This is a genomic window from Secundilactobacillus folii, assembly GCF_009720675.1.
Taxonomy (GTDB): Bacteria; Bacillota; Bacilli; order Lactobacillales; family Lactobacillaceae; genus Secundilactobacillus; species Secundilactobacillus folii.
On the sequence record NZ_WNJO01000003.1, the window covers coordinates 115,343 to 210,872 of the forward strand.

Annotated in this window: 78 protein-coding genes, 1 pseudogene, 2 riboswitches and 2 other annotated features; of the genes and pseudogenes, 27 read left to right on the forward strand and 52 right to left on the reverse strand. The window is 44.6% G+C overall.

All coding sequences use genetic code 11. The features are described 5' to 3' along the window. Positions 1-166: 166 nt before the first annotated feature. Positions 167-1,033 (reverse strand): methylenetetrahydrofolate reductase [NAD(P)H], encoded by an 867-nt coding sequence (metF, locus tag GM612_RS03600; protein WP_155431022.1) that lies wholly within the window; start codon positions 1,031-1,033, stop codon positions 167-169. Next, positions 1,020-3,290 carry a 5-methyltetrahydropteroyltriglutamate--homocysteine S-methyltransferase gene (metE, locus tag GM612_RS03605; RefSeq protein ID WP_155431023.1) on the reverse strand — a complete coding sequence of 757 codons (2,271 nt, stop codon included), beginning with the start codon at positions 3,288-3,290 and terminating at the stop codon, positions 1,020-1,022. The genes metF and metE overlap by 14 nt, the downstream gene beginning before the upstream one ends. Positions 3,291-4,036: 746 nt before the next feature. Here metE and GM612_RS03610 point away from each other — a divergent pair. Next, positions 4,037-4,525, forward strand: coding sequence for a pyridoxamine 5'-phosphate oxidase family protein (locus GM612_RS03610; RefSeq protein WP_155431024.1), 489 nt, complete (start codon positions 4,037-4,039; stop codon positions 4,523-4,525). 44 nt (positions 4,526-4,569) lie between these two features. Here GM612_RS03610 and GM612_RS03615 read toward each other — a convergent pair whose 3' ends face one another. Continuing rightward, complete coding sequence (locus GM612_RS03615; RefSeq protein WP_173021211.1) at positions 4,570-5,763, reverse strand: helix-turn-helix domain-containing protein; 1,194 nt, start codon at positions 5,761-5,763, stop codon at positions 4,570-4,572. A gap of 102 nt (positions 5,764-5,865) precedes the next feature. Here GM612_RS03615 and GM612_RS03620 point away from each other — a divergent pair, with 102 nt between their 5' ends. Beyond that, the gene (locus tag GM612_RS03620; RefSeq protein WP_155431026.1) at positions 5,866-6,600 is read left to right on the forward strand and encodes a glucose 1-dehydrogenase; all 735 of its coding nucleotides are present in this window, start codon (positions 5,866-5,868) and stop codon (positions 6,598-6,600) included. A 283-nt stretch (positions 6,601-6,883) separates the two neighbouring features. On the opposite strand, the gene GM612_RS03625 is transcribed toward GM612_RS03620, so the two are convergent. The 4 genes from GM612_RS03625 to GM612_RS03640 all read right to left on the reverse strand — a co-directional run bounded on the left by GM612_RS03625 (position 6,884) and on the right by GM612_RS03640 (position 12,221). After that, positions 6,884-7,570, reverse strand: coding sequence for a matrixin family metalloprotease (locus GM612_RS03625; protein WP_155431027.1), 687 nt, complete (start codon positions 7,568-7,570; stop codon positions 6,884-6,886). Between the two features lie 153 nt (positions 7,571-7,723). Beyond that, complete coding sequence (locus GM612_RS03630) at positions 7,724-9,067, reverse strand: NCS1 family transporter (protein ID WP_155431028.1); 1,344 nt, start codon at positions 9,065-9,067, stop codon at positions 7,724-7,726. Beyond that, a complete protein-coding gene (gene allB / locus GM612_RS03635) occupies positions 9,064-10,455 on the reverse strand; it encodes an allantoinase AllB (protein ID WP_155431029.1) in 1,392 nt (463 codons plus the stop codon). The genes GM612_RS03630 and allB overlap by 4 nt, the downstream gene beginning before the upstream one ends. A gap of 79 nt (positions 10,456-10,534) precedes the next feature. Further along, positions 10,535-10,626: riboswitch (TPP riboswitch) on the reverse strand. A gap of 116 nt (positions 10,627-10,742) precedes the next feature. Then, a complete protein-coding gene (locus GM612_RS03640; RefSeq protein WP_155431030.1) occupies positions 10,743-12,221 on the reverse strand; it encodes a hypothetical protein in 1,479 nt (492 codons plus the stop codon). 279 nt (positions 12,222-12,500) lie between these two features. Between GM612_RS03640 and GM612_RS03645 the strand changes: the two genes are divergently transcribed. Then, positions 12,501-13,088 carry a TetR/AcrR family transcriptional regulator gene (locus GM612_RS03645; protein WP_155431031.1) on the forward strand — a complete coding sequence of 196 codons (588 nt, stop codon included), beginning with the start codon at positions 12,501-12,503 and terminating at the stop codon, positions 13,086-13,088. Between the two features lie 578 nt (positions 13,089-13,666). Here the strand turns inward: GM612_RS03645 and GM612_RS03650 are convergent. The 3 genes from GM612_RS03650 to GM612_RS03660 form a co-directional block, all read right to left on the reverse strand. Beyond that, positions 13,667-21,211 carry a KxYKxGKxW signal peptide domain-containing protein gene (locus tag GM612_RS03650; protein ID WP_173021212.1) on the reverse strand — a complete coding sequence of 2,515 codons (7,545 nt, stop codon included), beginning with the start codon at positions 21,209-21,211 and terminating at the stop codon, positions 13,667-13,669. A 312-nt stretch (positions 21,212-21,523) separates the two neighbouring features. Further along, on the reverse strand, positions 21,524-22,246 hold the full coding sequence (locus tag GM612_RS03655) for a DUF4811 domain-containing protein (protein WP_155431033.1): 723 nt from the start codon (positions 22,244-22,246) through the stop codon (positions 21,524-21,526). Then, complete coding sequence (locus GM612_RS03660; protein ID WP_155431103.1) at positions 22,243-23,703, reverse strand: MDR family MFS transporter; 1,461 nt, start codon at positions 23,701-23,703, stop codon at positions 22,243-22,245. The genes GM612_RS03655 and GM612_RS03660 overlap by 4 nt, the downstream gene beginning before the upstream one ends. Before the next feature lie 240 nt (positions 23,704-23,943). On the opposite strand from GM612_RS03660, the gene GM612_RS03665 reads away from it, so the two are divergent. Then, positions 23,944-24,384 carry a MerR family transcriptional regulator gene (locus GM612_RS03665; protein ID WP_155431034.1) on the forward strand — a complete coding sequence of 147 codons (441 nt, stop codon included), beginning with the start codon at positions 23,944-23,946 and terminating at the stop codon, positions 24,382-24,384. A 59-nt stretch (positions 24,385-24,443) separates the two neighbouring features. Here the strand turns inward: GM612_RS03665 and GM612_RS03670 are convergent, their stop codons facing one another. From GM612_RS03670 to GM612_RS03680, 3 genes are read right to left on the reverse strand one after another with little or no spacing between them, the layout of a single operon-like run. Then, positions 24,444-25,382 (reverse strand): DUF4097 family beta strand repeat-containing protein, encoded by a 939-nt coding sequence (locus GM612_RS03670; RefSeq protein WP_155431035.1) that lies wholly within the window; start codon positions 25,380-25,382, stop codon positions 24,444-24,446. Further along, on the reverse strand, positions 25,379-26,005 hold the full coding sequence (locus tag GM612_RS03675) for a DUF1700 domain-containing protein (protein ID WP_173021213.1): 627 nt from the start codon (positions 26,003-26,005) through the stop codon (positions 25,379-25,381). Before GM612_RS03675 ends, GM612_RS03670 begins: the two co-directional genes overlap by 4 nt. Next, positions 25,998-26,318, reverse strand: a complete 321-nt coding sequence (locus GM612_RS03680; protein ID WP_343031785.1) for a PadR family transcriptional regulator — start codon at positions 26,316-26,318, stop codon at positions 25,998-26,000. Before GM612_RS03680 ends, GM612_RS03675 begins: the two co-directional genes overlap by 8 nt. A gap of 496 nt (positions 26,319-26,814) precedes the next feature. Here GM612_RS03680 and GM612_RS03685 point away from each other — a divergent pair, with 496 nt between their 5' ends. Both GM612_RS03685 and GM612_RS03690 read left to right on the forward strand, forming a co-directional pair. Continuing rightward, a complete protein-coding gene (locus tag GM612_RS03685) occupies positions 26,815-27,822 on the forward strand; it encodes a hypothetical protein (RefSeq protein ID WP_155431037.1) in 1,008 nt (335 codons plus the stop codon). Positions 27,823-28,041: 219 nt separating this feature from the next. Continuing rightward, positions 28,042-29,577 (forward strand): hypothetical protein, encoded by a 1,536-nt coding sequence (locus tag GM612_RS03690; RefSeq protein WP_155431038.1) that lies wholly within the window; start codon positions 28,042-28,044, stop codon positions 29,575-29,577. A 152-nt stretch (positions 29,578-29,729) separates the two neighbouring features. On the opposite strand, the gene GM612_RS03695 is transcribed toward GM612_RS03690, so the two are convergent. Continuing rightward, positions 29,730-30,116, reverse strand: coding sequence for a rolling circle replication-associated protein (locus GM612_RS03695; RefSeq protein ID WP_155431039.1), 387 nt, complete (start codon positions 30,114-30,116; stop codon positions 29,730-29,732). A 125-nt stretch (positions 30,117-30,241) separates the two neighbouring features. Here GM612_RS03695 and GM612_RS03700 point away from each other — a divergent pair, with 125 nt between their 5' ends. Then, positions 30,242-30,664: a pyridoxamine 5'-phosphate oxidase family protein gene (locus tag GM612_RS03700; protein WP_155431040.1), complete on the forward strand. Its 423-nt coding sequence runs from the start codon at positions 30,242-30,244 to the stop codon at positions 30,662-30,664. A 280-nt stretch (positions 30,665-30,944) separates the two neighbouring features. Here the strand turns inward: GM612_RS03700 and GM612_RS03705 are convergent, their stop codons facing one another. Then, positions 30,945-33,353, reverse strand: coding sequence for a KxYKxGKxW signal peptide domain-containing protein (locus GM612_RS03705; protein ID WP_155431041.1), 2,409 nt, complete (start codon positions 33,351-33,353; stop codon positions 30,945-30,947). Between the two features lie 283 nt (positions 33,354-33,636). Here GM612_RS03705 and GM612_RS03710 point away from each other — a divergent pair. Next, positions 33,637-34,065 (forward strand): annotated as a pseudogene (locus tag GM612_RS03710) (pyridoxamine 5'-phosphate oxidase family protein); the annotation flags it as partial. A 52-nt stretch (positions 34,066-34,117) separates the two neighbouring features. Here GM612_RS03710 and argD read toward each other — a convergent pair. From argD to GM612_RS03740, 6 genes are all read right to left on the reverse strand, one after another. Then, a complete protein-coding gene (argD, locus tag GM612_RS03715) occupies positions 34,118-35,260 on the reverse strand; it encodes an acetylornithine transaminase (RefSeq protein WP_155431043.1) in 1,143 nt (380 codons plus the stop codon). Between the two features lies 1 nt (position 35,261). Then, complete coding sequence (gene argB / locus GM612_RS03720; RefSeq protein WP_343031791.1) at positions 35,262-36,008, reverse strand: acetylglutamate kinase; 747 nt, start codon at positions 36,006-36,008, stop codon at positions 35,262-35,264. A gap of 18 nt (positions 36,009-36,026) precedes the next feature. Then, positions 36,027-37,232: a bifunctional glutamate N-acetyltransferase/amino-acid acetyltransferase ArgJ gene (gene argJ, locus GM612_RS03725; RefSeq protein ID WP_155431045.1), complete on the reverse strand. Its 1,206-nt coding sequence runs from the start codon at positions 37,230-37,232 to the stop codon at positions 36,027-36,029. Between the two features lie 16 nt (positions 37,233-37,248). Then, on the reverse strand, positions 37,249-38,286 hold the full coding sequence (gene argC / locus GM612_RS03730; RefSeq protein WP_155431046.1) for an N-acetyl-gamma-glutamyl-phosphate reductase: 1,038 nt from the start codon (positions 38,284-38,286) through the stop codon (positions 37,249-37,251). 314 nt (positions 38,287-38,600) lie between these two features. Next, positions 38,601-39,272 (reverse strand): ABC transporter ATP-binding protein, encoded by a 672-nt coding sequence (locus GM612_RS03735; RefSeq protein WP_155431047.1) that lies wholly within the window; start codon positions 39,270-39,272, stop codon positions 38,601-38,603. 3 nt (positions 39,273-39,275) lie between these two features. Next, a complete protein-coding gene (locus tag GM612_RS03740; RefSeq protein WP_155431048.1) occupies positions 39,276-40,334 on the reverse strand; it encodes an ABC transporter permease in 1,059 nt (352 codons plus the stop codon). Positions 40,335-40,526: 192 nt separating this feature from the next. On the opposite strand from GM612_RS03740, the gene GM612_RS03745 reads away from it, so the two are divergent. Together GM612_RS03745 and GM612_RS03750 are read left to right on the forward strand one after the other, a co-directional pair. Next, the gene (locus GM612_RS03745) at positions 40,527-41,090 is read left to right on the forward strand and encodes a sugar O-acetyltransferase (protein ID WP_155431049.1); all 564 of its coding nucleotides are present in this window, start codon (positions 40,527-40,529) and stop codon (positions 41,088-41,090) included. 87 nt (positions 41,091-41,177) lie between these two features. Continuing rightward, complete coding sequence (locus tag GM612_RS03750) at positions 41,178-42,026, forward strand: helix-turn-helix domain-containing protein (RefSeq protein ID WP_173021214.1); 849 nt, start codon at positions 41,178-41,180, stop codon at positions 42,024-42,026. Positions 42,027-42,789: 763 nt separating this feature from the next. Here GM612_RS03750 and GM612_RS03755 read toward each other — a convergent pair. The 7 genes from GM612_RS03755 to arcD all read right to left on the reverse strand — a co-directional run bounded on the left by GM612_RS03755 (position 42,790) and on the right by arcD (position 51,209). Continuing rightward, entirely contained in the window at positions 42,790-43,251 is a 462-nt protein-coding gene (locus tag GM612_RS03755; protein ID WP_155431050.1) for a universal stress protein, read from the reverse strand. A gap of 125 nt (positions 43,252-43,376) precedes the next feature. After that, positions 43,377-44,027: a hypothetical protein gene (locus GM612_RS03760; RefSeq protein ID WP_155431051.1), complete on the reverse strand. Its 651-nt coding sequence runs from the start codon at positions 44,025-44,027 to the stop codon at positions 43,377-43,379. Between the two features lie 13 nt (positions 44,028-44,040). Next, positions 44,041-45,156 carry a GH25 family lysozyme gene (locus GM612_RS03765; RefSeq protein WP_155431052.1) on the reverse strand — a complete coding sequence of 372 codons (1,116 nt, stop codon included), beginning with the start codon at positions 45,154-45,156 and terminating at the stop codon, positions 44,041-44,043. Positions 45,157-45,171: 15 nt separating this feature from the next. Then, positions 45,172-45,906, reverse strand: a complete 735-nt coding sequence (locus GM612_RS03770) for a C40 family peptidase (protein ID WP_246147536.1) — start codon at positions 45,904-45,906, stop codon at positions 45,172-45,174. Between the two features lie 450 nt (positions 45,907-46,356). Beyond that, complete coding sequence (locus GM612_RS03775; RefSeq protein WP_155431053.1) at positions 46,357-47,547, reverse strand: metal-dependent hydrolase family protein; 1,191 nt, start codon at positions 47,545-47,547, stop codon at positions 46,357-46,359. A gap of 93 nt (positions 47,548-47,640) precedes the next feature. Further along, on the reverse strand, positions 47,641-49,245 hold the full coding sequence (locus GM612_RS03780; RefSeq protein WP_155431054.1) for a peptide ABC transporter substrate-binding protein: 1,605 nt from the start codon (positions 49,243-49,245) through the stop codon (positions 47,641-47,643). 62 nt (positions 49,246-49,307) lie between these two features. Continuing rightward, positions 49,308-49,587: a binding site (T-box leader), on the reverse strand. A 203-nt stretch (positions 49,588-49,790) separates the two neighbouring features. After that, a complete protein-coding gene (arcD, locus tag GM612_RS03785; RefSeq protein ID WP_155431055.1) occupies positions 49,791-51,209 on the reverse strand; it encodes an arginine-ornithine antiporter in 1,419 nt (472 codons plus the stop codon). 424 nt (positions 51,210-51,633) lie between these two features. Here arcD and GM612_RS03790 point away from each other — a divergent pair, with 424 nt between their 5' ends. Together GM612_RS03790 and GM612_RS03795 are read left to right on the forward strand one after the other, a co-directional pair. Next, positions 51,634-52,083, forward strand: coding sequence for an SH3 domain-containing protein (locus GM612_RS03790; protein ID WP_155431056.1), 450 nt, complete (start codon positions 51,634-51,636; stop codon positions 52,081-52,083). Positions 52,084-52,401: 318 nt separating this feature from the next. Then, the gene (locus GM612_RS03795) at positions 52,402-53,037 is read left to right on the forward strand and encodes a hypothetical protein (RefSeq protein WP_155431057.1); all 636 of its coding nucleotides are present in this window, start codon (positions 52,402-52,404) and stop codon (positions 53,035-53,037) included. A gap of 123 nt (positions 53,038-53,160) precedes the next feature. On the opposite strand, the gene GM612_RS03800 is transcribed toward GM612_RS03795, so the two are convergent. The 3 genes from GM612_RS03800 to GM612_RS12615 form a co-directional block, all read right to left on the reverse strand. Next, positions 53,161-53,766: a hypothetical protein gene (locus GM612_RS03800; RefSeq protein WP_155431058.1), complete on the reverse strand. Its 606-nt coding sequence runs from the start codon at positions 53,764-53,766 to the stop codon at positions 53,161-53,163. A 121-nt stretch (positions 53,767-53,887) separates the two neighbouring features. After that, positions 53,888-54,862 (reverse strand): N-acetylmuramoyl-L-alanine amidase, encoded by a 975-nt coding sequence (locus tag GM612_RS03805; protein WP_155431059.1) that lies wholly within the window; start codon positions 54,860-54,862, stop codon positions 53,888-53,890. Continuing rightward, positions 54,859-56,361, reverse strand: coding sequence for a C39 family peptidase (locus GM612_RS12615; RefSeq protein ID WP_216644506.1), 1,503 nt, complete (start codon positions 56,359-56,361; stop codon positions 54,859-54,861). The genes GM612_RS03805 and GM612_RS12615 overlap by 4 nt, the downstream gene beginning before the upstream one ends. Before the next feature lie 636 nt (positions 56,362-56,997). On the opposite strand from GM612_RS12615, the gene GM612_RS03815 reads away from it, so the two are divergent. The 3 genes from GM612_RS03815 (at position 56,998) to GM612_RS03825 (ending at position 58,583) form a co-directional block, all read left to right on the forward strand. Beyond that, a complete protein-coding gene (locus GM612_RS03815) occupies positions 56,998-57,459 on the forward strand; it encodes a hypothetical protein (RefSeq protein ID WP_155431060.1) in 462 nt (153 codons plus the stop codon). 157 nt (positions 57,460-57,616) lie between these two features. Further along, positions 57,617-58,057: a hypothetical protein gene (locus GM612_RS03820; RefSeq protein ID WP_155431061.1), complete on the forward strand. Its 441-nt coding sequence runs from the start codon at positions 57,617-57,619 to the stop codon at positions 58,055-58,057. A gap of 118 nt (positions 58,058-58,175) precedes the next feature. Further along, positions 58,176-58,583: a hypothetical protein gene (locus GM612_RS03825; RefSeq protein WP_155431062.1), complete on the forward strand. Its 408-nt coding sequence runs from the start codon at positions 58,176-58,178 to the stop codon at positions 58,581-58,583. A gap of 683 nt (positions 58,584-59,266) precedes the next feature. Here GM612_RS03825 and GM612_RS03830 read toward each other — a convergent pair. Then, entirely contained in the window at positions 59,267-59,821 is a 555-nt protein-coding gene (locus GM612_RS03830; RefSeq protein ID WP_173021215.1) for a TetR/AcrR family transcriptional regulator, read from the reverse strand. Between the two features lie 310 nt (positions 59,822-60,131). Here GM612_RS03830 and GM612_RS03835 point away from each other — a divergent pair, with 310 nt between their 5' ends. The 3 genes from GM612_RS03835 (at position 60,132) to GM612_RS03845 (ending at position 63,272) form a co-directional block, all read left to right on the forward strand. Then, positions 60,132-61,256 carry a lipocalin-like domain-containing protein gene (locus GM612_RS03835; protein ID WP_155431064.1) on the forward strand — a complete coding sequence of 375 codons (1,125 nt, stop codon included), beginning with the start codon at positions 60,132-60,134 and terminating at the stop codon, positions 61,254-61,256. A 28-nt stretch (positions 61,257-61,284) separates the two neighbouring features. Continuing rightward, positions 61,285-61,716, forward strand: coding sequence for a hypothetical protein (locus GM612_RS03840; protein WP_155431065.1), 432 nt, complete (start codon positions 61,285-61,287; stop codon positions 61,714-61,716). Between the two features lie 132 nt (positions 61,717-61,848). After that, positions 61,849-62,093: a binding site (T-box leader), on the forward strand. 363 nt (positions 62,094-62,456) lie between these two features. After that, complete coding sequence (locus tag GM612_RS03845) at positions 62,457-63,272, forward strand: 2-keto-4-pentenoate hydratase (protein WP_155431066.1); 816 nt, start codon at positions 62,457-62,459, stop codon at positions 63,270-63,272. Between the two features lie 141 nt (positions 63,273-63,413). Here GM612_RS03845 and GM612_RS03850 read toward each other — a convergent pair whose 3' ends face one another. Both GM612_RS03850 and GM612_RS03855 read right to left on the reverse strand, forming a co-directional pair. Then, a complete protein-coding gene (locus GM612_RS03850; protein WP_246147548.1) occupies positions 63,414-64,112 on the reverse strand; it encodes a CPBP family intramembrane glutamic endopeptidase in 699 nt (232 codons plus the stop codon). Positions 64,113-64,355: 243 nt separating this feature from the next. Beyond that, positions 64,356-65,525 carry a pyridoxal phosphate-dependent aminotransferase gene (locus GM612_RS03855; RefSeq protein ID WP_155431068.1) on the reverse strand — a complete coding sequence of 390 codons (1,170 nt, stop codon included), beginning with the start codon at positions 65,523-65,525 and terminating at the stop codon, positions 64,356-64,358. 406 nt (positions 65,526-65,931) lie between these two features. Here GM612_RS03855 and GM612_RS03860 point away from each other — a divergent pair, with 406 nt between their 5' ends. The 3 genes from GM612_RS03860 to GM612_RS03870 all read left to right on the forward strand — a co-directional run bounded on the left by GM612_RS03860 (position 65,932) and on the right by GM612_RS03870 (position 69,693). After that, positions 65,932-67,371 carry an amino acid ABC transporter substrate-binding protein/permease gene (locus GM612_RS03860; RefSeq protein WP_155431069.1) on the forward strand — a complete coding sequence of 480 codons (1,440 nt, stop codon included), beginning with the start codon at positions 65,932-65,934 and terminating at the stop codon, positions 67,369-67,371. Next, a complete protein-coding gene (locus GM612_RS03865) occupies positions 67,368-68,105 on the forward strand; it encodes an amino acid ABC transporter ATP-binding protein (RefSeq protein ID WP_343031786.1) in 738 nt (245 codons plus the stop codon). Before GM612_RS03860 ends, GM612_RS03865 begins: the two co-directional genes overlap by 4 nt. A 310-nt stretch (positions 68,106-68,415) precedes the next feature. Further along, entirely contained in the window at positions 68,416-69,693 is a 1,278-nt protein-coding gene (locus GM612_RS03870) for a M20/M25/M40 family metallo-hydrolase (protein WP_155431071.1), read from the forward strand. 72 nt (positions 69,694-69,765) lie between these two features. Here the strand turns inward: GM612_RS03870 and GM612_RS03875 are convergent, their stop codons facing one another. Further along, complete coding sequence (locus GM612_RS03875) at positions 69,766-70,143, reverse strand: iron-sulfur cluster biosynthesis family protein (RefSeq protein WP_173021216.1); 378 nt, start codon at positions 70,141-70,143, stop codon at positions 69,766-69,768. A gap of 141 nt (positions 70,144-70,284) precedes the next feature. Here GM612_RS03875 and GM612_RS03880 point away from each other — a divergent pair, with 141 nt between their 5' ends. Further along, positions 70,285-71,127 carry a prephenate dehydratase domain-containing protein gene (locus GM612_RS03880; RefSeq protein WP_155431073.1) on the forward strand — a complete coding sequence of 281 codons (843 nt, stop codon included), beginning with the start codon at positions 70,285-70,287 and terminating at the stop codon, positions 71,125-71,127. On the opposite strand, the gene GM612_RS03885 is transcribed toward GM612_RS03880, so the two are convergent. After that, complete coding sequence (locus GM612_RS03885) at positions 71,115-72,146, reverse strand: ketopantoate reductase family protein (protein WP_155431074.1); 1,032 nt, start codon at positions 72,144-72,146, stop codon at positions 71,115-71,117. The genes GM612_RS03880 and GM612_RS03885 overlap by 13 nt on opposite strands. Before the next feature lie 454 nt (positions 72,147-72,600). Beyond that, positions 72,601-73,545: a magnesium transporter CorA family protein gene (locus GM612_RS03890; RefSeq protein ID WP_155431075.1), complete on the reverse strand. Its 945-nt coding sequence runs from the start codon at positions 73,543-73,545 to the stop codon at positions 72,601-72,603. A 367-nt stretch (positions 73,546-73,912) separates the two neighbouring features. Here GM612_RS03890 and GM612_RS03895 point away from each other — a divergent pair, with 367 nt between their 5' ends. Continuing rightward, positions 73,913-75,271 carry an amino acid permease gene (locus GM612_RS03895; RefSeq protein WP_155431076.1) on the forward strand — a complete coding sequence of 453 codons (1,359 nt, stop codon included), beginning with the start codon at positions 73,913-73,915 and terminating at the stop codon, positions 75,269-75,271. A gap of 176 nt (positions 75,272-75,447) precedes the next feature. Here GM612_RS03895 and GM612_RS03900 read toward each other — a convergent pair whose 3' ends face one another. Then, complete coding sequence (locus tag GM612_RS03900) at positions 75,448-76,113, reverse strand: EAL domain-containing protein (RefSeq protein WP_343031787.1); 666 nt, start codon at positions 76,111-76,113, stop codon at positions 75,448-75,450. Between the two features lie 138 nt (positions 76,114-76,251). Between GM612_RS03900 and GM612_RS03905 the strand changes: the two genes are divergently transcribed. Then, complete coding sequence (locus GM612_RS03905) at positions 76,252-77,652, forward strand: FAD-dependent oxidoreductase (protein ID WP_155431077.1); 1,401 nt, start codon at positions 76,252-76,254, stop codon at positions 77,650-77,652. 88 nt (positions 77,653-77,740) lie between these two features. Here the strand turns inward: GM612_RS03905 and GM612_RS03910 are convergent, their stop codons facing one another. The 7 genes from GM612_RS03910 to GM612_RS03940 all read right to left on the reverse strand — a co-directional run bounded on the left by GM612_RS03910 (position 77,741) and on the right by GM612_RS03940 (position 86,628). Further along, positions 77,741-78,598, reverse strand: coding sequence for a diguanylate cyclase domain-containing protein (locus GM612_RS03910; protein WP_155431078.1), 858 nt, complete (start codon positions 78,596-78,598; stop codon positions 77,741-77,743). Beyond that, positions 78,588-80,690: a cellulose biosynthesis cyclic di-GMP-binding regulatory protein BcsB gene (locus GM612_RS03915; protein WP_343031788.1), complete on the reverse strand. Its 2,103-nt coding sequence runs from the start codon at positions 80,688-80,690 to the stop codon at positions 78,588-78,590. The genes GM612_RS03910 and GM612_RS03915 overlap by 11 nt, the downstream gene beginning before the upstream one ends. Beyond that, positions 80,635-81,888 (reverse strand): glycosyltransferase family 2 protein, encoded by a 1,254-nt coding sequence (locus tag GM612_RS03920; RefSeq protein WP_155431079.1) that lies wholly within the window; start codon positions 81,886-81,888, stop codon positions 80,635-80,637. The genes GM612_RS03915 and GM612_RS03920 overlap by 56 nt, the downstream gene beginning before the upstream one ends. Then, positions 81,888-83,501 carry a hypothetical protein gene (locus tag GM612_RS03925; protein ID WP_155431080.1) on the reverse strand — a complete coding sequence of 538 codons (1,614 nt, stop codon included), beginning with the start codon at positions 83,499-83,501 and terminating at the stop codon, positions 81,888-81,890. Before GM612_RS03925 ends, GM612_RS03920 begins: the two co-directional genes overlap by 1 nt. Continuing rightward, positions 83,485-84,927 carry a glycan biosynthesis hexose transferase WsfD gene (gene wsfD / locus GM612_RS03930; RefSeq protein WP_155431081.1) on the reverse strand — a complete coding sequence of 481 codons (1,443 nt, stop codon included), beginning with the start codon at positions 84,925-84,927 and terminating at the stop codon, positions 83,485-83,487. The genes GM612_RS03925 and wsfD overlap by 17 nt, the downstream gene beginning before the upstream one ends. A 300-nt stretch (positions 84,928-85,227) precedes the next feature. Continuing rightward, on the reverse strand, positions 85,228-85,929 hold the full coding sequence (locus tag GM612_RS03935) for a VIT1/CCC1 transporter family protein (RefSeq protein WP_155431082.1): 702 nt from the start codon (positions 85,927-85,929) through the stop codon (positions 85,228-85,230). Positions 85,930-85,944: 15 nt separating this feature from the next. Then, a complete protein-coding gene (locus GM612_RS03940; RefSeq protein WP_155431083.1) occupies positions 85,945-86,628 on the reverse strand; it encodes a VIT1/CCC1 transporter family protein in 684 nt (227 codons plus the stop codon). A 129-nt stretch (positions 86,629-86,757) separates the two neighbouring features. Here GM612_RS03940 and GM612_RS03945 point away from each other — a divergent pair, with 129 nt between their 5' ends. The 3 genes from GM612_RS03945 to GM612_RS03955 all read left to right on the forward strand — a co-directional run bounded on the left by GM612_RS03945 (position 86,758) and on the right by GM612_RS03955 (position 88,700). Then, a complete protein-coding gene (locus tag GM612_RS03945) occupies positions 86,758-87,141 on the forward strand; it encodes a hypothetical protein (RefSeq protein WP_155431084.1) in 384 nt (127 codons plus the stop codon). Positions 87,142-87,534: 393 nt separating this feature from the next. Continuing rightward, a complete protein-coding gene (locus GM612_RS03950) occupies positions 87,535-88,182 on the forward strand; it encodes a LysM peptidoglycan-binding domain-containing protein (RefSeq protein WP_173021217.1) in 648 nt (215 codons plus the stop codon). Positions 88,183-88,283: 101 nt separating this feature from the next. After that, positions 88,284-88,700 (forward strand): OsmC family protein, encoded by a 417-nt coding sequence (locus GM612_RS03955; protein WP_155431086.1) that lies wholly within the window; start codon positions 88,284-88,286, stop codon positions 88,698-88,700. Between the two features lie 231 nt (positions 88,701-88,931). Here the strand turns inward: GM612_RS03955 and GM612_RS03960 are convergent, their stop codons facing one another. From GM612_RS03960 to GM612_RS03990, 7 genes are all read right to left on the reverse strand, one after another. Further along, positions 88,932-89,768 (reverse strand): aldo/keto reductase, encoded by an 837-nt coding sequence (locus GM612_RS03960; protein WP_155431087.1) that lies wholly within the window; start codon positions 89,766-89,768, stop codon positions 88,932-88,934. A gap of 74 nt (positions 89,769-89,842) precedes the next feature. Then, the gene (locus GM612_RS03965; protein ID WP_155431088.1) at positions 89,843-90,445 is read right to left on the reverse strand and encodes a sugar O-acetyltransferase; all 603 of its coding nucleotides are present in this window, start codon (positions 90,443-90,445) and stop codon (positions 89,843-89,845) included. Positions 90,446-90,795: 350 nt separating this feature from the next. Continuing rightward, positions 90,796-91,617, reverse strand: coding sequence for an HAD-IIB family hydrolase (locus GM612_RS03970; protein ID WP_155431089.1), 822 nt, complete (start codon positions 91,615-91,617; stop codon positions 90,796-90,798). Positions 91,618-91,689: 72 nt separating this feature from the next. After that, complete coding sequence (locus GM612_RS03975; RefSeq protein ID WP_155431090.1) at positions 91,690-92,820, reverse strand: vitamin B12 independent methionine synthase; 1,131 nt, start codon at positions 92,818-92,820, stop codon at positions 91,690-91,692. A gap of 505 nt (positions 92,821-93,325) precedes the next feature. Beyond that, positions 93,326-93,799: a GNAT family N-acetyltransferase gene (locus tag GM612_RS03980; RefSeq protein ID WP_155431091.1), complete on the reverse strand. Its 474-nt coding sequence runs from the start codon at positions 93,797-93,799 to the stop codon at positions 93,326-93,328. A gap of 65 nt (positions 93,800-93,864) precedes the next feature. Next, positions 93,865-94,536, reverse strand: coding sequence for a thiaminase II (gene tenA / locus GM612_RS03985; protein ID WP_155431092.1), 672 nt, complete (start codon positions 94,534-94,536; stop codon positions 93,865-93,867). A 127-nt stretch (positions 94,537-94,663) separates the two neighbouring features. Further along, positions 94,664-94,760, reverse strand: a riboswitch (TPP riboswitch). A gap of 65 nt (positions 94,761-94,825) precedes the next feature. Next, a partial coding sequence (locus GM612_RS03990; protein ID WP_155431093.1) for a gamma-glutamyl-gamma-aminobutyrate hydrolase family protein occupies positions 94,826-95,530 on the reverse strand: 705 nt, incomplete at its 5' end.

The window sequence follows — 95,530 nt, forward strand, 5'->3', positions numbered from 1 at the left end:
CGCCGGTCGCTAACCGCGTTGCTCCGCACCTTAGCTGAATCGGGCTCCCCAACGCAGCGACCTATGTGTAAAGGCACTTCAGCACAATTCACGGCCAAGTGCGCCGCAAATTCTGCTGAAGTGCCCTTACACGCCGGTCGCTAACCGCGTTGCTCCGCACCTTGACTTAAATCAACGTCTCAATCGCACTACAAATTCTCTGCGTCACTACCGGATTATCCATCGTATACAGATGCACCCCATCAACACCCTCCGACAGCAGATCCACAATCTGATCCACCGCGTACGCTGTGCCTGCATCCCTCATCGCTACCGGATTATCCTGATAATGCGCCATCATCTTTAAGAACTTCTGCGGTAAACCGACCCCATTCATCGTGGCCATCCGCTTGATCTGCCGTTCATTAATCACCGGCATAATACCCGCTTGAATAGGAATCTTAATATTTGCCAGATCACAACGGTCTAAGAACTGATAAAAATGTTCATTTTCGAAGAATAACTGCGTAATAAGTTGCGAAACGCCTGCATCCACCTTAATCTTCAAATTTTGAATATCCGTTAGACTATCTTTGGCCTCCGGATGTACATCTGGATAACACGCCCCGATAATATTGAAGTCGCCCAACTGCTTGATCTCGGTCACCAGATCACTCGCGTACTTAAAATCACCCTTAATTACGCCATCTTTTGGTAAGTCCCCTCTTAACGCCAAGATGTTATCGACATGAGCCGCTTGAAGTTGATCCAAGTACTGCTTAACTGATTCATGGGTGAAATTAATACCCGGAATGTGTGCAACTGCTTCAATATCGTATTTTTCCTTAATATATCTGCACAAGTCAAGCGTGCCAGACTTGTTGTCACCACCACCAGCGCCATAGGTGACACTGATATAGGCCGGCTGCAATTTTGCCAGCGTTTCTAGACAGTTGTAAAACCGATCCAAAGCCTTTTCCGAGGCATTCGCCCTTGGTGGAAAGATTTCGAACGAGAGCACGGGTCGTTCTTCGAAACAATCAACGACTTTCATGAGCTAATTCCTTACGTACCTGTTTAGTTGCTGCGACAACGTTTTCCAGACTAGCTGTGGTTTCCTTCGTGCCCCGTGTCTTCAAACCACAATCTGGGTTGATCCAAACATTGTTCAACGGCACTTTCTTCAAAATCTTATGGATCGTGCCGGCAACTTCGCTTTCACTTGGGATCCGTGGAGAGTGAATATCGTATACCCCAGGTCCAACGTGGGTCTTAAAATGATCCTCTTGTAAGGTATCAAGTAAAGTCAGATCGGCCCGTGAAGCTTCAAACGAAATAACGTCCGCATCCATATCATCAATCGCATCAATAATATCGCCAAATTCACTGTAGCACATATGCGTATGAATCTGCGTCGTTGGCTTAACCTTACTGCCGACTAACCGGAAAGCTGGAATCGCCCAGTCAAGATAACGGCTGTACCAGTCCGACTTGCGTAATGGCAGTTTTTCCCGTAAGGCTGCTTCGTCGATTTGAATGATCTTGATACCGTGCTTTTCAAGATCCAGAGCTTCAGCCTGAATGGCTAAAGCAATCTGGAGTGTGGTTTCTTTTTTGGAGATATCTTCACGCGGAAACGACCAGTTTAGAATGGTCACTGGGCCGGTCAGCATCCCCTTCATCGGCTTATCAGTCAGGCTTTGAGCGTAAACTGATTCAGCCACGGTGATCGGCTGGTTTCGGCTGACGTCACCCCAGATAATTGGTGGTTTCACGCAACGGGTACCATATGATTGAACCCAAGCATTGCTGGTAAACAGAAACCCATCCAGTTTCTCGCCAAAGTATTCCACCATGTCATTACGTTCGTATTCACCGTGAACGAGGACATCAAGGCCAATTTTCTCTTGAAATTCAACGCATTGTTTGATCATATCACGATTAAATTGATCGTACTGTTTCTTGGTGATCTCACCACGCTTGTATTTAGCACGGTTGCGCCTTACCTCACGAGTTTGCGGGAACGAGCCAATCGTCGTAGTTGGCAATTCTGGTAAATCGAACTCCTTTTTTTGAATCTCAGCCCGTTCCTTGAAGGATGGTTCGCGGTGAAAGTCACTTTCCTTTAACGAAGCCACTTTATCAATGATGGCTTGATTTTCCTGGTAACGTGGCTTAGCAAATAGGGCTTCGTTAGCCTTTAAAGCATCCTCGCCGCTACCTCCCAAGATGTGATCCAAATCAGTCAGTTCAGTCAATTTTTCCTTCGCAAATGCCAGGTACTTCTTGTATTTTTCATCTAGCTGCGGCTCATTTTCCAGCGTATACGGTACGTGTAATAGTGAACAGGATGTTGACAGTACAATATTGGTCTTAGGCAACTTGTGAATCAAATTAAGTTTCTCGTCATAGTTTGCCTTCCAGACGTTTTTACCATTGATAACGCCGGCATACAGCACCTCATCATCGGGGAAGCCCTGCTTTTGAATCAGGTCAAGGCTTTCATCGCCTTCATGGAAATCCAGTCCAAGACCGTCAAAATCTAATGAGGTCAACAGGTCATAGCTGTCGCGAACATCGCCAAAGTAGGTCTGTGCCAGGACTTTCAACCCGTGCTTATTACTAAGCAGTGGTTTATAGAGGTCGGTAAACAATTCCAAATCAGCTTCGGATTGATCCTTCACTAATGACGGTTCGTCAAGCTGGATCCATTCAGCACCTAAACCAGCCAGTTTTGAAAAGACTTCCTCATAGGCACTGACAACGGCCTGCGTAAAGTCTGGCGCTTTTTTATTGTCCTCATACGCGCCTAGTTGCAGCAGTGTGTAGGGTCCAAGCAAAACCGGACGGGTCTGGTAACCTTGATCCTTTGCTTCTTGATACTCGTCAAAAATTTTGGTTCCAACCAGCTTAACATCCGTATCGTCCTCAAATTCTGGGACTAAGTAGTGATAATTAGTGTTGAACCACTTCTTCATACTGAGCGCAGTGGTATCGCCCTTTTCACCTTGATAACCACGTGCTTGAGCAAAGTATTCGTCAAGCGGTGATAAGTGAAGCGCTTTATAACGTTTAGGAACGATATTGAAAAGCGTTGCGGCGTCTAGAGTCGTGTCATAATACGAAAAGTCATTTGAAACCAACTGGTCAATACCAGCATCACTAATCGTTTGCCAATTTTGATGGCGGAGCTCCGCTGCAGTTTGTCCTAATTCGTCAGCAGTAATCTCATGCTTAAAGTATTTTTGCACGGCGAATTTTAATTCCCGATGTGTTCCAATCCGTGGATAACCAATGATAGTAGTTGTCATAATCTGTGTCCCCTTTATCTGATTCATGATTGTGTTCAACAATTAAACGTACTGATCGACAGTCACATGACTTGACCATCAATGCCGTCACCAAGTAGGAAACTGGCAGTTGCGATCTTATTACGATGTAAATAACTAATTTTGGTCACTGTAGTTTCTCCCTTCGTTCTTCATTGATGTTTGAGACGATTGTGGTTTAAAGGTGGCAAAAATGATTAGTGGTTTGAACCCATCAAATCTCATCCGCTTAGACCTCTTAATAAAAAAACGTCCTCACCCTCGCACTGCTGCGAAAGTAAGGACGATTACTCGCGTTACCACCTTAGTTCAAAGCCAGTTCACACTGACTTCCTCGATGGGTACCTGATGATACCCTTGTGCGATAATGGGCACTCCCATGGTATTCTAACTCACGCTCGAATACCCCACTTAGTTGAAGACCATCTTCACACTCGCCCTTTACCGCTTCCCATCGATCACGGCTCTCTAACAAAAGTTAAAAGTGCTACTCATCTTCTAATCTCTTTTTCATATCGTGGTTCTGATGATAAACTGATTAGAGAAAAATGTCAACCTTCGACTTTAATTCGGTTTAAATTCCTTCTCCACTTAAATATTAAGCTGCGTTTCGGTTCTTGCTGGATTATCAATGAAGAGACAATGATTAAAAAATACAGTCTAAATTGAACTTTCTGAGTAAAGTGTCTTATAATCAACATTAACTGATTTGAAATGAGGTCTAATCAATGAGAAGAACTGATCGAGAAATTACCGACGAGGCGACTAAACAAGCCATTTTGGCAAACGCTAAAGTCATCAACTTAGGTATACTAGATTTTCCAGCACCCTACGTTGTCCCTACCAATTACGGCTACGAAATGGTGGCTGGCAAACTGCGGCTTTACATTCATGGGGCATCCGAGGGCCGTAAACGGGGGCTGATTGCTGCCAACCCCAACGTTTCATTCAGCATTATTGACCAGACTGGGCTGTATACGCCAGCTGACGGTGAACCCGTCAGCCACTACAGTTATTTTTATCGCAGTCTGCTGGGATCTGGTGTGGCGACGCTGGTGGACGATTTAACAGAAAAGGAGCATGCTTTGCGCTTAGTGCTTAAACATGAAGTCGGCCATGAAGTGCCTGGTGAAATTAGCCAGCATGACTTGGAGCACGTGGGCGTGATTCGAGTAGACGTGGAACAGTATACAGGCAAACAGCATTTGGCCAACTGAGGATGCAACTAATAATCCAGGCGTGATTTACTGAGCAACAGTAATCACGCCCTTTTTGTGTATTTTTGTCTATCAGCGGTTGGCGTGAGCAGCCAAACCTTTTGATAGTTTCGAACGAAGCTAGCAGCATCATGATAACCAGCCTTCACGGCGATTTGCTCAATCGTTAATGAGGAGGCTAAAACCAACGGCCGGGCTAACTTGCAACGAAATAGATTAAGCAACGGGTTAAAGGTCAGACCAAATTGTTTTTGTAGACGATCACTAACGGTATCAATGGAGAAGTTAAAATGCTCAGCAATTTGAGCTACGGTCAGTGGCTCAGAACAATGTTCCAGTAGATACACGCCAATCACCCAGCCATCACTAACACCAATCAACTGATGATTGACCTTTAACTGAGCTCGGTACGCACCTGGCAGCAACCGATGAGTTCGCTGAAACTGATAGTAAAAAGTACCAATGCTATGAAAACCACAAACGTTGGCAATTTGTCGAACTGTTAATTCAGAGAATTGCAATAACGCTGTGGCGTTACGGATTCGAACTTGATTAAGTAATTGGTCAAAAGTGAAGCCGCTAATTGCTTTAAGCCCTCGTTGAATTTGTTCCTCACTGGCACCAAAAAGTGCTGCCAGTTTACTCAAAGAGATATTCGATTGGTGATGAAAAGTGAGATACTTGAGCCACTGCCATGCTGGGTCAACGTCTTCGTGAGGTGAAGGGAGTTTGACCCCTGTTTGGAATAGATGCAACAGATAAGAAGCTACTGCCAGATTCAAGCTTGGCGTTCCATTATTAGATAATTGCTTCTGCCGAATAACTTCCTGGCAGAACTGCGCGAGAAAGTTCAGTTCACTTGCGGTAACTCTGATGATTGGATAGTATTGCTCTGTCCTTTTTAAAGCTTCCGCATAGTTATTTTCGTCTGTTGATGATAACAATGGCAGCCCCATGCCCATTCGAACGCGAAATAAGTCAACCGTTTGATTGGTTTGCAATGTTAGCTGCTGCATCTGGTAAGGCATTAGTTCAATAATTTCACCCGCGACTAATGAAATTGACTGACGATTAATTTCAAGTCTCGCACTCCCAGCAGTAATGATGAGAAATTCCGCTTCATCCGAGAAATAAGCTGGTTGAGAAGAGCTAATTTTTTGACTCACAATAGTCAGTGCCTGTGGTTGATACTCCCCGGACAAATAATTGGCACTAACGTAGGGCATCGTATCACTCATTGTCATTCTCCTTTTGAACAATTAACCGATTTTTATTAATTAAGCGTTTTCATATTCTATTATACTAATAATGGCAAATAACCAGTAAAGGAAGTTTTAAAAATGGCTAGATTAACGGGTAAAGTAGCAATTATAACTGGTGGTTCACAAGGAATGGGCGCGTCACACGTAAAACTGTTTGTTGCTGAAGGTGCTAAAGTGGTTTTCACCGATATTAACGCGGAGGCTGGTGAGAAATTAGCTGACTCACTGGGTGATAACGCTTTATTCGTGAAACAGGATGTTAGCAATGAAGAGGATTGGCAACACGTGATTGAAACGACGATCGCTCACTTTGGTCAATTGGATATTCTTGTTAATAACGCTGGAATCACCTATGCAAAGTCGCTATTTGACGTTTCAACTGACGATTACTTAAAGATTGTCAAAATTAATCAATTAAGTGTCTTTTTAGGTATGAAATACGCGGCAGCCGAAATGAAAAAGACCGGTCACGGTAGCATCGTCAATATTTCATCAATGAATGGTCTGGTGGGTGGTGCAATCGGGTACACTGATACTAAGTTTGCTGTGCGCGGAATGACTAAGGCCGCCTCCTTAGAGCTGTCTCACTATGGAATCCGGGTCAACTCCGTTCATCCAGGCGTCATTTCAACGCCAATGATTCACCAAGGAGATACAGATGACGCCGTGAAACAGTTTGCTAAGGCGATTCCATTACAACGCATCGCAGAGCCTGAAGAGGTATCCAAGATGGTGCTGTTTCTAGCTTCAGATGACGCCAGTTATTCCACTGGTTCAGAATTCGTGGTTGATGGCGGGTTAACGGCTCAGTAAAACGTTAGTACATTGTTTGAAAGCTGATTCAGAACCGCTGAATTTTTGGTGGGAAGGTCCACCTAAGTTCAACTGAATTTAACATCCCGAAACGACTGTGGCAAAGATTCGATAACACGGTCACTAAAAAACGACTTATCGCTAAAGTCCAAAAATCAGATTTTGCGATAAGCCGTTTTTCTCTGTGGAATTAAAGCAGGAATAATCGTTATTTACACCACAAATGTACTGCCAATAAAAGAGCCGTTTCCCCGAATAACAGCTCTCTTTTGAAGCCCTTTGATCAATTTTTTCGCCAACTGATGGCTGTAGTTTCCCGATCTCGTTTAACTAACTTATTCAACTGGTTAAACAGCGGTCGTTGCTGCACGCCGTCCTGAGCGTACGTCTCGGCACTTTTAGTGTCAGTCACCGAGCGAGGAAATTGAGCCCGATAATCCAGGTTGACCGCCTCTTCATCTACCTTTTGAATCGAATAGTACCGGTTAGCAAAGTACATGACACTTTTCATCTGCGGATTGTGTGCCAGACCCATGGTATGACCTAGCTCGTGTTCTGCCACATCGATCCGTTGCTGATGGGTGTACTTGTAAGTCTTCAGTGTTGTACTGTTAAGATAAGTGTCGACTTTGGTGATCAAGTCGTCATTGTTGTAGGTGACATACGTCAAACCCGCGATACTGGCCTTTCTTTCGTTTAGTGGCATCGGAGCAATCGTGATCTGCGCTTGGGCAGCCGTGGTCAATCTGAACTGAAAGACGTGTTCGTGATTCCAGTTAGTCAGCGCTTGACGCCAGATCTGCTGATAATAGGGACTCGTGACAGTCATGCGAACGGTGGCTTCATCAGTGGCAAAACGGTAAGGCTTAACCGGCGTGATCTCGGCCTGCGCAGTGATCGCGGCGCCACAGGCTAAACCAACCAACCCAACAAACAGACATAATAATAGCTTACCTGCACTAATGAACATAGTACTGCCTCCTTTATCATTGGTTAAAACTGTCAAATAAATCAACGGATAAAGTTGGATGTACCCCAATGAGATAATATCATAGAATGTCTTAAAACCAGTTTATGATGCTTGTGAAATTGAATCGTTTAACAACCTTGCAGATAGCAGCTTTCAAAGGCTTTTTTCGTGATTTTTCGGTGACCCCAATAACCAATAAACTAACCCACCCACGAAAAAACCAACGAACCATGACACATTCACGGTGAAGGCTGCTGCAACTGCTCCCAATATTAGTGCCAAGGGTGCCCGCCAAGTATAGAGTGGCACTTGCGGTGCATAGAGATCGGCCATGGAAACTTTTTGACGTCGATGCACGTAATACTCAATCAAAATAATTGCCGTCATTGGACCCAAAAAGATGGCGTAAATATGAATAAACAGGGCTAAACCAGTAGCTGAACTATTTTGCACGAGCAACCACGGACACGTTAGTACTGCCAAGACGCCAATAATTGCGGTGGCGCCTTTTTGCGGCATCTTCAAGATCCCCGTTAGCATGTAAGTCGGCGGCATGATGTTGGCAACGGTATTGGTCGTGATCGTTCCCAGCACAATGAAAACTGAAACGATAACAGTCACGGCTTGATTGTGAAAGAGTACGGCCATGGCATTGACCGGGCTGGCGATCCCCGTAACTACCGCAATCATGGCGCCAGTTAGGATCGTTAACCCATACGCTATGCCAATGGGTAATAAATACAATAGTGCTCGTCGTCCGCTGCTAACGCCCGTTTTCAGCTCCCGTGAATAATCGGCGGCCGACTCAAAGATGGCGGTGTAATTACCAAGAAAGGCTACGATTAAACTCCAAAATGGCAGTCCCCACGTGCCTTTAGCGTGCACAAATCGTTGTTGAATCGCCAACTGGTGCTGAGTAATCAAAAGAATGAAAACACCCACCATGGCAAGCATCACCAGCGTTGCAATGAGACTATTCACAACCTTGATGGATTTAAATCCACCTAGCGCAAGTAGCACTTGCATCAGTTGAAAAATCAAAAAGGCCTGAAAAGTGTAATCCTGTCGATAACCAAAAAGAATCCGTCTAATCTGATTCAGTGCCAGCGCACCCGTCCAGCTTTGAAAACCAAACCAAACGATGGCTGGCACCCCGCGCAGAAGACTGGCAAGCTTGGCACCTTGCTGCCCGAACGATAATCTCAGTTGAATCACGTACGGTGCTCCCGTTTGATAACCGAAACGATCATTGAAGGTAAAAATCAACGAAATCAACGAAATGGCAATTATTGCAGCAGTCATCGTCTGCATCAGGTTCAACGTTGCAGCACCAGCCACGACAATCGAAGAGCCTAAGGTAATGTTGCCAATGTTGAAGCCATCACCCAGCCACATCGCCGCGTAAGCAAGCGTACCAACATGCCGTGTGTCAGTGGTCAACGGCCGTAAATCAGCGGCAACGTTATCCCACCTATCATTGCTGATGGATGGTGTCATAACGTTGCCTCCGTTCGCAGGTCGTTCGTTAAGAATTTACCAGTTGGCTCTTTACTGAACGGTCGTCCCAGTTCAAAAATCGTTTGGCCACGTAAGAGGGTTCGCGTTACTCGACTGTGAATCGTCCGGCCAACGTAAGCAGACAGTTTATTTTTATAGAATAGATCCTCATTACGTAACGTATAACTAGCGTTAGGGTCCAGCAAAACAAAGTCCGCATCTTTACCAACCGTGAGTTGCCCCTTCTGTGTCAGGCCGAATAGTTCCGCAGGACGTTGGGCTGTCAAATGCACAAACTGGGTGACGGATAACTTGCCGGATTTTACCCCCACATCGTAAAACAAGTCCACGTTATTCTGTGCCCCACTGATACCACCCCAGACTTCGAAAATATTATTGTGAGGGTCAGCCTTCATTGCTGCTGGTGCAGGTGAGTGGTCAGAGGTCACAATATCCACGTGACCAGCTTGGACTTCGTGCCAGAGGTCGGCCTGGATCTCAGGTGACCTCAGTACAGGCGCACACTTAGCTAGCGGCCCAATGCGCTTAAAATCAGCTGTCGTCAGGGTCAAATAGTGGACACAGGTTTCACAGGTCACGTCCTGTCCTGCCTGGCGCGCTCTTTGAACCTCTCGGACTGCTGCCCCAGTTGATAGGTGAACAAAGTGCAGTTTGCAGCCGGTCTGTTTAGCAATATACAGAGCTCTTCTTACTGCTTCGACCTCCACCATTGGCGGTCGAGAATCAATGTAGGCTTGAATGTCAGTATGACCCTGTGCAATTTCTGCTTCGGCTAGTCGATCCGTTAACACCGCATTCTCTGCATGCAAGGATAGTCGCAGCCCAGTCTTAGCAGTGGCTTGCATCCCCCAGTAGAGATCATAATCGTCCACGTTATGAAAATCACCAGGCGTGTCCGTCCCAGCCGTTGCCATAAAAGCTTTAAATCCCGCTGCCCCAGTAGCTGCCATCGCTTCTATTTCAGCCTGATTCCCCGGTACCAAGCCACCATACAGTGCGAAATCAACATACGATTTACCCGAGGCAATTTGGCGATGACGGTTGAATTCAGCAGCTGTCGTGCGCGCTGGCAGGGCATTTAACGGCATCACCACCATACTTGTGGTGCCACCGGCCGCCAGTGCTTGGCTGCCAGTTTGGTAATCTTCCCAGTCGCTGCGCCCCGGCTCGTTGATGTGGACGTGGGCATCCACCATACCAGGCAGTACCAGTTGCCCCTTGGCATCAATCGTTGTTACCGCAGTTAAGCCGTGATTTAACAGGTTCCCGATGGCAGCAATTCTGCCATTCTCAATTGCCAGCTCACCTTTAACGACGCTTGTCGGGGTGACAATTGCAGCATTTTTAATAACGGTCGCTACTTGCATTTGATTTCCTCCAGACACATTGGGGGCTGGAAATTGCGCAAATAAAAAGTCCATCTGAATAACTCAAATGGACTGGTAGTCTCTCGACTAATGGCGCTCCCTACGGCAGTACGAACTGCATCAGGTTATTTGGGTATCTCTCAGCTATCGCTAGCACCCCAGACCACAATGTTTTATTGTCTATTATTAAATACAATTTGGTAGATGATGTCAAGCACCACTCATGAATCCGTGGCGAATCGAGAGCTCATTCACTGAAAAAATCAGTTTACCGATCATTAACAGCATTAACTAACTGCCACAACCTTAGCGACCTTTTCCAACTTCACCTGAACAATTTTCTTTCTTAAATTATCCCAGTTTGACATTTGTAGTGGATCCGACCAGGTCACTTGCGGAATATCTCGAATACCAGCCACGAAGATATCCGACAGATAAATATCAACGTTACTGCTCAGATGATCAGCAAAAACGATGCCACCACCAAGGTTAACGCGAATCATCTGTGAAAAATAGTCCTTTGGAATTTCATTTTGAACAAAGTCCACACAGATCGTCACTTTATCTTGCATTAAACGGCTAGGAATACTGTCGATCAGCACCCGCAGATAAAAATTGGTTAAGTCAGTTTGACAACCATTTGCCAAATTGAGTTTAAAAATCGCCGTTGCTGTTCGGACTAGGTCTTTAGCCAGTAGTGTCAGTCCCGGAAAGTTGCGGGTCAGATGCTGACCATCTCTGCTTTTGACTTTATACATCTGATTAAAGTCAAAAACTAGAAATGAGTTGCTCATCTTTGCCAAATGCAAGGCAATTTGATGCCGCAATTGCTCTGAAAATTGATCCTGACTTAAGACTGGTGTGTTCGCCAGTACGCGTTCAAATTGCTGCGTAGCGTTAACAAACTGTTTTTCAAAAGTGTTGGCGACTTTCACCGGCGCGTGCTGGACGATCTCTTCACTGGCCATGAATAAAAGTAGAAAACCAACTTCAGAATCAATATCGGCTGATTCCGCATGTGGTACATTTTTAAGGTAGTAGTTCTTTAAGAATGGTAGTCTGCTATCAGGCTGTAATTTGGCTAAATGACGAATATTAACAAAATGGCGGCCTTGTAATCGTTTGTACTGAATCTGAAAGAACATCCGCAACTTTAACTGTTGACCCGGTGTGAGTGAAAGTTTAAAAGTCATGGTGATAAAATTACAGAATTTAGCAGTTTCAGTATTAATATCTGGAAATGGATTCTCAATGCCATTAAAGAAATGAGCGTAAATATTGGTCAGCTGAACTCGCTTACGCAGTTCAGGATGAACATTTAGAACTGGTGACTTAGTAGGCTGTTGATTGTCATTCAAAATTGGATCCATTTCAGCTCGAATTGCATAGTATCTTGACTGACTCAAGTAGTGTTCTTTAAGAAACTGCTGACGGGTCTCACCCTGTCGATCGACGTATTCATATTGAAAAATCTGGAATCGAAGCGAGCGTTTCAGGTATTTCAGCTGAATGGCTTGCAACAGACTAAAACTAAGGTTGTCACCGACTAACTCATTGTCTTCAAAAACCAGTCGACAACTGGTTTCTTTAAATTGATTTAGGTCTTCAATTAAACTATTTAGCAACTTATTCAAGCGATATCGCGTTAACCCCAAGTCATCTAATAGCCGTTTTATACTAACTCTCCTAGCTCGACTATGATCTAACTTCAGCAATATCTGCATTTTCACCCGATCGTCCTTCTCCAAAAACGTAAAATATTCCATTGTGGCTCCCCCTATTTCACTGTAAAACAAAACGCCGGAATCCCAACATTCGGCATTTATATTTTTCTCTGCGTAGCTTCTCCCAAAAAGCTAGTAAAAATAACTCCAACAACGATATTCTTGTTGTTTTTAATCCCAAATACAATATAATGGAACTATGGAAACTCCACAATGTGCAATTGAAGTAAACCTATTCATTAATCAACAGATAAACCAACATTGTCCAGTTTTTAAGGGAGAGTAAATGGGCGATAACTCCACTACCCAGGGGGGTTAAGTATGGGAGCTAAAAAGAGTAATCGACCAGACCGAAGAACTATTAGAACCCAGCACCAATTAAAGGAAACCTTTATTAAGATTTTAGGAGAAAAATCAATTGATAAAGTGACCGTCGCGGAACTCACTAGAGCTTGCGATATTGGGCGAGGAACTTTTTACATCCACTATAAGGATGTCTACGATCTGTATGATTCAATTGTGAGTGATAACATTGAGAATCTCACGGCAATTTTTAATCAGTATTATCCTCACGATCAAGATAATAACTTTGCACCACTTGCAGAGCATTTTGTGCATTACATCGTTGAAAACAAGCCGGTCTTTGAAGTTATGACCAATCATGGAAGCGATATCAAAGTCTTAAATCAGATTTGTGACTTGTTAATTCGTCACATTATTAATATTGAACACGATGATCCAGCTAATATGAAACAGATGGCAATCATCCAGTTTGCGGCCTATGGCATGATCGGTGTAATCGTTGATTGGCTAGTCAACAAGCCTAATGCTAGGATGGAAGATTTGATTCAAGTAATCACGACCAGTGTTGGTACGTTGAGAAGCATGTGTTTATCAGCTAAAGATTAGGCTGTGTTGATAGGATCAAGATACTGTAATATGAGTTTCCAGAAAGCTGGCTGACAGAAATCTTTTGATTTTCTGTCAGCCAGCTTTTTGAAACACCAATTAATCAATATTCACCTTGAAAAAAAGCGTAATATTCTTCACTGCATTGTTCATCTGGAACTCAGAATCGTAATAATCAAAGTGATTGCATTTGCCCAAACCAATTCTTTAGGTCCTTGAACTGCCTCGTAAAGTACCTTGACATTTTCTGGAAATGCATCACCGTCAGAATGAACTACGATTGACCGTAATGCGAATAATCAAACGCCAAACTAACAAATTCTAAGCCGTTCATTTATTTTTGATCACTAAAAACAAGATCAAAGTTCCTTCTATGAGTAATCAAGAAAGTTTCTCCTCCAAAAATCACCAAAAAAATGACCTCATAGTGAAGGCCAGTTTAAGTTAGACGTCAAGTCGGTCATCTCTAGATAATAAAAAAGCCCCCCACCACCCAGACAGAATCTGAGTAGTGGGGAGCCTCTTTCGTTTAAACACTGAGGGAGAGTTTTTAAACGGGAGATAACTGTAACTAAATTTTACAGTTGCTTACGACGCTTTTCTGCACCAGCTAAGCCAAGCAGTCCTAGAACACCGCCTAACAAGCCAAGTGTTGCGACGCCATCAGCAGATTGTTCGTTCGTTTGTGGCAAATCAGCTTTCTTGGCTGCTTCACTCTTCGACGAAGTCATAACCTTGGTACCATTTGCGGCACTCTTGTCACTAGCAGTGTTGCCACCGTTTGACGTAGCTTGTGCTGCTACTTCACCTCCTTTACCACTATTAGCAGTCGCACCAGTGGTCGTGGAGCCAGTCGTAGTACCAGTGGTACTAGTTGAGGTATCGTTGCCGCCGCCACCATTAGTATTGGTGTTGGTGTTCGTGTTCGTATTGGTCGTGGAGATGCCGCCACCAGGATTGGTAGTGGTGTTGTTAGTAGTGCTGCCACCTGGGTTGGTGTTACCACCAGGATTGGTATTGCCGCCTGGGTTAGTGTTACCACCTGGGTTGGTGTTACCACCAGGATTGGTATTGCCGCCTGGGTTAGTGTTACCACCTGGGTTAGTGTTACCACCTGGGTTGGTGTTGCCACCTGGGTTGGTGTTGCCACCTGGGTTAGTGTTACCACCTGGGTTGGTATTGCCGCCTGGGTTAGTGTTACCACCATTGGTCTTATCGCTGTAATTTACAGTGACACTGCCACCACCAGGAAGTGTGAAGGTAACCGTGTTGCCATCAGCATTAACGGTGTACTTAGTGCCATCAGAAGCGGTTCCTGTAGCACCCGGCTTCAAGTTCTTCACTTGTGTGCCATCTGGCAAGGTTAAGGTAACTGTACCGTCACCGTTTTGAGTAACCGTGTAGTTCCCAGTTGGTGTTTGAGTCGTGGTGCTTGTACCACCCTTGTCACCGTTGACGTTAACATTCACGTTAACAGTCACACTGTTACTGTTGGTTGAACCCTTCGATGGATCCATTGTGAAGGTCGTGCCATCTGGCGTAGTAAAGGTAACTGTGCCATCTGGGTTGATCACGTACTTCGTACCATCTGGCAAAGTACCCTTGTCACCTGGCTTACCTGTTTGGGTACCACCTGGCGTAGTAAAGGTAATCGTACCATCTGGGTTCTTAACAACCGTGACAGTGGTGTTCTTACCATCTTTACCAGGGATAACAACAACTGTGCTTTGTCCACCATTACCTTCTTGACTGCCATTACCATAGTAGTTGTTAGTAATGTAAACATTGTTGCCAGTAGTTGAACCCTTGGAAGGATCAATCGTGGTGGTTGAGCCATCAGGATTAGTGATGGTCAAAGTGCCATCAGGGTTAACCGTGTATTTACCGCCATTCGGCAAGGTTCCCGTATCACCCGGCTTGACAGTCTTTGCGCCATCAGGGAGGACAAGTGTGTAAGTGCCGTCAGGATTCTGGGTGTAGGTAATCGTTGCGCTCTTACCATCGCTGCCAGCAGGCAATACAATCGTGGTCGTCTTCGAACCATCAGTCCCATAGTAGTTGTTGATGGTCGTGTTACCACTGTTCGTATTGTTATTATTGCCGCCACCATTGTTCGTTGTGCTTGAAGCACCCTTGCTTGGGTCAATGGTGAAGTGTGCACCGGTTGGCGTGGTGATCGTGATCGTGCCATCTGGGTTAACAACGTAGGTTGCACCATTTGGTAACGAACCAGTATCACCTGGTTTAACGGTTTGAGTTGAGCCATCTGGCATGGTCAAAGTAATCGTGCCATCTGGGTTCTTCGTAACCTTGACTAGGATACCACCGTTACCGTCCTTGTTAGTAACAAAGACAACGGTTGTTTCACCAGTTGCAGGGTTCGTGTTGCCTGAACCGCCATTGTTGTTGATGTTGATCTCGTGGTTAGTCCCATCCTTTGGATCAACAGTGAAGGTTGAACCATCAGGATTGGTGAAGGTGATCGTGCCATCTGGGTTAACAACGTAAGTGGTGCCATTTGGCAAGGTACCCTTGTCACCTGGTTTAACTTCCTTAGTTGTGCCATCTGGCATGTGGAGGATGACGCTGCCGTCACCAGTCTTTTCAACGGTGATAATTGACGTAGCACCGTCCTTGCCATCAGCACCCTTTTGACCAGGGAGAACAATCACTGTGGTCTTGCTGTCACTAGCAGTTGGTTGACCAGAATCCTTGTTAGGGTCAACGGTGTAACTGTTGCCCTTAGCATCGGTAAAGGTGATCGTACCATCTGGGTTAACAACGAAGCTACCACCAGCTGGGTTCGTGTGACTTGAAGTGTCGCCTGGTTTAACGGTTTCAGTCGTGCCATCTGGGAAGTGGAAGGTTAATGAACCATCGTTGTTCTTAGTGACCGTGATGCCACCGTTTTGACCAGGGATGTTAATGATAATTGGTTGAACAGTCGTGGTCGTTGAACCGCCATTATTGGTAGTCCCCTTGCCGCCATTTTCCAATGACTTCAAGTTTGAGTTAGGGTCCCGAGGGTTAGTACCATTCAATAATTCTTGGAGGTCTGAATCGCCATCACCATCGGTATCTTTGCTATCTGGGTTAGTACCAAGGATTTCTTCTAGATAATCAGGAATGCCATCACCATCAGTATCCTTGGCGCTGTTACCAGTACTCGTGCTGCCGTTGCCGTTGTTGTTGATCGTAATTTCGTGGGTTGTCCCAGCATCTGGATCAATCGTGTAAGTCTTACCATTTGGATCCGTAAAGGTAATCGTACCATCAGGGTTGACGACGTATGATCCGCCACCATTTGGTAAGGTTCCTTTATCACCAGGCTTAACCGTCTTGGTTGTGCCGTCTGGCATGTGGATAATGATGCTACCATCAGGAGTCTTTTCAACCGTGATGATTTGATCAGGTGCATCCTTGCCATCAGTACCATTTTGCCCAGGAATTACAAGTACAGTTGTCTTGCTCTCTGGGTTAGTGGCTTGACCGGTTTCCTTTGATGGATCAACGGTGTAAGTCTTACCGTTCTTGTCAATAAAGGTGATCGTGCCATCTGGGTTAATGACGAATGAACCGCCATCAGAGGTAGGATGACTCGAGTTATCACCAGGTTTAACAGTTTCAGAAGTGCCATCTGGGAAATGCAGGATGAATGATCCGTCATCACCCTTGGTAATGGTGACACCGTCTTGGTCTGAACCTGGCAAGTTAACGATGATCGGTTGACTCTCGGTACCAGTTGTCCCGTTCGTACCAGTAGTTGCACCATTGCCATCGACATTAATGATAATTGTGTTGCCCTTGCCATCAGAACCGTTATTCATCGTCTTGTGATTTGAATTAGGATCCCGAGGGTTAGTACCGTTCAGAATTTCTTGCAGGTCAGTGTCACCGTCACCATCCGTATCAACGGAGTCAGGGTTCGTACCGATCTTAATTTCAAAGCTATCTGGAATCCCATCACCATCAGTATCAACTGGTGTTGCTGTGGTACCAGTGGTGCCGCCATTGTTAACTGTAATCGTGGTTGAAGCACCCTTGCTTGGATCAGTAGTAAAGGTCTTGCCATCTGGTGTGGTGAAGGTAATGGTCCCATCTGGGTTAACCACGTACTTCGTCCCATCAGGTAAGCTGCCAGTATCACCTGGTTTAACCGTCTTGGTTGTGCCGTCTGGCATGTGCAAGATGATATCGCCACTTGGTGTCTTTTCAATCAATAAGGTCTGATCAGCACCGTTAGTCCCGTTAGCACCATCTTTACCAGGAATCGTGATGTAGGTAACCAAACTGTTTGGTTGCGTTGTACCAGTCGACTTGTTGTTCGGGTCGATGGTGTAACTGTTACCATCACTGTCAGTAAAGGTGATCGTGCCATCTGGGTTGACCTTGAAGTGGGTGCCATCTGAGGTTGTGTGGTCGGTGTTGTCACCTGGCTTGATCGTTTGAGTTGAGCCATCTGGGAAGTGGAAGGTCAAGCTGCCATCAGCACCACGGTCAACCGTAATCCCTGAATCCTTGCCACTCTGACCTGGTAAGACGATAGTGATCGGTTTGTTGCTATCACTAGTGCCACCCTTGTCAGTCGAGGTTGAACCACCAGGATTAGTGTTACCATTGGTGTTCGTGTTAGTGTTCGTCACGTTAATGGTGATTGGTTGACCAGCATTCTTACCAATCTCTTTAGGATCAATGGTCTGTGTGTGACCATCTTTATCAGTAAAGGTGATCGTGCCATCTGGATTGATCACAAATGAACCGTTTGAATTAGTTGACGGATTACCCTTAGTCAACGTCTCAGTGTGCCCATCTGGATAGGTAATGGTGTATGTCCCATCGCCGTTGTCTACCAGTGTGACTTGAACAGCTGGGTTCTTAGTCTGTGACTGCGTATAGTACATTACGTCAATGTTACCGCCACCAGAAGGAATGTTGTAGCTCTTCAGTTGGTTGGCATTCGGCTTGTACCAAGTGTTGCCGGCCGCATCCTTATAAGTTGCTGCTAAACCACTTGCGTCAACATCGTCACCTGGCTTACCAGTTAAGTTAGAACTTGTTGAACCAGCCAGTACATTACCGCTGTCGTCTACGGCATCGATGGTGTAAGTGACGTTGTTAGCACTTGTTGAAGGGTTGGTTGTCTGACTGCCACCGTTAGCATAAACAACCTTAACAATACCACCCAATGCATCCAAAGTCTTTTGATTTGGAACCTTCCTAGTCGAAACATCAGGTTTGTTCCAGGTAGTGGTCGTTACAGTCCCATCAGGATTGTTAACAGTGGTAGTGTATTGGTCGTTTAAACCAGTTGTATCCAAAGCGGATCCTGGATTACCAGTCTTCCCACTAACAGTTCCCAAAACGTTTCCAGCTGAATCAACAGCTTCTACAGAATAAGTAATACCAGTAGGAGTCGTTTGACCAGCAAGCGTAATTTTGGCTGCTTTTGGTGCAACAACATTATAGGTAGCATTAGCTTTCGCTGCAGCATCTTTAACAGCGTTTGCTAGCAGAGTTTCACCAGTAGAACTCAAGGCATACGTATTATCTGCGTTGACCGTAAAGTCATCGGAAGTAAATGTCGGCATAGCAATACCAGAAACACCGGTCTTATCAGCATCAGAATCAGTTGAACTAGGAGTAATAGTTAAAAGACCTGAACCGCCAGGATTGGCTGTAAGATAATCATTAAGAACGTCTTGGGCAGTTTTTTCAGTGGCTGTCCCCGTCAAATCTTTCAGCGTGGCAGTACCAATCACGGTATTTGTGGTAGTGGTTGTACCTGGAGTATTAGTAATCGCTCCACCTAGCTGGATAATTGATTGATCAACATCATACTGTGATGCATTAGGATTAGCCAGCAGGTTCTTAGCACGGGTTACTTGGTCAGCGGTACCTTTATTAGTACCATTCACAAGGTCTTGTAATTGCGATTTATCAACATTTTGATAAGCAATCGTTGTTGATGAGTCCATGCTTTGCTTGAAAAGAACCGTGTTAGTTGCAATGTTTTCACCAACAAATTGACCTGCAGCGGCACCATCCGCCTTCAAGTCTGGGTCAGTCCAAGTAATTGGGAAGGCCGCATTAATTGTCGAACCACCAAGAGTACCTGAAATAGCTTCACCAATTGCACTGCCACCGACGTTAGTAACGCCAGAAACGGCATCAGTCAGAGCCTTCACGATTGGATCAGCAACGCCTTTAGCTGCAACATTTAAAGCAGTTTTAAGTGCTCCTGTAGTTAAACTACCAAGTCCACTTGAGTTCTCAGCAGTTAAGACATCAATCGGTGCCTTACCATCATATTGTTGCGTATCTGGAGAATCTACACCTTGAATATAATGGAACGTGTTGGTCCCGGCAAATACACCTTCGATACCATCTTGAATACCAGTGATCCAACCGTTAATGTAATCCTTAAGCATGTTACCAATAGTTGTGGCGACATTCGCATTAGTAACGGCTTGATAAACGGTTTGTGTAACAGTCTTAGTAGCAGTTGGGTTATCAGATGTTGGTGCTGGAATAGTGGTTTGTTGTGAGGTGCTTGTAACCGGAACAAGTACTGTCGCTGCAACACCACCAGCCATCAAAGTTTTACCGAAATTATTTAATTCAGTAATTTCATCCTGAACGTTTTGCAGAGATGCTTTATAGACATTATCAAAGTTGTCATGATGCATGCCTACTAAACCAGCAGCGCTTGTTACAGCTGATATAACTGAACCTGCATCGCCAACCAAGGAATTACCAGCACCACCGGCCCAGGTGCTCAATTGATTAATAGCATCGGTAACCGTTTTAACAACGCCACCAACGGTTGCATTAGCATTCAACGAAACCGTTTCAACGGCCATGTTATTAAGCTGTGTACCAACCGTGTATTTATCTTTATCACTGCCAATGGTACCGTAATCAGAATCCACAATTCGGAATTGTTCATGGGTCCCTTTGTCGCCATTGTCAGTATCAACGTCTTCAATCGTAATACCAACCGGCGTCTGTTCAATGACGCGCCACGTACCCACTTTAAGTGAGGAAGCTAAATCAGATGGCACAGAGAATGAAGCACCGTTTGTACTGTTCCCAACAAGTGAAGCTTGAACAACTGCAGGAGCTGAACCATTGGCGTAAATAACTGCATAACGTGTAGTCGCTTTAGTTGGGTCAGTCTTAGCAGCGACGACGTCCAATTGATCTGAACTGATGGCATCCTGGTCATTAAGTTGATCAGCGGTCCCAGCCTTCGCCTTAGTGTTTGGATAAACACTATCAAAGTTCATGTCCATGTTGTCGTTCTTCGCATCATTACCATTTGTATTTGGTGATGAGAAGTTTGTACTATCGGTACCATCGGTCTTAGGCGCATTATTCGTATCTGGCGCTGTCTTTGCACCATCGTAAACAGTAGCATAACTTGTGTCAGGGTTGGCGGCATCCCCACGCTTCTGCGAAGCATTAGCGGTGTTGATTAAACCGTCAGCACTCTTAGAGTCACCTAATTGTGCAGTGGCACTATTGTTAGCTTGAGCTTTATTTCCACCACCAAATAACTGACCATTCACAAGAGCATTCGAAGTATCTGTCGATGCATTAGCTCCATCTGGTGTGTTGATTGGTTGAGTAGTCGTCGTATCACTAATAGTCGGTACGCTGGTCTGAGTAGTTGTCGTAGTGGCCTTGGTGATATCACCTGGCTGAGCCTTTGCCTGATCATTAGTGCTACCAGAATTAGGTGTACCTGAATTACCATCAGTAGGCGCAGCAGTCGGTGCAGCTTGAGCTGGCGTAGCAGCCTTAGCTGATGTGTCAGTAGTTGCAGCTGGCGTAGCAGCCTTAGTTGTCGAAGCAGTAGTTGGCGTCGTAGCAACTGGCGCAGCGGTTGTTTGTGACTTGGCTGCTGCTCCCTGCACAGCAGTCGTTGTCGGTTCGTTGTTAGTTTCCTTAGCTGATGCAGAAGCTGGTGTACTAATCAGCGCAGCACCAATTGAGAAAGTCGCGATCCCGGCAAAGAGCCAAAAACGTCCTGCCTTATACATCCGGTAGTGTAGCTTAGATGATTCATTCTCTAAAGCTAACTTCCGGTTCTGTTTGGAAAGATTTTTAGAACCTCGTCCCATAAAAATATGCCTCCCTAAATTTGAAAATCCATAAAAAAATACAAGCATCAATGTACCTGTGCTATGCACACCCTTACAGTATCAAAATTGCCCTCAAAAATAGCCCCATTTTCCGCGAAATATTACAGAATATTGAAAGCGCTTTTTAAAAATTCAGGAATTATTCTGGTCGGTTCCTGATTTTTCAGAAAGTTTGGGGTAATTCCACCAAAATAGCAATTTCTTCCAAATTTAGATACAAAAATAACCCAGAAACGGCCTTAATGGTCATTTCTGGGTTATTTAATCTTCACGTGTATTTTAAAACAAAACTTACTTTTGAACCGAACTGATCAATTTCTTGACTGCCTGAGTCTGGAACTGTGCTTGCAGCTGCTTTTGCAACTTCGCTTGGTCGGCTTTCGACATCGTCGGATCCTTAGTCATTGCAGCAGTCATACCCTTAGTGATAAAGGCCTTAGCCTGTTGCTTTAACTGAGCCTGGTAAGTCTTACTCTTCATTTGCTTCTGGAGGGCTTTCGACTGAGCCACACTCAATACCAGCCAGTTTTTATTGACGTACAGCTTATTAGTCCGCTTGACGTACTTGTGGTTCTCACCAGTGAAGCCAAACCAAATCTTAGCCGCATTACTCTTATACCGCCAACGAGTGACCGTGGTTGTCATCCGCGTCGTGCCACTAGTTTTGACCACTTTGTTATGCGTGGTGCTACTAGTTTGCGTATGCGTGGTCTTCTTAGCATTAGCTGAATTTTTATAGACGTAAACTTGGTGCTTGTTTTGAGTCCCAATTGGTTGATAAATCAGCATCGACATCGACTTATTTGGGCTAACTGAATAGATATTCTTTGTAGTTGTTGTCGTGTATTGTTCCAAACCAAAATGGTTCTTCCAGTTGTCGACTGCGTAGTAGCTGGAAACGATCAGACCAATAACCGATAAAGCGGTCAACGCGAGCGACCAGCCATTATTGCTGATATAGATGAAGCAAGCAAACGATAGTACTGTGAAAACTCCGATGGCAATTAAAATCATTTCTCTTCACCTCCATCAGCAACTGGGTAGTCACTAGCACTTCCTCGATTCTTCATGAAGAAGGCGGTGATCAATGCCAGAACACAGAAGATGGTAGCAATAATGAAGGCAGCATGATAACCACTCAACGTTGCATTGATTGCTTGATCCTTATATGACAGTGGATTGGTCTTCAACAGACTCTTGCCTGGCATATTGTTGTTTGTGACGTTGGTCAAGATACTGATCAAAACGGCGGTCCCAACGGAACTGGCAATTTGCCGCTGCGTGTTATTGACGGCGGTCCCATGACCAATCAGGTTAACTGGCAAGGCGTTCATACCAACAGTGGTTGAAGGCATCATAGCCATCGCGATCCCAAACATCCGTACGGCATACAGCACAACGATATAAGCAGTTGGCGTATCCTTAGTAATGAAGATAAATGGAATTGAACCAAGGGTCAGTAATAACATCCCCATGATGGACAGCCGTTTAGCACCGAAGCGGTCGACAGCACGACCGGTGATCGGGCTCATAACCCCCATCATTAACGCCCCGAACAGTAACGTAAGTCCGGAATCGAAGGCCGACATCCCCTTAACGATTTGCAGGTAGAGTGGAATAACCATTTCAACACCAACCATGGCCATCATTGACACGGAACTCAAAATAGCTGAGATCGTGAACGGAATTGAACGGTAAACGCGCATTTCCAAGAATGGGTGTTTCATCTTTAATTGACGCCATACGAATAGCGCAACAAAAATGACACCAACGATTAGGAAGCCGATAACTGTGGCACTGCCCCAGCCGTCGTTACCCACACTGGAGAAGCCATAAAGAACACTACCAAAGCCAATCGTAGAAAGGATGACGGAGAGAACATCGATACCCTTCTTATTAGTAGGAAGAACTGGATGCATCCAGATAAAGCTGGCAACCAAAACGAGTGCCATGATAGGAATGATCATCCCGAACAAATCACGCCAACTAAAGTTATCAATGACCCACCCAGAAAGTGTTGGGCCAATGGCAGGTGCCAGACCAATAACGATTCCGGCAACCCCCATGGCAGTCCCACGACGTTCCGGCGGGAAAATTGAAAGCATGATCGTTTGCAGCAGTGGCTGGGTAATCCCAACACCAACACCTTGAATCAAACGACCAGTAAGTAAGACACTAAAATTCGGTGCAATATAGGCAACGACAGTCCCGATGAAGAAAATCGCCATTGCTGAAATGTATAACCACTTCGTATTAAAACGAGTACTCAACCATGCACTAACAGGGATCATGATCCCATTAACCAGCATGAAGCCGGTAGTTAACCATTGAACGGTCGCCGTTGATATGTTGAACGCGTTCATGATGGTTGGAAATGCAGTGGCAAGAATCGTTTGATTAAGCACTGTACAGAAAGTCCCAACAAGCAAGATGATGATCATCATCGTCCTGCTGTAGTGCTTTCCGTTCATATCAACCGCTTTGTTCACGAATTAAAACCCTCTTTTTTTAGATTTCTTTTTTAAACGACTGAAGACAACTATAATAACGTTTAAGTTATTTGTCAACTATCTTGACAAATTTATTTCATAATATATACTGGTCCTTATGAAATCGGCTAAGGCTGTAATTAAATATAACAACTCGAAACCTATTAGATAGGCAAAAGAAAACCGTTACAATTAATTTTTAATGAGAGAAGAGGCAACGTTTTGAACACTGAAGAACATGAACAGCTCTCTGAGTTCACACAGGGTATGGAATGGCACTTAGGGATCGGGGACGTTTCTGCGGCGACTGGCGTCTCACAGAGCCAACTGAGGTACTGGGAACAAAAGGGTTACATTAGTAGTGAGAAAGAACACGGCCAAAACCGCAAATACACGTATGCTATGCTGGTTCGAGTCTTTATGATTCGAAACGCTATGCAGGAGGGTTTTACACTCGCTGCTGCTGCTAAACGGGCGAACCAACATAAAGAAACCATGAACTTGTTGAAGAAAGCCATGATCGACCGTTTCCAAGGGATCGACGAAATCGATGGTTGCAAGGCAATCGACATGGGTTATGTGAATCAACACCAGACTGAACGACTATACCTGGTTCTCAAAGAAGACGGCACCGATATTAAACTGGTACCAACTTCAAAGTAACGTGAGTCTTAAAAAAGCCCAACCACTAGTCCAGAACGCTGGTGGTTGGGCTTTTTTGATTATCTTGTGACGGTAATGTCACCATCGGAACTTGTTAATTGATACCTAGCTGGTGCTTGCCGACCATAGTGGTAGCGAGAAATACCATAAACGTTGACGTCCCCATCTGAAGAATAAGTTGAAATGGTATTCGACTGTTTCTTCGGAATTTTAGCATCAATATCGCCCTCATCAGTTTTGACTTTGAAAAATCGGCGAACTAATTGATCTTTGAAGGAAACATCACCTTCCGAGTTGGTAATTTTAACGTCCCGCCAACGATTATGATCAAGGATCACGTCACCGCTGCCTGATTGAATGTGGCTGTTTGCCCGGTTGATTTGACTATTTCGAACCGTCAAATTACCTTCCGTATCTACGTTGAGACCTTGCCCCAAATTGGCGTGTTCCAAAGTCAGGTCACCGTATGAATGTGCAGCCACGACTAGCTTTTTAGCAATGGAGGCGTCCACCAACCGCAGATTACCATCACCACTATTAGTCACCCGTTGGAACTTTAAATGGTCGGCAACAACATTAGCGGCACCAGAAAGATTCAGACGTTTGATTTGCGTCGACTTAGGTACGGTAATAACGACTGCATCAGAGTGGTGAGCCGTGCTGAACTGACCAAGAAAATCATGATCGTAGGGGTGATTTGTCACCGTTAGCTGGTGACCCGAGACCTGAGTATGGATCCCAGCACTTTGACTAGCGTGGACGACCACCCTAGCAGTTGAACCCCGGCGAATCGTAACGGCGCCAAAGTCTCGGAATGCTTGTCCCTTGATATTCACAGTATCCACTTTGCTGATTGATTGGCTCTGACTGACCGGGTCATCAATTTTCAAACCATCGTGCCAATAAATTGGCCTTAAACCTCCCTTACCCAAGCCAATTGCCAGCATGACACCGCCAATGACAAAGATAATGAGGCCCGCAAAAAAGGTCTTTTTCATTTTCGATCCCGCCTTTCTTCTGCTCGGTTTCGCCGCGATAATTTACCGTATAACCAACGGCTGAAGCTTAGAACAACGTGGACTAGGCCTCGAATGAGCCAGTTAAAGAAGGGAATCATAGCAATAAAGATACCCACAACTGCTAAGCCGCCGCCGAAATAAACTAATCCGGTACTCAAAGATTGACCGATCACACCAATGCCCGCAAATAAAGCCACGAGGCCGCCAATCAATACACCAATAACGGTTGCTACAATGGCCAAAATGAGACTAAACACCCCGATTAACACACCAAAAAGTAAGGCCACTGCACCAATTGCTAGTGGGATCGTGACTGGTGTCGAAAGGATACCCAGAATGATCAGCCAAATTGTTCTAACCGAGCCTGGTTTGTGATGGGATGAACTGCTATTTCTGATTGGTGAATCTAATAAACGAATCGAATAATCTGCGAGTACTTTACGAGCCAAGTGCTTTGGCGAACCCAACTCATTGACTGCAGAATCATAGGTTTCAAACCCACCATCCTGCAAATATTCACTGTAAAAGTTCACGACTTCCTCGCGCTCTTCAGCACTTAGTTGCCCCAGATAAGCCTTGAACTCTGAGATATATTTATCCATTTTGCTTGCCATCCCCTAACATTGAATCGATCCCCTGCCTGAAAGTTTGCCATTCTTCTTGAATCGTTTTTAATCGCGTTCGACCATCCGGTGTAATTTGATAGTAACGGCGGTTCCGGCCTTGATATGGCTCATCGTAAGTCGTTAACCAACCGTTTTTCTTTAAGCGTCGCAGCACCGGATACATCGTCGACTCGGAAACTGAAATCACTTGCTGAACACGCTGGGTCAGTGCATAACCGTAATAATCCTGCTGTGATAAGATTGCGAGCACACTGCCATCCAGTAATTCAGAACTGACTTGAATCGCCACCTAGCTTACCTCCCTATAATATTATATATCGTATAATATGATTACAGATGTAGTGTATTCGATTTGTGATTAATTGTCAAATAGAAGTTCAAAAATCGATATAATAAAAAGCTGTTCGTTCGCTTGAAAAGGAACGAACAGCTCTCGATTTGTTCAAAATATCACCTATTGATAAAGCTTTAACAAACATATCTGTAATCAATTTGACCTTTAAATTAAGTAGAGATTGATTTTTTAAAATGTCATCGGTTCCTGTCACGCATTTAGGACTTTATTCACACTTTGAATCCGTTCCACGGTTGATGGTGACGTTGGCTGTATCGTGTTAGGCCCGTGCGTCTTTTAAGTTCCCATTCAAATATGTGATTTCGCTTGTAACGGCTCAATTTTGACGCTTGTTTACCCATTGTAATCCTTATTTAATGGTTATATAATATTGGTATATTTAAGGGTTTAAAAGGGTCAAAAGGAAGATTTATTTAGGGGGAATATCGAAATGCTCAAACAGACGATTAAAAAACTGGCTTTAATTACCCTTAGCACTGGTTTATTTGGTGCTAGTGGTCTCGTAGCTAATCCCAATTATTCGGTTACGGCTGCTGCCAAAACTAAAGCCGCGAAAGTCTTAAACTATCAGAGTATTAAGCACGTTCACGTTCACGTTAGCAAAGGCGCGATCTATTCTAGTGCCAAGCTGACCCGGGTTGCTCATTATGCCAAAAACTACTCGCATACTACGTTTACTACCACTAATCAAGCCAAAGTAAAGAATGCCAATGGCAAAGTCGCGGTCTATCAGTACATCAAGGCGGGGTCCGTTCACGGCTGGATTTGGCACAGCTACGTTAAAAACGGAAATGCTCCAGCTAAGACAGCTACTCCGGCTGTTCAAAAGACCAGCAGCAAAGCTAAGCTGGCCAACCCCAAGACCTTCAATCAGCTTTGGGAAAAGAAGTACATTGTGGACAACAAGTATAACTTAGCTGAATATTCAGTTCATTCTAAGATTTCAGCTGGTATGACTGCTGCTTTAAGAAAGATTGGGGTCAAGGTAACGTCTTACTGGCACATTGACCGTCATGGTAATACTTGGAATTATATGACTAACGGCCATCGGATTTATACAGGCGGTACTGCTAAAGGCAGTGTTGAAGTTATTCCAGGTATCCGGTCCTTAAATGATAACTTTACGAATAATACTAAGCATTGGAAGCTCTACTTTGTTTCGGGTAATGGTTACTTCCCTAAGGAGAATTCTTCCTTGTACTATGAAGATGACAAAGGGAATCCAATTCCAGTTGCTAACGCTAAGAAGGGTTATACACATTTGGACAGTTTAGGGGCTGACCCTGCAATGTATTCGGTTACTCATATTAAGGGTGTATCCGGTTCATCTAGTGACGCTACCTTAGTTAGTAAGAAGCATAAGATTATGATTAATTTCCCAGCTATTTCAGTACAAAATGAACCAAATTGGAACCTTAATTTTCGGGACCAAAAGTAAATTATCTAGTTTTAAGAACACCTTTCAAGGTGTTCTTTTTTTATCGGCTTAACCAACTTGAAGCCGTTTCGCCGTTCTTCTATACTATAACCAGTAATTAGTCGCGCCCGCAAATGACTAATTCACCTACCTTAACCATTTTTGGAGGTGCTAAAAAGTGTTGTTTATGGATAATATTTTGATATTATCGTCAACTAAACAAAAAGTGAGGTGTGATACTTGAAAAAAGAAACTATAAGTCGCCGGCTCTTTGCCAGTGCTTTATTAGCCTTTGGTGGTTTAATCGGTGGCGGTACGGCCTTAGTGGACAGTAGTAAAGTTGTCCACGCGGATACCTCTAAGTTGACTAGTGTCTCGACTGCCGCTGGTAAGAAATACGTTAAACCTGGAACGGTGGCTGGGACTTCAACGGTCAATCCGAATTCAATCTGGGATTTTTCCTATAGTGGTAAGAGTGCCTCAGCTATTTTTAAATATGGTAGTAAAGCTGGCTTAGACTTTAAAGTTACTACCCACCAGCCAGGGCATCATCTTCAAAACCTATCGATGAGTACTGGAAATGACGCAGGAATTGTGGCTATGACTTGGTCTGGTAACCCTTCAAAGCTAAAAGGTAAAAAACCTTACGCGGTTTATCAAACAAAAACCTTAATGCCTAACGGTAAAAAAATGGCTATCAAACTAGAAGTTGATGCTTCTGGCTCGCACTATAAGCCATATACAACTAAATCGGTTGCCATTTCATTCCGGTATGATAAAATTGGCTTCCTAGAATCTGGGTTTACCCAAGTACCAGTCCGCTATATTGTCGGCTATATTAATAGTGGCAAGTTCAAGGCGTTAAGCGCGTCGTCCGCCAAACCAATGTCTGGGTTTTACTTTACCATTCAAGATTTGGATGAATTACAATCAGCTTATTTACCATCATCGGAATATGGTAAAATTGCTAACATTTCAACTTGGTCTAATTCCAATTTACGGGCCGACCGTGAAGATGGTGGCTTTAAGGTCATGGACCCTGACGATGTCCAAGCTTCGGATTCGTTTCCTAATAAGACTCGTAACTGGGTAACCTTTGTGACTAACAGCAGTGCCCTAAGTAGTAATGGGATCGAAGTGGTCTTTGGTCGTAATTATGCCCAAGTTTGGAGCGAAGCAGGAAAGAATACGCCTAATGCCGGGGTTGGCACGACCTGGCCGAGTAATTTAAACGGTAATGAATTATTCGACTTTGCGCATTACCTACCGTTTACCGTTGAGCAAAATGCCCCTGCCAAGTGGGTTGCTAATGGTTCCAAAGCCGGCATTGAAGCCCAGAATAAAAATGACAACTATGATAAGAAGAAACTCGACTCGAAACAACCTAATATCAAAACGTCTACGGGGAAAACTGGCTATCAAAACACCTTAACGAAATTAAGCCAAGCTTACCATTACGATATTTTATTCTCGGTACCACCGCAGACCGTTGCTGGCGGCAAGCAACCGACTGATATTAGTTCATTTACCTTTAATGATACGTTGCCAAAGGGTTTAAAAGCCACCACCGTAACCATTTATGATCAAACTACGGGTAAATCAATTGCTACTAGTAGTATAGCCTCTAGTTCTTCGGCGCGTTTCAAACGGCCCAAGATCAGTGACCAAAAGATTTCGGTCGAAGCCAATGTCAAAGCTTCATCGTTGTATGACCATCAATACATAGCAAAAATTTCGACGCTAAGCTATCAGCAGAGAAATATCATTTACAACTGACTTGAAAAAAGGTAGAACCCAATGGAGTCCTACCTTTTTTATTTATTTAGTTCTATTAAACCTATCACGATAAATATAATAATGAACCTGGTCGGAATACCACTCCTGTTTACTCCGGTCATATCTTTTTTGAGTTTATTGACTTTCAAAGACTAAACCAGCGGCGCTATTTTTTCAAAGGCTTCTCGATTAATTAAATAGTATTTTTCATTAATTCCTTTTAAGTTCTGAGACTTAAAAAAACGCTTAATTTTATGTAGTTGAACAGCATACTTTTCAATATCTTTCGTTAAATATTTAGCAATATAGCTACCCCGACGCCCCACATCAACTTTATCAATTTTTTCAATAAAAAGATAACCGTTTTGCCAGAGCTTAGTTAACTTTGCCACTGGTATATAGGGAAAATCAAATAAAATTAAATGGTAATGAATTCGCTTCGAAACTGGTTGGATTTCCCAACTAGCTAAATATTTTAATTTCCCTTGAAAATCATAACTAAGATACCTACGAAGTCGATTAATAAACAACCAAAACAAGTGATTGGCTTTTTTTATTTTCCTCATGCGTTAAAATTAAAGTTTCCCATATTCGTTCCCAGTGCCATTTCATTTTAAAATGAAAGCGCTATAATTGAGGTACTAAATAATTGGAGGCTATCGCTATGTCAACAAAAGATACTTACAACAATGTTCTTGAAAAGGCAGCAAACTTGGAAGTTGCTACCGAAACTGTTTCTGGTCACGTGCCGAACGTTCGGACAGTGAACTACGTTTATTTCCCAAATGAATCTGCTAACACCATTTACTTTATCACGTCAAAAGATGCTAATAAGGTCAAAGAAATTACCGCTAACAACCAAGTTTCCTTTACCACTTCACCATCGGAAGCCGGCACTGTTCGCGTTACCGGCGCAACAGCTACGGATGCCAATGACAAGAAAGATGAGATCTTCACCGAAATGACGAAGCGCTACTCTGATTTCCAAATGGACGATCAAAAAGCTCGCGACGGCATGCAGGCATATGGACTGACCTTCACAGAAGCTGAAGTTATCGGCGCTGATGGTGGCAAAGTAGAGTTTTAATTTGAATCACACAAACTGAGTATGATCACTTCAGTTTAATCATGGCACCGAATGATCAATTTCGCTGCTATGTAGTTAGAGTTGATGGGCAATTGCCTGTCAGCTCTTTTTTAATTCTAGAATAGGCACACAATCTGGGCATCAGACTGTCGCATATTTTGCCCTTCCATTCCAGAAGTCAAAGGCGGGATGGTGTGTAAATTAAAAGAAGCAACCAGCTTCCCACCAAATGGGAAACCGATTGCTTCTTCAAATTAGAACTAAATTCAATTACAGTCTGTTAGTCTTCTTTACGAGATTTGCGCGCAAGTCCAAAGACGCTCAAAGCACTTAGAAGTGCCAATCCGATCACTGAAGAAGTTGCAGTTTGAGTATCACTAGTTTGCGGTAACTTAGTCGCCTGGGAGGTACTCTTTTGTCCGTTGACAGCAGTGCCATTGTTGCTGGCCTCACTAACGGCTTTGACATTTGCCGTGGCATTGCTGGTCGAAGTCGTCACACCGTTTTGACCATTTGTCACATTAATCGCTGAACCGCCATTAGTAGTCGTTGTTGTCCCGCCACCATTATTGGCGTTCGTCGACCCAGTGCTTTGACCACCATTCGTAGTCGTCGCATCACCACTGTTATCAGTAGTCGTACCGCCGCTCGTGTTGGTGTTAGTATTCGTACTGCCGCCATTGTTAGTAGTCCCGCCGGTAGTTGTATTATTATCGGTCGAACTGCCAGTTGAACCACCGTTATTTGGCGTTGCGTTCTTTGTGTAAAGAACCGTGTAGGTCAAATTCTGGCCGGTCAGTGAAGCACTCGCAGCTGGAACCTGTGTGATTTCAGCAGTATAGCCAGCTTCAGCGGGAACTGCCACGGCATCGTAACCGTTCAACGGTACGTAAACACTGGCACCAGTTAAACCATCTGTAACAATATCATAACTGACCGTTTGAACGATTGGAGCATTGCTGTTGATCGTCCCATCCGTATTAACAAAGCTGATCGTTCGGGTCGCATGAACGGTGTTCTTAGTAAATGATGAGTGAAGGTGGAAGGTAACCGTCTTCGCAATTGTACTGCCATCATATGGAATCGAGTAAGTAACTGAGAAGTCACCGGCTTTTTTGAATACATAGGTGCCATTTTGCAATTGGTTCAGCACACCGTTCGGGTCGTTAACCGTTGCAGTGGCATCAGAAGGTGCAAAGTCCAGGGCAGCTAATGGATCAAACTGTTCGTCCACCGAACCGGTAATGTTTTGATCCTCAGTTCGAATTGCTGACGCAACCGTCACTTGACCAGGAACATCATTGATTAAGAAGATGTACATGCCAGCTGACTGACCATCAACCGTACCCAATTGATCGTCAAGCGCTGCGTATCCGCTATTAACTAAAGCGGCTTGGACTGCTTTAACCGGAACCGCTATGAGGGCATTTGTGTATATCTTAGTATTGCTTGCATTCTCATTTGAATTAAAGTCGAAATTACTGTAGTTTGAATCAACGGTATTCTTAACTAATATCTGGGAAGGATCAATACTGTGAACCAACGTCTGAATCGCTTCCGGTGCCAAAGAACCGTCACTCATTACGGCCTTGACATCATTAGTCAGATCAAACGAGATCGGCGTCGCAATATAAAGTGATGGAATGTTAACGGCAGTACCTAAATCGCCACCAGCTTGAGTGTAAGCAAAGATTCCAACGTTCAATGCGTTAAGTGCTTGAGGATCAGAATTGAGCGGATAGTCAGCATTCAATTTGAATGGCAGACTAACTGTAAACGTTGTCCCAGCAGCTAAATTGCCCGTGAATTGGAGTCCTTTAACCTGCTCCAAAGTGACTGAACTATTGCTATCATATGGCAGGTATTGGCCATCAACAGTTGCGAAGCCCACCGAGATACCGCTTGGTAGCGCATTAATAATATCTTGGAAACTCGTTTTGCTTGAGTCCAGAACAATGTACCGCTGATCAGTCGTGACGTCATAAGGTAAGACAAAAGCAGTATTTTCCCAAGCCGAATTCTTCTGGTCATTATTTGAAACCGTGAGCGTATAGTTGAGGCCGTTAAATTCAGTAGTGTCAAGAATCTGTCTAGTCCCGGTTACTTGACCGTTATTATCTGCTGTCGCAATCGTGACTGAATCCGTTGAACCCTTTGGAACCGTTGAAACCGTGGCTGTGGTTGTCGGATTAACAACCGATTCTGGATCGACTTGAGTCTTAGTCTGAACCGCTGTTTTATTCGTGGTTGCCGCATTGGCTGCATTGACCGAATTCTGAGCAGTAGTTGCCGTAGTGTTAGAGTCAGTCTGATCTGTCGCCTCTGCAGTCGCTGCATTAGCTGGCGTTGCCGTTGTAGTATCGGTTGCGGCGCTGGTCGCTTCCTGTGGTGCTTGACTAGCAGTTGAACTATTCGCAGTCGTATCATTAGTAGCAGCATCGCTCGTCTGGGTCGTAGTCGACGTCGTGTTGACGTTGGTTGCTGCCGCTGACGTTGCTTGTGGCGCCCCGCTTTGCGTGTTGGCGGCTGGTGCCAGCTGCTGTGTAGTTTCCGTGGTTGTCGACGTATCCGCTTTTGCTTCAGTCCCCAATTGACCAATACCGATTCCTAAAGTGACCACCGTAATGACAGCAAACATCCACTTACTACCTGCCTTATACATCTTATAGTGAAGCTTCTCCTCGTCCATAACTATTCCTCCAATATGGTCTTCATCCCAAGATAATGAACAACTCCTGAATCTCTGTGTATCCACTTTTATAATATCATAGTTTATATATTGTTGAACAAATAATTTCGTTATGTATCTATGATTATTTGCTTAGATTTCCTAAGCTGTGCTGCATTTGCACAAAAACAGAAAAGGGTCCATGGGCAACTCAAAGTGAAGATACTATCGCAAATCTGTGAAAAACGACCCTGCCATTCTAAAATGAAAGCGCTATAATTGAGTTGTCAACAATTGGAGGCGCCTAATAATGACCACTAAAGAAACCTATGAATATGTCCTTGAACATGCTGCTGGACTGGAACTTGCGACCGAAACACTTGCTGGTCACACGCCCAACGTGCGAACCGTGTTCTTTGTTTACTTTCCTGAAGAATCGGAAAACACCATTTACTTCACGACAGCTCGCGAAACTAACAAAGTTAAGGAAATCACCGCAAACGCTAACGTATCCTTTACGACCGCACCGATTGAAGCCGGTACCGTCCGCGTGACCGGTGCCAAAGCTAAACGTGTGAACGACAAAAAGCCGGAAATCTTTGCCGCACTGGATAAAAAATGTGATAGTTTTAAACATTTAGATCAAGTTGCTCGTGACGATATGAACGCTTATGCCCTGACCTATTCTGAAGCTGAAGTGTTCTCGGATGGGACGGAACATCTGCATTTCTAAATCAATTACTGAACCTAAAAATAGGTATCTGCAAACCGCAGATACCTATTTTTTACTTCTCACTTAACGTTTCGTAAATCGTCTGTAAACCGCTACTTAGGTCATCTTCACTCATCACTAACGGTGGCAGCAACCGCAACGTGTTACCCACTGCAGATAGTGTCAGTAAGCCCTTTTTTTGTAGCTCCTGGATCACACTGTTCACTGGTACGGCTTCTGCTAGATGGATACCCACCATGAAGCCCTTGCCACTGACAGATTTGACGGCATCCAGGCTGTCGAATTTATTCAAAGTATCCCAAATTACTGCTGACTTTGTCTGAACCTGCTCTAGGAAGGACGGCGTCAGCTGGGTTAAAACGGCCTCCGCAGCCGCCATCGTCAGCGGATTCCCAGCAAAAGTCGAGCCGTGGGAACCGGGACCGAATGCGGCACCCAATTTGGACTTACCAATCATCGCACCCACCGGTAAGCCGTTTGCAAGCGCCTTTGCAGAGGTCACAATGTCTGGATCAAGCCCAAAACCTTGGTAGGCAAACTTATAACCGGTTCGGCCAATGCCCGTTTGCACCTCATCAATAATTAGCAGCGTGTGCGTGGCCTGACACTTATCTTGGACTTTATGCAGCCAATCTTGGTCACCAACAATCACGCCACCTTCACCTTGGATCACTTCCAAAATGACGGCTGCCAAGTCATCGGTAATGGCAGCTAACGACGCGTCATCGTTATAATCGGCAAAACTAATATCCGGTACTAACGGTGCGTACCCCGCTTGCACGCCTGGATTGCCGGTCATGGACATCGAGCCGTAAGTCCGGCCGTGAAAGGAATGGTGAAACGAAAGGACTTGCGTCTTGCCAGTCGCTTTACGCGCCAGCTTCAACGCGGCCTCGTTGGCTTCAGTCCCTGAATTAGCAAAAAAGACCATCTTGTCTTCATCCCCCACTAACAGTGAGGCGACTGATTCTTGTAAATGGTTCTCATACAGGTTAGAAATGTGCCACAGCTTGGTAAGCTGCACCTGAACGGCATTTTGAACCTTCGTATTCTGATAACCCAGGCTGCAAACGCCGATACCAGACGTAAAATCAAGGTAATCCTGCCCGTTATTGTCAGTAATCACGACCCCGTTGCCCGAAATTGGCTCGAAAGGAAAGCGTTCGTAGGTTGGAAATACATGCGTCATGCTCATATTAGTCATTGACCCCCATTTTTAAAATTGTTCCTGGATGCGTCAGCTGATCGGTGATGCGCACCGCTTGAACGCCGGCGTGCACCGCTTTTACGGCGGCTGACAACTTGGGCTGCATCCCCGCTGAAATAACGTTGTCAGCAATCAACTGCGAAACGTCTTGCGGAATCAGGGCAGAAATGACTTCGCCACCCTTTAAAACGCCGGGAACGTCGGTGAGTAAGTACAGTTGGCTAGCTTTCAGCAACCGAGCCACATCAGCGGCAGCCGTATCAGCGTTCACGTTCAGCCACTCGCCGGCTTTGGTCAGCGCTAACGGTGATAGTACACCGATCTGATCAGCCAGGATCTTCGACAGAATCAGTTCGTTGACCCCGATGATATTGCCGACATAGCCGTATTTTTCTTGGTCAATATAATTACCGGTCAGCAACTGCTGGTCAGCGGCATTCAGTCCAATGGCTGGTAATCCTGCATCCGCCAGCCGCTTCAATAACGCCGGCTGGGCGTCTCCCAGCAGGACCATTTTCGTCAGTGCCAGTGTAGCAGCGTCCGTAACTCGAATCCCGTGCTGCTTATTAGTCGGAATTCCCAGTTGCGTAGCGAGCTTAGAAATTTGCGGGCCGCCACCATGGATCAGCAGCACCTTTTTGCCGGCCTGACGCCATTGTCGTAGTTGCTCAAAGAATTCGTGATTCAGTTGTGAAATGGCGTTGCCGCCAATTTTGACGATGATGAGATTCATGATGACCGCTCCCTTCATATTTTATGTGTGATAACTCGCGTTAATCTTGACGTAGTTATAGGTGAGATCGCAACCCCAGGCTTGGCCGGTGGCATCACCAGCGTGGAGGTCAACGTCAATGACGACTTTATCGGCACCCATCTTTTGCGATGCCGCCTGTTCATCAAATGGCACTGCTACGCTATCGGCAACCATCGGCACATCGTTGACCATGATTGCCACGTGTTCAGTATCAACGTGAGCAGTCGTGTTGCCAACGGTGGCAATGATTCGACCCCAGTTAGGGTCTTGGCCAAAGACTGCGGCTTTGACGAGGTTCGACCCCACGATTGCCTTGGCAACCTCTTGGCCTTCCATTTCATTAAGCGCACCACTAACGTTGCACTCGACCAGCTTTGTAGCCCCTTCACCGTCAGCTGCAATCTGCTTAGCAAGCTCACCTAAAACGGTATGTAATCCGGTGTTAAAGGCCTCGTAATCAGCATCGTCAACGCTGGTTAGTTCCGGCGTATCCGCTTTACCATTTGCCATCACAACGACCATGTCATTGGTAGAGGTATCCCCATCCACCGTAATTTGGTTGAACGTGGTGTCAACGTTTTGACTCAGCATCTGCTGCAGAAAATCACCATCCACGGCTGCATCGGTGGTCACAAAGCCCAGCATGGTCGCCATCTTGGGATGAATCATACCAGAACCCTTTGCGAACCCCGTAATGGTTACCTTTTTACCAGCCATTTCTAATTGGACGCAGGCGTGTTTCGGTTGCTTATCAGTCGTCATTACCGCCCGGGTCACGTTATCGCCGTGGTGGGGGCTGAGCTGTGCAATGCCCTGTTTGATCTTATCCATTGGCAGAAAAGCGCCAATTAAGCCCGTTGATGCAACCCCGACTAGTGATGGGTCAAGCTGCAGCTTATCAGTAACCAATTGCTGTTCCTCGTGGGCATCCGCTTCACCTTGTGCGCCAGTGCAGGAGTTAGCAATCGCACTGTTCATGACGACCGCTTGCAGTTGATGGTCCTGATTGATCATCGTTTTAGTCAGCTTAGTTGGTGCAGCTTGAAACTGATTCGTCGTGTACGTCCCAGCTGCATTTGCCGGCACCTCAGAGACTAGGTAACCAAAGTCTAATTTATCGCTGACGCCGATTCCTAGTTTAATACCATCATTGTAATATCCATTGGGCCACGTAAAGGCCACTTTTTTAATTTGATTTTTGATCATAAGCATTGTCCTTCCTCTATACAAATGCAGGTAGTGTGGGCAGACCCACTTTTTCGTCGATGTTAAATAAATGATTGAAGTTTTGAACCGCCTGTCCGGCAGCCCCCTTCATCAGGTTGTCGATCACGCTGATTACCATGACGGTTTGCGTAACCGGGTTAAACACCACGCCAATGTCGCAATTGTTGGTGCCGACGACTTCTTTTAGATCTGGGGTTTGACCATCCAACACGTTAACAAACGGCGCATCCGCGTAATCATCATTGAACGCCTTCATTAATTTAGTCTGGGTGACTCCAGGCTTGACCTTCGCGTAAATACTAGCCATGAGCCCGGTGGTCAACGGTAAAAGCGTGGTGCTAAACTGAATCGCCTGTACCTCGTCATTCCATTTTTGCAGCTGCGCCACGATCTCTGGAATATGTTTGTGAGTGTTAATGCCGTACAACTGTAAGTTATCGCTGGCTTCCGTAAAGTGGGTGATCTCAGTGAGCTTTTTGCCAGCTCCTGAAGTCCCAGACTTGGCATCGACCACGATGGAATCGGGATCGATCAGGTCGGCTTGAACCATCGGCGCTAATCCCAATAAAGTGGCCGTAGCGTAACAACCAGGGTTAGCAATGTAGTTACTGGTCTCTTGCGGAAAGTCCGCCAAACTGTAGCTGGCCTTTTGTAAATGCTCAGCTGGTGCTGACGGCTTGTGGTACCACTTTTCGTACTCGGCCGGATCGGTTAGCCGATAATCGCCGGATAAGTCGATCACCGGAAAGTCGGCATCGATGAAATCGCCAGCCAGCTGACTGCTGACCCCAGCCGATGTCGCAAAAAACACCGCCGCGTTATCCATCATGATCTGTGCCGAATCGAATTTTTGAATTGGCACGTGCTGACCGTGAAACCCAGGAACTAGTTCGTCGAGATAGCGGACTGTACCGTCTTCCCCTTCATTTACATGTCCATACAAGTTGATTTGATCAATTTCCGGGTGGTTGGCAAGCAGTGTATAGAGCACTGTGCCGCTATATCCGGTCACACCTACAATCGCAACGTCCATTGGTTTCACCTCACAAAATAAATTAGTTATCTTTTTCGTATGCGTCTTACTATAATCTCATATTCAATAAAATGCAATATTTTTTAGTGAATTTATCAAATTAGCTTGTTTTTATGTATAATAAATCCATTTATACGCCATATATACATTTATTTTTGAATAATATTAACACAGGGTATTAAAAAATGAGGAGAACTAATAGCAGACTGAATGAGGGCGGGTGCTGGGCTTTCCGCTGTGGAATCAAAAAAGCTGACTAGCAGAAAATTAATTTCTACTAGCCAGCTATGCAGCAGCCACGCCAAACCACTAAATTAGACCGGTCGCATCCGTCCGTCCAAGATCTCATATTGGTGATCGGCAAACTCCGACAACCGTTGATCATGGGTCACGATCACAATCGCTTTCCCCTTTTCATGGGCGAAGTTGGCCATAATTTTGCCGACTTCTTTCACCCGAGCCGTATCCAGTGCGGCCGTGGGTTCATCCGCTAAGATAATCTCTGGATCAGGATAGATAGCACGCGCAATTGCGACCCGTTGATTTTGGCCGCCCGAGAGCTGACTGGGGTATTTGGTCATCAAATTATCAATTTGCAGATCCTTCAAGATTTGATTGAAGCGTTCTTTTTCAATGTGATTTTTCTTGACGAAAATATCAACTAACTTAAACTGATCCTGCACGGTCAGGTAGGGTACCAAACTGTAGGTTTGCAGCACAAAGCCAATCTTGGACAGCCGAATCGCCTCCTGCTGTCGTCTAGTTTCAGAGGTGAAAGGACTGCCATTGATCAGAACTTCGCCAGAACTTGGTGATTGCAAGCCCCCCGCAATGGTCAAAAAGGTACTTTTCCCGGATCCCGAGGGTCCAATGACCAGGTCGACCTCGCCAGTTTGCGCTTTAAAATTAATGTCGTGAAGCACTTTGACATAGCTTGTACCACTACCGAAATCCTTGCTGACGCCATTTAACGTAATTGCTTCCATAGTCTACCCTCCTATCACCGTCACCGGATCAATTGTAATAATTCTGCGAACCGGAATTAGTGCCGCCAAGACGGAGATGATAATTAACCCCGCGCTGACTGCCAGTAAGACCGGTATATCAAAGTAAATTGGTACGCCAAGCGGTAATAATTTACCAGTGCCCCAAGTGATCACGCCACTAATGACTAAGCCAATGACCACGATCAGTAACGATTGATAGACGGTGGCCTTCACCAGCATTGACGATGGGATACCCTGAGCTCGCAGTACCGCGTAGTTCGGCAATTTCTGCATCGTCAGAATATATAGGAAGACTGCGATCACAACTAACGAAATCGCCATCAGAAAACCGATCATAAACCCAAAAGTCATGTTTTGCGCCGAGTAGCCCGGTAGTTTGTTGACGAGCTGGCTCTTAGTGTATTTTTTAACCGCCTTATGCTTATAGGTTGGCGAACCAGCCTTATTCATGACAGCACTGCCGATAATTTGATTTCCTCGGTAGCCCTTCAAAGCCTTCCAGGTCGATAAACTCCCATAGATCACCGGTGCCACGTTTAACCGCTGATCATGCAGAAAACCAACAATTTGAAACTTGGTATTGTCCGAGTTAAGGACGACCCGATCCTTGAGCCGATACCCGTCATCCTTAAATTTATCATCCACTACAATCTGGTTGGTCTTGGTTGGCAAATGCCCACTGGTCGTTTTCAATTCCTGGTAAATAAACTGCGATTTAGATAGCCCAATGAACCGCGCTGACTCGTTTTGACGGTTTGACTCCTTAGCAATCACCGCCATCTGACCAATCAAAGCCTGACTTTTATTTAAATGACCAACATCATCCTTTTGCAGGATGGACTGATCCAAGCTGATATTGGCATCCCGGTTCATTAACACCGTTTTTGGCTCCCACGAATCAATCGCCAAGGTATTTTGGCGGGCCAACCCAATGGCCAAACTGGTTAAAACGTAGATCAAGTAGCCGATCAGAACGATCATCGCAATAATCAGTCCGTAACGGAACTTTTCGTGTTGCATCTCTTTCACTGCTAAAAACATCGTGCCGCCCTCTTTCTCACTTTGTTACTGAATGTGATTATAGTATCATTATTTGAAGGGAAAAGCATGTTTAATTTATCATGTGATAAATGAATTTAACACTGTCACCTTTTTGCAATATTCATTTTTTAGACACGAGCTTGACTTAAACCCTAGTTAAAGTTCTAAACTGAACCTGAAGGAGTGAATAACATGGCAACAGAACTAGAAAAACTAAAGGCCGGTGACTGGTACTGCTTCACCAACGAAGAAGTCGCCGCACGGAAAGCTAGAGCAGCCAAATTATGTCAGGAATTTAACGCCATTTCAGCAACGGAACCCGAAAAACAAACTGCTAAAATGGAAGAAATCCTGGGCTCATATGGCGACAACCTCTCCGTTCAAGCCAACTTTAACTGTGATTACGGCAAGAACATTCATGTGGGACACGACTTCTTAAGTAATTATAACCTGATTATTTTAGATATTGCTCCAGTTAACATTGGTAATCATGTCATGATCGGTCCAAATGTGGGCATCTATACGGTCAACCACCCCATGACAGCAGCTGGTAGACGACAGTACCTCGCAAAGGCAAGTCCCGTCAATATTGGCAACGACGTATGGATCGGCGGCAGTGTCACTATTTTGCCCGGCGTGACGATCGGTAACAACGTGGTCATTGGAGCTGGTGCGGTAGTCACCAAGGATATAGCGGATAATACCGTGGTCGCAGGTGTCCCTGCAAAGCCCATCAAATCGTTAAAAGCGGAATAAAAGCCGTGCGACAACTGGTGAAGAATGACACATGATATAGAAATTCTGTTATACTGTATTTAAATACTAAATACGGGATGATTGGATATGAATATTGAACGTTTTATCAAGGCGCGCAAGGCCATGGGACTGTCTCAGGCTGAACTCTGCGACGGCATCTGTACCCAGGCGACCTTGAGTAAATTTGAAAATTCCGGTAAGGCACCTGCGATTCGCATTCTGACACAGCTTTGTGCCCGTTTAAACTTGACGCTAGATGACGTCTTCCCAGTCAATCCTCCCGCACAATCACAGGCCAATCAACTGTTAGATCAGGCGGAATTCAAACTGATTACCAGCGAATATGAAAGTGCTTCGAATGATCTGGACCAAGTCAATTTCGATGACTTGTCTAACACTGGGCAGATGCAGTACTACTTTGTTAAGGGTTATTTATCAGCTTTGCTGGAAAAGCCAATTGCTGATTCACTGTACTACTTCAACTTGATCTTAAACGATTTAGATGATACGCACAGTACCATTTTTACTCAATTGGCCTACACTGGCAGTGGTATTGCTTACAGCCATAACCATGAAAACCAGAAGAGTGAATTCTTCTTCCAAAAGGTATTTGACGGCCTGCATACCTTGCCATTAACCGATAATAAAGCGATTTGGCGCGCTTTGAACATGGTGTTTTATACCGCCGAGTATTTCGCTCACGTGGAGGACTATAAGACTAGCGATTCATTGCTACAGTACGGCTACGAGATTTGCGCCAATAATCACGTCACGTTTTATTCTGCCAGGATCTGCTTCCGTATGGCACAAAACGCCATTGCAGAGAGCAAGACTCACGACGAGGTGACGGAATTACTGGACGATGCCAAGGCCTTTGCCCGCATCAATAATAACCAGATACTATTGAAGCGAATTGAACAAACTACGCTCCAATAGTAAAAATACACAAAGGGCAACCACTTCTCTTTCATTGAAGTGGTTGCCCTTTTGGTTCGAAATATACTGTTTCATACGTGCTAATTTGATTGGAAATCATTCTGGATCTGGATTGCATTTGAGTTTTAGGGTGATTTAACTTGTTGTGCTGGGCAAAGACTGGCTTGTAAAGAGGAGTCTAGATTGCCGTAACGTGCTGCGCAAGGCAAAGACCTATCTATAAGGGGGCTTCGATATCATTCACGGTAAAGCCCACCGTAAATAATATCAGAGGTCCGTGGTCTTTACTTTTATATTGCCGTAACGTGCTGCGAAAAACAGGGACTTGCACCTAAGCCCACTCTGACATAATTCACGGCAAAGCCCGCCGTAAATTCTGTCAGAGGTTCGTGGTCTTGACTTTTATATTGCCGTAACGTGCTGCGCAAGGCAAAGACCTATGTATAAGGGGGCTTCGATATCATTCACGGTAAAGCCCACCGTAAATAATATCAGAGGTCCGTGGTCTTGACTTTTATATTGCCGTAACGTGCTGCGAAAAACAGGGACTTGCACCTAAGCCCACTCTGACATAATTCACGGCAAAGCCCGCCGCAAATTCTGTCAGAGGTTCGTGGTCTTGACTTTTATATTGCCGTAACGTGCTGCGCAAGGCAAAGACCTATGTGTAAGGGGGCTTCGATATCATTCACGGTAAAGCCCACCGTAAATAATATCGAAGCCCCCTTACACGCCGGTCTTTAAACGCCTTGCTCCGCACTCATTACTTTACTATAATCGCCGACACCTTTGCTTCTCTCATAATCGTGCCTGCAACGTGCCCGATTCTCAAATTTCCAAATCGTCTATGCGACCCCAACAGAATGAGATCCGGTTGGAAATCCGGAATTATTTCTTCCAAAATCACTCGCTCCGGTTTTCCTTCACCAATCAGCGGCTGCACATCCTTAACCCCGAACGCCCTTGCCTTGCTGACATACGTGTTCAAATCATGATAAATGTCATCTCGCCGCTGCTTCACAACATCCGGTGACAACGACTGGAAGATATTCATATCACCCGTCTCCAGTACCGACACAATGCCCAACGGTAAATTGAACGTTCTTGCCAACGTACATGCATAGTTAAACGCCTTTCGCGATGACTCATCATCGTCATCATCCACCGCCAACAACAGTTTCTTATAACTCATTTCTTCAACTTCAAAATCATCTTCGGTTAACATCCTTTGCCTCCTAGTCTATCACTCAAATTTTCTTTCCCACAGACAACTATACCATGGAAGTAGTAGAACAGGAAGATATTTTAGGTTAACCAAATAATTTATTTTTAAAATTCCAACTATTTTGTTTAGTTCAATACCGACTTGGCAATCGCGTACGCTGTATTGGCCTGCTGCGTCTTCACACTTGAGACCTGCTTATTATTCTGCCACGTGATTTGGTTTGCTGGTACTTCTTGGGCAGTCGAATACACGGTTACCGCACCCTTATCAACCTTTTGATTAGTAATCTGTTGCTGTTTCAACTGATTATCAACCTGGGAAGCCAGCGTTGTTGGCGCCGTTCTCAACGTTTGCGTGGTATCCGTCACCGTCGTCACTGACCAGTTACCCTTTTTCCAGGTCACATAGATGTGCCCCATGACACCCTGTTCCTTTGCCTGAGTGCCATCTTTTAGTTTAACCGTTTCACCACTGTGATCCTGTGCGCCAATTTTAGCCGCTGCTTTTGCGTCTGTACTGCTGGTCGTCTTATTAAACGTTGCCGTGTTGCCAGTTTGTCCTGCTTGACGATACGTTACTTTGGCGTTTTTGACCGTTCCACTGAGCTTGTCAACCGTGGCCGTTTGAGCTGACGTTTTTACCTTGGTCGGGACTGAAAGTGCTGATGCAGTGGGCGTTGAATCACCATGAACACTGACCAGCCTGCCACCTGCCAAGGTCACTAGTAATAGTCCAGCAATGGCACCACTCGTGAGCCATAATCTTTTCTTCTTCATGTGTTGCTCTCCTTTACTTCGTCGCATTCGCGTTCACGTAACCGATCCAGGTATTACCATCATATAATGAGTAATAAACGGTGCCGTTACCAGCGGTATAGTAGTACTTTGCAGTATAGGATCTGCCCTTCAAAGCAGTGGTGGTGCGATTGGCTTTGGTAAACATCAAGCTGTTCCAAATGTTATAACCACCCTTTTTCAGGGTGACTGTTGCGCCATCCGCCTTAGCCGTCATCGTCTTCATGGCATTTTTATTGACGTAACCGACCCACTTGCCAGACTTGTTATAAAGTGAGTAATAAGTCCGGCCGTTATAGTGGTCATAGTAGTATTTAGCCGTATAATCCGTTCCCTTTTTGGTGGTGCCCTTTTGATTTGAAAATCCTAAGCTGCCCCAGATGGTATAGCCAGCTTTTGAAGCTGTGACCGTTTTATTATACGAAATTGCCCGTGAGGATAAGAACCAACTGGTATCCTTACTGTGCTTCTTACTTGCGTCCACATTTTCAGCAATCGCTGATGCGTACCAGTCATCCGTGTACTGCCAGAGAACGTGGCTCATACTAGGTTCAGTCGACTGATAAGCAGCCAGCCAGTAACCGTCATATTTCTTCATTGCAGTCGCTGCGTATTCATTAGCAAAACTCTGATACGAGTAGAACAGAATGCGACGGTGCGGTGCTTTTGCACGTAGCTCACTGTACCAAGCAGCGGTGGCGCTGTTAGTGGTGCCACTAGTTACAGTTTGGTCCTCATAATCGTTAACGTAAAAGCTGGCTGAAGGCGCTCTAGTGTACAGATCATTAGCTTCAGTCTTAGCATCCGAGGTACTACTGTACTGACTAAAGGAATAAACCCCGTATTTTAACCCATACTCCTTGCACAGTGCCACGTTATGGGCGAAGTCCTTATCCTTATAGTCACTGCCGTACTGAACCCGTAGAATAACAAACGGCACCGTTTTCTTTAAGTTCTTAACCTGGGTCGCTGTAAATGCACCTTGCCACTCCGATAAGTCAGGAATTGATGTTCCGACCGCGGCGTGTGCCACTGTGTGGGTGACGCCGACAAGACCGAAACAGGCGAACGCAGCCACCAGGCATTTCACACCCATTTTTTTCAAATTCATTTTAGCTGCTCCTTCCTACGACAACGTCATTGGACGCGCGTAGCCTTCCAAGTGCCACCACGGTGCCGAAATTGCTTCCGTGATCACGCCGTAATTCTGCGCATCGATCATTTTGCCATTGCTCACCACGATGCCGACGTGCGACACGTTAGACTTGCTGGAACCAAAGAACGCCAGATCGCCATCCTTGATCTTACTGCTGCTGACGTGCGCATACTGGTTATACTGAGCTTGCGCCGTTCGCGGCAGCGTCTTATCGGCCGCATTCTTATAAACGTACGTTGTGAGTCCTGAACAGTCAAATGAACTCGGACCGTTACCACCCCATGAATAGGGCTTCCCAAGTTCTTTCTTAGCCGTGCCGATCACCGTTGCAGCAGTCGCACCGGCTTTCAGGTACCCATGCCAGATCCAGCCATGCGCCGTGTTGCCCTTGTTAGTAACATAGTAGTAAAGATATGTAACGCCAGACCGCTTAAGAGACATCTTCTTAGTGGCTTCCCACGTGGTATTCGGGTAGTTCGTCAACGAATGCGTCTTCTTGCTGAAGACTACTGAGCTGCCACTCACGCTGAGATTATATGTCGCCCCTTTTGTTGACTTCCGAACGTAGGTCTTCGCTGTCATATTGCTTTGACTGACCAAGGTTGAATCCGCCGCTTGTGCCTGAATACTAGTAGTAAATAATAGGCAAATTGCAAACCCCAATGTCATCAATAACCATTTACTGATCCTTCCTCGATGAACCATATCAACACTTCCTTATCTGATTTCACTATCCAGTTTATGGTGACAATATAACGTAACGGTTACATTCGACTATCATAATAGTTAACAAAAGTTTTCACGAAACATTTGTGCAACATTCCTGTTATTTAAATACCGTATAAATCCCGTTAAATCAGTGATTTAACGGGATTTAATTTAACAATTAACTATTTCTGTTGTGCTGATTGTGAAGAAGTGATTGAATTAATTCTGCAATGACACGATGTGCTCAGGTATTTTAAAGCTAATGGATTCGGTTCATTAAACAACAAAATGTGCCTATTCGACTAACGGAAAAAACTGACCGTTAGTTGAATAGGCACTGGGCGTTTTTCATTTGAAATTAGAATGCTTGTATTTAACTTCCCTATTCACAATCCAAAAAGTCTAGACTCTTGATTCACTCCCGAAACGACTATATTGCGCCGTTCTTTAGAATTCTCGTTCACCTCCAAGGTAAACTTGTTTGTCTTCTTGCTGAACATTTTTAACATCGGCAAGCGGATCCTTGCTTAAGACCTGAAAGTCAGCTTGTTTACCAACCTCCAAGGTCCCATATTTGTCCGCAACATTACACAAGGCAGCAGAGTTAAGACTTGAACATTGATAAGCCTGTGCTGGTGTCATGCCTACCTTAGTCGTCAGAAGCTCGAATTCGCGTGGCGTCATATCAAAACCGTTGAATGGCGTACCAGCGTCGGTGCCACACGTGAATTTAACTCCCATCTTAAAGGCCCGCTTAAAGTTTCGATAGGTATCTTCGAGTGCATCCTCACATTTTTTGACTTCCCAATCAGGTAGCACACCCTTCCCATAAGCCGGAATCGTCCACTCAGCAATCAGGGTTGGCGTTAGATAAGTACCCTGATCAAGCATCTGCCGCGCTTCTTGTTCCGTGACATAAAAGCCGTGCTCAATAGAATCCACACCAGCATCCAAAGCATTTTGGATTCCTGGATTGCCTTCCGCATGAGAAGCCACTTTCAATCCCTTATGATGCGCTTCGACGACACCGGTATGCATCTCTTCAACAGATAGCTGTGGATCGGCCATGAAGTCGCCGGGCGTCATGACGCCACCAGTTGCCATCATCTTAACAACATCAACGCCATTTTTTAGTGCTGTCCGAACACCTTTACGCATTTCATCCGGTGAATCCACAGCCCAGCCGCCATGAGGGGAATCCCCGTGACCCCCAGTCATTGAAAATGCCCGACCAGATGCTTGGAAGTGCGGTGTCCGTGGCAGTAAACCCTTCTTTTGCATCCGCTTTAGCTTCACGTCAACATCGTAATCAGTTCCCAACTGACGGGCGAATGTGACGCCAGATTTCAATAATTTTTGCAAATTTTGGTATGCCCAGACTGCTGATTCTGCCTCTGAATCACCAAAACTACCATCAAACGAATCAGGATCGATTGTCACGTGAGTGTGGACGTTGAGAAACCCTGGCATCACGTACTGTCCGTTTAAATCAACAGTCTCCTTGCTATCTGGATGTTTGCCAGTTCCTCTGGCCGTTAGCGCACCAGTCTCAGTATCAACCGTGAACCATGCGTTGGCGTCGTTAGTATCTCCCGTACCATCAAAAAGTGAAAAATTGTAGAATGTTTTTTCAGTCATGTTTCAAATGCCTCCATTATTTTGTGTATGATTGCTATTTTTCGCGCGCAGTCAGTGCGCGATCCAAAGCTAAGCAAGATTGCCGTTTAGCTCCTATTTCCAGTATGCGTACTGATACTGAGCTTCATTTAAGAGTGAGTAGCTAAGTCCGCCGACTTTATCACTGACCAATTTAGCTTCAGACGGCTGATACAATGGTACTAAGCCCTTAACAGCCATTAGTCGCTTATTGGCTGCCACTAGTCCGTCATAACGAGCCTGACCAGATTTAGCATTAGCATCGTTCAGCAATTTGTTGAATTGATTATCGTTCCAACCGGTAAAGTTAACGGTGTTGCCCTTAGCGGCTAAGCTTAAGAAATCCGAAGCGTCGGGCCAGTTTGTGCTCCACCCGGTTAAGTTGATTTCAAAGTTACCAGCAAAATCACGTGCAACGTGTTGTGCATGTGGGATGGATGTCACGGTGACCTTCGCACCCTTAAAGTACTTTTGCATATTGGACTGGATATAGGTGCCCACGTGCTTGTCTTCATCCGTATCATCCGTCAGTAAATTCAAGGTTGCACTCGACTTACCCGTTTCCTTCAAATACTTGTTCCAGTAGTCCTTGGCCTTTGCTAAATCGTATGGCAAGAGGTTGCCAGTTTCGGTTGCCATATCTTTGCCGTTGCTTGGATCTTTTTGATCCCCTTTTGGCACCATGCTCATGGCAGGTTTAGAGCCATCCTGTAACACTTGCTTCGTTAATGTACCACGGTCTACCACGTACGAAACTGCTTGACGTAGATTTTCCGAGTTAGTAGCTGACTTTTTATTATTAAAATACAGGTACTGTAGACGACCAGTTAAGTGGGTCTGCAAATCCTTGTTATTAGCATTTGCACGAACATATTGTCCGGTAATCGTGGTTTCTTGAACCTTATTGCTCTTAAAGAGGTCAGCAGCCGTATTTTGATCCTTCGTCACGGTGACATCGACCTTATTAATTTTGACGGCTTTTGCATTCCAGTAATGCGGATTCTTGTCGTACGACCAGGTAGAATTGCTACCGGTCCACCCAACCAGTTTGTAGGGACCATTAGTCATGGTCTTCTCAGCACTAGTCCCATATTGCTGTCCGTACTTTTCAACAAATTTTTGATCCAGCGGCATGTATTTATCAGCTAACAGACTATTAAAATACGGGACTGTTTTGCTCAAATTCACTTGTAATTTATACTTGCCAAGTGCCTTAACGCCTAACTTATCGGGTGACATTTTACCGGCTTGAATCTTGTCGTAGTTGACCAGTGAATCAAAAATATTAGCATATTGTGCTTTCGTCTTCGGGTCAACCTGTCTCTGGAAAGAATAAACAAAGTCCTGGGCAGTGACAGGATCACCATTGGCCCACTTGGCATTGTGCCGTAAATTAAACGTATATGTTTTGCCGTTATTGGTAGGCGCAACAACTTTTGTAGCTACGCCTGGTACAACTTTGTTATCCTTGCTATATGTATATAAACCCTGCATGGTTTGATAAATCAAACTTCCACTGTTTGTGTCAGTAGCCTTATTAGGATCAGCCGTTGCCGGCTCACTTGGTAACGTCACATTCAGCGTTTTATCAGTTGAAGAAGCTTTTGAGCTTGAACAACCTGCCAATGCTAATCCTGCTAAAACGACACCTAAACTTGTTACTAATAATCGTCTCCTCATGAACAATATCCTCCTAGTCATCAGTTAATTAGAAATTAAAAAGCGCCCCTTAGAGAAATTCTCTAAAGGGCGCTTTATCTGCACGGTACCACCTTTATTTTGCTGCAATTGCAGCCTTATATGAACGGTGATCCTCCTAGAAAACGTTGTTCTCAGGCTAGGATCCTGGGTAAGCGTTCGAATCACGATTCATTGCAATGCTAACGGATGCCACCGGTGAGACTTACTATTTTCAGCCCACTGCTCAGAAGGGATCTTCCCGCATGTCTCTCCGATCCGCTCTCACTAATCCGGACTCGCTGACGGTTCCACAAACGGTACTAACTTCCTCAACGCATTTTCTAATTTTCTAATCAACTGTTAATGTTTATTAGTGTAGACATTGTTTTTTGTATTGTCAACAGCAAATTTGGGGATGATGAAAAATTCTGAGTGGATTTTGAGACCTTGAAGCAACTGTATTTTACGACAATTGACTGCAAAATCCGGGATAAAACGCGCCAGACACAAGCCTCAGGAACCCACATCAATAACGGCCATTCACCTTAAATGGTGATTTGACACAGCACCATTAAAACAACCGTAATGGCGGCACCACTAAATATTAAGGCGGTGGCGGACCACTCCAACCGGTTCAGGTAACGGCCAGTGTCACGCTTGAGCGTCACTGCGTAGAGAATAATACCCGGTACGTAAACCACTAGGCAAATGAACAGGTACTGCAAGCCAGCTAAGGAGATGGCAAAAACTTGGAACAGCAAGGCGCCGATCCCGATCCAAAGCTGCAGCCGGTTACCCTTAACATCACGGTGTTGCCAGGAGTATTTGACCTGATAAGCAGCCACAATGATATAACACACCACAATCGAAGCGGTACAGAGGCTGTAGGCGAATTCATAAGCTTTCTGCGCGAAAATTAAAATCACCATGAACGCCTGAACCATGCAGGCAGTCGTCATCAGCGCCAGCGTTGGTACCCCATGCTTATTCTTTTTAGCAAACTGTTTGGGCAGCAACCCCTGCTCAGCCATTAAGCCCATGGTTTCCGCCGGCAGCATCGTCCACGACAGCCAGGCACCCAGAATTGAAATAAATAGGCCAATACTAATAAAGGCTCCGCCCCAACTACCCACCATCTGCTCAAAGATGTAGACCATTGCTGGGTGAGGCATCTCGGCTAGCTGGACACGCGTCAAATAGCCGTATGGCAAGATCGATGCTAGGACGTAAACCAGCAGTAAACAAGCCACCCCAATCAGTGTCGCGCGCCCAGCAGTTTTACGCGTCTTCGCCCGGGCTGAGAGCACCGTTGCGCCTTCAATACCAACGAAGACCCACATCATGATCATCAAACTGTTTCGCACCTGCGGCCAAACCCCACCGACAGTGACTGAATGGCGCATGTTGCCCCAAAATTGAGCGGTAAATACATTGCCCTTGAATAAAACGATCCCAATCACAATGAAGGTAAAAATCGGAATCAACTTACAGATTGTAATAACCGTATTCATCAACGCCGCGGATTCCATGCCGTGATTAACTAACATCGTTAATGACCAGGCAATCATGCTGGCCACCAAAATTGAAACCGGACTATTCCCGCGCTTAAAAATGGGGAAGAAGTAGCCAAGTGTACTCATGCAAACCGTAGCAAACGCCACGTTACCCAACCAAGCCGACATCCAGTACCCCCAGCCGCTGATAAAGCCCACAAATGAACCAAATCCGGCCTTTCCATAGGCAAAAATACCCTCGAGGTCAGATCGTTTGGTCAGTAAATTATTGAAGCAGGCGGCAAGCATTAAAATGCCAATGCCAACAATGAGCCAGGAGATGATGGCAGCTCCAGGTGAAGCAGCAATCGCCAAATCACTGCTCATAGCGAAGATTCCTGAGCCAATAGCGGTGGTGACAACGAGTGCAACCAATGAAAAACCGTTGATTTTACGCGATTGAGTTGTCATCGAATTTCCCTCATTTCATGGACGGAAAGCACATGCATACCTATACAACCGCCCTTTTTCTTTTCTTTCAGTGTAACTAATAAAGGTTAACAAACTTCGAGGGAAATGTGAAAACTTTTCTATTATTTTTAAGTTAATATTTATAACTGTGTGACCGTGTATTATTCATTATGTATACAGTCATTATGACCAAAAGGGACAATGCCGATAAAGTGAGCAACGGTTTGGCGAACTTTAAAAAACAGCCAGCTGCGCAATGCAAATTTTACTGACTCTAATTGTGCTCGCGCTTGTGCCAGCTCTGACTGTTCTTTGACTTCACACAAGTTGCAACAAAGTTGAAACGCACTGCGATTTTTCCCGTGTAGGCTTTGCCTTGTAATCGCGATTACCTAAAATAAAAAATTAAAGTGAGGTTTTAAACATGCAAATTGATGTATCAAACACACCAAGTATGTACACCATTACAGTATCAGGTAGTTTTACCTTTGACCGTACCTGCGGTGTTCGTAACGATCCAAATATGGCTACTGCAACCGTAGCCGACTATACTGCTGGTCAAATCGTCAACTATAATTCAAAAGTTTATAATGATGGCCATTTTTGGGCTCCTTATATTTCAGCTTCTGACGTTCGTCGCTATGTTGACTACGCCAACACCACTACCGGGGAATTTTTCGGTACAGATACTAACAGCACCGAGCCTGTTGTACCTGTTGATGATACCGGTAAACATTTACCTATTCATGAACTGTCACCATATAACTACGATTGCGTTGACGACGCTCGAACCGATGTTAAGGATTGGGAAAAGCTTTCACCATCGAGGACGTTGATCCGCAAGTTTTGCCAAGTCCGACTACTGATGAAATAACCCAAATGAAAAATCTTGCGGAACAAATAGAAGCAACCACAGATCCAGATAGTGTTCCCATTGCAAACTTTGCAGATACTCATTTTGATAGTTGGAAAACGCTATCAACTGTTCTAGTTTTGCGAAGTTTACAGCTAATGAGCTATTATTCCACCAACTATGGTGTTGATTTAATGGTTCACGGAGGTGATTTAAACGACGGCACACGCAAGTGCGTATGTTCGTTCGTACCAAAACATTAAAAATGCCAATGCAACTGTGACTAACACTAATGCGCCCGTATGGACTACGGCTTCATTAAAGCATCGTGCGGGAACCATGAGAAATTATGGCACGCAAGTCGAGCAGTATTATGCAGCGCATATTCGTAAGAGTAATGGCAAAGCATACGTTTACTACAAGTTCCGTATTGGTAAAAAAACGGGTTGGGTATGGCATGGCTATTTGAAGCCTTTTACCTCGGGTACAACAGCTCCAACTACTGGAACGACTGGTACCAGCACAAATAGCGGGACAGATTTGGTACCTGTAGCCAATGCCAACTGGAATAAGATCGGGGCTACCGGAGTTTTTGCCGCCGATTCTACTTTAATGCAAATGTTCCCTAACACAACATTTAGTAAGTATCTTTACTCTGCTGTACAAGGATATAACAACATGGACGATGGTGTGGATCGTCCTAATTACTTCGATACGAGTTGGAGTAATACAATGAAGAGTAAACTAGGCGTTCAAAGCACGGCCAAGCCGGTTTACATTTATGCATCTGTTAGTGAACCAGAACCCTTCACGAAAGCTAATATTGAAGCGGCTTTAACAAAAGCTGGATATGACGCGAATGCTCGAGCCAAGTTTAGTGGTTGGTACATCGGTGGTAGTATTGAACCCGATAGTTGGGCCGATGAGGGTGCTTATGGTGGAATGACGACAATCGTTTTGGTTCCACAGAGTTAAATATTCAATAATTAATATGACTGTACACTTTTGAGTGTTGATAGACAAAATCTATCAACACTCAAAAGTGTACAGCCCCAAAAAAGAGCTCTGACACAAATGGTCAGAGCTCTTTTTAAGTTTTTACTTTAAGTTTAATTTTAAATTCTTATAATGGCCCACCATAAAGAGCGTGATAGTTGTTTGACCAAGCCGATTCGTGGCGGTCTTAGAGTGCGCAAGCAATTGGAACCCTTCGTCCTCGCCAGGTGCTAAGCCTGCTTTGCTAAATAATATTGGACTCTTACTCGTACTCTCTGAGAATGTATAACCAGCTGAAGTTGAATCCTGGATTCGCAGGACATACTTTTTAGTAATCACATTCATGTTAGTTGCGCCCCAAACGTTGTTAGTCGGAGCATTATCGTAGTTGTAGACATGTCCAGTTATTTTAATCCATGTTTGATAGCGTGAAACTTTTGGAGATACATGGAAAACATATAAGTGATACAGCTGAATTTTCCCATTTTTTACTCCGCCAGTAGAAGTGTCTCCTACGTCAAGATTACTGTTATAGAAGGTTTTATTTAATGTATATTTCTGATAGCTAATCACTTTATGACGATAGGTTTTTGTCCCATTACTTCCAAAGTAGCTAAATGAACTAGCATGAGCATTAACAGTTGAAATTGTTGTAGAGCCCAACATCAATGCAAATACTGCAAGACAAATTTTTAACCATTTTTTCATAGTGGTTCTTCCTTAAAGTTTAAAATTCACTTGAATTATAACCTAGAACCCGTTTTTCAAAGTTGTCTGGTAGCGCTCATTGAAGACTATTTAAGGAGTCTCCCACTTTCCAAAACTACAATTAATTCACTTTAATATACCCAATTCGATGATTATACCAAATTTGATTGAAATGCTGATTCGTCTGTTGAACCTGCAACTGGTCATTTACTTCATCAGTCTCAATCCCTGTCAGCTGGTCAATGATGACGTACTGCTCGCCTTGATGCAACGTGGCAATCGGTTCTGCATGTGGTTGCGTGGATCCCAGCAGCGTAGTGTCCTGTTTGACAGTATAAATCTCAGCGAGCACCCCGATTGCAGCTTTCTGTTGGAGATTATTTAACCACGCCAACTGCCCATTAAAATCAATGCCAACCCAGTCACCACGCACCTGCACACACACAAATTGCTGACCAAAGCTGACCCGGTGGTAAAGACTCGGCAACGCAACCGCAGAATCACTGTCAATCAAGTGACTAGTGACCTCAGGTTGAGTATGCAAATCGGCATAGCCCGCCGTAATTTGAACGGCACGCCCGACTTCAATGGGTTCTTCAGCAGGTGGCAAGACCCCTAACCGACTAAATAAATCCGCCCAGTCAAAATACCAGCCGGGATCTTGGTGCATTTGTAAGGACGCCGCTCGAGTTGGCGCCGGCACGTTATCATGGCCAAGAATGTGAGCCCGGTCTAGCGGAATGTGATAGCACGTGGCCCATGCTTGAATTTGAGCCACCAAAGCACTCATCATTGCTGGTGTGAAACTCTCAGGTTGCGCGACAAAGGCTTCCTGTTCAATGCCTAAGGAGCGACAATTCAAATCCCAATTACCGGCGTGCCAAGCAACATCGTGTGGCGCCACCATCTGCGTTCGTAAACCATCCGACTGGCGCAGGACTACGTGAGCACTCACCTGATGAGGTTCTTGAAAGCGAGCGATGGTCTCGCCGTAACTGAGTTCAGTCGCGTGGATAACGATGTAATGTATGTTTACATCGGCTGGCCTCTTAGCAGGCGTATAGTTCCCCTTCATTGCTGAGATCTGATTAATCATTTTGGATCCAGCGAAATTTTACCGACCAGCGTTGAAGCCGCCAATCGAGCGACATAAACGGTGATCATGGTGGCGTTAGGGTGGGCTTTTTGAATCTGCTCAACATCCAGCTTGATGCGACCCTGGTCATCCACATCGGCATAGTCAAAATGCTGCTGAGCCGTCGTTTCAGTTGTCTTCCCTTCATCTAGAGTGTAGGCGATGGTGGTAGTATGCGCGCCAAACGGGTCATCTTGATGAATCATATCAGGTGTCACCGCATAGTTGCGATCACGCATTCGAATTTGAAATGCAGTGTGCGTGTCGTTTGGAATTAATTCCACTGCCACACGGTGCGGCTGCATCAAACGTTCGTACCCAGCATAATTGGCCCCAATGATGTAAGCCAGCCGTGAATGCCAAGCTTCACTGAACTGTTCTAATCGGTACAGCCGTTTTGCGCTGTCATCGGTGGCTGCGTATGAATCATTCACGGCCACATAATCGACACCATCCAGTTTTGTGAACCCTGTCACAAGTAAGAGATGTCCCTGGGTGTCACCAGGTGCATTTTCCACGTACGGTAAATCACCATTTTCCGGATTTTTAGTATATTGCACACTCACGCCAACCGGATAGCCATCGCTGATTTGTTGCCGAAGGCCGTCCAAATCAGTGTACGCCGTATAGGCATGGTAGCCTAAGCTACCTGCTAAAGCCGTACTGAATGACCAGTTACCAAACCCGCCATAGGCCTCATCTAAGTTTCGCAACGCGGCTTCTTCCGGTAAGATATCGGCATTTTGTCGGTTAACAGCCATCGAAACCGTGGTGGGACTGCAAATTCCAGGTGCTAATTTAGGATCACGAATTTCCTGCGAATAAGCTGGCGTGGCAATTACTCGGTCAACGTCAGTGCTATGCCGGTCGACCATGAGATCACGCTTGAGCGGCTTCACACTGGCGGCCACCAATTTCAAAACGGGCGTCTGCCGTGGATCGCTGGTGTGTAAATGAACCCGCAGCTGTGCTTTAGTTGCATTCCCCTTTTTAACCTGCAGCGTATCCGTATTGATTGCTGCTAAGGTATCATCGACGTCTTGAGTCACGCTGGAGCTCAGGGCAGTGGTTGACCACAGACCCCAACTATGCCAGTTTGACCAGTAGCCATCAACATTGACCCGAGCTTCGACTTCCACTGATGTCCCAATTGGTGTCAGGGCGTTCCACGATGCCACAAGTGAATGAAACTGCGGCAGATCAAACGCTGGCGTGGTCAGACTGCCTTCGGACACGTAAGCATCGCCATGCTGCTTCAGAACCAGGGCTGTTGAATCAGCTGCGGCTACGGTTAGGTGATCGGTAAACTCGCCCAGATCGATGGCTGAGAAATCGTCGAAGACCTTTGTGTTTGGTTTTACTCTTGGTGCTAGCGCATGGGTATTGCGTTGGTAGTAAAGTGCTGCTAACCCAGCAGCTAAACCAATCATTGTCCCTAAAAGAAATTTAGATCGTTTCACTGTTTTGTCCCCACTTTGAATTTAAAGTTTACTCATTATTTACTGTTTTAGAAAAGAATTTGTACAAAGTATAACATATTGTCTGCTAACGGTGGCCACTATTTAACGCACTTAACTATTCGGGGAGTCAATTAGTATTTGGTAGCCCCTATGTGGCACACCATAACCATAATAATTTTTGCCGGCTCTCGTTGCATGTGAATGATGGCTATTGGGGAAAAAATTACAAATTCTTAACTCTTAGGATCTTTATTTGTCATCAACGTTTTCATTTTGCTGTTTGATGGCTTTACTGACTATGTTTACTCATCAATTAAAGTTCCAAAACGAGAACAATGTTACGTAACCACGATGTGACCTTTATGAAATTAGGCGGGTATCCTTAAAAATATTTCTTTGCATAGCTTAGAACCTCACCCCTTTCAGCAGTCGTCATAGTTACCACGTTGATTCAGCATCATTGGTATCAGGCTTTTGCATCTGCAGCTCATCTATCAAGAATAGCTCAGCAGTTGTAAAATTCTGTTTCTGTGTAATCGTCTTCATAAGCAATCTTTTTTTGCCTCATAACCTGGAAATATTTGGTTAACAGAACTATGATTGAATTATCAAATAATCTATTTGGGAGGCATCACATTGAACAACAAGTTATTTAGGGGAACTTTAGCTGTTGCAGTCGGTTTAACTATGCTAGGCGGAAGTGCTGTTCCTGCTAATGCTGCCAGCTGGCATAAAGGAACACCCACAGATGTTCGTGGCTGGTGGCATACTAAAGCTAAGAAATCGCACGATTATGGTTCAAAATATCATTATTACTATGAATATTTTCATATCACAAAATATAGGATCACAGATACCTATATTCAATCGGATTCCTACCCAGTTACATATCTTAAATACAGAAAAGCAAAGGATTTTCCTCGATACTATACGATACGTGGTAGGGTAAAAGGCATGGAAGGTAAATTTAGCTATGATTTTCAACGTATATCTTCTAAACATATGACACTTTGGTCTAAGACTGGACCAACTCTAGGCACTGCGTTGTATAAATTTAGTGGTAAAATTTCTAAACACGTTTACTATCCTTACCCTTAAAAACAGCTCTTCCAATATGGCATTCTTTAGATGTAATTAAATGGTATAACCACAACAAACTAAAAGTTACTGGTAACCGCCTAATAGAATATCTTTACAGATCATAATTTAATATTATTACAGCTATATGGTAGTAAAACTCGGAGGTAAATAAACATTGAAAAAATGGATCAGGACACTAATTACATTAGCGTTAGCGTTAGCCGTATTCGCTATTGTGCCAACGGTTGCCAGCGCTAAAAATTATTATTCAATGCCTAGAGGTTTTCGTGGCACTTGGTATGGCAATCACAAAATAGTTAAGGTTGGCAAGAAGGGCTATACTATATCAAAGTATGGAAATTATAGTGCTTTCCCACATTTTGCAGCTTCTCGGGTACACCATGGTTGGTGGGTTGTCGGAATCAATCACACAGACGCTGCAAGCTATCTGAAACGGACAACACAGAAGGTTCATGGCCATAACAGGGTGGTTTTAGATCATTTTATGCTTAGAATTCCTGATAAAGCACCCTATCATGTGGAAGGATTTGCTCGCTACAAGTCTATGAAAAACTACTCGATTAAGAGCACCATTTCATATTTACCATGGTACTAATGATTTTTATGGGACTCCCAGCATATATTGGCGTCCCTTTTCAACTTTATAACCTGAAAATGTTTGGTTAACAGAACTTTGATTGAATTTTCAAATAATCTATTTGGGAGAAATCATAATGATGAACAAGTTATTTAGAGGAAGCTTGGCACTTGCAGTTGGTCTAACTCTAATGGGAGGAAGTTCGGTTTACGCCAACGCCGCCAGCTGGCATAGAGGCACGCCTGCAGCATTACGTAGCAAATACAAGAGTCGTCCAAAGGGCGTACATAAAAACTACGTGCGTTTATATATTCGGAAGTATTCGGCACCCTTTTACGGGTTTCAAAATGGATTAGGATCTTCAATGCAGGGCATAGCCATGTATGCAAGCTATGAGAAATTAAGCCCCCATTTGTACAAAATTAATGGTATGGATAAAAGTAATACGGTTAATCAGACAATGAAGGTTTACAAGAAAGGGGCAAAAATTAAGTTCACATTTTTCCGATCTTTTAAGGGTCAGGCATGGTTATATAGATATTAATTATCTCTAAGTCAGAATAGTAAGGCGCTAAAAATGAATGATAACAAACATATTTGCCCCTATTGTGGCATGACATTCCCCTAAGACTCGAAATTCTGTCCCGCTTGTGGCCAAAAGATAGCTATAGCCAATTTCAGAAATTACACCAGTAATAGTCAAAATGCCTCAGACTGGCAAAATGGAAACACTAGAATGACCCGGAATGCTGATCTTTACAAAGAAGACGCGATTGAAGATAAGGGAAAAAGATATCCTTGGTTGGGACACATATTCTTCTTACCAAGCCGAAAATTTTGGCCGTTATTTTGTTTAATAATGCTAGTTGAATTCTTTCTCTTTAACAACACTGTCTGTTTCTTAATTGGTTTGGCCTTAGGCGTTTTTCGAGGTATAGCTAACAACATTAAAGACTCATAGAAAGTGCATGCACCGATGAAAAGCCATAGAAAATTTAGACTATTTCATATTTAATTTTGAACGGCTATGGCCTGATTCCTATACACACGGAATCAGACCATTTTTTCATAGAAATTCTTTTATAAATGAACTGATCAGTATAGTTTTATCTCCTTAACATCATCATAAAAGTTAAAAAGAATCCTGAGAAGTACTCTTTGCTTGAAACACATTTACCCTGAAAAGTTCGTTTGGAGCTGATGAAAAATGTCCCCCTGCCCATTGCCTCAACGACTAGGATTAATTATTCTCTCTAGTGTTTTCACGATGTTTTCCTGTCTGCTTAGAGAAAATGGCTCATTGGTACGGATATAATAGTTGATAATTTTAAGGGTAATCGTTGCAATAATATCAATGGTGAGTGGGTCTTTGGAAATATGGTATTTATTTAAATTTTCAGATACCACCTGCAGAAATTGGGCTTCAAAATCGAGACTATTTGAATGAATGCTTTCTAACGCTAGGATAGTCTTTTTTAGTTTTTGATTATCAATTATCGAACTTAGCAATCCTTGTAAGTGCAAATCGAGGTGGCCCGCCAGAATGTCTTGATTATTTTCTAGGCGGGTCTGTATGAGTTGCGCATATTGATTTAAAAATTTCTGGGTTAGATACGCAGCCAAGGCTGTTTTATTATGAAAATGATCATAAAAAGTCTTCGGGTTAATTCGCGCTTCAGCGGCAATTTGACGGACTGTTACTTTGGAAAAGCCTTCCGTCAAAGTGAGATCAATAAACGCATTTTCAATTGAACTTAATGTGCGTTGAGTTCTTAAATCCATGAATATCTCCCTCCAAGAAAAGTAAATCTTAAGCATAATATGTTACATAAGTAACTATTATGTGGTGATTACTTATTGATGTCTAGCTTAATACTACATATGATTGGCTTGTAATGAAAGTAATACATTAGCAAACTAACGTAATAGTGCACGGTTCTCAGAGATTCAAATAAAAAGGGTCTCAAAACGAACAAAAATCACCGAGAAACAGACACACTTGAAAACATGGGTGTTAGTATTCCAACTAAAAAAGTCAGAATGCTGGGCGTTACTTGACGACAATTAGCATAAAACTCGAGGAGGAAATAAAATGAAACAAGGACGAATTATGGACCAACCCGCAGATTACAAAAAATTAGGTATTAACCCAGATAAAATCGAAACCTGGGAAGACGGTCGAAGAGACAATAATCAACCTGGTCATGCTGAAATCTGGTACCTAGACTGTAGTTTTGATGATCAATCAACGCTGGTGTTAGGTTTTAGGCCAAAATCTGTTGATCATGTAGACACCACTGAAGAGAATCCTAACGTGGCCATTAATTACACTGCTCCAGATGGCACTCCACTTTACGATTACCGGCTGTACGATGCCGCGGAGACTTACACCAGTATAAAAGATGCTAACTTGAAGTGGGGACCCAGCACATTAGTCGGCAAAGACTGGCAAGAATACGATGTTCACATCGAACCCGAAGCAGATCAGGAAATTGTTATGGAAGGTAAAAAATCAGTTAAACATAAAACGGCTGTTGATCTGCATTTTGATGCCCAAGTCAAACCATTTCGACCTGGTACTGGCTATATCACTTTTGGTGAAAATGACAAATTTTACTATAATTTTATCTGCATCACCAAATTAACGGTATCTGGAAAAATCACTGTCTATGGCGAGGAGAAAAAAGTTTCCGGCTCGGCTTACTATAATCATCAGTGGTTCAACATTAGCCCAGTTAATGCTTTTCATCACTGGATCTGGGGACGGCAGAATATTGGCAAATACAATGTTTTAATTTACGACATGGTAGGTGCTGATCGATTTGGTAAGCCGGAAATTCCGTTAATGACCATTGACGATAATAACGGCCAAAGAGTCTTCGAAAATACCAGTGCCGCCAATACCCAAGTTGAGTTTTTAGAAACGTATTTACAGGAAAGCACAAATAAACAGGTTCCTAAGGAAATCCGTTATACATTTAACCAGGACGATATTAAAGTGGTATATACGATTAGCGCCCCTAAAGAGATCAATATCATTGATATTTATGGACTGGCTCCTAAAGCAGCCCAAGAACAATTTGATAAATTGAAAATGCAGCCGACCTATACCCGTTATCTAGCCTCAACTGAACTTAAAATCATTAAGCCAGGACACACTGAAACGGTTAATGGGTCAATGCTGTACGAGATGAATTTCCCAGCTAAGTCTTTATAAAGTACTATTTCTTAAGGAGAGATCACCAATGGATAAAAAATTTTCAGAGGAGTTAAACGAAGGCCTTCAAAGTGAAAAGAAACTTGATAAGCGGGATGCTCACGTTGATATGATGCGTGTTCGCATTCCAAAAAAGGACTTCAAGAAGGCTAGAAAACTGGCTGGTGAAATTTTAGAATATCAGCAGGAACACCATGAACTATATGCCTATGATCATACACAAGTTTATGTCACAGACTCGACAGATTATCCTGACGATAATGTCTGGATGTTTATTGATCAATATTCAAATAGAGAAGATTATCTTGAATCACTAGTTAATGCCGCAAAGAGTGATCCGCAAAGCACCAAAAACAGGTCGGATTTCTATGCAATGCTGACTAAGGGTCAAACACCTAAACATGAGACTTGGACCGTTTTACCCGAATTAGTGGTCGATTATAGTAACCAGCAAAAGTAAAAATACCAACTCAGCGGTGCCGCCACTAATCAGTCAAATCACAAGCCAGTAAATTTTTCTAATCTTTTTCACATTTAAGTGTTGACAGAGTGAAATACAGGGTGTAGATTAGTGTCAATCATTAAATTCAGATGAAAAGCGTTGACGAGAAACATCAACCTCGATTCAGATATAGAGAGTTGCCGGGTGGTGAAAGGCAATGATGAACGGGCGCGATGATCATCTCTGAGCTGTGTGTCAAAACGGCTAAGCCGAAGTAGAACACATTGGGTGCACCCATTATCGTGCCAAGCGTATCGCAGCAATGCCGTACGTGAGAGGTAATTTCAATTTTGAAATTATAAACTAAGGTGGTACCACGTGAAAGCGTCCTTAAATCGCAAGCAGTTTGCGATTAAGGACGCTTTTTCGTTTTCTGAATTTAAAAAATTAGACATTTAAGGTGGTGAGGGCAATTGGAAGTTAACATTAAGGACTCAGATGACGGTCAGATTAAGATTTCACACATAACAGTCTTTTCAAGCGTAAATGAAGTGCAATTTCTCATTGAACCCACCAATAACGGGCGGGTCACACATAGCTAGTTTCAGATTCTTAACACATATTGTTCCAACTGAATTTACACATAGTTTTCTCACATAGTTTTTCACATACCGTGTCAACACATAGTTACAACACATATTGTTTCATCACATAGCAACACCAATCACATATCAAACATAATTTTGGAGGCTTCGCCCATGAGTGAACAAGTATTAAGTAAACAAGCGTTATCAGACAAAGAAGCAAAATTAGCCCAGGCACTATTTGATGCCTACACCAGTCACAAACCGCTAAAAGAAGACGATTTCAAGGGTTACGTAGATACCGAAGATGCGGCTTATCGTGTTCAACGGCAACTAACGGCGGATAAGAAAGAAACAGTTGGTGGCTATAAGGTTTCTCTAACTAGCAAGCAGACGCAAGACATGTTCGATTCTGACAGCCCGCTATATGGTGCTCAAGTTAAGAGTCATTTCGTGACATCACCACATACGGTGGAAGCCAGCGACGTTATGGATCCGCTGGCCGAAGTTGAAATGATGTTTTGTGCCAAAGAGGATCTATCGGCCAACGACTCGCTAGAAGATCTATGGCATAAAACAACCGTTGCGCCGGCCGTTGAAGTACCCGACTCAAGGTTCAGTGACTGGTTCCCAAGCCTATCCAAATACATGGTGATGGCCGATGCAGCCGTTGGTGGCTACGTCGTTTACGGCGAAGGACTAGATGCCGATAAGCTATTCGAATCACCTGAGGACCTGGCAACTGTTAAATGTGAGCTCTTCCACGATGGTAAGAAACTAAAGGATGGCGCGGCAACTGAAGTACTAGGAAACCCGCTAAACTCGCTACAATGGCTAGTTAAGAAACTAGATAGTCAAGGAATGCCACTCCGCAAGGGACAACGCGTTTCAGCAGGAACCTTCCTCCTACCAGAATCACTCACTAAGGGTGATTGGAAGGCCACCTTTGACAAGGGCATGGGAGCAGTTCTCTTGCACGTTAACCGGTAACCTTATAACCCTCCTGTTGATTCATAGTCAATCATTTCATCTACTCACTAATCATACGATCCACACATGCCAAAACAGCAGCCTGATTTTCAGGGCTGCTGTTTTTGTATCTCATAAACCTTACACTTGAATCGATCGATATCACTGGAAAAAGGCAATCACGAGAAGTGCGATGGCGGCCGCAAACTGCACGAAATCAAGCCAGAAATGGGTCATGATATTTTGCCAAATATTATTGGTATAGTAGTAAATCAAGGCCAGCACCCCACCGGCAAACATGTATGGCACCATTTGAATCACCTGGCCATGGAAGTTGTTCCAGTGCATGAGGCCAAAGGCAACTGACGAAATCAGTAACATTGCTAAGGTCAACGCTGCGTGTCGACCCTTGAACTGATAGAACAAAACGTGACGAAAGACGATTTCTTCAGTAAACGGCGATAGCAACACGACGATACTGTTAAACGCGACGGCCCCCGCTGCTTGAACACTCAACAGGGCGCTTGGTTTTGTCATTGCAGCAATGTGGAGGACGTTAGCCATCACTAGGCGAACCAGCGCAATGACGCTGAATAAGACCAGTACGCCGCAGAGATTCAGTAGGGTATTTCGCAGCCAATGTTTTCGATACGCTGGCCAATCACGCCTTAAGACATCGCGATAAAGATACATGGTCATCAAGAAAACAATCAGCCCCAGGCCAACATAGATCAGTGACTGGGTCCATTTTGTCTGACCGGAATGGATCAATATCGCTATCAGTCCCATCTCAATTGGCAGCAGCAGTATCGCCACCACTGATTTGACTAGGTCGATTTTTAAAGGATACTTTGAAGTCATCACACTTTCGTCCCTTCCTGTTTTGGCCTTATTATCATACCAGTTCAGGCTTAAAATGCCTAGTCAATGGCCCTTGAAGTCCCCCCTATTACGGCGTTTTAAAGGACTAATGACTGGGTCTGTTGATAGAAACGACTTGATTGTCAAAACGGTCCGTTATTGAACGACTTGAAACCAAAAAACAGCAGCCGGGCCCAAATCGGGTCACCAGACTGCTGTCAATTGTTTAATTGTTATGCTCATTTAAAATAAATTGAGCTTGGCAATTCGCTCACAAGCTTCGGTGAACCGCGGTTCATCAATCAGTAAGCCGACGCGAACGTATCCTTCACCGCTCTTGCCAAAACCAACTCCAGGTGCTACCGCAACGGCAGCCTTATCCAGCAACAAATCTGCAAACTGCTCACTGGTATACCCCTTTGGTACCGGCATCCAGGCATAGAACGCCCCACCAGATGGATAAGGTTCCCAACCGATCTTTCGGGCGGCAGCGTAAAATTGATCACGTCGCTTTTGATACAGTGCTACCAGTGATCTGACTGTTGACTGGTCACTCTCCAAAGCAGTGATTGAGGCCTCCTGGATAGCTGGGAAGACCGAAACAAACAGGTGGTCTTGAATCAAGTTGATTGCTTCAATCATATCAGCATTACCAACTGCGAAACCAATGCGCCAGCCAGCCATGTTGTAGGATTTTGACATCGTGTAAAATTCAATTCCGACGTCCTTGGCGCCAGGAGTTTGTAAGAAGCTGACCGGGCGCTTGCCATCAAAACCAATTGCGCCATAGGCAAAGTCCTGCACAACACCAATCTGATGTTCGTTTGCAAACTTAACGGTTTGTTCGTAAAATTCCGGCGTTGCAACTGCTCCAGTTGGATTGTTTGGGTAGTTCAGATACATGAGCTTCGCCTGGTCGACCACTTGCGGATCTAAGTCGTCATAGTCAGGTAAAAAGTGGTTTTCAGCTTTCAACGACATTAATCGTAATTTAACCTGAGCCAGTGCGACACCCGATAAATAATCGGGATACCCGGGATCAGGTAACAGCATGGTGTCACCTGGGTTCAGTAACGCAAAGGGTAACTCCACCAACCCAATTTTCGAGCCGCCTAAGATTGCGACTTCTTTTTCAGGATCCAATTTAACGCCGTATTCACGCGCGTAAAAATCAGCAACGGCCTGCTTTAGACGTGGCATCCCCCTAAATTGAGAATACTTATGATTCTCTGGATCAGCCGTCGCTTTTTGCATTGCCTGAACAATGTAGTCGGGTGTTGGCTGATCAGGGTTACCCTGCCCCAAGTTGATAACATCCGCGCCGCTAGCAATCTTAGCGTTCACCTTGGCAACCAAGGTTGCAAAAAACTGTTTTGGTAAGTGCTGTAAAACATTCGATTCGTCAAACTTCAAGCTGTCTTCCTCCTTGAACATCGATGTGTCAGAAATAGTTGCCTAAGCAACTTCGCCACATTAATATGTAAGTCTTATTAGAATTCAATTAAAACACAATTTGAACGGCAATTCAAACTGAGGCCTTAACTAGACCATTACATAGTTGTCCAAGTGTCAGATAGTGATAATATTTATTGATAACCTGAATATTAATCAAATCAACAATAACCTTTAAAATGCAATTATTTACCATAGAAACGGTATTTATAAAATACACTGTATCATTCACTCGTGAATGAATAGTCAATGCTATTTTTGAACTGGATTTAAAATTAAGACTATACATTCGCTGATAATACTGTTATCATATTCTCATAATCACATGTTAGATTTCGTAACATGACACATGAGGGGGATCAGTTATATGAAACGCAAGTTTGCTTCATTGTTTGCCGGTTTTGTCATGCTGGCAGCTATGGTTTTTGCCCTGAGCGCTGGTATCACGCCAGCCAAGGCTGAAACGACTTACCAAATTGGAACGGACGTCACGTTCCCGCCATTTGAATTTGCCAACAAACATGATAAATATGTCGGCATTGATATTGAACTTTTGAAGGCGATTGCTAAGGATCAGGGCTTCAAGGTCAATATTAAGCCAACCAGTTTTAACGGTGCTGTCCAAGCCGTTCAGTCTGGCCAGTTGGACGGGATGATTGCCGGCATGTCAATTACTAAGGAACGGGAAGCAACTTTTGATTTCTCTAAACCCTACTTCACGTCCGGAGTCGTTATGGCAGTCACACCCAATTCAAAAACCACGAGTCTTAAGGATTTAAGGGGCAAAAAAGTGGCTGTAAAAACCGGGACATCAGGAGCCGACTACGCAAAGTCGATTCAGAAAAAGTATGGCTTCCACATCGTCACCTTTGATGAATCCAATGATATGTACCAAGATGTTATCACTGGGAATTCGGCCGCTTGTTTCGAAGATTCTCCTGTGATGCGGTACGCGGTCAGACAAGGAACCAAACTAAAGATCGTGACCAAGCCGGTGGAAAATGGCCCCTATGGCTTTGCCGTCAAAAAAGGGCACAACCAAAAACTTCTGCGGATGTTCAATAAGGGACTAGCTGATATGAAAGCAAACGGTGAATACGCTCGCATTACGAGAAAATACCTCGGCGCGAAAGGCAGTTCAGATACTTCTTCCGACCGGACATTTTGGGGACTGATCAAACAAAACCGCTCAGCCTTGCTTGGTGGGTTTGAAGAAACCGTTTGGCTGACAATTGTTGCGATCTTCTTCGCCACTGTATTTGGCGTGATCGTTGGTTTACTGGGTGTGGTACCAAATAAGTTTTTCAACGGCCTTTCAACCACGTTAATTTACATCTTCCGTGGCCTGCCTCTGCTGGTCTTGGCCCTGTTCATCTACACTGGTATTCCAAGTTTAACGAACCAAAAAATCCCTGCCTTTGTTGCGGGCACCATCACTTTGATGTTTAATGAAGGAGCGTACATTGCCGCGTTTGTTAAGGGCGGCATCAACGCGGTGAACATCGGTCAAATGGAAGCTGCTCGAAGTCTAGGGCTGCCATTTGGGAAAGCCATGCGACGGGTCATCCTACCACAGGGGATTCGAATTATGATTCCATCGTTTATTAATCAATTCATCATCACCCTTAAAGATACGTCGATTCTGTCGATCATCGGCATTCTTGAACTGACCCAAACCGGGAAGATCATCATCGCCAGAAATCTGGAAGGGTTCAAAGTCTGGACGATCATTGCCGTCATTTACCTCGTGGTCATTACGTTGCTGACATGGTTGTCTAATTGGGTTCAAAGGAGGGTTCGGCTGTGACAGCAAAAGTTAAAGTAACCAATTTAGTGAAAACGTTTGGCAATAATGAGGTGCTGAAAGGCATTAATCTGGAGGTTCAAAATAATGAAGTGGTCGTGGTGATTGGGCCTTCTGGTTCCGGCAAAAGTACCCTGCTGCGGACGCTGAACAAGTTGGAAGCACCAACTAGTGGTGATATTATCATTGATGGGATGAATATTGCCGATCCAAAAACCGATATTAACAAAGTTCGCGAAAATATTGGGATGGTGTTTCAGCATTTCAACTTATTTAATAACCTATCGGTGAGTGAAAACATTATGCTGGCGCCGGTGGAACTGAAAAAAGAGGATAAGCAGGCGGCCGCGGAGCATGCAAAACGTCTGTTAAAAACGGTTGGGCTCGAATCGAAATTTGACGCGACTGTGCAGTCCCTGTCAGGGGGGCAACAACAACGGGTAGCTATTGCCAGAGCGTTAGCAATGGATCCGGATGTGATGTTATTTGATGAGCCAACGTCGGCGCTAGATCCAGAGATGGTTGGTGATGTGCTGGCGGTTATGAAGAACTTGGCAAAGCAGGGAATGACGATGATCGTTGTGACCCATGAAATGGGCTTTGCAAAGGAAGTGGCGGATCGCGTGGTGTTTGTGGATGACGGCAATATCCAGGAACAGGGAACGCCGGATGAGATGTTCAATCATCCGAAGAATCCGAGGCTGCAGGATTTTCTGGATAAGGTGCTAAATGTCTAGAGCGCGAAACAAGGCGGGTTTGAGGCCGGCGTGTAAGGGGACTCTGGCAGAATTGACGGTGGTCTATGCCGGCAATTTTGCCAGAGTCCCCTTACACATAGGTCTCGGCCTTGTGCAGCGCATTTCAGCTACAGAGATTTAAGATAACCAACTAGCGGGTAGATTCGTCAACAAATCTACCCGCTAGTTTTCCGTTTCCAACATGCCGAATGCTTGTTGTCCCAGCCGAATCCGGCTATACTAAAGAAAATTTTAAGCGCTTTTATTCCGCTAAACTTAATTTACAAACCAACCAACGGAGGCTACTGCCATGAAAGAGACCGAAAAGTTACAAGTCGTCCAGTCGTTGATCAATATACAATCAGTTAATGGCAGCGAAACACCAGTTGCCGATTATTTAATTCGGCTATTAGGCAATCATGGTATCAAAGCACAACGAATCGAAGAATTTCCGGGTCGCTTTGGTTTTGTCGCTGAAATTGGTGATGGTCAGCACCCTAAATTAGGGTTAAGTGGTCATCTGGATACCGTCGCGCCTGGTAAGCTCGACAGCTGGACGTCACCCCCGTTTGAAGCCACCATTCGTAACCGCAGAATTTTCGGTCGTGGCGCTGCCGACATGAAGGGTGGCCTAGCTGCAATGGTGATCACGATGATTGAACTGTCTGAACAGCAGCTACCGGTCCACGGTACTCTCCGGTTAATGGCCACTGTCTCGGAAGAATTAACGGAATCCGGTGCTCACTTTCTGGCGGAACACGGTTACGGTGATGATTTAGACGCCTTTATTTTTGGGGAACCGACTGGTGTTGCTCTCAACGACATTGATGCCTACTTTAACAGTGGCGGCGCTAAGATTGACCCACAACAACTGGTTGACGTTCAAAATCGGATCTTAGACAGTCAGGCTCCTGAACAGCATTTTCTCGTCACCGCTCACAAAGGGTGGATGACTTATACGGTTTCCGCCCAAGGTAAGTCTGCCCACAGTTCAATGCCGAAAATGGGAGTTAACGCGATCGATGCCTTAGTGAGCTACTACGTTGCTGAACAGGAACTTTATGATAACCTACATGAAATCGATTCTCAGCTGGGAGCCACCGTCTATTCACCAGATATTATTCAGGGTGGCCACCAGGTTAATAGCGTGCCAGACACTGCTTTCGAGCAGGTAAAAGTCCGTACAATTCCGGAACTGCCAAATGATGATCTGATTATGCGTCTGCAACAGCTGATTGACGAACTGAACCTGAATTCCGGCGTTGACCTTACCCTAACAGTTAACCAAAGTGAGCCACCGGTTATTAATCCCGGGCGAACCAACATTGTGACAGAGCTCCAGTTGGCCGCAGCCAAAAACCTTTCTGAACCTTGTACACTCCCCATTATCGGTGTTTCACTTGGGACCGACGCTTCGGAATTTCGGCGTTTCAATCCCACAGCGGATATGATTATCTTAGGTCCGGGAAATACCAGTGCACATCAAGCTGATGAATACCTAGAAATGAGTTCTTATTTTGACTTCATCCACCTTTACGAACAGGCCGCAAATGCATTTTTAAGTGACCCGAACAACCACAGCAGTTGATCTAAAAAAACCTAGCAGCACAACCATTGGGATGTGCTACTAGGCTTTTTAACGTGGTTTTCACTATGGCACTTATTTCGATGCCGCAACAGTTTCAGGATGGTCTAAAATTTCAACATTAGTGTCGATTACACCAGTATTCGTCTTGAGAGTGATCAACCCCAACTTGCTTAAATCGAGCTTGGGTGCCTCATCGATGAAGTAATTATCGGCGTAACTCTTGATTAGCACCTTACCCATTGGGCTATCAAGTGCTTCATCAAAAATCGAGTCGTCGACGCTTTCCTGATCAACAACTAAGAACCGGAAACTGACGTCCAGTGAGCAAACCCCTACCTTGGAGTATGCACCAACACCATCATCGAAATCTAAGATCAACTGATCACTGTCTGTAGTCATATGCTTCTTAAGCCGTTCGATGACTTCATTGCTCATTTTAAGTGTGGTCATTTTAATTACCTCCAATTTCATTTACAAGTCACATTGTGCCACTAATTTGTTAAATACACAAATAGATTGCACACAATCTTTTTAGATTTAAACGCTTCAACTACGCTATAATCAAAGAAAAGACTTTCGGGAGGCATCACATTGAAATTTTCTGTTCTGGGCCCGGCTGGTACGTTTGCCGATGCCGCCGCTCACGCTTATCTCTTAGCCCATCCCATTAACAACGTTGAAATTGATTATCACGCGACCTTTGACCAAGTTTACCAGGCCGTTGAACCTGATGGCATCGGTCTGCTGCCATTAGAGAATCAACTGGACGGTTTCGTTTTGGCAACCCTGCAACGACTCCAAGTCGCGGACGTGACTGAAATTGGCGAAGTTACCGTTCCCGTTAACTTCGGCCTAGCTGGTAGGGTCAACCGATTAGCTGATATCAAACGTATTTTTGTGCAGTTTAAGACTGAAGGACAATGTCAAAAACTGCTTTCTCAGTTGCCAGACGCTCAGATCATCACGACTTCCAGCAACATGATTTCGGTCTCAAAGTTACGGCACGGTGTTGATGGCGATGCCGCCATCATCCCTCAATCACAGCTGGCAGTCCAAGCGTTTCCCTTTAAGCTCGACAACGTCGCTGATCAAGACAATAACGCCACCCGGTTTATTGTCTTCAAAAAACAACCGGCCACGCTGACGATGCCAGCCCGACCGGTTGAAGATGCTACTGCTATGTTTAAGTTTCCGTTGTTCGTCACGCCACCAACTGAGGAACCAGGCGTGCTGCACCAGATCCTGACCTATCCCACGGATGCACACCTGAATCTGGTGACCATTATGTCATTGCCGACGCGCCAGAAAATCGGCATTTACTCGTTTTACATTGAAATCTCTGGCACTTTTGCGCAACGTCAGGTACTGTTTGAAACGCTGAACCAGATGGCGCAAGTCTATACCTTGCATCCGCTAGGCTTCTATGCCGTTTGAGCATTAGTTGTCGTAGTGGTCTTAGCTTTTGATTGATTTGCAATTTTAGCCTTTTCAGCTTCACGTGCCTTCTTCTGGTTAGCGCGGTGATATTCGGCCAAATGAACAAGGTTAGTCAAGAAGATATGTGTCTTCGCTTCGTAGTTGTGCTCACGGCCAAGCTGAGCTATGTAGCCGTTAATGTAATCAACTTCAGTCGGGCGGTCATGGATCATATCCTGATACATTGAAGGATAGTGAAGCGGCATATCGATTCGGGTATTAATATCCAAGGCGTGCATCTCTTCGTCACGCGTTGAAACTAAGGTGATCCCAGCACGCTCGCAAATATCATAGGCTTCATCGATCAGTTGACGACCGAGGTCGTAGGCCTTTGGAAAGTTACCGAATTCGCCCATTTGAATTTCAAATAGTGTACACAGGGTATTAATAACTGAATTAAAGATTACCTTTGTCATGAGGGTACCGCGGAAGTTCGTGGTCAACGTTGGGTTCATGTTGGCCTTCTTAAGTTCATCGAAAAGCTGGTGAGTCATTTCATCGGGCTTTTCAGTGAGGTTTGCCATGTTCATTTTACCAGCACCTGCTTTACCCATGAAATCAACGTCGCCAGGGCCGTTCAAAACGGTGGCAATCAACGCGGTACCAGCAATGATTTTATCATCGGCAAAGTATTGCTGCAGCTTCTCAATGTGGCCCATCCCGTTCATACAGGTAAATGCATATTGACGGTCATTGAAAAAGTGTTCGCAGCGTTTAAGAAAACCAGCCAACTGCATTTGCTTTGTGAAGAAGATCAAAATATCCGGGTCACCCTTATAGGATTCTGGCGTCTCAAGCTTGATCGGTGTTAAATGTCGATCTTGATGGTCACGTGATACGTAGACCCCGCCCTGTTCGCGGATCTTGTCAATGTGTGGCTGCCAAGTATCGATAAACGTAACGTCATTACCAGCTTCCTGAAGAAGAATCCCATATCGTAGACCCATTGCTCCTGCACCAATCATTGCAAATTTCATTAAAATCACACTCCATAATATTATTATTTGATGAGAAAAAGCGCCCCTGAACAAGTTCATCACTTGATCAAGGGCGCTTGATGCGCTGTACCACCTTAATTCGCAATCGCCTTCACAGACGTTGCCTTTCGCGTACGGTCCCGGGACGATACGCTAGTCCAGTAAGGCGGACACACCGTGAACACTCAACAATCGCATTCACTGCTCGAAGGTTACTTTCACTGCTGGCCTAGCCACCCTTTCACACTCAACAGGGCTCACTTGGGATCCGCCAACGGCTACTCTCCTTGTCGTTGCATTTGCTTTTCTCATCATTTGTTAATGTGGTTTTAATATAAACCCGGTTTACAGATCCGTCAAGCCTTTTTTGTGACTTTTTTTAAAGAGTGCAGGACAGGCATTTGAATTTCATAACCCTTAAGCTGTTAAATTCCCCTTCAAAATAATCACCGCGTCATATATCATGATGCTTCTTTAAGTACCACATCAAGGCAATTATCGGGACAACAGAAACTACAATTGAAAAGACCCAGCTCCACGGCTCCTTGGCAAGTGGCAATGGCATATTCATCCCCCAAAATCCCGACACAATGGGTGGAATCGCTAGTGCCAATGACCAGACCGTCAGTAATCGCATCGTATTATTAATGCTATTATCAAGGATGTTACTGTAACTGCCGACAACCTGCTCAACGATTTCGGCCGCAATATTAGCCATTTCTCGGCTTTGTTCGACTTCGACTCGAAGGTCTTTCAAGTGCTGCATTTCCGTTGTACTTAGCGTTAACGGATCATCATCAGAATCTGATAAAACTTGCAGCTGCCGAATAGCAATCACGTTATTGTTAGCGGCCGTTTTCAAATATACCAGCCGTTTGTCGAGATTGGAAAGTTGCCGGATCTGCTTATTACTGGGCCGACCATGGATGGCTTCCAGTTTTTCTCGAGTCTTATTCATGTCATCGATCCTGTCGAGATAATCTTCATTTAATTGGAAGATCAATGCAAAGGCGATGGACAGTAAAGAATCTTGCGGCTCTTGCGTGTGACTGCGAAATTCATCGATCACCTGCTGCATCTTTTCGGTCACGTAAGCATTACGCGGATGGGTCACTGAGATCAAGACGTTGCCCTTCATCATTAAACAAAACGGCACCGTTTCCAAATATTCTGAAATGTCTTGCCCCTCTTCGCCATGATTGACCGAACGAAAGACCAGCAAGCTGCACTTTGTTTCGGGGTCGTAATCAAAGCGTGCCCGCTCACGGATATCCAGCATGTAACTGAGATACTTCTTGGTAATATCATATGTTTTACGTAGCGTTTCCATGTCATGATCATCGGGTGAATCAACCGCGACCCAGGTTAAATCATGCCAAAGCTGATGTTCTTCTAGCATTGCTGTCCTTCCTAACCGTTTGATTTCTAATAGGTATATTTTACAACTTTTAAGTCCCCTTGCGGAATTGGATAATTACACTGCAAAATGACTGAATTTTCAACCTAAATGGTGTTATACAGGCTTTATTCGGCTTTAAAAAATCTCTGATTTCCCCAATGTATCCAGTCTTAAAGCGGATTTTAATTTGCACTTGAAAGAAAATTCGTGTAAGATTATTCTCATACAAAACTAATAAACAGTGATGGGGGTCTAGTTATTGCACGTGGCTCGAAAACACCGCAAAACTTTACAGGAACCAACGGTCGAGTGATCAGCAGTTGGTTAAGGGGAAGCCATCATTATTATGTGAAAGGGATTAGAACTTATGAAACGAAAATTAAGTGCGCGCCAGATGCAGATGATAGCGCTCGGCGGAACGATTGGGGTCGGGCTGTTCATGGGGTCCACCTCAACCATTAAGTGGACCGGGCCGTCCGTTCTGATTGCGTACGCGATTGCAGGGGTTTTCTTGTATCTGATTATGCGGGCGCTAGGGGAAATGCTTTACGTTGATCCTGATACAGGTTCGTTTTCCAAGTTTGCAACGGAGTATATCCATCCACTAGCCGGCTACCTGACCGCTTGGAGTAATATTTTCCAATTTGTCGTCGTTGGGATGAGTGAAATGATTGCCATCGGCGGATACTTCAAATTCTGGTGGCCGGGCTTGCCAGCATGGATACCAGGGATCATTGCCATTACTTTTCTGTGTCTAGCAAACCTGATCTCCGTTGCCATGTTCGGTGAACTTGAATTCTGGTTCGCCCTGATCAAGGTCGTCACCATCGTCCTGATGATCATCGTTGGTTTGTTACTAATCGTTTTTGGGATCGGTAACCATTTCCACCCGATCGGCATTTCAAACATCTGGACTCACGGTTTCTTCACCGGTGGCTTTAAAGGTTTCTTCTTTGCACTGTCCATTGTGCTTGCTTCCTATCAAGGAATTGAGCTGATCGGTGTTACTGCGGGCGAAGCTGAGAATCCTCAACATACTCTGGTTAAAGCGATTCGCTCAACTGTTTTCCGAATTCTGATCTTCTATATCGGTGCTATTTTTGTTATTTTAAGTATCTATCCTTGGAATCAGTTAAGTAACGTTGGCTCGCCATTCGTTGAGACCTTCGCCAAAATTGGTATCACTTCAGCCGCTTCAATCATTAACTTCGTTGTGATTACTGCTGCACTGTCAGGTTCGAACTCGGGTATTTACAGTGCCAGTCGAATGTCTTACACCTTAGCAAATAATGGCCAACTGCCGCGACGTTTCCTATTGTTAAACCGTCACGGGGTGCCTTTCTACTCAGTCATCGCCATTTCTTTGGGCATTTTTCTCGGGGTCGTATTGGACTTTGTCACGCCGATCTTCTTTAAGGGTGCGACTAACATTTTCGTGATGGTCTACAGCTCAAGTGTACTACCAGGTATGATTCCGTGGTTTGTTATTTTGATCAGTCAGCTTGAATTCAGACGGGAACATAAGGACATCATGGCCAAGCATCCGTTTAAAATGCCACTTTCACCATGGTCAAATTACCTCACATTGGCTTTCTTACTCATTACCTTGATTTTCATGTTCTTCAACCCGGAAACCAGAATTTCGATTCTCGTGGGTGTCGTCTTCTTAGTCTTCATGACGATCCTCTACTTCGTTAAATTCCATGGCAAAGTTAAGGTCGATTAGACAAGTTCAAAACGGGTGAACCAGCCCGCTTTTAGAGGTGCTAAAAAGCAATAATAGATGAACTCACCCAGTCTTGGGGAACTCTATCTGTTATTGCTTTTCTGTCATTGTAAAGCTAAGTTTTAAATTTTAGTTCAGCAGTCAAGCGCATGAACTAGGCGATGCTTCAACCTTAGCTATTCCAATTTTACTAAATGTGGTTTACCATAAAAGTAACCTTGACGGTAAGGGAGGTCTAGCTGATTGAGCAACTCATCTTCTTCAGCGTTTTCCGTACCTTCAACCACCAACCGAATGTGATATTTGCTGGCAACTTCCTTCCAGAATTGTAATTGATCGACAATTTCGCCTTCACGGGTTTCGCGCCGGAAGTTTTGCATCGCAAACTTAATCTCATTGGCATATGGTAGCAACGCTTTAATGTTATTATAAGTGTTGAAGCCTGTCCCAACGTCGTCAAGGCTGATCTGGACACCATTTTCGGTATAGTGCTTGGCGCTCTTAACTAGTGCCTCACGAGCTACGTCCTTATCACAGGATTCCTCAGTCACTTCAATAATCAGTTTCACAGGGTAGATATCATGTTGAGCGTCGATTAAAGCTTCCGCCATGTGCTGGTCAATAAATTGACTGCGGTTTAAGTTAAATGAGATTGAACCAACTTTCAGGCCGATTCGTTTTGCTGTCAACTTTAGGAGGTTCACTTGTTCATCAACTGGAATCGCCGCGAAGTTTTGCGGTAATTTCCAGTGCTCATCGTCGTATTTACGAATCAGCATTTCATAACCAATCAAAGAATTGGTAAATCTATTCAGTTGTGGTTGGATGAAGTACCTGTACACGACGATGTCCCCCCTTTTTTTAAAGACTCACTACCCTAATGATTCCACTTTGATTATAGCATTTATAAAATCAATATTTACCTGATTCAATGAAATTTCAAAGATTTAGCCATCTGTACGAAACGAGGGTTTGATAACATGAAGGTTATTATTATTGGATGCACACATGCTGGAACAGTTGCAGCCACGGAAATTCTGAAAAATCATCCTGAAACCGATTTAACAATTTATGAACGGACCGATAATTTTTCGTTTCTTTCCTGTGGTATTTCCTTGTATTTACAAGGGGAAGTCAAACATCTTGAAGATATGTTTTATTCTTCGCCAGAAGAGTTACAGGAAATGGGCGCAACTGTCCACGATAACCATGACGTTTTAAAAGTAGACGCTGCCAAGCACACCATTCAAGTCGCTAACATGGTCAGTGGCGATGTTTTTGAGGATACTTACGACAAACTGATCATGACAACGGGCTCTTCAGTCATGGTACCACCGCTTTTTGGCATTGATAACACCCGCGTCCTGCTGTGTAAAAACTATCAGCAGGCTCAAGAGATCTATAAAGCATCTGAAAAATACCATGATATTGCAATTGTGGGCGCTGGGTACGCCGGCATTGAATTTGCCGAAGCCCTCTCCGAAAATGGTCATCACATCACCCTTTTTCAATCACGCTCACAGGTACTGAATAATTACGTTGATAAACCTTTGTCTGATTGGGCAGTTAAACTGTTACAAGACCATAAAGTCGATGTACATCTGGAGCATGAGGTCACGGCCTTTAGCGGCAACGAAGACGATAGTAAAATTACGATTGAGACCAATCAGGGCGATTTTAAAGCTGATGTGGTGATCGTCAGCACCGGTTTCACACCGAATACTAGCCTGTTAACCGGTCAAGTCGACATTGAACGTCATGGCTCATTTAGTACCAATCGCTACCTTCAGACTTCAGATCCCGATATTTACGCGGCGGGCGACTGTTGCATGGTGACCTTTAACCCAACCGGTGCACCTGCTTATACGCCGTTAGCAAGTGTCGCTATTCGTCAAGGGATGCTAGTTGCGCACAACATTTTTGGTCATACTCATCCCTACATCGGTACGCAGGCGAGTTCCGCATTAAAGCTTTACGGCAATGCCCTGGCAACTACCGGTCTAACATTGATACACGCTAAAGAGCGTGGGATCAACGCTGCTAGCGTGACTTTGGAAACCACTTGGCGGCCAGAGTACATGCCATCAACGGATCCGTTGACCATTTACCTCGTGTATAATCGTGATAATCGTCGAGTTTTGGGGGCACAACTATTGAGCCGACACGATATTACTCAGTCTGCGAACGCCGTTTCACTCGCGATTCAAAATAACAACACCATTGACGATCTAGCCTTTGTTGATATGCTGTTCCAGCCCAACTTTGACTTTCCCTTTAACTACCTGAATCAAGTTGCCCAATTGGCAATTGATCAGGAGCAGGCTGCCGGTAACGGTAAACCGCGCTTTACAGCTTTAGGAAATGCTAATTCTGATCAGTGAAACCCAAGATTCGTTTTTAAAATACAGTCGGCGACAGATTTCCAGTACGGGAATCTGCCGCCGATTTGCGTCACATGATCAATTTATGCTAGACATCATACTCAGTTTCCCGAATTGAACGGTGCATCAAATCGTATGGATTCTCCATATCTTCCGAATTCCAGCAAGCAATCCCAGCAATTAGGGAAGTATCGAGCATCTTAAGCTGGGGGTCACGCGCTAACTGTTCATTAAAATGCTGCTTAAGTCGTTCCGTAATCTCTTGAGCCACTCGTTCTTCAGTGTGAAGGATCATCCCCCAAGTTGGTGTTTGCCGATTCAAAAAGTACGTTAGATTATTATCGCGACTTTCTTGGGACAGGACACTGGAAATTAATTTGAGTAACCTTTGAGACTGTTCTTGACTCAGCATTTTTTCTAATTCTTGGAAATAACGAATCCGAATGACAAGCATCGTCACGGGTAAATTAAACTGGCGATGATTTTCGAGATACATCCGCGCATCCTTTTGAAAGGCCACCATGGTGCGCAGGTTAGTTTGCGCATCAAAAGCACCCTGTTCGACTAAACGATTTCGCAGCTGATGATTTCTCAATTGTAGTTCTTGCTGGTGACGCATCATAACGGCTAGCGTTAAGCATAGTAGCCCTGGCAAGACCAGCCAAATTGTCATTCTAAGTGGCACTTCCTGATGAAGCTGCAAACTGACGTAGGCCGCTGAGACAATTTGACCAAAGACAAACAGCAAATTACTTAAAAGTCCCGGGATCAAGCCATAAAAATAAGTCACCAGCATGAGCATCATTGTGATAGCCAGATAAACGGTACTCCAAATGGGGTGCTGTGATAGGTCAACAAGCACGGTCGTTAAACCAATCAAAGTCAAGAATCCCACTAAACCAATATCCGCCAATAAACTTGCTTTACCATGATCATCAATGTTCATGAATAAACCCCTTTCGAGTGATCAGTCCGTTTCGCCATAGAATTGACACGATCACGAAACCAAAGAAGAAAAAGACAACTAATGCGATTCCTAAGAACAGCCAAAAATGACTATGTTTATGAACCACTGAAGTGATCGACGATGGTTGAATCATTTTTTGCTTCTTGAACCGGTAACTGTAATGCTGATTATTGTCATCCACGACGATGGTATCTGCCTGGCGATATTGAGCCAGCTTTGACTGCCGGTCAAGCTGGGTTGAAGCCCGGTAAACGGCATCATCATGAGCACCGGTCACAACTAGCAAGCCCCGGTATTGATTGTAAGGCGATCGGAGTAGCTGGGCCGTACCGATTGTTTGGGCATAGTCATCTTCCAGACTAAGTTTCTCGTTACTCTTAAAGCCTGAGAAATTAGAATTAAACTGGAAATAAAGTTTGGAATTCAGCTGCTTGATCAAGGGTGTTTGTGAGGGGGTGCCAAATGCGATCACGTTCGACCGGTTTAAAACGGCTGTCTTTGGCGTTTGGTGGTAGACTTTCAATTCCCCGGTATTTTGCTTCGCGTAATTACCAACCAGTCCAAGCAAGTTTGACATTGTCGCAAAATCATTGGTGGTCAAATGCGCCGGCCGGACGATGGCCATCTGTTTCACTGCCTGATTTTTCATGAAGACACTAGGATAATTGTCAAACAGCAGATCATGATTGGACTTGGAACGAATCACCGCATTTGAAGTCGGCAGTACCGTCGCCCACATGTCTTGGTCAGTAGGTGCTGAACCACTTCCAGCTGGAGTTAGGTCGAAGTCCACTGAAATAGTAAAGGTGCTATTTAACGGCATCTTGGCGGGTAATTTCAGACTGATCTCGTCACCGTCAGCGTGTGCCGCACTCAGGCGTTGGCTGCCAATCGCTTGCTGATTGATACGAACGGTCATTAAGGAACGCTTGAAATCAAGGTTCTTGCCGTAACGAAGACGTAGATTAATCGTCGATCCCGCCGCATTCAGTTGATCATTTGGCAGCTGAACAAAAAAGGTACGGACATTGTGTCCAGCCCCCTGGACAGGTGTGTCGACATCCGTTAGTTGATGCCGGCCCTGAAATTCCAGTACCGAACTGAACGTTGCCGTTTGTTCATTGATCCATTTCTCGGGTTTGGTAGTCTCCTTCATCAACTCCTGATTTGCAACGAAGCTGGCTGCTTTTAATAACAGTGAATCGGAGTTAGAAGTCACCACTAACAGGTGCTTTCGACCCTGTTTCAACAGTTTGATCACTGCTTGGTCGTTTAACTTCTTGGCCGATAATTGAGACTGAATTGATTTTGGTAAATGCTGAAATTTAGCGATTATAACTTGATAATCCGCCTGTTTATTCTCCTCTAAAGGCGAAATCGGCAGTGCCTGATCATCGCTGGTGACAAATCTGGACAGGCCGGTCAAAGCTCGTAACCCAGCAGATAACTCGGTATCGGTGGCCGCCTTTGGTGTTTCGACTAACGACTGACTTTCAGCAATCGTGTCGGCACCGGTCAGACGGTCGTAAAAATCGTTGATCTGGTTCCGTGGCGAAGTGAGATCATAATCGAAATTAACGTTACTGGCAGAGTCCAGTGTCAGCCAATTGGCAGGTGTCTGGGTAGCAACTACCTGCTTATCATTTGTTTGGTTCAATAACTGGCCTTCGATTTGAAGGTTATTTTGGGACTGAATCAATTTCTTAGGAATTGTAATTTGCTTAGATTGCTCACCCGCGGCTGAAGATGGCCGAAATGAGTCAAACGTCACCCCGTTAACTGACACGGTGATGTCTGAATTCTGCCGATCATCCAACTGAGAAATTTGAAATTTGAGGTTGAGGGTCGCTTTTTTGACATCCCAGTACCCCATTTTGACAAAATACATATTTGCCTGCACCGATTTACCGGCTAGCGACGTTGTTGGATTTTGAAACGGCTGCGTATACTGCTTAGCTGAAGCAGTTTGCGCCGTCAGTACGACCGTCACGATGACGAGTAAAGCGGCCAGCATACTACTGATAACGCTTTGTTTTATACCATTTTGCTTGTTGATGAAAAATTTGTTCACGTGTGTACCCCACCATTCCGTATATTGCAACTACTAACCACATTTGACTATAAACGACATACATCAGACAGATCACACCCAGATTAGTCACGGTCATCTCACCTTTTTCGGTCGTGATCGTGACAAAAGTGCTGAGGACAAACAACAGAATTGCGAAGACCCAAACGGCATTACTAAAGCCTTGAATCGACACGTGGACCACGTCAGCCACTGACATCACAAAGACGACGTCAGATAAGACTAGGGCAGCCATTAAAAGAAAGTAGGTACTCATAAAATAAAGTAAATCGAACCAGATTCGGTGAGCTTGGGGATGAAATAGCAACCGAAAATTCTTGACGATCACGTAGATATTCCCCTTTACCCACCGCGTCCGTTGCTGAAACCAAACGTCAAAAGTCTGCGGTTCCTGTTCCCAAGTCACCGCCAGTGGCTGAAAGGCAATTTGCTGACCCATTAAATAAACGCGGAAACTGATCTCCGTGTCTTCCGCCAAGGCTTTGACATCCCAGCCGCCGATTTTATCCAAAACGGCGCGACGAATCACATAGTTAGTACCAGGAATCGTGCAGAGTTTAAATAATTTTTGACGGCCTGCCTGGGCCATCCATTGAAAGGCTAATGTTTCAATGTTAATGAAACGCGTCAGCAAAGTAGCATGTCGATTACGAGTTCGAAATTTTCCAATGACCGCCCCAAGCTTTGGGTTGGCCATTAACGTCGCCACCAAGTGCCGTAACGCCTCTTCTTCCGGCGTATTGTCCGCGTCATAAACTGAGATCACGGAGCCCTTAGCTTGCTGTAAGCCAACGTTTAGCGCGTTAGATTTTCCTTTACCACCAGTTTCTGCATTGGTATTGATCACTTGAAAATTCCGATTTGAATACTTTGCTTGAAATTTGGCCAGCAAAATTGCGGAATTGTCACTAGAATTGTCGTTAATCACGATCAATTCATACCGGTCTTGCGGGTAATCGAATCCCAGCAAGGCTTCTACCGTTCTAACCAGCACGACACCTTCGTTATGCGCCGGGACAAGGATCGATACAAATGGCGGTTCGGTGGGTAATTTGGCAGGTGGCGTCTGCACCCACTTTATATAGTAGAGATAGCCAGCAATTGTGAGCACAAGATTAACGATCAAAATGCTCCAAATTGCGATAATAGCCATAAATAAGATACTGTTTAACATTCTCATCACCTATCTTTATGAATGCCTGGACGAATAAATTTACCCCGATAAAGACGCCAGCCGATTGATAATAAACCAGCCAAAAACAATCCAATAGCGCTAAAGATCCAAATTAACGCGGTCGATTGCCACTGAATCACCCGGTTCATCCAAGATGCTTTAGTGGCTTGAGTTGGTAATTCAGACTGTCGTTGGTCTGCGGTCAGATTCAAGTCCGACAATGGTTCACCGTTTAGCCAATACTGGCCAGAACGATATCCAAGTAACGCCGAACCCGTCTCTAGAGCGGTGTTAAGATGGTCACGGATGGGATCAAACCACGGGACCTGTGCACTTTCAAGACGGCTTAGAATTGTCCCGATTTCCGCATTATTTTGCGGCATGGGGATCAATAAAGACGTTGGCGAGTTAAAGCGCAGTTTATCTTTGTGGGTGACCGTTTCAAATTTTGAAAATGGCAGCCCAATAACACCCGCTTTAAACGGCTGACTCGCTGTGACTTTAGCGGTGGAGTTGATTGTTTGGGCACCTAAAGTGGTTGGCTGATTTGGTAACAGCAGAACGTGACTGGCATTTTGCAACACTGCATCGCGACGATATTTTGACTGATTCCAGTAACCTGGTGCACTAACACCAACCGGAAAAACGTGGTCGGCGCCTAAACTGGCCAGCTCGGTTTGAAAAATGGCCCGTAGTTCGTCGCCGTTGAGCAGATGTGTCCCGGTTTCACTGGAGGGGCTTAAGAAAATCAAACCGCCGTTTTGCTCTGCAAATCGCAACGTACTTGTATAACGATGAAACGCCTCTAAATTAGTATTGGTGGCAACGCTGGTGATACTTAAGGCAAATGGATAACCACGCGCGGAAAACTGTTTGATCAACGTTCTAAGGCGTTTCATATTAGTATATGGTGATATTCCAGTAATCGTTAGCAGTGGTTGATGTGGTTTGGTTGGGCGTTTGAAAAGGGCGCCCATTAGTTGACTGGCAGCCTCGATTGAAAGCCCATCATCACCCAAACTGGGCAAAAAGCCCGAACGACCAATCTTAACACCATACGCATACGTTTGACTGGCATCACTTTGACCCGACAACCAGCCAAACTTTTCTGCATTATCAGGATGTTTATTGATCACTGTCAGTTGGTGACTCGCACTTAATAACTGTGACGAACGCTCTTGATGCAAACAAAGCTGCTGATGAGTCAGCTCTTTAAACCGGCAGCACAATTGTTGTCGTTCATCACTTTGTAACTCTGGTCCAACGTGTAATTTGACGCCTTTAAAGATTTTGCGATCCCTTTCAAATGATGAGTTCGTAAGCCGTTGCTGGTCCCAGTTTTTCATTGTGACCACCCCTTGGTACCGGCCACTGGTGAGTTCATCTTTTTGATAGTCGGCTAGCTTGATTGACTTAACTGGCAGCCCCAGACTCGTCATCAGCCGCTGACAGCAATCGATCTCCAGATCAGCATGAGTGGCAATGTTTTTTGAATCATAAACTAACAAAACGGGTCGCGTTTCAGCTGCATTTGTCGACATGGTCATTGCACGCAACCCCAAAATGGCCGCTAGCGTTAGTAATAATGTGAAAAGGCCAAAATTAAGTTTGTCTCTCATTTGTGTTCCTCCATAGCCTGTGCTGAACGACATCGCTTAGTAACACCATGCCGACCAAACAGAGACTGAACGCCACTGGGAAAATGTGAATGGATAAATCCGCTGTACCGTATAGGACAACGACCGCTGGTGGTGATGCAATCACAATTGCTAGTAACCCGATCACTAGCCAAAAACGACTAGCCAGCCAGCGCTCGCCACGTTTTAAATGGCGGACAAATGCAAAGCCGTAAACAATTGCGATAGCCGCTGCAAGTAGGCAATTGAAGGCGTACTTGCGTGGATAAAAAGTGGCTAACATTTGACTGAAGAGCGTAAAGTATTTGGTCTTAAATTGTGGCTTGGATCCCGGTTTTGCTGCTTGAGTGCCTGCAAATTTAGGCCGCAGTAACATTGTATTTTTAGCCGTCACATCTAGTAACCGGCCCATTTGCGGCAGATCAGTTGCATAGGCTGAAATTAACCACGGTAGATCGTACCGCTGAGTGAATTGCCGTTTAGTCTCAGCATCCTCCGCCTTTAAAGCTGCATACCCGTTTGGATAATAGCTTTGAGCCCGCATCAGGGTGAACTGAGGATCGATGTTCGTCGTTTGGGAAATACTTTCTGGATGAGAGGTTGTCAGTAGCTTGCCCTGGGTCATTGCTTGATACTTATTCATTTGACTGGCCTCGGGCGATAAATTATTGGCCGAGATCCAACCAACTAGTAGTAACAGCGCTGTGAAACAAAGCATCATTCCATGAATCAAATGATGGTGCGGTCGGCTTAGTACACCGATGCCAGCGATGATCAGACCAATACATAACAAACTGTTTGATTCATGAACCATTAATAGCAGAAATGCCACCGCAAAGAAGCTAAAAGTTTGCCAAACATTCTCCTGCTTATAGCACATAAGCGATAAAAAAAGCCCTGCCAAGTACAACATCAGAATCAATGTTAGTGCTTGGGGGTAGAACGAATTCAAGTAGAGTGTGAAGGCTGAATCGGCAAGAATCAAGGTAAGCACGATGGCCAACAAGTAATTTCGTCGCCGCTTCTTTCGGCCGATCAAACCGTTGGCAAACGTGGCGACACCGCCGAGGTAAAGGAGGTAGTGAATAGCTCCCAAGAAGCGGAGATCAAATATCGAACGACTGTAAAACCAACGATTTAAGGCAACTGCGATCTGAATCACAACTGACTGGGTCGTTAAGTGTTCTAAATGCAGTTGGTTGTAGTGTCTCATCAGGCCATACTTTTGAATCGTATAACCAATTTTAGTGTGTGGTAATTGGAAAAGGTCGTTACTAGCCAGCAGCATCTGGAAATCACCGTTATCGGAATAGCCGTGAATCGGCGTGATAAACATTGGTATGCCAACAATAATGGCACAGGCAATGACTACCGCCGCAACCGGACTTATCTGAAGGTATCGTCTCACTTGGTTCCCCCCTAACTTCACTCATTTAATAACATAGGTTGTATAGACCAGTTTATATTAAACGAAAATGCGTTCGGGTACAATAAAAATTGGCTAATATTCTAAAGAGAAGAACATGTATCATTTATGGCGATTTTGCCATAAAAATCAATCCTTGGTAAACTAACAAATAATGCGTTTACAAAATAATCAGTCTATCAATTCTGCTCTATTTAGGCTTGGCTTTTAAGACTAATAAAAAAAGTGTCGCATGAACTTTTCAAGCCGTTCAAGCAACACCCTTAGAATTAAGACCCTTGATTATAGCAATAACCCAATACTATAGTGAATAATCATGGTAACAATACCGACGATGACGTTTCGAATCATCGCCGTCTTAACTAAGCCCTTCCCTAGTTTGGCACTTAGAAAACCGGTCACCGCAACGGATAAACAAACCGCCAAAATGGTGGCTGGCCATTTGAACGCAACCGGTGATAAGGTCATCGCTGCCAATGGGAAAATCCCACCTGCCGCAGCTGAGAATAATGACGAAAAGGCTGCATTCCACGGATTCATGTAGTGGTTTAGTGTCAAATCATACTTAACGCTAATGATTGTTTCCAGTGGCTTTTTGGCCATTAATTCATTGGCAATCTTAGTAGCCGTGGCTTCCTTCACACCCAAATCAGTATAGTGGTTGATGACCGCTTTGATCTCCTCAGCGTAATTGGTTTTTAATAGTCGCTTTTCTGTCCGTACGACCGACTCTTCAGTATCACGTTGCGTACTGACAGAGGCATATTCACCAGACGCCATTGAGAACGCACAGGCTAATAGATCTGACAGCCCGGCGATAAAAATCGTGAACTGATTGGTTGTGGCAACGGCCACTGAAAACAGCACACCAACCACGGTTAAAATGCCGTCGTTAGAACCCAGTACACCAGCTCGCAACGTGTTGAGCTTTTCCTCCATTGTTTGAGAGGACTTTTTAGGACGCTTAATAATTTCTTCACTCATATTCTCGTTCTCCCATTATAGACTACCGATCAGCAACCCAGTCAGATAGGTAACAATCATCGTTAACGAGCCTGACACGATGTTTCGTAGCATGCCATTCCCCCGTTTTGCGTTTCCTAGCGTCGCCGCACTAAAACCAGTAATTGCCAGTGCGATCACCACCGCCACAAATGTCCCGACGATTCGATTGGCTACTGGTAACATCGTAATGGCCAAAAGTGGTAAAATAGAGCCAATTGGAAATGAAATCATCGAAGCAAGTGCAGCGGCATATGGACTAGTGAATTCGCCTACGTCAAAACCATAACGTTCACGAACCGTTGTCACTAATGAATCGCGTTGCATCATTTCACTGGTCGCTTGGCCGGCCAATTCGGGATCGATACCATCGTCCACGTACTTTTGCTTAACGTAATCGAACTCGTCATCGTAATTATTTGCCAGGGCTTCCTTCTGGTTCATGATTGCTCGCCGCTGCGCATCCTTTTGCGTGTTAACTGAAACGTATTCACCCATTGCCATGGATACCGTACCGGCCAGCATTCCTGAAATGCCAGAAATGAAGATAGCAAAGTTACTCGTTCCGGCGCCGGCAACACCGATAACGATCCCAGCGACTGAAACGATACCATCATTGGCGCCCATGACTGCGGCCCGCAGAATATTCACCCGCTGTGCGAGTGTAAGCTTCTTCCTCATGTTGCAGACCTCTTTTCTACATTAGAATAATTCTTAATTACAAAATACATTGTAATTCACTTAAACCCAAAAGTAAAACAATTTTACTATTCATTTTCGAATATTTTTTGTTTATACAGGAGGAATCAAATGGACAATACCGTGACAAAACTACGCGACCTGTACACAACAACTCGAAATGCAATCATCGATCAACCGCTGTCCAGTAAGCAAACGACAGCTTTCAGACAACAATTAACTGATTTAAACAGCCAGCAGTTGACAGGCTTACCAGGCAAGTTGGCGAACGCCTACACAAGTTTGATTACGGCTAATCTAACTTACACTAGTCATCAGCTCTACTTTGTTCTCAACTTAAATCATGATCATACAACAATTACGTTACCGATTTCGCATCAACAATTACTGGAATGGTCAAACACTCATTCTTCTAACTACCAACTTTTCACACGAAATCCCTTCATGTACAATGGTCTATCGATTGATGAAACAGCAGCTTTAGCACTTTTGTAACGTTCTCTTAACATTTCTTGCACGATATAGCCAAAAATACCGGTACTTCGTAAAACATGAATGTACCGGTATTTTTGGCTATTTTTTCCACTTTTATAACGCTGATCTCTAAATTTGATGGAACCATTTTTCTCATTATCCAATCTAATTCTAATGTTTATGTAACATTTTTGCCACGTGGCGCTTTCATATTTCATTTTGTAACATGAATATGACAACATTTCAATATTATGACTACTTTCAAAATTAATGTAGCGAATCTGTCACTGAAAAGCCGATTCAGCATGTTATAGTATAACACGTGATGTGGGGAAATAACGTTTTCCTAATAGCATCATTAATACTATTCCTATGTCTAAGAGGCATAAACATCGAAAGGTTGGTTATCATTTTATGTTACCAAAAACAATTGTTTCACGTAGTTTAGTCCTGTTCAGTGCAATTTTCGGCTTCGGTTTCGCTACTATCTCTGCTTCCGCAAAAACGTATACGATCAAATCAGGTGACAGCCTGTGGAGCATCGCTAAGGCCAATGGAACAACTCCTCAAGCAATCGCTAAGGCCAACTCATTAAGTTCAGTTCATGCTGTGATCCTACCAAATCAAAAATTAAATGTTCCTAGTGGGACTATCAAAGCTGATAAGGCCACCACAACAGTCAAACCACTATCTGAAAAAACTAGCACCAAGTCAACGACAGTTAAAACGACTAGTAACAAGGTTGCAACTAAATCGACCAGCAGTAAAACTTCCACTACCGGCTGGACAACCATGGTTGCCACGGCTTACGACCCACAGGTTGCTTCTGGTGGTCAGGGGACTTCAATTCCAACTGGCACTGGCGTTGCCGCATCATTAAGCCGCTATCCAAAGGGCACTCAACTTGAGATCAAGTTCCAAGACGGCCACACTGAAACTCGAGTTGTGAATGATACTGGTACTTTTGCTTACAGCAACCCTAACCAGCTAGATATTTCGATGACTAATTCCCAGGCAATGCAGTTTGGCCGTCAATCAGTTCAAGTACGCGTTATCGGCTAATTAAATTTTTTAAAATCCAGAAAGCTCGAGTTTTGCTCGAGCTTTTTTTAGTGACATCATGCTACAATAGCTTTAAATCAATCTTGTGGAGGTTTTCAAAAATGGGAAAATATATTGTACATTCGACCCTTCGCCCTGCCGGCACCCAGGTAATGAATCGAACTGGTGGCCACACGTTTCTAGCGGACGAGCCGTTAGTGGCTAAGGGAACTGACGCGGGACCAAATCCGGTTCAGTACCTGCTTGGTGCAGTTGGCAGTTGCATGAGCGTCACCGCTCGCGAGTTGGAACATTCAGAAGACAAGCTCACGATTAAGAAGTTCCAAGTTGACGTTTCCGGAGAGACGACTTCTTACTCTGATGGCTCTTCGAAAGTCACCCATATTGATATTAAAGTGACTGCAGAAACCAATCTGCCACCCGATGAGCACAAATTCTTTTTGAATGAAGTTGTACGTCAATGCACGGTGCACGAATCCCTCGTGGGTGCGATTCCAATGGATATTACATTTGTTTAATCCAATTACAATTAGTAGGAAAGAGATCATCATTTTAAAAGTTAATCACCATTTCGAACGTGACTCTTCAACTTGGATCACAGCTATTTTCTGTATTCAACGTAGATTCACGTGAATTAACTCGATTCAAAAAGCGATACCGATAAATTCCCAATTTGAGGATTTGTCGGTATCGCTTTATTTAGAGGCTTAAACTGCTATCAAACAGCTTTAAAAACGCGGTCTAATGAATTAGCGCAGACCGTGGTCGCCGTCGTCCAGTCCGTTTAGATAATCCATGTCAGCATCACTGATTTCAAAATCAAGCTTAGTGTTAGCCTCAACGTGAGCCATTGAACGAGCTTTTGGAAGCGGTGCAATATCGTTTTGAAGCACGTATCGCAGAGCTAATTGTGGGACCGTCACACTGTATTTATCCGCAATCTTTTGCAGGTTAGCATCATTGATCAAACCACCCGTCTCAAGTGGTGAGTATGCTTGAACGACAATCTTGTGTGCCTTAGCAGCCTTCACAACGTCATCTTCTGTATGGCTGACAAAGTACCGAATCTGATCAACTGCTGGGGTCACTGTCAGACCATCCCAGGTCAATAAATTATCTAAATCATGAACGTTAAAATTAGAAACGCCAATTGATTTTGCACGTCCGCTGTTATAAATTTCCTGCATTGCGCGCCAAACTTCGCGGTTAGCATCGTCGTAGTTAGCGCCCATTTGCATCCATGGCCATGGGGCGTGAATGATGTAGGAATCAACGTAGTCTAAATTAAGCGCCTTGAGACTGCTCTCAAAGTCAGCCATTGCCTGGTCATAGCTCTTTGATTCGCCTGGCAACTTGGTCTGCACAAAAATATCTTCGCGAGCCACGTCACTGGCAGCGATGGCTTCACCGACACTTTTTTCATTCCGGTAAGCCTTAGCGGTATCGATAAAGCGATAGCCGGCTTTTAAAGCGTTAGTAACGGCGTCGTAGGTCTCTTGACCGGGACGAGTCTGCCAAGTTCCAAAACCAACTTTTGGCATCTTAATGCCATTATTTAATTCAAATGTATCCGTAATAATTGCCAATTAAAGTTCCTCCTTTTTATCGCTAACAAAAATAAGTATATGCCCTTCGTGTTACCTTAAGGCAATCATTTTGCTCACTGGATGCTTAAATCATGACCGTTAAATCCAGTTCGGTCCGCGGCAGTTATTTCCCGAAGCACATGGCAAGGGTTGCCAACAGCAATGACATGGCTTGGAACATCTTGAGTGACAACGCTACCAGCACCCACGATGACGTCATCACCAATTGTTACACCAGGCAGAACTGTGACGTTGGCAGCCAGCCAAACTCGGTTGCCAATTGTAATTGGTTTAGCAACACAGCCACCCGCTTTACGCTCATCCGGATCAAAAAGGTGATTGCTGGTATACAAGCCCACTTTGGGGCCGAATAAAACGTTATCCCCGACTGTGATTGGTGCGCCATCCAGCATGACACAGTCATAATTGGCGTAAAACGAATCTCCGAGGTGGATGTTACGCCCGAATTCGCACCTAAAATTAGGCTCGACCACAGGCGTCTTACCCACCGATCCCACTAACTGCGTGAAGATCATCGACTTTTCTTCAGGATCAGCCGTCCGATTTAACTTTTGTGTCATTTGAGTTGACCTGATTCTGGCTTGAACCAGTTTTGGATCTAAATCAGCGTACGGTTTCCCAGTCGCCATATAGGCGAACTTTTCGTCTAAGTTCATTTCAAATTATGTGCCGCGTTAAAAACACTAACCGGCACTGCGCACCTCCTCATTGGTTGTCTTCCTTAAGTATACCAATTTTTATTGCCGGCGATAATCCTGCCCGTGATAGCTGTCACGGGCAGGATCTGGACTAATTATAGGAAAAGATAATTTCTAAGGGTTGGCTTTCAGTCACGATTTCTGCCATTAAAAAACCAAATTCGTCACGTTCAGCTGATTCTGCACAATCTAGGCATCATAATAGGTAGCACAAAGCGATATCAAATAACTTTCTCATTCGAAAGTCACCCGATATCGCTCTTATTTCGGCATTAAAACACCAATGGTATCTCGCTATCTTTAATGACTTACAGTGCCATCTTCAAGGTTTCAAGCACACCGTTATGGTTGTTATCATAAGCCGTCACATGTGCCGCCGAACGACGGATCTTCACCGCAGCGTTTTTCATTGCAAAACTATTGGGTGTCATCTTTAACATGCTCAAATCATTTTCATTATCACCGAAGGTCATTAATTCATCATCGGCAACCTGGTAGTAGTCTTGTAATGCCCGCAAGCCAGAGCGCTTATTGGCTTTGTCAGAACCCACTAAGTCCGTATTAAAGCCCGACGTTTCACTGGTGAGACGGTCTGGTAATAACTTGGACAGTTTAGCCGACGCTGCATCGAAATCAACTCCAGGAGTAAAACTGATGGCTAGCTTTGTGAACTGATCCTTGACTTTTCGAGCAGCAATTCCTGACAAACTGGCAACGCCGATCACTGGCCGATAGTAGTACTTCACGATTTTCAACACTTCGGGATCCATATCCTGGTTGACATAAGTCCCGTGCAGACCGGCTACCACTTCCTGATTAACGACACCCGGTTTAAAGGTCGCATTCAGCAGGTCTAAAACCGCGTGAACCTGATCGTCACTGATTGCTTCAATATGTTGCAGCTGATTGCCACGGTGCACAATTGCGCCGTTTTGCGAGATGTAATCCATCTCATCGGCAACCTCGGCGAATTCATGGCGCAGTCGCTGATATTGCGAACCACTGGCGGCTACAAAATGAATGTGCTGCTGTTTCATCCGCTTAAACAGGGTTAAAAACGCTTGTTTATCATACTTACGCTCGTCGTTCAAAAACGTGCCGTCCATGTCAACTGCGACCATTTTAATCATGCCATTACCTCGCTTCGTGTATTTTCCATAACATCTATGATAACTGAAAATACAGTTGGCTGCACATGAAAATTACGCTTCTGGCCAAACTTTTTGGGCAATCGCTTTAACCAATTTCAATTTCGCCCACTGCTGGTCTTCAGTCAACTGATTGCCTTCCTCCGTGGATGCGAAGCCACACTGAGTTGACAACCCCAGGTTTGCTAAAGGGACGTGCGTGGCAGCATGGTGGATTCGGTCAATCACGGCGTCTTGATCCTCAAGTTCAGGAAACTTTGAAGTGATCAGGCCAAGAATCAGCCGCTTATGGGAATCATTGTTCCAGATGCGAGCCAGTGGGGCGAAACTACCGGCGCGTTCACTGTCATATTCAAGAAATAACCCGTCATAGTTCAGTGAACCCAATTGATCAGCAACGTCATCGTAACCGCCTGAAAATAGGTACGTTGACTTAAAGTTACCGCGACAAATATGGGTGGTAACGGTCAAATCATCCGGTAAGCCTTCCAAGAAAGCGTTGATCACACGAACACCATCAGCCGCTAATTGTTCATACTTGGCGTGTTCTTCCGGCTGATCTTTAGTTTCATTCAACTTACTGATCAAAAATGCCCAGGTGGTGTCGTCAATTTGTAAGTAACGACAGCCTAAATCGTAAAAGTGGCGCGCAGTTTCATGATATGCTTTGGCAACGTCGTCCAAATAGCCGTCCCAAGTTTCGTAGAATTCGTGCCAACGATCACTGCGGTTATCACGGAACAGCATGGTTGGTGATGGAATGGTCTGCTTAACGAGCACGCCGTCTGGAACAATGCTCTGCAGGTATTTAAAACTGTCATAAAACGAATGGTTTGGATTAGCTGATACCTTGCCGGTCAACTCCACGTTATCGGTTCTAGTGGTGCCACCTTTGAATTTATAACTCTTATGATAATCGTACTTATCAACGCCGGTTAAATTCCACAGAAAGTCCAAGTGCCACCAGCTACGGTTGAATTCCCCATCGGTAACCGCTTTAAAACCCAGCTCAACTTGCTTGTCGACAACCCGCTTTGTTTCTTGGCGTTGAATGCGAGTCAGTTCAGCCTGATCAATCTTTCCTGCTGCTAAGTCTTTATGCGCCTGTTTCAAATCTGCTGGCCGCAATAAGCTGCCAACGACATCGTACCGATATGGATATTGCGTTAATGTTGATTGTGTCATTGAATTTCCTCCTAGAATGTTAGCTAAAGGCGTCAAAAAAGTCGCCCCCTGTCCGTTCAGACAAGGGGCGACTAGTCGCGGTACCACCCAAGTTCGTGCTGCATCACAGCACCTTCCAGCTCCAATAGAAGCTGGCCCAATAACGGCGGTTACCGGACAGTCAGCCATTGACCAGCTGTCAGCTACTTAGAGTTCATCTTTGTCAGGATACCGAATTCTCCCTTTCAGCTACCGGAGTTCTCTGTAATCGTGCCCCTGACGCTCTTCTCTTCACAGCGATTAACTAACGAAATTAAAATTTAATGATAAATATAATCGTCTTTTGGTTGGGTGTCAAGGTTGAAATGCAGTTTGGTTGACCGACCCAGTCCTCAAATTAGCCTATAAAGGCTGCCAGAATGGTCATTAAAACTATCTCATCTTTTTAAAGATTAAATTCACGTCAACATTACTATTAACACGCCACTTGATAGAATTGCCAGGGCACGCCATTCGAAGCTACCCCTCATAACGTTTTCATATACCACGTATCACAAGCACTATGTTCCGATTGGGATAGCGGGTGTGCTAGTTGCCGAAAACCGTTTTCTTGATAAAGATGGTTGGCAGCTTTCATGGTGGCAAACGTCTCTAAGTAGAGTTTTTGATACGCCGTTTTCGCAAACGCAAAGTTAACTGCTAATAGTTGCTTGGCAGCACCATGCTTGCGATAATTAGGATCCACGTACAGTTTCTGCAGCTCAGCTATACCGTGCTCAGGATCAATTGGTCCCACTCCACAGCCACCAACGACCTCACCGTTTGCAACCGCCACAAAGTACTTTGAATGCGGAGTCTGCTGATACCATTCACTCAAACGGTCTACAAAGGGGTCAAAGTAAGCTGTTCCAGGTAAATTGAGATGCATTTGCTCGAGGCTAGACCTTAAAATAGTCGCCATCTTCCGGTCATCGGCAGCCTCAATTTCACGAATTTCCATATGTATATCATCTTCCTTATATGTTTGCACAATTATAACAAATTAAAGGAAGATGAGAAAACCTTTTAGGCTGATACGCGCCAGTTTTGTTTATCCATGGCCATTTGCCAAAAAGCCAGTTCGTAAGCACTGCTACGCAAAAAAGCGGTCTTCATCTTAGTGCGCACATCGTCATCAGCCTGATCCGCCGCTTGATTAGTCAAGACAATCATCTGGTCAACACTATCGGTGTAGTCATCACTATCGTAGGTTTCAATCCAGCGCTGGTAAAGCTCATCCGGAGACCCCTTCGCAATCAGGTGCTGGCCAATTTGATTATAGAGCCAGTAGCAGGGCAGTAGGCCAGCAATCGCCTGCTGCGGGTTGCCGCGATATAGCTCGGCATACATGTGATTCACGTAGTTATAGGCAGTCGGTGCGATCGGTGTTTGCTTTACTTCTTCAGGGGTAATCTTCAACTGTTCAAAAAATCCTTTACGAACCGCGATCTCGCCGTCTTTCAAGCCTTGAGCACCTGCCAGTAAAAATTGTTTCCCATGCGCATCGTCAACCTGTTCAGCAATTAACTCATGCAGTTTACCGAATTCGCTGAGATAGTAGCGATCCTGAATCAAATAATAACGAAAAATGTCAGTTGGTAGCTGGCCAGATTGGATCTCGTGAATAAATGGATGGTCAAAACTCTGCTGCCACAGTGGTTCGGCAGCCTGATGAATGTGATCGGTGAAAATTGTCAAGGTAGAGCCTCCTAGTTTGAGAAGCGCAAAAACACTGTCGATCGATTAACACGCCAGGTTGCCACCCAAAGCCACTCTTTCGACTAAAAAGCCGGCCCTAGTTTCCCAAGGTCGGCAGTTGATTGGCAAATAAGCACGTTAACTTTCCTACGCGAGGGTTGGCTCACAGGTTCAAAGGGTTCGATCAAATGACCGTCTCAGCAATTGCGCCCCTAGTTAATTATTGATTTGAATTGAGTATATCATAAATCGTTATTTTGTGGCATGTTGACCAGTGGATTTTGAAAAATTAAGTGCGATCAACGACCCACTGGAAAATTTTGACAAATTCAGGATGAACTTTAAACATCATTTCCGGATGGAATTGAACCGCAAATAGTAACCCATCACCGGATTCGATGGCTTCGCTGATGCCATCATCCGCCACGCCAGTATTCTTTAATCCCTGCCCCAGCTTGTTAACGGCTTGATGATGAAATGAATTGGTCAAGAAGCGCTTGCCAAAGTTTTGTTGCAACCATGAACCATCAGTAGCGGTCACGCTATGCGTTGGTATTTCACCAGCCGTCGGATACTGACCGTGTTGCAATTTAGTTCCTTGCTGAACATAAATATCTTGATACAGCGTGCCACCCAGAGCAACATTGATGATTTGCTGACCCCGACAAATCCCCAGCACCGGTTTATGTGCTGCCTGAGCTGCCTTGATCAGCGCAATTTCAAACTGATCCCGATAGATATCAGTCTCGCCTAACTCACGAATCGGTTCGTCCCCATAGAGCTGCGGTGGGACGTCTTGACCACCAGTCAAAAGAAGTCCGTCCACGCTATCAAGGTAGGTCTCCGCATCGTTGGGGTCCCCCATCGGTAAAATGATGGGTACTCCACCGGCCTGCCGAATTCCTTCCACGTAATTGATTTGAACGTAGTCGACAAAATTCGTCCCGAAGCGGGGATTCGGGTGAACCAAATGATTGCTTGGAATACCAATTTT

Coding starts and splice junctions, on each gene's coding strand:
- metF (WP_155431022.1), bottom strand. CDS start 1,033: ATGAAAGTCGTTGATTGTTTCGAAGAACGACCCGTGCTCTCGTTCGAA.
- metE (WP_155431023.1), bottom strand. CDS start 3,290: ATGACAACTACTATCATTGGTTATCCACGGATTGGAACACATCGGGAA.
- GM612_RS03610 (WP_155431024.1), top strand. CDS start 4,037: ATGAGAAGAACTGATCGAGAAATTACCGACGAGGCGACTAAACAAGCC.
- GM612_RS03615 (WP_173021211.1), bottom strand. CDS start 5,763: ATGAGTGATACGATGCCCTACGTTAGTGCCAATTATTTGTCCGGGGAG.
- GM612_RS03620 (WP_155431026.1), top strand. CDS start 5,866: ATGGCTAGATTAACGGGTAAAGTAGCAATTATAACTGGTGGTTCACAA.
- GM612_RS03625 (WP_155431027.1), bottom strand. CDS start 7,570: ATGTTCATTAGTGCAGGTAAGCTATTATTATGTCTGTTTGTTGGGTTG.
- GM612_RS03630 (WP_155431028.1), bottom strand. CDS start 9,067: ATGACACCATCCATCAGCAATGATAGGTGGGATAACGTTGCCGCTGAT.
- allB (WP_155431029.1), bottom strand. CDS start 10,455: ATGCAAGTAGCGACCGTTATTAAAAATGCTGCAATTGTCACCCCGACA.
- GM612_RS03640 (WP_155431030.1), bottom strand. CDS start 12,221: ATGGAATATTTTACGTTTTTGGAGAAGGACGATCGGGTGAAAATGCAG.
- GM612_RS03645 (WP_155431031.1), top strand. CDS start 12,501: ATGGGAGCTAAAAAGAGTAATCGACCAGACCGAAGAACTATTAGAACC.
- GM612_RS03650 (WP_173021212.1), bottom strand. CDS start 21,211: ATGGGACGAGGTTCTAAAAATCTTTCCAAACAGAACCGGAAGTTAGCT.
- GM612_RS03655 (WP_155431033.1), bottom strand. CDS start 22,246: ATGATTTTAATTGCCATCGGAGTTTTCACAGTACTATCGTTTGCTTGC.
- GM612_RS03660 (WP_155431103.1), bottom strand. CDS start 23,703: ATGAACGGAAAGCACTACAGCAGGACGATGATGATCATCATCTTGCTT.
- GM612_RS03670 (WP_155431035.1), bottom strand. CDS start 25,382: ATGAAAAAGACCTTTTTTGCGGGCCTCATTATCTTTGTCATTGGCGGT.
- GM612_RS03675 (WP_173021213.1), bottom strand. CDS start 26,005: ATGGATAAATATATCTCAGAGTTCAAGGCTTATCTGGGGCAACTAAGT.
- GM612_RS03685 (WP_155431037.1), top strand. CDS start 26,815: ATGCTCAAACAGACGATTAAAAAACTGGCTTTAATTACCCTTAGCACT.
- GM612_RS03700 (WP_155431040.1), top strand. CDS start 30,242: ATGTCAACAAAAGATACTTACAACAATGTTCTTGAAAAGGCAGCAAAC.
- GM612_RS03705 (WP_155431041.1), bottom strand. CDS start 33,353: ATGGACGAGGAGAAGCTTCACTATAAGATGTATAAGGCAGGTAGTAAG.
- argD (WP_155431043.1), bottom strand. CDS start 35,260: ATGAGCATGACGCATGTATTTCCAACCTACGAACGCTTTCCTTTCGAG.
- argJ (WP_155431045.1), bottom strand. CDS start 37,232: ATGATCAAAAATCAAATTAAAAAAGTGGCCTTTACGTGGCCCAATGGA.
- argC (WP_155431046.1), bottom strand. CDS start 38,286: ATGGACGTTGCGATTGTAGGTGTGACCGGATATAGCGGCACAGTGCTC.
- GM612_RS03735 (WP_155431047.1), bottom strand. CDS start 39,272: ATGGAAGCAATTACGTTAAATGGCGTCAGCAAGGATTTCGGTAGTGGT.
- GM612_RS03740 (WP_155431048.1), bottom strand. CDS start 40,334: ATGTTTTTAGCAGTGAAAGAGATGCAACACGAAAAGTTCCGTTACGGA.
- GM612_RS03745 (WP_155431049.1), top strand. CDS start 40,527: ATGGCAACAGAACTAGAAAAACTAAAGGCCGGTGACTGGTACTGCTTC.
- GM612_RS03750 (WP_173021214.1), top strand. CDS start 41,178: ATGAATATTGAACGTTTTATCAAGGCGCGCAAGGCCATGGGACTGTCT.
- GM612_RS03755 (WP_155431050.1), bottom strand. CDS start 43,251: ATGTTAACCGAAGATGATTTTGAAGTTGAAGAAATGAGTTATAAGAAA.
- GM612_RS03760 (WP_155431051.1), bottom strand. CDS start 44,027: ATGAAGAAGAAAAGATTATGGCTCACGAGTGGTGCCATTGCTGGACTA.
- GM612_RS03765 (WP_155431052.1), bottom strand. CDS start 45,156: ATGAATTTGAAAAAAATGGGTGTGAAATGCCTGGTGGCTGCGTTCGCC.
- GM612_RS03770 (WP_246147536.1), bottom strand. CDS start 45,906: ATGGTTCATCGAGGAAGGATCAGTAAATGGTTATTGATGACATTGGGG.
- GM612_RS03775 (WP_155431053.1), bottom strand. CDS start 47,547: ATGACTGAAAAAACATTCTACAATTTTTCACTTTTTGATGGTACGGGA.
- GM612_RS03780 (WP_155431054.1), bottom strand. CDS start 49,245: ATGAGGAGACGATTATTAGTAACAAGTTTAGGTGTCGTTTTAGCAGGA.
- arcD (WP_155431055.1), bottom strand. CDS start 51,209: ATGACAACTCAATCGCGTAAAATCAACGGTTTTTCATTGGTTGCACTC.
- GM612_RS03790 (WP_155431056.1), top strand. CDS start 51,634: ATGCAAATTGATGTATCAAACACACCAAGTATGTACACCATTACAGTA.
- GM612_RS03795 (WP_155431057.1), top strand. CDS start 52,402: ATGAGAAATTATGGCACGCAAGTCGAGCAGTATTATGCAGCGCATATT.
- GM612_RS03800 (WP_155431058.1), bottom strand. CDS start 53,766: ATGAAAAAATGGTTAAAAATTTGTCTTGCAGTATTTGCATTGATGTTG.
- GM612_RS03805 (WP_155431059.1), bottom strand. CDS start 54,862: ATGATTAATCAGATCTCAGCAATGAAGGGGAACTATACGCCTGCTAAG.
- GM612_RS03825 (WP_155431062.1), top strand. CDS start 58,176: ATGATGAACAAGTTATTTAGAGGAAGCTTGGCACTTGCAGTTGGTCTA.
- GM612_RS03830 (WP_173021215.1), bottom strand. CDS start 59,821: ATGGATTTAAGAACTCAACGCACATTAAGTTCAATTGAAAATGCGTTT.
- GM612_RS03835 (WP_155431064.1), top strand. CDS start 60,132: ATGAAACAAGGACGAATTATGGACCAACCCGCAGATTACAAAAAATTA.
- GM612_RS03840 (WP_155431065.1), top strand. CDS start 61,285: ATGGATAAAAAATTTTCAGAGGAGTTAAACGAAGGCCTTCAAAGTGAA.
- GM612_RS03845 (WP_155431066.1), top strand. CDS start 62,457: ATGAGTGAACAAGTATTAAGTAAACAAGCGTTATCAGACAAAGAAGCA.
- GM612_RS03850 (WP_246147548.1), bottom strand. CDS start 64,112: ATGACTTCAAAGTATCCTTTAAAAATCGACCTAGTCAAATCAGTGGTG.
- GM612_RS03860 (WP_155431069.1), top strand. CDS start 65,932: ATGAAACGCAAGTTTGCTTCATTGTTTGCCGGTTTTGTCATGCTGGCA.
- GM612_RS03870 (WP_155431071.1), top strand. CDS start 68,416: ATGAAAGAGACCGAAAAGTTACAAGTCGTCCAGTCGTTGATCAATATA.
- GM612_RS03875 (WP_173021216.1), bottom strand. CDS start 70,143: ATGACCACACTTAAAATGAGCAATGAAGTCATCGAACGGCTTAAGAAG.
- GM612_RS03885 (WP_155431074.1), bottom strand. CDS start 72,146: ATGAAATTTGCAATGATTGGTGCAGGAGCAATGGGTCTACGATATGGG.
- GM612_RS03890 (WP_155431075.1), bottom strand. CDS start 73,545: ATGCTAGAAGAACATCAGCTTTGGCATGATTTAACCTGGGTCGCGGTT.
- GM612_RS03895 (WP_155431076.1), top strand. CDS start 73,913: ATGAAACGAAAATTAAGTGCGCGCCAGATGCAGATGATAGCGCTCGGC.
- GM612_RS03905 (WP_155431077.1), top strand. CDS start 76,252: ATGAAGGTTATTATTATTGGATGCACACATGCTGGAACAGTTGCAGCC.
- GM612_RS03910 (WP_155431078.1), bottom strand. CDS start 78,598: ATGAACATTGATGATCATGGTAAAGCAAGTTTATTGGCGGATATTGGT.
- GM612_RS03920 (WP_155431079.1), bottom strand. CDS start 81,888: ATGAGAATGTTAAACAGTATCTTATTTATGGCTATTATCGCAATTTGG.
- GM612_RS03925 (WP_155431080.1), bottom strand. CDS start 83,501: ATGAGAGACAAACTTAATTTTGGCCTTTTCACATTATTACTAACGCTA.
- GM612_RS03935 (WP_155431082.1), bottom strand. CDS start 85,929: ATGAGTGAAGAAATTATTAAGCGTCCTAAAAAGTCCTCTCAAACAATG.
- GM612_RS03940 (WP_155431083.1), bottom strand. CDS start 86,628: ATGAGGAAGAAGCTTACACTCGCACAGCGGGTGAATATTCTGCGGGCC.
- GM612_RS03945 (WP_155431084.1), top strand. CDS start 86,758: ATGGACAATACCGTGACAAAACTACGCGACCTGTACACAACAACTCGA.
- GM612_RS03950 (WP_173021217.1), top strand. CDS start 87,535: ATGTTACCAAAAACAATTGTTTCACGTAGTTTAGTCCTGTTCAGTGCA.
- GM612_RS03955 (WP_155431086.1), top strand. CDS start 88,284: ATGGGAAAATATATTGTACATTCGACCCTTCGCCCTGCCGGCACCCAG.
- GM612_RS03965 (WP_155431088.1), bottom strand. CDS start 90,445: ATGAACTTAGACGAAAAGTTCGCCTATATGGCGACTGGGAAACCGTAC.
- GM612_RS03970 (WP_155431089.1), bottom strand. CDS start 91,617: ATGATTAAAATGGTCGCAGTTGACATGGACGGCACGTTTTTGAACGAC.
- GM612_RS03975 (WP_155431090.1), bottom strand. CDS start 92,820: ATGACACAATCAACATTAACGCAATATCCATATCGGTACGATGTCGTT.
- GM612_RS03980 (WP_155431091.1), bottom strand. CDS start 93,799: ATGGAAATTCGTGAAATTGAGGCTGCCGATGACCGGAAGATGGCGACT.